General features: G+C 63.0%; 106 protein-coding genes and 1 pseudogene (2 of these 107 cut by a window edge). 67 read left to right on the top strand and 40 right to left on the bottom strand.

What is annotated here, in order from left to right:
• On the top strand, positions 1 to 141 hold the final stretch of the coding sequence (locus JFU57_RS00535) for an SDR family oxidoreductase (protein WP_201127614.1). 618 nt of this gene lie to the left of the window's left edge; 141 of the gene's 759 nt are visible here — the last part of the coding sequence; the start codon falls outside the window, past its left edge; its stop codon occupies positions 139 to 141.
• Between the two features lie 58 nt (positions 142 to 199).
• On the opposite strand, the gene apbC is transcribed toward JFU57_RS00535, so the two are convergent.
• Positions 200 to 1294, bottom strand: a complete 1095-nt coding sequence (apbC, locus tag JFU57_RS00540; RefSeq protein ID WP_020298596.1) for an iron-sulfur cluster carrier protein ApbC — start codon at positions 1292 to 1294, stop codon at positions 200 to 202.
• 291 nt (positions 1295 to 1585) lie between these two features.
• On the opposite strand from apbC, the gene metG reads away from it, so the two are divergent.
• From metG to JFU57_RS00580, 8 genes are all read left to right on the top strand, one after another.
• On the top strand, positions 1586 to 3637 hold the full coding sequence (metG, locus tag JFU57_RS00545; RefSeq protein ID WP_078471921.1) for a methionine--tRNA ligase: 2052 nt from the start codon (positions 1586 to 1588) through the stop codon (positions 3635 to 3637).
• Positions 3638 to 3769: 132 nt separating this feature from the next.
• Positions 3770 to 4357: an Rnf-Nqr domain containing protein gene (locus JFU57_RS00550; RefSeq protein ID WP_201127616.1), complete on the top strand. Its 588-nt coding sequence runs from the start codon at positions 3770 to 3772 to the stop codon at positions 4355 to 4357.
• Complete coding sequence (gene rsxB, locus JFU57_RS00555) at positions 4354 to 5568, top strand: electron transport complex subunit RsxB (RefSeq protein ID WP_201127617.1); 1215 nt, start codon at positions 4354 to 4356, stop codon at positions 5566 to 5568. Before JFU57_RS00550 ends, rsxB begins: the two co-directional genes overlap by 4 nt.
• Entirely contained in the window at positions 5555 to 6556 is a 1002-nt protein-coding gene (locus JFU57_RS00560; protein WP_201127620.1) for an RnfABCDGE type electron transport complex subunit D, read from the top strand. The genes rsxB and JFU57_RS00560 overlap by 14 nt, the downstream gene beginning before the upstream one ends.
• A complete protein-coding gene (locus JFU57_RS00565) occupies positions 6553 to 7164 on the top strand; it encodes an RnfABCDGE type electron transport complex subunit G (protein ID WP_201127624.1) in 612 nt (203 codons plus the stop codon). The genes JFU57_RS00560 and JFU57_RS00565 overlap by 4 nt, the downstream gene beginning before the upstream one ends.
• On the top strand, positions 7157 to 7750 hold the full coding sequence (locus JFU57_RS00570) for an Rnf-Nqr domain containing protein (protein WP_201127625.1): 594 nt from the start codon (positions 7157 to 7159) through the stop codon (positions 7748 to 7750). Before JFU57_RS00565 ends, JFU57_RS00570 begins: the two co-directional genes overlap by 8 nt.
• Positions 7751 to 7757: 7 nt before the next feature.
• Positions 7758 to 8396 carry an endonuclease III gene (nth, locus tag JFU57_RS00575; RefSeq protein WP_078471927.1) on the top strand — a complete coding sequence of 213 codons (639 nt, stop codon included), beginning with the start codon at positions 7758 to 7760 and terminating at the stop codon, positions 8394 to 8396.
• A gap of 107 nt (positions 8397 to 8503) precedes the next feature.
• Complete coding sequence (locus tag JFU57_RS00580; protein ID WP_020298588.1) at positions 8504 to 8683, top strand: PA3496 family putative envelope integrity protein; 180 nt, start codon at positions 8504 to 8506, stop codon at positions 8681 to 8683.
• Between the two features lie 110 nt (positions 8684 to 8793).
• On the opposite strand, the gene JFU57_RS00585 is transcribed toward JFU57_RS00580, so the two are convergent.
• From JFU57_RS00585 to JFU57_RS00595, 3 genes are all read right to left on the bottom strand, one after another.
• Positions 8794 to 9420: a response regulator transcription factor gene (locus JFU57_RS00585; protein WP_020298587.1), complete on the bottom strand. Its 627-nt coding sequence runs from the start codon at positions 9418 to 9420 to the stop codon at positions 8794 to 8796.
• A gap of 352 nt (positions 9421 to 9772) precedes the next feature.
• Positions 9773 to 10990 (bottom strand): argininosuccinate synthase, encoded by a 1218-nt coding sequence (locus JFU57_RS00590; RefSeq protein ID WP_020298586.1) that lies wholly within the window; start codon positions 10988 to 10990, stop codon positions 9773 to 9775.
• Positions 10991 to 11119: 129 nt separating this feature from the next.
• Positions 11120 to 12028 carry a flagellar protein MotY gene (locus JFU57_RS00595; RefSeq protein WP_078471928.1) on the bottom strand — a complete coding sequence of 303 codons (909 nt, stop codon included), beginning with the start codon at positions 12026 to 12028 and terminating at the stop codon, positions 11120 to 11122.
• 155 nt (positions 12029 to 12183) lie between these two features.
• On the opposite strand from JFU57_RS00595, the gene pyrC reads away from it, so the two are divergent.
• Both pyrC and rnt read left to right on the top strand, forming a co-directional pair.
• On the top strand, positions 12184 to 13230 hold the full coding sequence (pyrC, locus tag JFU57_RS00600; protein WP_078471929.1) for a dihydroorotase: 1047 nt from the start codon (positions 12184 to 12186) through the stop codon (positions 13228 to 13230).
• On the top strand, positions 13227 to 13904 hold the full coding sequence (rnt, locus tag JFU57_RS00605) for a ribonuclease T (protein ID WP_020298583.1): 678 nt from the start codon (positions 13227 to 13229) through the stop codon (positions 13902 to 13904). Before pyrC ends, rnt begins: the two co-directional genes overlap by 4 nt.
• A 69-nt stretch (positions 13905 to 13973) precedes the next feature.
• On the opposite strand, the gene JFU57_RS00610 is transcribed toward rnt, so the two are convergent.
• Positions 13974 to 14576 carry a peroxiredoxin gene (locus JFU57_RS00610; protein WP_020298582.1) on the bottom strand — a complete coding sequence of 201 codons (603 nt, stop codon included), beginning with the start codon at positions 14574 to 14576 and terminating at the stop codon, positions 13974 to 13976.
• A gap of 324 nt (positions 14577 to 14900) precedes the next feature.
• Between JFU57_RS00610 and JFU57_RS00615 the strand changes: the two genes are divergently transcribed.
• Together JFU57_RS00615 and bfr are read left to right on the top strand one after the other, a co-directional pair.
• A complete protein-coding gene (locus JFU57_RS00615) occupies positions 14901 to 15119 on the top strand; it encodes a bacterioferritin-associated ferredoxin (RefSeq protein ID WP_020298581.1) in 219 nt (72 codons plus the stop codon).
• A gap of 200 nt (positions 15120 to 15319) precedes the next feature.
• Positions 15320 to 15790 carry a bacterioferritin gene (bfr, locus tag JFU57_RS00620; RefSeq protein ID WP_020298580.1) on the top strand — a complete coding sequence of 157 codons (471 nt, stop codon included), beginning with the start codon at positions 15320 to 15322 and terminating at the stop codon, positions 15788 to 15790.
• A 227-nt stretch (positions 15791 to 16017) separates the two neighbouring features.
• Here bfr and grxD read toward each other — a convergent pair whose 3' ends face one another.
• The 3 genes from grxD to JFU57_RS00635 all read right to left on the bottom strand — a co-directional run bounded on the left by grxD (position 16018) and on the right by JFU57_RS00635 (position 18987).
• On the bottom strand, positions 16018 to 16359 hold the full coding sequence (grxD, locus tag JFU57_RS00625) for a Grx4 family monothiol glutaredoxin (RefSeq protein ID WP_020298579.1): 342 nt from the start codon (positions 16357 to 16359) through the stop codon (positions 16018 to 16020).
• Positions 16360 to 16455: 96 nt separating this feature from the next.
• Positions 16456 to 18564, bottom strand: a complete 2109-nt coding sequence (locus tag JFU57_RS00630; RefSeq protein WP_201127626.1) for a molybdopterin oxidoreductase family protein — start codon at positions 18562 to 18564, stop codon at positions 16456 to 16458.
• A gap of 132 nt (positions 18565 to 18696) precedes the next feature.
• Complete coding sequence (locus JFU57_RS00635) at positions 18697 to 18987, bottom strand: hypothetical protein (RefSeq protein ID WP_078471931.1); 291 nt, start codon at positions 18985 to 18987, stop codon at positions 18697 to 18699.
• Between the two features lie 414 nt (positions 18988 to 19401).
• Here JFU57_RS00635 and argF point away from each other — a divergent pair, with 414 nt between their 5' ends.
• Positions 19402 to 20322: an ornithine carbamoyltransferase gene (gene argF, locus JFU57_RS00640; protein ID WP_201127628.1), complete on the top strand. Its 921-nt coding sequence runs from the start codon at positions 19402 to 19404 to the stop codon at positions 20320 to 20322.
• Positions 20319 to 21428: an ABC transporter ATP-binding protein gene (locus JFU57_RS00645; protein WP_078471932.1), complete on the top strand. Its 1110-nt coding sequence runs from the start codon at positions 20319 to 20321 to the stop codon at positions 21426 to 21428. The genes argF and JFU57_RS00645 overlap by 4 nt, the downstream gene beginning before the upstream one ends.
• A 60-nt stretch (positions 21429 to 21488) precedes the next feature.
• On the opposite strand, the gene JFU57_RS00650 is transcribed toward JFU57_RS00645, so the two are convergent.
• Together JFU57_RS00650 and ybaK are read right to left on the bottom strand one after the other, a co-directional pair.
• Positions 21489 to 22277: a PhzF family phenazine biosynthesis protein gene (locus tag JFU57_RS00650; protein WP_201127630.1), complete on the bottom strand. Its 789-nt coding sequence runs from the start codon at positions 22275 to 22277 to the stop codon at positions 21489 to 21491.
• Between the two features lie 124 nt (positions 22278 to 22401).
• Positions 22402 to 22872: a Cys-tRNA(Pro) deacylase gene (gene ybaK, locus JFU57_RS00655; RefSeq protein WP_020298573.1), complete on the bottom strand. Its 471-nt coding sequence runs from the start codon at positions 22870 to 22872 to the stop codon at positions 22402 to 22404.
• A 383-nt stretch (positions 22873 to 23255) separates the two neighbouring features.
• Between ybaK and JFU57_RS00660 the strand changes: the two genes are divergently transcribed.
• The 14 genes from JFU57_RS00660 to JFU57_RS00725 all read left to right on the top strand — a co-directional run bounded on the left by JFU57_RS00660 (position 23256) and on the right by JFU57_RS00725 (position 37658).
• Positions 23256 to 24107 (top strand): MIP/aquaporin family protein, encoded by an 852-nt coding sequence (locus JFU57_RS00660; protein WP_020298572.1) that lies wholly within the window; start codon positions 23256 to 23258, stop codon positions 24105 to 24107.
• Positions 24108 to 24183: 76 nt separating this feature from the next.
• Positions 24184 to 25695, top strand: a complete 1512-nt coding sequence (gene glpK, locus JFU57_RS00665) for a glycerol kinase GlpK (protein ID WP_078471934.1) — start codon at positions 24184 to 24186, stop codon at positions 25693 to 25695.
• Between the two features lie 89 nt (positions 25696 to 25784).
• Positions 25785 to 26540, top strand: coding sequence for a DeoR family transcriptional regulator (locus JFU57_RS00670; RefSeq protein WP_020298570.1), 756 nt, complete (start codon positions 25785 to 25787; stop codon positions 26538 to 26540).
• A gap of 245 nt (positions 26541 to 26785) precedes the next feature.
• Positions 26786 to 28324: a glycerol-3-phosphate dehydrogenase gene (gene glpD, locus JFU57_RS00675; RefSeq protein WP_201127632.1), complete on the top strand. Its 1539-nt coding sequence runs from the start codon at positions 26786 to 26788 to the stop codon at positions 28322 to 28324.
• A 336-nt stretch (positions 28325 to 28660) separates the two neighbouring features.
• Positions 28661 to 29575 (top strand): glutamate/aspartate ABC transporter substrate-binding protein, encoded by a 915-nt coding sequence (locus JFU57_RS00680; RefSeq protein WP_020298568.1) that lies wholly within the window; start codon positions 28661 to 28663, stop codon positions 29573 to 29575.
• Between the two features lie 192 nt (positions 29576 to 29767).
• The gene (locus tag JFU57_RS00685) at positions 29768 to 30514 is read left to right on the top strand and encodes an amino acid ABC transporter permease (RefSeq protein WP_020298567.1); all 747 of its coding nucleotides are present in this window, start codon (positions 29768 to 29770) and stop codon (positions 30512 to 30514) included.
• Positions 30514 to 31185: an amino acid ABC transporter permease gene (locus JFU57_RS00690; RefSeq protein WP_078471936.1), complete on the top strand. Its 672-nt coding sequence runs from the start codon at positions 30514 to 30516 to the stop codon at positions 31183 to 31185. The genes JFU57_RS00685 and JFU57_RS00690 overlap by 1 nt, the downstream gene beginning before the upstream one ends.
• Positions 31182 to 31916, top strand: coding sequence for an amino acid ABC transporter ATP-binding protein (locus JFU57_RS00695; RefSeq protein WP_201127634.1), 735 nt, complete (start codon positions 31182 to 31184; stop codon positions 31914 to 31916). The genes JFU57_RS00690 and JFU57_RS00695 overlap by 4 nt, the downstream gene beginning before the upstream one ends.
• Positions 31917 to 32138: 222 nt before the next feature.
• Entirely contained in the window at positions 32139 to 34040 is a 1902-nt protein-coding gene (locus tag JFU57_RS00700) for a sensor histidine kinase (protein ID WP_201127636.1), read from the top strand.
• Positions 34037 to 35362 carry a sigma-54-dependent transcriptional regulator gene (locus JFU57_RS00705; RefSeq protein WP_078471938.1) on the top strand — a complete coding sequence of 442 codons (1326 nt, stop codon included), beginning with the start codon at positions 34037 to 34039 and terminating at the stop codon, positions 35360 to 35362. Before JFU57_RS00700 ends, JFU57_RS00705 begins: the two co-directional genes overlap by 4 nt.
• A gap of 32 nt (positions 35363 to 35394) precedes the next feature.
• On the top strand, positions 35395 to 35724 hold the full coding sequence (locus tag JFU57_RS00710) for a GlpM family protein (RefSeq protein ID WP_178102975.1): 330 nt from the start codon (positions 35395 to 35397) through the stop codon (positions 35722 to 35724).
• Between the two features lie 210 nt (positions 35725 to 35934).
• Positions 35935 to 36855 carry an arginase gene (locus JFU57_RS00715; protein WP_201127638.1) on the top strand — a complete coding sequence of 307 codons (921 nt, stop codon included), beginning with the start codon at positions 35935 to 35937 and terminating at the stop codon, positions 36853 to 36855.
• The gene (locus JFU57_RS00720) at positions 36852 to 37226 is read left to right on the top strand and encodes an EamA family transporter (protein ID WP_078471940.1); all 375 of its coding nucleotides are present in this window, start codon (positions 36852 to 36854) and stop codon (positions 37224 to 37226) included. Before JFU57_RS00715 ends, JFU57_RS00720 begins: the two co-directional genes overlap by 4 nt.
• A gap of 30 nt (positions 37227 to 37256) precedes the next feature.
• A complete protein-coding gene (locus tag JFU57_RS00725; RefSeq protein WP_078471941.1) occupies positions 37257 to 37658 on the top strand; it encodes an EamA family transporter in 402 nt (133 codons plus the stop codon).
• A gap of 27 nt (positions 37659 to 37685) precedes the next feature.
• On the opposite strand, the gene JFU57_RS00730 is transcribed toward JFU57_RS00725, so the two are convergent.
• Positions 37686 to 38456, bottom strand: coding sequence for a MipA/OmpV family protein (locus JFU57_RS00730; protein ID WP_201127646.1), 771 nt, complete (start codon positions 38454 to 38456; stop codon positions 37686 to 37688).
• A 229-nt stretch (positions 38457 to 38685) separates the two neighbouring features.
• Here JFU57_RS00730 and JFU57_RS00735 point away from each other — a divergent pair, with 229 nt between their 5' ends.
• Genes JFU57_RS00735 through JFU57_RS00760 form a run of 6 tightly spaced genes read left to right on the top strand, consistent with a single transcriptional unit; the run spans position 38686 to position 45938 of the window.
• On the top strand, positions 38686 to 39393 hold the full coding sequence (locus tag JFU57_RS00735) for an MtnX-like HAD-IB family phosphatase (RefSeq protein WP_201127655.1): 708 nt from the start codon (positions 38686 to 38688) through the stop codon (positions 39391 to 39393).
• A complete protein-coding gene (locus JFU57_RS00740; RefSeq protein WP_078471944.1) occupies positions 39386 to 40780 on the top strand; it encodes an aspartate aminotransferase family protein in 1395 nt (464 codons plus the stop codon). Before JFU57_RS00735 ends, JFU57_RS00740 begins: the two co-directional genes overlap by 8 nt.
• Positions 40777 to 41640 (top strand): alpha/beta fold hydrolase, encoded by an 864-nt coding sequence (locus tag JFU57_RS00745; protein WP_201127657.1) that lies wholly within the window; start codon positions 40777 to 40779, stop codon positions 41638 to 41640. The genes JFU57_RS00740 and JFU57_RS00745 overlap by 4 nt, the downstream gene beginning before the upstream one ends.
• 14 nt (positions 41641 to 41654) lie before the next feature.
• The gene (locus tag JFU57_RS00750; protein ID WP_201127659.1) at positions 41655 to 42782 is read left to right on the top strand and encodes a GNAT family N-acetyltransferase; all 1128 of its coding nucleotides are present in this window, start codon (positions 41655 to 41657) and stop codon (positions 42780 to 42782) included.
• On the top strand, positions 42779 to 44551 hold the full coding sequence (locus JFU57_RS00755; protein WP_078471947.1) for a sensor histidine kinase: 1773 nt from the start codon (positions 42779 to 42781) through the stop codon (positions 44549 to 44551). Before JFU57_RS00750 ends, JFU57_RS00755 begins: the two co-directional genes overlap by 4 nt.
• Positions 44541 to 45938, top strand: coding sequence for a sigma-54-dependent transcriptional regulator (locus tag JFU57_RS00760; RefSeq protein ID WP_201127661.1), 1398 nt, complete (start codon positions 44541 to 44543; stop codon positions 45936 to 45938). The genes JFU57_RS00755 and JFU57_RS00760 overlap by 11 nt, the downstream gene beginning before the upstream one ends.
• A gap of 24 nt (positions 45939 to 45962) precedes the next feature.
• On the opposite strand, the gene JFU57_RS00765 is transcribed toward JFU57_RS00760, so the two are convergent.
• Both JFU57_RS00765 and metE read right to left on the bottom strand, forming a co-directional pair.
• Positions 45963 to 46976, bottom strand: coding sequence for an alpha/beta fold hydrolase (locus tag JFU57_RS00765; protein ID WP_178102976.1), 1014 nt, complete (start codon positions 46974 to 46976; stop codon positions 45963 to 45965).
• Positions 46977 to 47196: 220 nt separating this feature from the next.
• On the bottom strand, positions 47197 to 49509 hold the full coding sequence (metE, locus tag JFU57_RS00770) for a 5-methyltetrahydropteroyltriglutamate--homocysteine S-methyltransferase (protein ID WP_201127663.1): 2313 nt from the start codon (positions 49507 to 49509) through the stop codon (positions 47197 to 47199).
• Positions 49510 to 49616: 107 nt separating this feature from the next.
• Between metE and metR the strand changes: the two genes are divergently transcribed.
• Positions 49617 to 50534: a transcriptional regulator MetR gene (gene metR / locus JFU57_RS00775; protein ID WP_078472054.1), complete on the top strand. Its 918-nt coding sequence runs from the start codon at positions 49617 to 49619 to the stop codon at positions 50532 to 50534.
• 39 nt (positions 50535 to 50573) lie between these two features.
• Here metR and JFU57_RS00780 read toward each other — a convergent pair whose 3' ends face one another.
• The 4 genes from JFU57_RS00780 to JFU57_RS00795 form a co-directional block, all read right to left on the bottom strand.
• A complete protein-coding gene (locus JFU57_RS00780) occupies positions 50574 to 51080 on the bottom strand; it encodes a GNAT family N-acetyltransferase (RefSeq protein WP_201132059.1) in 507 nt (168 codons plus the stop codon).
• Positions 51081 to 51225: 145 nt separating this feature from the next.
• Entirely contained in the window at positions 51226 to 51660 is a 435-nt protein-coding gene (locus JFU57_RS00785; RefSeq protein WP_201127664.1) for an NUDIX hydrolase, read from the bottom strand.
• Positions 51661 to 51717: 57 nt separating this feature from the next.
• Positions 51718 to 53082, bottom strand: a complete 1365-nt coding sequence (locus JFU57_RS00790) for an HD domain-containing phosphohydrolase (RefSeq protein ID WP_201132060.1) — start codon at positions 53080 to 53082, stop codon at positions 51718 to 51720.
• Between the two features lie 174 nt (positions 53083 to 53256).
• Positions 53257 to 53523, bottom strand: a complete 267-nt coding sequence (locus JFU57_RS00795) for a type B 50S ribosomal protein L31 (RefSeq protein WP_201127672.1) — start codon at positions 53521 to 53523, stop codon at positions 53257 to 53259.
• 313 nt (positions 53524 to 53836) lie between these two features.
• Between JFU57_RS00795 and JFU57_RS00800 the strand changes: the two genes are divergently transcribed.
• From JFU57_RS00800 to JFU57_RS00810, 3 genes are all read left to right on the top strand, one after another.
• On the top strand, positions 53837 to 55456 hold the full coding sequence (locus tag JFU57_RS00800) for an FMN-binding glutamate synthase family protein (RefSeq protein ID WP_078471952.1): 1620 nt from the start codon (positions 53837 to 53839) through the stop codon (positions 55454 to 55456).
• A gap of 57 nt (positions 55457 to 55513) precedes the next feature.
• Positions 55514 to 55798 (top strand): putative quinol monooxygenase, encoded by a 285-nt coding sequence (locus JFU57_RS00805; RefSeq protein ID WP_078471953.1) that lies wholly within the window; start codon positions 55514 to 55516, stop codon positions 55796 to 55798.
• Positions 55799 to 55864: 66 nt separating this feature from the next.
• Positions 55865 to 56161 (top strand): cupin domain-containing protein, encoded by a 297-nt coding sequence (locus tag JFU57_RS00810; protein WP_078471954.1) that lies wholly within the window; start codon positions 55865 to 55867, stop codon positions 56159 to 56161.
• A gap of 16 nt (positions 56162 to 56177) precedes the next feature.
• Here the strand turns inward: JFU57_RS00810 and iaaH are convergent, their stop codons facing one another.
• A complete protein-coding gene (gene iaaH / locus JFU57_RS00815) occupies positions 56178 to 57683 on the bottom strand; it encodes an indoleacetamide hydrolase (RefSeq protein ID WP_201127674.1) in 1506 nt (501 codons plus the stop codon).
• Between the two features lie 82 nt (positions 57684 to 57765).
• Entirely contained in the window at positions 57766 to 58497 is a 732-nt protein-coding gene (locus JFU57_RS00820; protein ID WP_201127676.1) for a helix-turn-helix transcriptional regulator, read from the bottom strand.
• Between the two features lie 208 nt (positions 58498 to 58705).
• Here JFU57_RS00820 and JFU57_RS00825 point away from each other — a divergent pair, with 208 nt between their 5' ends.
• A complete protein-coding gene (locus JFU57_RS00825; RefSeq protein ID WP_201127678.1) occupies positions 58706 to 59830 on the top strand; it encodes an OpgC family protein in 1125 nt (374 codons plus the stop codon).
• Positions 59831 to 59931: 101 nt separating this feature from the next.
• On the opposite strand, the gene JFU57_RS00830 is transcribed toward JFU57_RS00825, so the two are convergent.
• Positions 59932 to 61353, bottom strand: coding sequence for an amino acid permease (locus JFU57_RS00830; protein ID WP_020298537.1), 1422 nt, complete (start codon positions 61351 to 61353; stop codon positions 59932 to 59934).
• 475 nt (positions 61354 to 61828) lie between these two features.
• Here JFU57_RS00830 and JFU57_RS00835 point away from each other — a divergent pair, with 475 nt between their 5' ends.
• The 3 genes from JFU57_RS00835 to JFU57_RS00845 all read left to right on the top strand — a co-directional run bounded on the left by JFU57_RS00835 (position 61829) and on the right by JFU57_RS00845 (position 66524).
• A complete protein-coding gene (locus JFU57_RS00835) occupies positions 61829 to 64936 on the top strand; it encodes a transglycosylase domain-containing protein (protein WP_078471959.1) in 3108 nt (1035 codons plus the stop codon).
• A 230-nt stretch (positions 64937 to 65166) separates the two neighbouring features.
• The gene (locus JFU57_RS00840; RefSeq protein ID WP_201127680.1) at positions 65167 to 65742 is read left to right on the top strand and encodes a PadR family transcriptional regulator; all 576 of its coding nucleotides are present in this window, start codon (positions 65167 to 65169) and stop codon (positions 65740 to 65742) included.
• Positions 65739 to 66524 carry a siderophore-interacting protein gene (locus tag JFU57_RS00845; RefSeq protein WP_078471961.1) on the top strand — a complete coding sequence of 262 codons (786 nt, stop codon included), beginning with the start codon at positions 65739 to 65741 and terminating at the stop codon, positions 66522 to 66524. The genes JFU57_RS00840 and JFU57_RS00845 overlap by 4 nt, the downstream gene beginning before the upstream one ends.
• A 5-nt stretch (positions 66525 to 66529) precedes the next feature.
• On the opposite strand, the gene JFU57_RS00850 is transcribed toward JFU57_RS00845, so the two are convergent.
• Both JFU57_RS00850 and JFU57_RS00855 read right to left on the bottom strand, forming a co-directional pair.
• Positions 66530 to 67195, bottom strand: a complete 666-nt coding sequence (locus JFU57_RS00850) for a Pr6Pr family membrane protein (RefSeq protein ID WP_078471962.1) — start codon at positions 67193 to 67195, stop codon at positions 66530 to 66532.
• 10 nt (positions 67196 to 67205) lie between these two features.
• Positions 67206 to 67436 carry a VF530 family protein gene (locus JFU57_RS00855; RefSeq protein WP_020298531.1) on the bottom strand — a complete coding sequence of 77 codons (231 nt, stop codon included), beginning with the start codon at positions 67434 to 67436 and terminating at the stop codon, positions 67206 to 67208.
• Positions 67437 to 67765: 329 nt separating this feature from the next.
• On the opposite strand from JFU57_RS00855, the gene JFU57_RS00860 reads away from it, so the two are divergent.
• Complete coding sequence (locus JFU57_RS00860) at positions 67766 to 69805, top strand: TonB-dependent receptor (RefSeq protein WP_201127681.1); 2040 nt, start codon at positions 67766 to 67768, stop codon at positions 69803 to 69805.
• Positions 69806 to 69922: 117 nt separating this feature from the next.
• On the opposite strand, the gene JFU57_RS00865 is transcribed toward JFU57_RS00860, so the two are convergent.
• Positions 69923 to 71329: an aminotransferase-like domain-containing protein gene (locus JFU57_RS00865; protein ID WP_201127683.1), complete on the bottom strand. Its 1407-nt coding sequence runs from the start codon at positions 71327 to 71329 to the stop codon at positions 69923 to 69925.
• Positions 71330 to 71661: 332 nt separating this feature from the next.
• Here JFU57_RS00865 and JFU57_RS00870 point away from each other — a divergent pair, with 332 nt between their 5' ends.
• The 6 genes from JFU57_RS00870 (at position 71662) to JFU57_RS00895 (ending at position 79143) form a co-directional block, all read left to right on the top strand.
• Positions 71662 to 72867, top strand: coding sequence for a benzoate/H(+) symporter BenE family transporter (locus JFU57_RS00870; protein ID WP_078471965.1), 1206 nt, complete (start codon positions 71662 to 71664; stop codon positions 72865 to 72867).
• Positions 72868 to 73110: 243 nt separating this feature from the next.
• The gene (locus tag JFU57_RS00875) at positions 73111 to 74484 is read left to right on the top strand and encodes a carbohydrate porin (protein WP_201127685.1); all 1374 of its coding nucleotides are present in this window, start codon (positions 73111 to 73113) and stop codon (positions 74482 to 74484) included.
• 129 nt (positions 74485 to 74613) lie between these two features.
• The gene (locus tag JFU57_RS00880; protein ID WP_201127687.1) at positions 74614 to 77034 is read left to right on the top strand and encodes a glucose/quinate/shikimate family membrane-bound PQQ-dependent dehydrogenase; all 2421 of its coding nucleotides are present in this window, start codon (positions 74614 to 74616) and stop codon (positions 77032 to 77034) included.
• A 517-nt stretch (positions 77035 to 77551) separates the two neighbouring features.
• A complete protein-coding gene (locus JFU57_RS00885; RefSeq protein ID WP_078471968.1) occupies positions 77552 to 77872 on the top strand; it encodes a hypothetical protein in 321 nt (106 codons plus the stop codon).
• A 224-nt stretch (positions 77873 to 78096) separates the two neighbouring features.
• Complete coding sequence (locus tag JFU57_RS00890; protein ID WP_078471969.1) at positions 78097 to 78390, top strand: hypothetical protein; 294 nt, start codon at positions 78097 to 78099, stop codon at positions 78388 to 78390.
• A 105-nt stretch (positions 78391 to 78495) separates the two neighbouring features.
• Positions 78496 to 79143, top strand: a complete 648-nt coding sequence (locus JFU57_RS00895) for a carboxypeptidase regulatory-like domain-containing protein (RefSeq protein WP_201127688.1) — start codon at positions 78496 to 78498, stop codon at positions 79141 to 79143.
• On the opposite strand, the gene JFU57_RS00900 is transcribed toward JFU57_RS00895, so the two are convergent.
• The gene (locus JFU57_RS00900; RefSeq protein ID WP_201127689.1) at positions 79121 to 80782 is read right to left on the bottom strand and encodes an ATP-binding response regulator; all 1662 of its coding nucleotides are present in this window, start codon (positions 80780 to 80782) and stop codon (positions 79121 to 79123) included. The genes JFU57_RS00895 and JFU57_RS00900 overlap by 23 nt on opposite strands.
• Before the next feature lie 136 nt (positions 80783 to 80918).
• On the opposite strand from JFU57_RS00900, the pseudogene JFU57_RS00905 reads away from it, so the two are divergent.
• The 7 genes and pseudogenes from JFU57_RS00905 to JFU57_RS00940 form a co-directional block, all read left to right on the top strand.
• Positions 80919 to 81524: pseudogene (locus JFU57_RS00905) on the top strand (LuxR C-terminal-related transcriptional regulator); the annotation flags it as partial.
• Between the two features lie 497 nt (positions 81525 to 82021).
• Entirely contained in the window at positions 82022 to 82453 is a 432-nt protein-coding gene (locus JFU57_RS00915) for a HEAT repeat domain-containing protein (RefSeq protein WP_201127690.1), read from the top strand.
• Complete coding sequence (locus tag JFU57_RS00920) at positions 82450 to 82848, top strand: hypothetical protein (protein ID WP_201127692.1); 399 nt, start codon at positions 82450 to 82452, stop codon at positions 82846 to 82848. The genes JFU57_RS00915 and JFU57_RS00920 overlap by 4 nt, the downstream gene beginning before the upstream one ends.
• 35 nt (positions 82849 to 82883) lie before the next feature.
• The gene (locus JFU57_RS00925) at positions 82884 to 83195 is read left to right on the top strand and encodes a hypothetical protein (protein WP_201127694.1); all 312 of its coding nucleotides are present in this window, start codon (positions 82884 to 82886) and stop codon (positions 83193 to 83195) included.
• A 14-nt stretch (positions 83196 to 83209) separates the two neighbouring features.
• Positions 83210 to 83962, top strand: a complete 753-nt coding sequence (locus JFU57_RS00930; protein WP_201127696.1) for a hypothetical protein — start codon at positions 83210 to 83212, stop codon at positions 83960 to 83962.
• Positions 83959 to 84285 carry a hypothetical protein gene (locus tag JFU57_RS00935; RefSeq protein WP_201127697.1) on the top strand — a complete coding sequence of 109 codons (327 nt, stop codon included), beginning with the start codon at positions 83959 to 83961 and terminating at the stop codon, positions 84283 to 84285. The genes JFU57_RS00930 and JFU57_RS00935 overlap by 4 nt, the downstream gene beginning before the upstream one ends.
• Positions 84286 to 84302: 17 nt before the next feature.
• Entirely contained in the window at positions 84303 to 84638 is a 336-nt protein-coding gene (locus tag JFU57_RS00940) for a hypothetical protein (RefSeq protein ID WP_201127698.1), read from the top strand.
• 10 nt (positions 84639 to 84648) lie between these two features.
• Here JFU57_RS00940 and JFU57_RS00945 read toward each other — a convergent pair whose 3' ends face one another.
• The 5 genes from JFU57_RS00945 to JFU57_RS00965 form a co-directional block, all read right to left on the bottom strand.
• Positions 84649 to 86991, bottom strand: a complete 2343-nt coding sequence (locus JFU57_RS00945) for a putative bifunctional diguanylate cyclase/phosphodiesterase (RefSeq protein WP_201127699.1) — start codon at positions 86989 to 86991, stop codon at positions 84649 to 84651.
• 268 nt (positions 86992 to 87259) lie between these two features.
• A complete protein-coding gene (locus JFU57_RS00950; protein ID WP_201127700.1) occupies positions 87260 to 87679 on the bottom strand; it encodes a group I truncated hemoglobin in 420 nt (139 codons plus the stop codon).
• The gene (locus JFU57_RS00955) at positions 87679 to 88536 is read right to left on the bottom strand and encodes a DUF3034 family protein (protein WP_421548664.1); all 858 of its coding nucleotides are present in this window, start codon (positions 88534 to 88536) and stop codon (positions 87679 to 87681) included. The genes JFU57_RS00950 and JFU57_RS00955 overlap by 1 nt, the downstream gene beginning before the upstream one ends.
• Before the next feature lie 11 nt (positions 88537 to 88547).
• The gene (locus JFU57_RS00960) at positions 88548 to 90905 is read right to left on the bottom strand and encodes an EAL domain-containing protein (protein ID WP_201127702.1); all 2358 of its coding nucleotides are present in this window, start codon (positions 90903 to 90905) and stop codon (positions 88548 to 88550) included.
• Entirely contained in the window at positions 90889 to 91569 is a 681-nt protein-coding gene (locus tag JFU57_RS00965) for a methylamine utilization protein (RefSeq protein WP_201127704.1), read from the bottom strand. The genes JFU57_RS00960 and JFU57_RS00965 overlap by 17 nt, the downstream gene beginning before the upstream one ends.
• A 276-nt stretch (positions 91570 to 91845) precedes the next feature.
• Here JFU57_RS00965 and lon point away from each other — a divergent pair, with 276 nt between their 5' ends.
• The 5 genes from lon (at position 91846) to cmoB (ending at position 97285) form a co-directional block, all read left to right on the top strand.
• Positions 91846 to 94266: an endopeptidase La gene (gene lon / locus JFU57_RS00970; protein ID WP_078471982.1), complete on the top strand. Its 2421-nt coding sequence runs from the start codon at positions 91846 to 91848 to the stop codon at positions 94264 to 94266.
• A gap of 167 nt (positions 94267 to 94433) precedes the next feature.
• Entirely contained in the window at positions 94434 to 94826 is a 393-nt protein-coding gene (locus JFU57_RS00975) for a protease inhibitor I42 family protein (protein WP_201127706.1), read from the top strand.
• Position 94827: 1 nt separating this feature from the next.
• Entirely contained in the window at positions 94828 to 95463 is a 636-nt protein-coding gene (locus JFU57_RS00980; protein ID WP_201127707.1) for a lysoplasmalogenase, read from the top strand.
• An 86-nt stretch (positions 95464 to 95549) separates the two neighbouring features.
• Entirely contained in the window at positions 95550 to 96332 is a 783-nt protein-coding gene (cmoA, locus tag JFU57_RS00985; protein WP_178102973.1) for a carboxy-S-adenosyl-L-methionine synthase CmoA, read from the top strand.
• Positions 96329 to 97285, top strand: coding sequence for a tRNA 5-methoxyuridine(34)/uridine 5-oxyacetic acid(34) synthase CmoB (gene cmoB, locus JFU57_RS00990; protein ID WP_201127708.1), 957 nt, complete (start codon positions 96329 to 96331; stop codon positions 97283 to 97285). The genes cmoA and cmoB overlap by 4 nt, the downstream gene beginning before the upstream one ends.
• A 141-nt stretch (positions 97286 to 97426) precedes the next feature.
• On the opposite strand, the gene tadA is transcribed toward cmoB, so the two are convergent.
• Together tadA and JFU57_RS01000 are read right to left on the bottom strand one after the other, a co-directional pair.
• Positions 97427 to 97924: a tRNA adenosine(34) deaminase TadA gene (tadA, locus tag JFU57_RS00995; RefSeq protein ID WP_078471986.1), complete on the bottom strand. Its 498-nt coding sequence runs from the start codon at positions 97922 to 97924 to the stop codon at positions 97427 to 97429.
• Entirely contained in the window at positions 97924 to 99300 is a 1377-nt protein-coding gene (locus JFU57_RS01000; protein ID WP_201127710.1) for a multicopper oxidase family protein, read from the bottom strand. Before JFU57_RS01000 ends, tadA begins: the two co-directional genes overlap by 1 nt.
• 272 nt (positions 99301 to 99572) lie before the next feature.
• On the opposite strand from JFU57_RS01000, the gene JFU57_RS01005 reads away from it, so the two are divergent.
• The 4 genes from JFU57_RS01005 to JFU57_RS01020 all read left to right on the top strand — a co-directional run bounded on the left by JFU57_RS01005 (position 99573) and on the right by JFU57_RS01020 (position 103808).
• A complete protein-coding gene (locus tag JFU57_RS01005) occupies positions 99573 to 100598 on the top strand; it encodes an AraC family transcriptional regulator (protein ID WP_078471988.1) in 1026 nt (341 codons plus the stop codon).
• Between the two features lie 98 nt (positions 100599 to 100696).
• On the top strand, positions 100697 to 101803 hold the full coding sequence (locus tag JFU57_RS01010; protein WP_078471989.1) for a polyamine ABC transporter substrate-binding protein: 1107 nt from the start codon (positions 100697 to 100699) through the stop codon (positions 101801 to 101803).
• A 99-nt stretch (positions 101804 to 101902) separates the two neighbouring features.
• Complete coding sequence (locus JFU57_RS01015; RefSeq protein ID WP_201127711.1) at positions 101903 to 103348, top strand: amidase; 1446 nt, start codon at positions 101903 to 101905, stop codon at positions 103346 to 103348.
• Positions 103349 to 103451: 103 nt separating this feature from the next.
• Positions 103452 to 103808 carry a hypothetical protein gene (locus JFU57_RS01020; RefSeq protein ID WP_201127712.1) on the top strand — a complete coding sequence of 119 codons (357 nt, stop codon included), beginning with the start codon at positions 103452 to 103454 and terminating at the stop codon, positions 103806 to 103808.
• 65 nt (positions 103809 to 103873) lie between these two features.
• Here JFU57_RS01020 and JFU57_RS01025 read toward each other — a convergent pair whose 3' ends face one another.
• The 5 genes from JFU57_RS01025 to treP form a co-directional block, all read right to left on the bottom strand.
• A complete protein-coding gene (locus JFU57_RS01025; RefSeq protein ID WP_078471991.1) occupies positions 103874 to 104173 on the bottom strand; it encodes a PTS transporter subunit EIIB in 300 nt (99 codons plus the stop codon).
• A 2-nt stretch (positions 104174 to 104175) separates the two neighbouring features.
• Entirely contained in the window at positions 104176 to 106716 is a 2541-nt protein-coding gene (gene ptsP / locus JFU57_RS01030; protein ID WP_201127713.1) for a phosphoenolpyruvate--protein phosphotransferase, read from the bottom strand.
• Positions 106717 to 106776: 60 nt separating this feature from the next.
• Complete coding sequence (locus JFU57_RS01035) at positions 106777 to 108000, bottom strand: maltoporin (protein WP_078471993.1); 1224 nt, start codon at positions 107998 to 108000, stop codon at positions 106777 to 106779.
• Positions 108001 to 108111: 111 nt separating this feature from the next.
• The gene (gene treC, locus JFU57_RS01040) at positions 108112 to 109761 is read right to left on the bottom strand and encodes an alpha,alpha-phosphotrehalase (protein WP_078471994.1); all 1650 of its coding nucleotides are present in this window, start codon (positions 109759 to 109761) and stop codon (positions 108112 to 108114) included.
• A 77-nt stretch (positions 109762 to 109838) separates the two neighbouring features.
• Positions 109839 to 111281 (bottom strand): PTS system trehalose-specific EIIBC component, encoded by a 1443-nt coding sequence (gene treP, locus JFU57_RS01045; protein ID WP_201127715.1) that lies wholly within the window; start codon positions 111279 to 111281, stop codon positions 109839 to 109841.
• 353 nt (positions 111282 to 111634) lie between these two features.
• Here treP and treR point away from each other — a divergent pair, with 353 nt between their 5' ends.
• The gene (treR, locus tag JFU57_RS01050; protein WP_020298497.1) at positions 111635 to 112339 is read left to right on the top strand and encodes a trehalose operon repressor; all 705 of its coding nucleotides are present in this window, start codon (positions 111635 to 111637) and stop codon (positions 112337 to 112339) included.
• Here treR and JFU57_RS01055 read toward each other — a convergent pair.
• From JFU57_RS01055 to guaA, 4 genes are all read right to left on the bottom strand, one after another.
• On the bottom strand, positions 112336 to 112857 hold the full coding sequence (locus JFU57_RS01055; RefSeq protein WP_020298496.1) for a helix-turn-helix transcriptional regulator: 522 nt from the start codon (positions 112855 to 112857) through the stop codon (positions 112336 to 112338). The two genes, treR and JFU57_RS01055, sit on opposite strands and share 4 nt — an antisense overlap.
• A gap of 2 nt (positions 112858 to 112859) precedes the next feature.
• Positions 112860 to 113141 (bottom strand): hypothetical protein, encoded by a 282-nt coding sequence (locus tag JFU57_RS01060; protein ID WP_078471996.1) that lies wholly within the window; start codon positions 113139 to 113141, stop codon positions 112860 to 112862.
• A gap of 267 nt (positions 113142 to 113408) precedes the next feature.
• On the bottom strand, positions 113409 to 114296 hold the full coding sequence (locus tag JFU57_RS01065; RefSeq protein ID WP_201127719.1) for a M24 family metallopeptidase: 888 nt from the start codon (positions 114294 to 114296) through the stop codon (positions 113409 to 113411).
• Between the two features lie 146 nt (positions 114297 to 114442).
• On the bottom strand, positions 114443 to 114579 hold the final stretch of the coding sequence (gene guaA / locus JFU57_RS01070; protein WP_078472012.1) for a glutamine-hydrolyzing GMP synthase. It continues 1441 nt past the right edge of the window; 137 of the gene's 1578 nt are visible here — the last part of the coding sequence; its start codon lies off the right edge, out of view; it ends in the stop codon at positions 114443 to 114445.

Consider the following 114579-nt stretch of genomic DNA (forward strand, 5'->3'; position numbering starts at 1 on the left):
GCCCTGGAAAAAATGACCTCGGGCATTCCGCTCAAGCGCATGGGTAAACCGGAAGAAATCGCCCATTCGGCGGCTTACATCTTCGAAAACGACTATTACACCGGGCGCATCCTGGAAATGGATGGCGGCTTGCGGATCTGACTCCCCACTGCCAGGCAGGCTCCTTATTCCACGGGAACCTGCGCTGGAGAGGGCTTCATCAATCGTCGCTGATGGTGATATTCGGCATCGCCGGTGCAGCGGCTTCCTGCAACACGATCCGCGCACCGACGTGGCGCGCCAGTTCCTGGTAAACCATGGCGATCTGGCTGTCAGGCTCGGCGATCACCGTCGGCTTGCCACCGTCGGCCTGCTCGCGAATCAGCATCGACAACGGCAACGAGGCCAGCAGCTCGACATCGTATTGGCTGGCCAGCTTCTCGCCGCCGCCTTCACCGAACAGGTGCTCGGCGTGGCCGCAGTTGGAGCAAATGTGCACCGCCATGTTTTCGACGACGCCCAGCACCGGGATATTGACCTTGCGGAACATCTCCACGCCCTTGCGTGCGTCGAGCAGGGCCAGGTCCTGTGGCGTGGTGACGATCACCGCACCGGCCACCGGCACCTTCTGCGCCAGGGTCAGCTGGATATCACCGGTGCCTGGCGGCATGTCGATCACCAGGTAGTCGAGGTTGCCCCAGTCGGTCTGGGTCACCAGTTGCAACAATGCCCCGGAAACCATCGGCCCGCGCCAGACCATCGGCGTGTTGTCGTCGGTAAGGAAGGCCATGGACATGACTTCGACCCCATGGGACTCGATCGGCACAAACCACTTCTGGTCCTTGATCTTCGGCCGAGTGCCTTCGGCGATGCCGAACATGATGCCCTGGCTCGGGCCGTAGATATCAGCATCGAGGATGCCGACCTTGGCGCCTTCGCGGGCCAGGGCCAGGGCCAGGTTGGCGGCGGTGGTGGATTTGCCCACACCGCCCTTGCCGGAGGCCACTGCGACCACGTTCTTGACGTTGGCCAGGCCCGGAATCTGGGCCTGGGCCTTGTGCGCGGCGATCACGGTACTGATCTCGACCTTGGCGCTCGCCACGCCGTCCAGGCCTTCAATGGCCAGTTGCAGCATCTGCGCCCAGCCGCTCTTGAACAGATCGGCGGCATAGCCCAGCTCGAGCTGGACCGACACACGGTCGCCCTGCACCTCGATAGCCCGCACGCAACCGGCGCTGACGGGGTCCTGATTCAAGTAAGGGTCGGTGTACTGGCGAAGTACGGCTTCCACCGCTGCGCGATTGACGGCGCTCATGGGCAACTCCGATAACAAGACTGGAAAAACAGGCGGCTATCCTACGCCGGACATACATGCGTGGCGAGGGAGCTTGCGCCCTCCGACCGGCAAAGTCGTTGCAACCGAACTGATTCGGTCAGTCTGGCAGCGCCACATCAACCGGCTCGGGGCGACTTCACCCCCAGCACAAGCCAGCGGCCCGGCTACGGTTTTTGTGAGCGCCGCACTTGGATACAGGCTCACGGGGTGAAAAATCCGCGCCGGCGCTTTATAGTGGCCGACCTCCGTTTCATCAAGTAGCCGAGCCCCATGTCCGAGCCACGCAAGATCCTCGTCACCAGCGCCCTGCCCTATGCCAATGGTTCGATCCATCTTGGCCACATGCTGGAATACATCCAGACCGACATGTGGGTGCGCTTCCAGAAGCACCGCGGCAACCAATGCATTTATGTCTGCGCCGACGACGCCCACGGTTCGGCGATCATGCTGCGCGCGGAAAAAGAAGGCATCACCCCGGAACAATTGATCGCCAACGTCCAGGCTGAACACAGCGCCGACTTTGCCGACTTCCTGGTGGACTTCGATAACTTCCACTCCACTCACGCCGAAGAAAACCGTGAGCTGTCGAGCCAGATCTACCTGAAACTGCGAGACGCCGGGCACATCGCCCAGCGCTCCATCACCCAGTATTTCGACCCGGAAAAGAAAATGTTCCTGGCCGACCGCTTCATCAAGGGCACCTGCCCGAAATGCGGCACCGAGGACCAGTACGGCGACAACTGCGAAAAATGCGGTGCGACCTACGCCCCCACCGACCTGAAGGATCCGAAGTCGGCGATCTCCGGCGCCACCCCGGTGCTCAAGGATTCCCAGCACTTCTTCTTCAAGCTGCCGGACTTCCAGGCAATGCTGCAAACCTGGACCCGCAGCGGCACCCTGCAGGACGCCGTGGCCAACAAGATCGCCGAGTGGCTGGACGCCGGCCTGCAACAGTGGGACATCTCCCGCGATGCGCCGTATTTCGGCTTCGAGATCCCGGACGAGCCCGGCAAGTACTTCTATGTCTGGCTGGACGCGCCGATCGGCTACATGGCCAGTTTCAAGAACCTGTGCGCCCGCCGTCCGGAACTGGATTTCGATGCGTTCTGGGCCAAGGATTCCAGCGCCGAGCTGTATCACTTCATCGGCAAGGACATTGTCAACTTCCACGCCCTGTTCTGGCCCGCCATGCTCGAAGGTGCCGGGTTCCGCAAGCCTACCGGCATCAACGTGCACGGCTACCTGACCGTCAACGGTCAGAAGATGTCCAAGTCCCGCGGCACCTTCGTCAAGGCCCGGACCTACCTCGACCACCTGTCGCCGGAATACCTGCGTTACTACTACGCGGCCAAGCTGAGCCGCGGGGTCGATGACCTGGACCTGAACCTCGAAGACTTCGTGCAGAAGGTCAACTCCGACCTGGTGGGCAAAGTCGTCAACATCGCCAGCCGTTGCGCCGGGTTCATCCACAAGGGCAACGCCGGGGTGCTGGTGGCAGGCAATGCCGCGCCGGAACTGACTGACGCTTTCCTCGCTGCCGCGCCGAGCATCGCCGAGGCCTACGAGGCCCGCGACTTTGCCCGAGCCATGCGTGAAATCATGGGCCTGGCCGACCGCGCCAACGCCTGGATCGCCGACAAGGCCCCCTGGTCACTGAACAAACAGGAAGGCAAGCAAGACGAAGTTCAGGCCATCTGCGCCCTGGGCATCAACCTGTTCCGCCAACTGGTGATCTTCCTCAAGCCGGTGCTACCGCTGCTGGCCGCCGATGCAGAGGCCTTCCTCAACGTCGCGCCGCTGACCTGGAATGACCACGCCACCCTGCTCAGCAACCATCAACTGAACGAGTTCAAACCGTTGATGACCCGCATCGACCCGGTAAAAGTGCAAGCCATGACCGACGCTTCCAAAGAAGACCTGACCGCCAGCGCCACCGACACCGGTGAAGCGGCACCTGCCGGCAACGGCGAGCTGGCCAAGGACCCACTGTCGCCGGAGATCGAGTTCGACGCCTTTGCCGCGGTCGACCTGCGCGTTGCCTTGATCCTCAAGGCCGAGGCCGTGGAAGGTGCTGACAAGCTGCTGCGCCTGACCCTGGATATCGGTGATGAGCAGCGCAACGTGTTCTCCGGGATCAAGAGCGCCTACCCGGATCCGTCCAAGCTCGAAGGCCGCCTGACCATGATGATCGCCAACCTCAAGCCACGGAAAATGCGTTTCGGCATTTCCGAAGGCATGGTGATGGCCGCCGGCCCTGGCGGCGAAGAGATCTACCTGCTGAGCCCGGACAGCGGCGCCAAGCCTGGCCAGCGCATCAAGTAAGCCCCCGCGCAGGCACGATCCCCCCGCCACGCCTTTGCGTGACGGGGGGATTTTCATATCTGGCCCGACCCTGAGCGCTGCCGGATAATGCCTAACCTTTAGGCTACACGCCTGCCCTCACCGGCCACGTCCATGACCGACATACTGCTCACGCTTATCAGCGCTGCCCTGATCAATAACCTGGTGTTGCACTGGCCACTGGGCGTCGATCCGCTGTTGCGCAGCCAACGTCCGGCGCCGGCGACTCGCCGTCAGGTACATGCCCTCGGGCTGGCCACCACGTGCCTGATGCTGCTGTGCGGGGTGAGCGGGCATGTGCTGTATCAGGCGCTGCTGGTTCCGTTGCAGCTGACTTCACTCAAGCTCCTGGTGTTTCTGCCGCTCTGCGCCCTGCTGGTCAGCCCGCTGTTGAAGCTGCTGGCTCGTGCCCTGCCGCAACTGCCCTTCGACCACCTCTGGCCACTGTTGCTCGGCAACGCTGGCGTACTTGGCCTGCTGCTCCTGGATGCCCAGGGCACTCAGGGCGTGGTGCATGCGGCCGCACTCGGCCTGGGCTCGGGCCTGGGTTTCTGGCTGGTGTTGAGCCTGTTCAACGACCTGCGCCAGCGCATTTTCGATAACGATGTGCCCCTGCCCTTTCGCGGCCTGCCGGTCGACCTGATCAGCGCCGGGCTGATGGCAGTGGCCTTTCTCGGCTTCAACGGACTGATCAAGACATGAGTCTGATTCAACGCATCGATGCCCTGCTGCCGCAGACCCAGTGCGGTAAATGCGGCCATCCCGGATGCAAACCCTACGCCCAGGGCATTGCCGACGGCGAGGCGATCAACAAGTGCCCACCGGGTGGCAGCGAAACCATTGCCGGCCTCGCCCGGTTGCTGCAGGTTCCGGTACTGGAACTGGACACCAGCCGCGGCTCGGCCCCGGCGCAGATCGCTTTTATCCGCGAGGCCGAGTGCATCGGCTGCACCAAGTGCATACAAGCCTGCCCGGTGGATGCCATCGTCGGCGCGGCGAAGCTGATGCACACCGTGATCATCGACGAGTGCACCGGTTGCGACCTTTGCGTGGCGCCCTGCCCGGTCGATTGCATCGAGATGCAGCCGCTGCCATTGGCCAGCGTGCTGCCGATCGTCGGCGGCCTGGCGCCCGACCTCGCACAGCAACGCGCCCGCAATGCCAAGCGCGACCATGCCCGGCGCCGCTTCGAGCAGCGCAACGCCCGACTGCAACGTGAAGAACAGCAAAAACTGGCCGAACGCCAAGCCCGGGCGCAGCGCGCCGTGCAGGCCAGCACCAGCACCAGCAGCCTGAATCCGGTGCAGGCGGCCGTCGAAAGGGTTCGCGCGCAAAAAGCGGCGGCAGCCGATGCGGCGCTGAAAAAGGCCAAGATCGATCTGGCCATGAGCCGCGCGCAGTTGAACAAATCCCTGAAAGCCTTCGGTCATCCACCGACCTTTGAGCAGCAGGCGCAGTTGATCATCCTGCAACGCCAATTCGAGGCGGCCGAGCAGGTCCTGGCCGAACTTGAATCCACGGCCCCCGCTCCCACGGCAGCGCCCGCAGCCAAGGACCCGGATCTCAAGAAAGCCAAGATCCAGCTGGCCATGCGCCGCGCCGAGCTGAAAAAAGCCCAGAGCGATGCCGCTCCCGAGGCACAGCTGGCCGTCTTGAGCGCGGCCCTGGCCGAGGCCGAGCAGGCCCTGCACGCGGCCGAGGCGGCAAGCGCGAAACCGGCGCCGAACCTGACCCGGGTCGAGAAACGCCCGATTGACACTCAACTGCGCCAACTGAAAACCGAACTGGCTTACGCCCGGGCCGAGGTGAGCAAGCTCGAGCGCCATGCCGACACTTCGCCAGAGCTGCTGGCCAAGGCCCGCGAACGATTGGACGAAGCCGAGCGCCAGGTGCAGGCCCATGCCCCCAACTGAACACCTGGCCCAGCCGGAACCACGCCTGCAGCAGGCCATGCAGCGGGTGCTGCTGGCCACCTTGCCCGGGGTGTTGGTGCTGGTGTGGTTTTACGGTTGGGGGGTGCTGATCAATGGGTTATTGGCCGGCGCCACGGCCTTGGCGGTAGAAGCTGCGGTGCTGCTGCTACGTGCCTGGCCGCTGAAGCCATCCCTCGGCGACGGCAGCGCCCTGGTCAGCGCCACCTTGCTCGCCCTGGCATTGCCGCCCTATTGCCCCTGGTGGCTGACCGTCAGCGCCAGTGCCAGCGCCCTGCTGCTGGGCAAGCACCTGTACGGAGGCCTGGGTAAAAACCCGTTCAACCCGGCGATGCTCGGCTACGCGCTGATGCTGGTGTGCTTCCCGCAACAGATGACTCATTGGCCGACGTCCCATGGCATGGACCTACTCGGCGGCCTGCAGCAAATCTTCGGCGTCGATTTCGGATCGGAAGTGCCGGACGCCTGGGCCCAGGCCACGGCACTGGACAGCCTGCGGATCAATAAAAGCCTGACCATCGACGAGCTGTTCGCCGGCAATGCGGCCTTCGGCCGTTTCGGCGGCCGCGGCAGCGAATGGGTCAACCTGGCCTTTCTGGCCGGCGGCCTCTTCTTGCTGCAACAACGGGTAATCAGCTGGCACGCCCCTGTTGGCATGCTCGGCAGCCTGTTTATCATCAGCCTGCTGTGCTGGAACGGCTCGGGTTCGGACTCCCACGGCTCGCCATTTTTCCACCTGCTCACCGGTGCCAGCATGCTCGGTGCGTTTTTTATCGTCACCGAGCCCATCTCCGGCCCGAAAGCCGCCAAGGCGCGGCTGCTGTTCGGTGTCGGCGTGGGCCTGCTGACGTACCTGATCCGCACCTGGGGCGGTTACCCGGATGGCGTAGCCTTTGCCGTGCTGCTGATGAACCTGGCCGTTCCCGCCCTGGAGCGTTTGGTCGCTCCCGTCGCGCAGGCGCAAGCATGAGCCGCCGGCTGAGTGTGTTGATGCTGGTGCTGCTGGCCGGCGCTGGCATCGCGGTGAGCTATTTCGCCCAGCAGGCCGCCAGCCCGCGAATCGCTGCCGAACAACGGGCGAGCCAAGCCCGCGAACTGCTCGATCTGCTGCCTGTGGGCAGCTACGACAATCAACCCCTGGACCAGCCGTTGCCCCTCCAGCATCTGGTTCTAAGCAACAGTACCCTGCTCGGCGGTTACCGCGCCAGCCGCGCCGGCCAACCCAGCGCGGTGTTGCTCCGCAGCCAGGTCACAGGTTATGCGGGCCCCATCGAGCTGTTGATCGCCATCGATGCCAATGGCCGGCTGCTGGGCAGCAAAAGCCTCAAGCAAGGGGAAACCCCGGGCCTGGGCGGGCGGATCGCCGAACAACCCAATGGCTGGCTGCAAGGTTTTGCCGGCAAATCGCGCAACAATCCCGACGACAACGCATGGGCCCTGAAGAAAGACCAGGGGCAGTTCGATCAGATGGCCGGCGCCACCATCACTTCTCGGGCGGTGATCAACGCCCTGCATGATGCGCTGCGCTATTTCGACGAACACCGGGATCAACTGCTGACAGGTGCGGCCAATGAATAAGCCCTCTGCACTGCACTATTCACTGACGCTGGTGGCGCTGATCGGTGCCAGCGACTCCCTGGTCAAGGCAGTGGGCCTGTCGCTGGCATCAGTGCTGGTCATCAGCCTGTACGCCCTGGGCATGAAAGGCCTGCGACGCCTGATCAGCAGTGACCTGCATTGGCTGGCCGGCCTGCTGCTCAGCGCCACACTGAGCAGTTGCGCAGCCCTGGCGATGCAAGCCTGGGCCTTCGAACTGCATCAGCAACTGGGGATTTACCTAGGCCTGATCGCGCTGCAATGCGTACTGCTGGAACACGGTGGTTTCTTCAATGGCCAAGGGCAAGTGCGCCAGATCGGCACGTTCTGCCTGTTACTGATCACCCTGGGTGCCTTGCGTGAAGTGCTGGGCAGCGGCTCTTTGGGCAACCATCTCGGATGGCTGGCCGGCCGCTACGGGGCCGACTGGCCGGCCTGGATCGCCAGCCTACACGGCAATCTGCACCTGCTGAGCCTCGCCCCCGGCGGTTTTATACTGCTGGGCTTGCTGCTGGCAGCCAGACAGGCCTGGGCCTCAACCTCACACCGACCGCCTTCAAGGAATTGAATCACCCATGAATGCCGCAAAACGCCTGGAAATATTCCGACGGTTTCACGAAGACAATCCCGAACCAAAAACCGAATTGGCCTACTCGTCGCCATTCGAACTGCTGATCTCGGTGATTTTATCGGCCCAGTCCACCGACGTCGGGGTCAACAAGGCGACCGCCAAACTGTATCCGGTGGCCAATACGCCGGCGGCCATTTACGCCTTGGGGGTCGAAGGCCTGTCCCAGTACATCAAGACCATCGGCCTGTACAACAGCAAGGCAAAGAACGTCATCGAAACCTGCCGCCTGCTGCTGGAGCGCCATAACGGTGAAGTCCCGCAAACCCGCGAAGAGCTTGAGGCCCTGCCCGGCGTCGGCCGCAAGACCGCCAATGTGGTGCTCAATACGGCGTTTCGCCAGCTGACCATGGCCGTCGACACGCATATTTTTCGGGTCAGCAACCGGACCGGGATCGCGCCCGGCAAGAATGTGGTGGAAGTGGAAACCAAGCTGATGAAGTTTGTCCCCAAGGAGTTTCTCCTTGATGCCCATCACTGGCTGATCCTCCATGGGCGCTATGTGTGCCTGGCGCGCAAGCCGCGCTGCGGCAGTTGCCGGATCGAAGACTTGTGCGAATACAAGCAAAAGACTTCGGACGATTGAGTAACCATTGATTTTGATGATCGGTCGATTGAAAAAATCTTTTTTACCCGCCAGGAGAATATCGCTATAAGGAGCGCCAATGGCAGTCTTAGCCTGGAGTTGACCTTATGAGCACTGGCAAAGAACAACTGGACGTAGAAGACGATTTTATTGCTGTTGAACCAGAAGAGGCTGAGCCGGTGGTTGAGGTGGCAAAGACCAACCTGAACAAGCGCCGCACCATTGACAACCTCCTCGAAGAACGCCGCCTGCAAAAGCAGCTGGCCGATTACGACTTCGATCTGTAATTCCAGGAAAGCCCCAGCCACTCGGGCCTTCCTGTCGGCGCCAGGTCTACCCGGCGACTTGGCGCCTGTCCTTCATCCCTTCGCCGGAGCAAACTCCATCCACTCGTTGTTCACGCCAGCTTATGGCGCTGGGCAAATTCAATCAGGTCCACCAGCGAGCGGGCATTGAGCTTGGAAAGCAGCCGCCGCTTGTAGGTGCTCACCGTCTTGTTGCTCAAACTCAGGCCTTCGGCAATCTCCTTGTTACTCAAGCCGGAGGTGAGTTGCTTCAACACCATCAACTCCCTTGCCGAGAGCAATTCCACCATCTCCTCTTCAGTGGACAAGCCCTGGCAGGACCGCAACGTGTGTAAGGCTTCGTTGGGAAAGTAACTGTAACCGGCCTCCACCGCCTTGATCGCACTGATCAGTTCAGTGATGTCCTGTTGCTTGCAGATATAACCAGCGGCGCCGGCCTGCATGCAACGCATTGAAAAGGGCCCGGGTAGTTGCAGGGTCAATACCAGGATCTTAATAGTCATCGCTTTTGAAGTCAGACGGGTTATAACTTCCAGACCATCAAGTTTTGGAATGCCGATATCCAGTATCAAAATATCCGGCATCAACTCAAGTGCGAGTTGCAACGCATCCAAACCATTGTCTGCCTCGGCAATCACCTTGAAACCATGGCGTTCCATCAGCATGCGCACCGCCAGACGAATGACGGGGTGATCATCCACGATCAATACTCTTTTCATAGGCACTTCCGAATTCAAGGCATAATTGTTAATCCACACAATAACCCGCCATCCTGCCCTTGGCACCGCGTGCCCATGGGCTACAGCAGTACAGAGACGATCCTTACAAACAATGAGGATTTGCCTTACAAAAACAGTCAAAAGGCGACATCCTTGCAACTAGCTAATTTAAGATAGTTCTGTATACCTGCTACTTTTCGTATTAATAATCAACTATCCATATCACTTCGAAAAACACCTCGTAGTGCATGCATTGGTTAATTGCGCGATAAGACTCACAACTAGAGCAACCGAGTTACCGAGCACAAAAAAGCCCTGCACAAGGCAGGGCTTTTTCACAGCGGTTCAAGAATCAGAACAGTGTCCGACCTTTGTTGGCCGCAATGCGCATACGCAAGGCATTCAACTTGATGAAGCCCGCAGCGTCTGCCTGGTTATAGGCACCGCCATCTTCTTCAAAGGTTGCGATGTTGGCGTCGAACAGCGACTCATCGGACTTGCGACCGGTAACGATCACGTTGCCTTTGTACAGTTTCAGGCGAACCACACCGTTAACGTGAGCCTGGGAAGCGTCGATCATCTGTTGCAGCATCAGACGCTCAGGGCTCCACCAGTAGCCGGTGTAGATCAGGCTGGCGTACTTGGGCATCAGCTCGTCTTTGAGGTGAGCCACTTCACGGTCCAGGGTGATGGACTCGATGGCGCGGTGCGCACGCAGCATGATGGTGCCGCCCGGGGTTTCGTAGCAGCCACGGGACTTCATGCCGACGTAACGGTTCTCGACGATGTCGAGACGGCCGATACCGTGTTCGCCACCGATACGGTTCAGGGTCGCGAGCACGGTAGCCGGAGTCATTTCAACGCCGTCCAGTGCCACGATGTCGCCGTTGCGGTAGGTCAGTTCCAGGTACTGCGGGGTGTCGGGAGCCTTCTCCGGGGAGACGGTCCAACGCCACATGTCTTCTTCGTGCTCGGTCCAGGTGTCTTCCAGCACGCCGCCTTCATAGGAGATGTGCAGCAGGTTGGCATCCATCGAGTACGGGGATTTCTTCTTGCCGTGACGCTCGATCGGGATGTTGTGCTTCTCGGCGTAGTCCATCAGCTTCTCGCGGGACAGCAGGTCCCACTCGCGCCAAGGAGCAATCACTTTCACGCCCGGCTTGAGGGCATAGGCGCCCAGTTCGAAACGAACCTGGTCATTGCCTTTGCCGGTGGCGCCATGGGAAATGGCGTCGGCGCCGGTTTCGTTGGCAATTTCGATCAAACGCTTGGCGATCAACGGACGCGCGATAGAGGTACCCAGCAGGTACTCACCTTCGTAAACGGTGTTGGCGCGGAACATCGGGAAAACGAAATCGCGGACAAACTCTTCGCGCAGGTCGTCGATATAAATCTCTTTCACGCCCATGGCTTGCGCCTTGGCACGTGCAGGTTCGACCTCTTCGCCCTGACCCAGATCGGCGGTGAACGTCACCACTTCACAGTTATAAGTATCCTGCAGCCACTTGAGGATCACCGAAGTGTCCAGGCCGCCGGAATACGCCAGAACGACCTTGTTAACGTCCGCCATGCCATCACTCCACGGGGTTGTACGGAAAGCCGTCAAGTCTACCGATCAACGCGGATAATTTACAGAGGCGCGACAGCTTATGACGACGAAGCGACAGATTATGTCGAGCGCGCGACGACTACAGCCGTTTCAGGACGTCGCCGCGGCATTGGGTGTGGCGGCGGCTTGAGGCGCCGGCTTTTCGACAGGAGCGACACGTTCCAGGTGCACATTGACCCGACGGTTCTTGGCCCGATTGGCCGGGTTGGTATTGGGGGCCAACGGGTAACGCTCACCGTGAAAACGCATGGTGATCTGTGATTCGGGTATGCCATTGGCCTTCAGGTAATCCAACACTGCCAGCGCCCTGCGCCGCGACAGATCGCGGTTTGTCAGGCGGTTGCCGCTGTTGTCGGAATGCCCGTCCAGCTCGATGTGATTGACCGTGGGATCGGCCTTGAGAAACTCCAGGATCACTTGCAGCTTGGCCTTGGCCTGGGCATCCAGCTCGGTGCCGGTACCCGGGAAGCCGATCTCGGCCTGCTTCACCTGTTCGTAATTCATCGGCAACAACTTCGCCGTGCAGCTTTGATAGTCACTGTAGGCCTTGCTGAATTTCACCGGCAACAGACGCACTTCGGACACACCGCCTTCGCGGGAGTAGTGACGCACCACCGGGCTGCGCCCATCCAGCAAACCGTTGATCAGCCGGCCAGCCTGCACCTGCGAGCTATTGAACATCACCCCGCCGCTGCCAGCCTTGACCGCGCCCAGGTTGATATCACCGCGCCCCGGCTGCCAGGGTGCTGCCGCGGCGAGCAAGGTCGCCGAGCCCCCACCCTGCATCGGATTGAAGCTCTTGAGGCGGAAAGTCGCCTGCTCACCCGCCCGGCGCACGAACTCGCCGGAGCCGAAATCGGTGATCGGCTGAGTCAGGCGGCACTCGAATTTGTCACCTTCGACCGTCCACTCAATGCTCTCCAGACGGGTCTGGAAAGTGAGAGCCATCGCAGGCAGGCTGGCAAACACGCTGAGCAGGACTAGATAATGCTGGCGCACGGGAGGCTCCACTGACTTGTACAGATCAAAATCAACATGCCCGTTTACGGCACACCTACGGGATATCGGAAGCTTTACGCAAAACTTGATAGCGAGTGCCTGGATGAGTCTTTTCCGGTAGCATTCCCCCGAGTTTGACCCGCCTGGAATCCCCAATGTCCGACCGCCTGACCCTGCTGCGTCCCGACGACTGGCATATACATCTTCGCGATGGTGCCGTGTTGACCAATACCGTCGCGGATGTCGCGCGCACCTTTGGTCGCGCCATCATCATGCCTAACCTGGTACCCCCGGTGCGCAACGCCGAGCAAGCCGACACCTATCGCCAGCGCATTCTCGCTGCGCGGCCGGCCGGCAGCCGCTTCGAGCCGCTGATGGTGCTCTACCTGACCGACCTGACCCAGCCTGAAGATATTCGTACGGCCAAGGCCAGTGGCTTCGTGCATGCCGCCAAGCTCTATCCGGCCGGCGCGACCACCAACTCGGACTCCGGCGTCACCAGTATCGACAAGATCCTCCCGGCGCTTGAGGCCATGGCCGAAGTCGGTTTGCCATTGCTGATCCACGGCGAAGTGACCCGTGGCGACGTCGATGTATTCGACCGCGAGAAGATTTTCATCGACGAGCATATGCGCCGCGTCGTTGAGCGCTTCCCGACTCTGAAAGTGGTCTTCGAGCACATCACCACCCGTGAAGCCGTGCAGTTCGTCAACGAGGCCTCGGCCAACGTTGGCGCAACCATCACCGCCCATCACCTGCTGTACAACCGCAACCACATGCTGGTTGGCGGGATTCGCCCGCACTTCTATTGCCTGCCGATTCTCAAGCGCAATACCCACCAGGAAGCCCTGCTCGACGCCGCCACCGGTGGCAGCACCAAGTTCTTCCTGGGGACCGACTCCGCGCCACACGCGCAGCACGCCAAGGAAGCCGCCTGCGGCTGCGCCGGCTGCTACACCGCTTACGCCGCAATCGAGTTGTACGCCGAGGCATTTGAACAGCGCAACGCGCTGGACAAGCTCGAAGGATTCGCCAGCCTCAACGGCCCGCGCTTCTACGGCCTGCCCGTGAACACCGATAGCATCACCCTGGTCCGTGAAGAATGGACCGCCCCTGCCAGCCTGCCGTTCGGCGAGCTGACTGTCATCCCGCTGCGCGCCGGTGAAAAACTGCGCTGGCGCCTGCTGGAGAAACACTCGTGAGTGAAGACCATTTCGACGACGAACAGGACGGTCATGGCGGCGGTGGCGGTTCCCGTCATCCGATGGCGGCCCGCTTTCGTGGCTACCTGCCGGTCGTCATCGATGTTGAGACCGGTGGTTTCAACTCGGCCACCGATGCGCTGCTGGAAATCGCCGCGACCATCATCGGCATGGATGAAAAGGGCTTCGTGTTCCCCGAACACACGCTGTTTTTCCGTGTAGAACCCTTCGAGGGTGCCAATATCGAAGCCGCTGCGCTGGAATTTACCGGCATCAAGCTCGACCATCCATTGCGCATGGCTGTCAGTGAAGAAACAGCACTGACCGACATCTTCCGCAGTGTGCGCAAGGCGCTGAAAGCCAATGGCTGCAAGCGCGCGATCCTGGTGGGCCATAACAGCAGCTTCGACCTGGGCTTCCTTAATGCTGCGGTCGCGCGCCTGGACATGAAGCGCAACCCCTTCCACCCCTTCTCCAGCTTCGACACCGCCACCCTGGCGGGCCTGGCCTATGGCCAAACCGTGCTGGCCAAAGCGTGTCAGGCGGCCGATATCGACTTCGACGGACGTGAGGCCCACTCGGCTCGCTACGACACCGAGAAGACCGCCGACCTGTTCTGCGGCATCGTCAACCGCTGGAAGGAAATGGGCGGCTGGGCAGACTTCGACGACTGATTCGGTCGCCAAATCGTCCCCATGAAAAAACCGGCCCTGAGGCCGGTTTTTTTATGCGTGACGCGCGGCTTACAGCTTGCCGGCGTTCTCGCTCAGGTAAGCAGCAACGCCTTCTGGCGAAGCGGTCATGCCTTTGTCGCCTTTTTTCCAGTTGGCTGGGCAAACTTCGCCGTGCTCTTCGTGGAATTGCAGAGCGTCAACCAGACGGATCAGCTCTTCCATGTTACGGCCCAGTGGCAGGTCGTTGATGATCTGCGAGCGGACAACGCCCTTGTCGTCGATCAGGAATGCGCCACGGAAAGCCACGCCGCCTTCGGACTCAACGTCGTAGGCCTTGGCGATGTCGTGCTTCATGTCAGCAGCCATGATGTACTGAACCTGACCGATGCCGCCGGCATTGATCGGGGTGTTGCGCCAGGCGTTGTGGGTGAAGTGCGAGTCGATCGAAACCGCGATCACTTCTACGTTACGTGCCTTGAAGTCTGCCATACGGTGGTCCAGAGCGATCAGCTCGGACGGGCAAACGAAGGTGAAGTCCAGCGGGTAGAAGAACACCAGGCCGTATTTGCCTTTGATGGCCGAGGACAGGGTGAAGCTGTCGACGATTTCGCCATTGCCGAGAACAGCGGGAACGGTGAAGTCAGGGGCTTGTTTGCCTACGAGTACGCTCATTGGATATCTCCTGGTGTGGTCGAATGAAGAGCAAGATCATCCCAGTCTGCCGCGGCTATACGACAACCCGGTGACGCGATCTTGCTGCGTAAGGACCGACCATCATACACCGCGTGTTTGAGCTGTCCTTAATCGTTTTTAGATCTGCTGCTGTGGATGCGTGCAAAACCGCCCGTTTCGATACCAGCCCGCGGGACCGAAAAAAGGCCGTTCGTCAGACTTGTCCGATTCGCTGAAAAACCCCGCCAAACCACTTTGACAATCATTCTCGTTAACATTAAGATCCATCGCAATTGGGCCATAACCAGCGACGGTTCTCACCTTATGTATGTCTGCCTCTGCACTGGCGTCACCGACGGACAAATCCGCGATGCGATCTTTGAAGGTTGCTGCAGCTACCGCGAAGTACGCCAAGCCACCGGCGTCGCCAGCCAATGCGGCAAATGTGCATGCCTGGCCAAGCAGGTCGTGCGGGAAACCCTGACCAAAGTGCAAAGCAGCCAGGCAGCGATTCCCTATCCCGTAGAATTTAATGTCGCGTAAATAACCGTATTTCAAGGAACCGGACTTAGTGTCCGGTTTTTTTATGCCTAGAATTCAATCGCTTAGCGTCATAACGCGGAACACAAACATTCTTATTCCGATTAATTTTCATATATTATTCAATAACTTAGGTTTGACACTCATGATTGCGCAGCTCAGACTCCGCCTTATACACAGCTGATACAGGGCAGGACCCCATCATGAAAGGCGACATTACAGTCATCCAGCATCTCAACAAGATCCTTGCCAATGAGCTGGTCGCGATCAATCAGTACTTCCTGCATGCACGCATGTATGAAGACTGGGGCCTGAACAAGCTGGGCAAACACGAGTACCACGAGTCCATCGACGAGATGAAGCATGCGGACAAGCTGATCAAGCGCATCCTTTTCCTCGAAGGCCTGCCGAACGTCCAGGACCTGGGCAAGCTGCACATCGGTGAACACACCAAGGAAATGCTTGAGTGCGACCTGCGTATCGAGCGCACCGGCCACGCCGACCTCAAGGCAGCCATCGCCCATTGCGAAGTCACCGGCGACTTCGGTAGCCGTGAACTGCTGGAAGATATCCTTGAGTCCGAAGAAGAACATATCGACTGGCTGGAAACCCAACTGGGCCTGATCGACAAAGTGGGTATCGAGAACTATCTGCAATCGCAGATGGGCGAATAACCTTCGCACCGCTCACCACTGTTAAAACGCCCCGCCCTCTTAATCGAGGCGCGGGGCTTTTTATTGCGCGGCTTATTTAGATAAGCCGTAGTTGCGATTGATAACGATATGCGACCCTTTAATTACTTCGCACTTATCAATCACCGCAAAAACAAAAGCCCCGCATGGCGGGGCTTTTATTCGATGGCCTCACGGCCTGCAGCAGCGTAGAAGCTACTGCACCTGCATCAGGCTTCGGTCTTGTTCGCAGCGGCTTTTTCGGCAGCTTCCTTGACCAGGGTCTGCAGCTCACCGTTGGCGAACATCTCGGCCATGATGTCGCTGCCGCCGACCAGTTCACCACCCACCCACAGTTGCGGGAAGGTTGGCCAGTTGGCGTATTTCGGCAGGTTGGCGCGGATTTCCGGGTTCTGCAGGATGTCCACGTAAGCGAACTTCTCACCACAGCCCATTACGGCCTGAGCGGCTTTCGCGGAGAAGCCACACTGTGGGGCATTCGGCGAGCCTTTCATGTAAAGCAGAATGGTGTTGTTGGCAATCTGCTCTTTAATAGTTTCGATGATATCCATGGAACACCTCGGCTGAACTTTCCGACTCTGTTGTCGGCACGGTGGCGCATTGTAACGGAAAGCCGAGCGCCATGCTCGGTCTCCCCGACAGACACCTCAAGCAGCCTGCACCTTGACCGGCACGCCGTTGAGCGCCGCATTCCCCGATAATTCGTCGAGTTGCCGCTCATCGGTCAGGTCGTTGGCGCTGGAGCCCGGCTGCTCGCTGGCGATGCTCATGTGCACGCCAGGCCGCGCATGCCCCCAACCGTGAGGCAGGCTGACCACCCCCGGCATCATCTCGCTGCTGGCCAGCACTTCAACTTCAATCATCCCGACCCGCGAGCTGACCCGCACTCGTTGCCCGTCGCTCAGACCACGACTGGCCAGGTCATCGGGGTGCATCAGCAACTGATGGCGCGGCTTACCCTTCACCAGCCGGTGATAGTTGTGCATCCATGAATTATTACTGCGTACGTGGCGCCGCCCGATCATCAGCAATTCATCGACCGGGGGCGCCTGCAACGCGGCAAAACGCTCCAGATCAGCCAGAATCGCCGCCGGGGCGGCTTGCACCCGCTGGTTCTCGGTCTTCAGGCGCTGCGCCAGGTTCGGCTTGAGCGCCCCCAGATCAATGCCATGGGGATGATGGGCCAGGGTCGCCAGGGAAAGCTGGTACGTCGAGTCATCACCGTAGCGACCGCCTCGCAGCCCCCGATCGATCATCTGCGCCGGCGCCACGGTGGGCTTGAGCGGCTGGCCGCTGTGGGTGGCAAAAGCCTGGGCCAGGCCGACGAAGATCTCCCAGTCATGCAGCGCACCCTCGGGCTTGGGCAAAATGGCCTGGTTGAAACGGCTCACATTGCGCACCGCGAACATATTGAAGGTGGTGTCGTAGTGATCGTTCTCCAGAGCCGATGTGGAGGGCAGGATCAAGTCCGCGTAGCGCGTGGTTTCGTTGATGTACAAATCGATGCTGAGCATGAACTCCAGGCCGTCCAGCGCCTGTTCCAGTTGCCGGCCATTGGGCGTGGACAGCACCGGATTGCCGGCAATGGTGATCAGCGCCCGGACCTGGCCCTCACCTTCAGTCAACATCTCCTCGGCCAGTGCCGACACCGGGAACTCGCCACCGTATTCAGGCCGTCCGGAAACCCGGCTTTGCCAGACATTGAAGTGCCCGCCCGAGGTCGATGCCACCAGGTCCACCGCCGGCTCCGTGCACAGTGCACCGCCAACCCGATCAAGGTTGCCAGTGACCAGGTTGATCAATTGCACCAGCCAATGACACAAGGTGCCGAACGCCTGGGTCGAGACCCCCATGCGCCCGTAACACACGGCTTTGTCCGCGGCCGCAAAGTCCCGCGCCAACTGGCGGATCTGCAAGGCTGGCACGGCGCACAGCGGGCTCATGGCCTCGGCGCTGAAGCCGGCGATGGATTCGCGCACCTGGTCCAGGCCGTCCACCGGCAAATGGCTGGGGCGAGTCAGACCCTCATCGAACAAGGTATGCAACATCCCGAACAGCAGCGCGGCATCGCCTCCCGGACGTACGAACAGGTGCTGATCGGCGATGGCGGCGGTTTCGCTGCGCCGCGGATCGACCACCACCACTTTGCCGCCTCGGGCCTGGATCGCCTTCAGGCGCTTCTCCACATCCGGCACGGTCATGATGCTGCCGTTGGAGGCCAACGGGTTGCCGCCCAGGATCAGCATGAAGTCGGTGTGGTCGATGTCCGGAATCGGCAGTAACAGGCCGTGGCCGTACATCAGGTAACTGCTCAGGTGATGGGGCAATTGGTCGACCGAGGTCGCGGAAAAACGGTTACGGGTTTTCAGCAGGCCGAGAAAGTAGTTGCTGTGGGTCATCAACCCATAGTTGTGCACGCTGGGATTGCCCTGATAGGTGGCGACGGCGTTGTTGCCGTGGCGCTGCTGGATCGCCGCCAAGCGCTCGGCCACCAGGGCAAACGCCGCGTCCCACGCGATTGGCCGCCACTGGTCACCCACCCGCTGCATGGGCTGGCGCAGGCGATCAGGATCATCCTGGATGTCTTGCAGGGCCACTGCCTTGGGGCAGATATGGCCGCGACTGAAGCTGTCGTCCTTGTCGCCCTTGATCGACGTGATCCTGATCGCGGCGCCTTCGGCCTGGGTGGTTTCAATGGTCAGGCCGCAGATGGCTTCACACAAATGGCAGGCACGGTGATGGAGAGTCTTGGTCATGGCCAGTCTCTATTGTATTCAGGGCAGCCAGCGGGCCGCGGAAACAAAACTATGGCGCTGCGGGGTGCCCAGCGCCAGGGAGAGGCGTCCTGTGAATCGCAGGGCATCAGGCCTGCCGATAACCGCCGACGCTCAGTTGGAAGGCAAGCCGGGGGGGCCCTGGGCGGTGATCTGTGCCACGTTGAGCAGCGGGTCCGGCTCGGCCTGCTGACCGCCGAGCTCAGCCAGCAGGCGCCATTGCTCGTCCAGGCCGGCACTGATGGTCATCATCCGATCGATCATCTGCCGCGCCGCATTGCGTGTGACATCGTCCTCGCTACGCAGCAACTCGAACGACAGGGTGGTCATGGACGCCGTCATGTCCGTCAACGCCCGTGCCGTCAGCCCCAACAGCGCCATCAGTTGTTGTTCCTTTGTCTGCATTGCCAACACTTCCCTGTCGCTGTTGCGCAGTTATAACTCCAGCACTTTGCATTAGGAAATATTTCAGAGTGCATGCCCGTGAATGCTGCCGGAAAACCCCTCGCCCGACAGGTCAGAAAACGACCGGGATCACGCCGCGCCCGCCCTGCTTGATTGCCAAGCGGCGTGGGGGCAGTGTACAAATGGCCGGCTGCTGTCAGGAAACAGGCTTCAAAAGCGCTACCGCACTCGCACCGTAGCCTCTCTGAAATCCCCTAAACGCCGTAGCACTATTGGTAAGACGCGACATTTAATTATAAGATCGCGCCTTCCCCTATTTCGTCGCCCCGTGCGGCTTTCGCCGCAGGTCTCGCCCGTTTTTCAAATAAACAAGGCTTTGAGTATCTGCGGTCTGTTGCAAAAAGGTAGTTAATGATGAGCGCAAGGCACTTTCTCTCCCTGATGGATTGCACGCCCGAAGAGCTGGTCAGCGTGATTCGTCGAGGCATCGAGCTGAAGGACCTGCGTAACCGCGGCGTACTGTTCGAGCCATTGAAAAACCGCGTGCTCGGAATGATTTTCGAGAAGTCGTCGACCCGTACCCGTCTTTCATTCGAAGCCGGCATGATCCAGCTCGGCGGCCAGGCCATCTTCCTGTCCCCGCGCGACACCCAACTGGGTCGCGGCGAGCCCATCAGCGATTGCGCGATCGTCATGTCGCGCATGCTCGATGCGGTGATGATCCGGACATTCGCCCACAGCACCCTGACCGAGTTCGCGGCCAACTCCCGCGTGCCGGTGATCAACGGCCTGTCCGATGACCTGCATCCCTGCCAGTTGCTGGCCGACATGCAAACCTTCCTCGAACATCGCGGCTCGATCCAGGGCAAGACCGTGGCCTGGATCGGCGACGGCAACAACATGTGCAACAGCTATATAGAAGCGGCGATCCAGTTCGACTTCCAGTTGCGCATCGCCTGCCCTGAAGGCTACGAGCCCAACCCGCACTTCCTGGCCCAGGCCGGCGATCGCGTGACCATCGTCCGCGATCCGAAAGACGCCGTGCGCGGCGCCCACCTGGTGAGCACCGACGTCTGGACCTCCATGGGTCAGGAAGAAGAAACCGCCAAGCGCCTGAAGCTGTTCGCCCCATTCCAGGTCAACCGCGCCCTGCTCGACCTCGCGGTCGAGGACGTGCTGTTCATGCATTGCCTGCCGGCGCACCGCGGTGAAGAAATCAGCCTCGACCTGCTGGACGATGCCCGTTCAGTGGCTTGGGACCAGGCCGAAAACCGCCTGCACGCACAAAAGGCCCTGCTCGAATTTCTGGTCGAGCCGGCGTACCACCACGCATGAGCCAGCCATTACTGCTAAACCTGCGCAATCTCGCCTGCGGCTACCAGGATCAACGGGTCGTCCAGAACCTCAACCTGCACCTGAACGCCGGTGACATCGGTTGCCTGCTCGGCTCGTCCGGCTGCGGCAAGACCACCACCCTGCGTGCGATTGCCGGGTTCGAACCGGTGCACGAAGGCGAGATCCAGCTCGCCGGCGAGACCATTTCCAGCGCCGGTTTCACCCTGGCCCCGGAACGTCGTCGCATCGGCATGGTGTTCCAGGACTACGCCCTGTTCCCACACCTGTGCGTGGCGGACAACATCGCCTTCGGCATCCGCAAGCACCCGCAGAAAGAGCGAGTGGTCGAGGAGTTGCTGGAGCTGGTCAACCTGAAGAACCTCGGCAAGCGCTTCCCCCACGAGCTGTCTGGCGGCCAACAGCAACGCGTGGCCCTGGCCCGAGCCCTGGCGCCGGAACCGCAATTGCTGCTGCTCGACGAGCCCTTCTCCAACCTCGACGGCGAGCTGCGCCGCAAGCTCAGCCATGAGGTGCGCGACATCCTCAAGGCCCGTGGCACCAGCGCGATTCTGGTGACCCATGACCAGGAAGAAGCGTTCGCCGTCAGCGATCACGTCGGGGTGTTCAAGGAAGGTCGCCTGGAGCAGTGGGATACGCCCTACAACCTCTACCACGAGCCGCTGACCCCGTTTGTCGCGAGCTTTATCGGCCAGGGCTATTTTATTCGCGGGCAGCTCACGACCCCGGAATCGGTGCAGACCGAGCTCGGCATGCTGCGAGGCAATCGAGCCTATACCTGGCCGGTGGGGGGAGCGGTGGATGTCCTGCTGCGCCCGGACGATATCGTCTACGCCCCGGACAGCACGCTCAAGGCGCGGATTGTTGGCAAGACCTTCCTCGGCGCATCGACCCTGTACCGCCTGCAGCTGCCCACCGGCAGCCAGCTGGAGTCGATCTTCCCGAGCCACGTCGACCACCAGGTCGGGGCGGATGTGGGCATTCGGGTCGCAGCCGAGCACCTGGTGCTATTCCAGGCCAACGGCAGCACGGCGGCGCAGATGGTCCAGGTCGAAGCCGGGGTCCGTCGCTACAGCACGGCCCACTGACCGCACACCGGCTTGCCGCTATGCAGGCGCCGCCATCGGACGGCGCCTGCACATTGCCCCTCAGCCCAACAACAATTCGCCGCAGGCCACCAGGGTCGCGTCGCCGCCAATCTTCACCCGCTCCCCTTCCAGCCGACAGAACAACTCCCCACCCCGTTGCGAGCATTGGTAGGCCGTAAGCTCGGTCTTGCCCAGGCGTTCGGCCCAATACGGGATCAGGCAGCAATGGGTCGACCCGGTCACCGGGTCTTCATTGATACCAATGGCTGGCGCAAAAAAGCGCGACACAAAATCATGCTCACGCCCCGCAGCGGTGACAATCACCCCGGGCCACGGCAGTTTGGCCAGGGCGGCCAGATCCGGCTGGCAATCACGCACGGCCTGCTCCGAATCGAGCACCACCAACAGCTCGTTGGCCGCCAGCACCTGCACCGGCTCGCGCCCCAGTGCCTGGGTCAAGGCGGCTAGATCGAGCCCGCTGACCTCGCCCGGCTGGCGACGGGGAAAGTCGAGCCACAGTCGCCCACTGTCGCGGGTGACGCTCAGGGGGCCGGAGCGGCTGAGGAAATCAATGCGTTGCGCCGGCTCCTGATACACCTCGAACAGCACATGGGCACTGGCCAGGGTCGCATGCCCGCACAGCGGGATTTCGGTGAGCGGGGTAAACCAGCGAATGCGCCAACCGGCGTCTTCACGCACCACAAAGGCGGTTTCCGCCAGGTTGTGTTCGGCGGCGATATTTTGCATCAGCGCATCGGCTGGCCAGGCCGCCAGGCGATAGACCATGGCCGGGTTGCCGCTGAAGGGGCGGTCGCTGAAGGCGTCGACTTGATGAAACTCGAATTGCATGTGGCTTCTCCATGAACAGGCGACGCGCAGCATGGAGGCCCGCCCCCCGGGGGCGATAGCCACAGAACAGGGGATTTTTCACCATACAGCGCCGGCCTCTCCCCATGGCGTAGCGCCAGTGCCTTCAGGCGCGACCGATATCGGCAAACCTGGCCTGGGTATGCTCCGCCAGCACCGCCGCTGCCAGCTCGACTTCCAACCCACGGCGCCCGGCGCTGACAAAGATGCTCGCAAACGGCTGGGCACTGTTGTCGATAAAGGTCCGCAAGCGCTTCTTCTGCCCCAGCGGGCTGATCCCCCCCAGCAGGTAGCCAGTCGCCCGTTGCGCGGCCGCCGGGTCTGCCATTTCGGCTTTCTTGACCCCTGCGGCCTGGGCCAGGGCCTTGAGATCAAGACTTCCGACGACCGGCACCACCGCCACCAGCAATTCACCCTTTTCACTACTGGCCAACAGCGTCTTGAACACCTGCGCCGGGTCCAGGCCCAGTTTTTCCGCTGCCTCCAGCCCATAGGAGGCTGCCTTGGGATCATGTTCGTAACTGTGCACCCGATGTTCGGCGCGAACTTTTTTCAGCAGATCCAGTGCAGGGGTCATGGCAGCTCCAAGGGAGGGACAAAGACTAAAAACATGGGCCTCGGATTCTAGGACATCAATCGGCAAAAGGCTCTACCCCGAGGCCCGCCAACCCGGGTCGAAACGATTTTCCCGGGCGTTGGGCGACAGATTGTCCCAGGGGCCGGAGTGTCCTTGTGACGAACATTCACCTGACTGATAACTACAAAATGACTACCGGTTCACTTTCGACCTTTGACAGCAGTGTTTCTTGTCTATATTTTTTCGTTTATGAATATCATGCTGTAGATCGAATGGTGTACCGGCAGTAAGCCGTTATCGGGATGGGGATCCTGATGGTGGTGAAAATCGCGCTTGGCACCCTTAGCCCAAGCGTCAGACAACAACAAAAAACGAGGTTTTCAATGACAACTGCTTTACAACAACCAACGCTCTTCGGCCAATGCACTGCCGAATTCCTGGGCACCGCCCTGCTGATCTTCTTTGGTACGGGTTGCGTCGCCGCGCTCAAGGTGGCGGGTGCCAGCTTCGGCCTGTGGGAAATCAGCATTATCTGGGGGATCGGCGTGAGCATGGCGATCTACCTCACGGCCGGGGTTTCCGGGGCCCACCTCAACCCTGCCGTCAGCATCGCGCTGTGCCTGTTTACCGATTTCGAGAAGCGCAAACTGCCGTTCTATATCCTCGCCCAGGTTGCCGGCGCCTTCTGCGCAGCGCTGCTGGTCTACACGCTTTACAGCAACCTGTTCTTCGATTTCGAACAAAGCCACCAGATGATTCGAGGCTCCCAGGCCAGCCTGGAGCTGGCGTCGGTGTTCTCCACCTACCCGCACCCGGCGCTGTCGACGGCCCAGGCGTTCCTGGTGGAAGTGGTGATCACCGCCATCCTGATGGGGGTGATCATGTCCCTGACCGACGACAACAACGGCCTGCCACGGGGTGCGATGGCGCCCTTGCTGATTGGTTTGCTGATTGCCGTGATCGGCAGCGCAATGGGCCCGCTGACCGGCTTTGCGATGAACCCGGCGCGGGACTTCGGTCCAAAACTGATGACCTTCTTCATGGGCTGGGGTGAAGTCTCCTTCACCGGCGGCCGTGATATCCCATACTTCCTGGTACCGATCTTTGCTCCGATCGTCGGTGCCTGCCTCGGTGCAGCAGCCTATCGCGGGCTGATTGCCCGTCACCTGCCTAGCGCCATTGCTGCTACAAAGGACGCAGAACCGGCCACTGACGGCAAAGTAAGAACTTCTTGAAACCGCGGGCGCGAGATCCTGCCCAAACCGATCTCGCGCCTCACCTCACTTCCTTATTTCGTCCAAGGCAATCGACATGACCGACATTCAGAATAAGAACTACATCATTGCCCTCGATCAGGGTACGACCAGCTCGCGCGCGATCATTTTCGACCGTGACGCCAATGTGGTCTGCACCGCTCAGCGCGAATTCGCCCAGCATTATCCGCAAGCCGGTTGGGTCGAACACGACCCGATGGAAATCTTCGCCACCCAGAGCGCAGTGATGGTCGAGGCCCTGGCCCAGGCTGGCCTGCACCATGACCAGGTCGCTGCCATCGGCATCACCAACCAGCGCGAAACCACCGTGGTCTGGGACAAGAACACCGGCCGTCCGATCTATAACGCCATCGTCTGGCAGTGCCGACGCAGCACCGAGATCTGCCAGCAGCTCAAGCGCGACGGCCACGAGCAATACATCAGCGACACCACCGGCCTGGTCACCGACCCGTACTTCTCCGGTACCAAGCTCAAGTGGATCCTCGACAACGTCGAAGGCAGCCGTGAGCGTGCCCGTGACGGCGAACTGCTGTTCGGCACCATCGACAGCTGGCTGATCTGGAAATTTACCGGCGGCAAGACCCACGTCACCGACTACACCAACGCCTCGCGCACCATGCTCTTCAACATCCACACCCTGGAGTGGGATGCCAAGATGCTGGAAGTGCTGGATATCCCGCGGGCCATGCTGCCTGAAGTGAAGTCGTCGTCCGAAATCTACGGCCGCACCAAGAGCGGTATTGCCATCGGCGGTATTGCCGGCGACCAGCAGGCGGCGCTGTTCGGCCAGATGTGCGTCGAGCCGGGCCAGGCAAAAAACACCTACGGCACGGGCTGCTTCCTGCTGATGAACACCGGCGACAAAGCGGTCAAATCCAAGCACGGCATGCTCACCACCATCGCCTGCGGCCCACGGGGTGAAGTGGCATACGCCCTGGAAGGCGCGGTATTCAACGGCGGTTCCACCGTGCAGTGGCTGCGGGACGAGTTGAAAATCATCAACGACGCCCACGACACCGAATACTTCGCCAACAAGGTCAAGGACAGCAATGGCGTGTACCTGGTCCCGGCCTTCACCGGCCTTGGCGCCCCCTACTGGGACCCCTATGCCCGTGGCGCGCTGTTCGGCCTGACCCGGGGCGTGCGGGTTGACCACATCATTCGCGCGGCCCTGGAGTCCATCGCCTACCAGACCCGCGACGTACTCGACGCCATGCAACAGGACTCCGGCGAACGCCTCAAGGCCCTGCGTGTGGACGGTGGTGCGGTGGCCAACAACTTCCTCATGCAGTTCCAGGCCGACATCCTCGGCACCCAGGTCGAGCGCCCGCAAATGCGCGAAACCACGGCACTGGGCGCCGCCTACCTGGCGGGCCTGGCTTGTGGCTTCTGGGGCAGCCTGGAAGAGTTGCGGGGCAAGGCCGTGATCGAGCGCGAGTTCGAACCTGCCCTGGACGAAGCCGCCAAGGAAAAACTCTACGCCGGCTGGAAAAAAGCCGTCAGCCGCACCCGCGACTGGGAACCCCACGAAGGCGCTGAGCAGGCCTGAGGCCGGATTCGCGTCCGGTTGTAACTGGTAGGGAGCAGATTCCTGCGGCATCATGGGCAAATTTTGCACGGCAGCCCAAAGGAAGCCCCATGAATCTGCCTCCCCGTCAGCAGCAAATCCTCGAACTGGTCCGCGAACGCGGCTACGTCAGCATCGAGGAAATGGCTCAGCTGTTCGTTGTTACCCCGCAAACCATCCGCCGCGATATCAACCAATTGGCGGAAGTGAACCTGCTGCGTCGCTATCACGGCGGCGCCGCCTACGACTCCAGCGTCGAAAACACCGCCTATGCCATGCGCGCCGATCAGATGCGCGATGAGAAACAACGCATCGGCGAAGCCATCGCCGCACAAATTCCCGACCACGCCTCGCTGTTCATCAATATCGGTACCACTACCGAGTCCATTGCGCGGGCGCTGCTCAACCACAACCACCTGAAGATCATCACCAACAACCTGCACGTCGCCTCCATGCTCAGTGCCAAGGACGACTTTGACGTGCTGCTGACCGGCGGCACCGTGCGCCGCGACGGCGGTGTGGTGGGCCAGGCCAGCGTCGACTTCATCAATCAGTTCAAGGTCGACTTCGCCCTGGTCGGCATCAGCGGCATCGATGAAGACGGCAGCCTGCTGGACTTCGACTACCAGGAAGTACGGGTCTCCCAGGCGATCATCGCCAACGCCCGGCAAGTGATCCTGGCCGCCGACTCCAGCAAGTTCGGGCGCAACGCCATGATCCGCCTGGGGCCGATCAGCCTGATCGACTGCCTGGTAACCGATCAGCAGCCCGTCCCGGCCCTCGCCCAACTGCTCAGCCAGCACAAGATCCGCCTCGAAGTGGTGTAACCCCTCCCCCAAGCAGCCTGCAACAGCAGGCTTGGCTTTTTCCGCCTGCGCCTGAGCAGTCTCCACGACCGCCTCAAAGCGTCGAACAATGTTCGTATATTTTCCTTTGAGCCCGCTTCGATCAGTTTTTTCAATCGAAGGCGACTGGCTGTGGGCGACTTTATGCGCTAGTATTTTCGGAAATGAACATTAATGTTCGAATTCAAATATCAATTCAAATATTAAAAGAAACCCGAGGCCCGCCGATGCCCACTTCTACCTTGCCCACGCCCCCTCTTGCCGAGGTCTACGATGTTGCCGTGATTGGCGGCGGGATCAATGGAGTCGGGATCGCTGCCGATGCCGCCGGTCGCGGCCTGTCCGTGTTCCTTTGCGAAAAGGACGACCTGGCCAGCCACACCTCTTCAGCCAGCAGCAAGTTGATCCACGGCGGCCTGCGCTACCTCGAACATTACGAATTCCGCCTGGTGCGCGAGGCCCTGGCCGAACGCGAAGTGCTGCTGGCCAAGGCGCCGCACATCGTCAAACCGATGCGTTTCGTGCTGCCGCACCGCCCACACCTGCGCCCGGCGTGGATGATTCGTGCCGGCCTGTTTCTGTATGACCACTTGGGCAAGCGAGAAAAACTCGCCGGCTCCAAAAGCCTCAAGTTCGGTGCCGACAGCCCGCTGAAAGCGCAAATCACCAAGGGTTTCGAATACTCCGACTGCTGGGTCGATGACGCGCGCCTGGTGGTGCTCAATGCCATGGCTGCCCGGGAGAAAGGCGCCCACGTCCACACCCAGACCCGTTGCGTCAGCGCCCGGCGCAGCAAGGGCCTGTGGCACCTGCACCTGGAGCGCGCCGACGGCAGCCTGTTCTCGATCCGCGCCAAGGCCCTGGTCAATGCGGCCGGGCCGTGGGTCGCCAAGTTCATCAAGGATGACCTGAAGCTGGATTCGCCCTACGGCATCCGCTTGATCCAGGGCAGCCACCTGATCGTGCCCAAGCTCTACGAAGGTGAACATGCGCACATCCTGCAGAACGAAGATCAGCGCATCGTCTTCACCATCCCGTACCTGAATCACTTCACCCTGATCGGCACCACCGACCGCGAATACACCGGCGACCCGGCGAAAGTGACGATCACCGACGGCGAGACGGATTACATCCTTAACGTGGTCAATGCCCACTTCAAGAAACAGCTGAGCCGCGACGATATCGTCCACACCTATTCCGGCGTGCGCCCGCTGTGCAATGACGAGTCCGACAACCCTTCGGCCGTGACCCGCGACTACACCCTGGCCCTATCCGGCGCGGCTGAAGAGGCGCCGTTGCTGTCGGTGTTCGGCGGCAAGCTGACCACCTACCGCAAACTGGCCGAGTCGGCACTGGCTCAACTGGCGCCCTACTTCAAGGACATCCGCCCGAGCTGGACGGCCCAGGCGACCCTGCCGGGCGGTGAGGACATGAGCACCCCACAGGCGCTGAGCGAGGCGATCCGCAAGCGGTACGACTGGGTCCCCGGGGAAATCGCCCTGCGCTGGGCCACCACCTACGGCAGCCGCACCTGGCGCCTGCTGGAAGGTGTGCAAGGCCTGAACGACATGGGCGAGCACCTGGGTGGCGGGCTCTACACCCGTGAAGTCGACTACCTGTGCAGCGAGGAATGGGCGGTCAACGCCGAGGACATCCTGTGGCGGCGCAGCAAACTCGGCCTGTTCACCACCGCAGCCGAACAGCAGAAGCTGCGGGACTATCTGGAACAGGTCGAGCAGAACCGCCGCAAGATCGAAGCGGCCTGATCTCCCCGAGTGCTTCACCCCAACCCCCGGCGCCTCATGGCCCGGGGGTTTTGCGTCAGGGTGTGCCAGCCAGACGGTGGATGTTCGGTTTTCCGAACGAGCATCCCGCGCGGATTCGGATAACCGGATAATCGCCGCTTTAGAAACCCTGGATAGATATTTAATTCCCTTTTAAATCAGACTCTTGATCCTTTTATCCTGGCCTGGCACGACTCATGCTCTACACTCTGCGACGAATGCCTGATCGCCAACACATCAGGAGCCGTCAAGGCATTCGCTGTATAAAAGAGCCGTCGAACTGGCTTCATAAAAAAAACAAATGTCGAGGAAATATTGATGCGCATCGTTCCCCACCTGTTGGGCGCAGCTATCGCTGCCGCTCTGATTAGCACTCCAGTTTTCGCAGCCGAACTCACCGGCACACTGAAGAAGATCAAAGAGTCCGGCACCATCACCCTCGGACATCGCGACGCATCCATTCCGTTTTCCTACATCGCGGATGCTTCCGGCGTTCCTGTTGGCTACTCCCACGACATCCAGCTGAAAATCGTCGAAGCCATCAAGAAAGACCTCGACATGCCGGATCTCAAGGTCAAGTACAACCTGGTCACCTCGCAAACCCGTATCCCGCTGGTGCAGAACGGCACCGTGGACGTCGAGTGCGGCTCCACCACCAACAACGTCGAGCGTCAGCAGCAAGTTGACTTCTCGGTAGGCATCTTCGAAATCGGCACCCGTCTGCTGGCCAAGAAAGACTCCACCTACAAAGACTTCCCTGATCTGAAGGGCAAGAACGTGGTGACCACCGCCGGCACCACCTCCGAGCGCATCCTCAAGTCGATGAACGCCGACAAGCAGATGGGCATGAACGTGATCTCCGCCAAGGACCACGGTGAATCCTTCAACATGCTGGAAAGCGGCCGCGCCGTTGCCTTCATGATGGACGACGCACTGCTGGCCGGTGAAATGGCCAAGGCCAAGAAGCCTACCGACTGGGCCGTGACCGGTACCGCGCAGTCCTATGAAATCTACGGCTGCATGGTGCGCAAGGGCGATGCCCCGTTCAAGAAAGCGGTCGACGACGCCATCGTGGCGACCTACAAGTCGGGCGAGATCAACAAGATCTACGACAAGTGGTTCCAATCGCCAATCCCGCCAAAAGGCCTGAACCTGATGTTCCCGATGAGCGACGAGCTCAAGGCCCTGATCGCCAACCCGACCGACAAAGCGGCTGACGACAAAAAGTCCTGATTCCTGACTAACCTTACATCCTGAAGGGGCCCCGCCCCTTCAGGAGTCTGTCACTACCTGCTGGCATTTTTTGGAAACACTCGAACCGGTGGTTGTCGAGCCGATTGTGTGTGCCTGATCTTCAACATCAGGCGGGAAAGGATTCTCCCCAAGCGGGTGCTTGTACATCGATCGATCTGAGGGGAGACCCTAATGAATTACAACTGGGACTGGGGCGTGTTCTTCAAGTCCACCGGCGTGGGCAGCGAGACCTATCTCGACTGGTTCATTTCCGGCCTGGGCTGGACCATCGCCATTGCCGTGGTGGCCTGGATCATCGCGCTGACACTGGGCTCGGTGCTCGGGGTCATGCGTACCGTGCCGAATCGCCTGGTATCGGGGATCGCCACGGTTTACGTGGAGCTCTTCCGTAACGTACCGCTGCTGGTTCAGCTGTTTATCTGGTACTTCCTGGTACCCGACCTGCTGCCGCAAAACCTCCAGGACTGGTACAAACAGGACCTCAACCCGACGACGTCGGCGTACCTGAGCGTGGTCGTGTGCCTGGGCCTGTTTACCGCCGCCCGGGTCTGCGAACAAGTGCGTACCGGTATCCAGGCGCTGCCACGGGGCCAGGAATCCGCCGCTCGCGCCATGGGCTTCAAGCTGCCGCAGATCTACTGGAACGTGCTGCTACCCCAGGCCTATCGGATTATTATTCCGCCGCTCACCTCGGAATTCCTCAACGTCTTCAAGAACTCCTCCGTGGCGTCCTTGATCGGCCTGATGGAATTGCTGGCGCAGACCAAACAAACCGCCGAGTTTTCCGCCAACCTGTTTGAAGCCTTCACCCTGGCCACCCTGATCTACTTCACCCTGAACATGAGCCTGATGCTGCTGATGCGCCTGGTCGAGAAGAAAGTCGCAGTGCCCGGCCTGATCTCCGTGGGGGGTAAATAATGGAATTTGATTTCAGTGGCATCGTCCCGGCCATTCCCGGCCTGTGGAACGGCATGCTGATGACCCTGCAACTGATGGTGCTCGGCGTCGTCGGCGGGATCATCCTGGGTACCATCCTGGCGTTGATGCGCCTGTCCGACAGCAAACTGCTATCGCGGATCGCCGGTGCGTACGTCAACTACTTCCGCTCGATCCCGCTGCTGCTGGTGATCACCTGGTTCTACCTGGCGGTGCCGTTCGTGCTGCGCTGGATCACCGGCGAAGACACCCCGATCGGCGCGTTCACCTCGTGCATCGTGGCGTTCATGATGTTCGAAGCGGCGTACTTCTGCGAAATCGTCCGTGCCGGCGTGCAGTCGATCCCCAAGGGCCAGATGGGCGCCGCCCAGGCATTGGGCATGGGCTATGGCCAGACCATGCGCCTGATCATCCTGCCCCAGGCCTTTCGCAAGATGACCCCGCTGCTGCTGCAACAAAGCATCATCCTGTTCCAGGACACCTCGCTGGTGTACACCGTGGGCCTGGTGGATTTCCTCAATGCCTCGCGCTCCAGCGGCGACATCATCGGTCGCTCCAATGAGTTCCTGATCTTCGCAGGGCTCGTGTACTTCACAATCAGCTTTGCCGCCTCGCTGCTGGTCAAGCGTCTGCAAAAAAGGTTTGCCGTATGATCTCTATCAAGAACATCAACAAGTGGTACGGGGACTTCCAGGTACTGACCGATTGCAGCACCGAGGTCAAGAAAGGTGAAGTGATCGTGGTGTGCGGGCCGTCCGGTTCCGGCAAATCGACGCTGATCAAATGCGTCAACGCCCTGGAGCCGTTCCAGAAAGGCGACATCGTGGTCGATGGCACCTCCATTGCCGATCCGAAGACCAACCTGCCGAAACTGCGTTCGCGGGTCGGCATGGTGTTCCAGCATTTCGAACTGTTCCCGCACCTGACCATCACCGAAAACCTGACCATCGCGCAGATCAAGGTCTTGGGTCGCAGCAAGGAAGAAGCCACCAAGAAAGGCCTGCAACTGCTCGAGCGCGTCGGCATTTCCGCCCACGCCCACAAACACCCCGGCCAACTCTCCGGCGGCCAGCAGCAGCGTGTGGCGATTGCCCGTGCCCTGGCGATGGACCCGGTGGTCATGCTGTTCGACGAACCGACCTCGGCGCTGGACCCGGAGATGGTCAACGAAGTGCTCGACGTCATGGTGCAACTGGCCCACGAAGGCATGACCATGATGTGCGTCACCCACGAAATGGGCTTCGCCCGCAAAGTGGCGGATCGGGTGATCTTCATGGACCAGGGCAAAATCATCGAAGACTGTCAGAAAGAAGAGTTCTTCGGCGACATCAGTGCCCGTTCCGAACGTGCGCAGCATTTCCTCGAGAAAATCCTGCAGCACTGAAACCTTGGCGCTTCCCTTGCCCGTGTGGCGAGGGAGTTCGCCCCCGCGGGGTCGCACAGCGGCCCCAGGACCTGCAACCGCGCTGTGCCTGACACACCGCGATTACCGGTTTTACGACTGCTTCGCAGCCGAGCGGGAGCACGCTCCCTCGCCACGGGTTCCGCGCTCGACTGGAAACCAGAGCAGGCCCCTCGCCATGCTGGTTGACCCAAGGCATCTGTGATGAAATGCGACCCCACTCTCTATCGCGCCGCGCCGCCATCACTCGCCGTGAAACCTCGCCTGATTCGCCAACTGTTCCTGCCGCCACTGATCATTTTGCTGATGATCGGCCTGGGGTATGCCGGCTTTTGGATCAGTGAGCACAACGGGGTCCGCAGCCTCAGCGAAAACGGCGAGCGGCAGCTGGAACTGCACGCCCGCGCCGTCGAAAGCGAGATCAGCAAATACACCTACCTGCCCAGCCTGCTGGAACTGGAATCCAGCGTTTCCCGGCTGCTGGAAGACCCGACGCCCGAACACCGGCAAACGGTCAATGATTACCTCGAAGGCCTGAACCGGCGCAGCCGCAGTCGGGCGATCTACGTGATGGACACCACTGGCCGGGTGCTGGCCACCAGCAACTGGCGGGATGTCGACAGCTACCTGGGTGAAGACCTGTCATTTCGCGCGTATTTCCAGAACGCCGTGCGCGGCCAGCCCGGACGTTTCTACGGCATCGGCAGCACCAATGGCGAGCCGGGCTACTACCTGGCCCATGGCCTGGAGGCCCAGGGCAAGATCATCGGCGTAGCCGTGGTCAAGGTCCGCCTCGAAGCCCTGGAAGAGCGTTGGCAGCGAGCGCGCCTGGAAGCCTTTGTCAGCGACGAGAACGGCATCATCATCCTCTCCAGCGACCCGGCGCGGCGGCTCAAGTCGGTCCGCCCCCTGAGCGATGAAACCAAGGAGCGCCTGGCCCGCAGCCTGCAGTACTACTGGTTCCCGCTCAACGAACTGGAACCCCTGGCCCGCGAACGCCTGGCCGAGGGCGTGGAAAAACTGACCTTCCCGGCCAACACCGAACTGGTCTCCGACGAACAGGAAATCAGTTACCTGTCCCAGACCCGGCCCCTGAGCGACACACCGTGGAATTTCACCCTGCTCACCCCGTTGCAGGACCTGCGCCGCGAAGCCATCAATCAGGGCATCCTGGTGGCGGTGGCCTTTGCCCTGGTGGCGTTCCTGCTGATCGCCTGGAACGAACGGCGCAAGGTGATCGCCACCCGCCTGGCCGCCCGTGAAGCGCTGCAGGAAGCCAACAATCAGCTGGAGCGTCGGATTACCGAACGCACCGCCGACCTGCGTGCCAGCAACGAACGGCTCAAGGGTCAGATCCGCGAACGACGCCAGGCCGAAGAGACCCTGCGCCGCGCTCAGGACGAACTGGTGCAGGCCGGCAAGCTGGCGGCCATCGGCCAGATGTCCACCAGCATCGCCCACGAACTGAACCAGCCGCTGGCGGCGCTGCGCACCTTGTCCGGCAACACCGTGCGCTTCCTGGAACGGGGAGCCCTGGACACCGCCAGCGCCAACCTCAAGACCATCAATGAATTGATCGATCGCATGGGCCGCATCACCGCCAGCCTGCGCTCCTTCGCCCGGCGCGGTGACGACCAGGGTGAAGCCAGCCTGAGCAAGGCGGTGGACGCGGCCCTGCAACTGCTCAACGCGCGTATCGAACCACTGCCACTGGCCCTGCGCCGCCACTTCAGCGACGTTCAGCTACAGATCGACCAGACGCGCCTGGAGCAGATTCTGGTCAACCTGATCGGCAATGCCCTGGACGCCATGCAGGCGCAACCGGCGCCCGAGCTGTGGCTGGAAGGCGAACAGGTCGACGATAAATACCGCCTGCGGGTGCGTGACAACGGCCACGGCATCGACGCCGAGGCGCGCAAGCACCTGTTCGAACCCTTCTTTACCACCAAGCCGGGTGAACAGGGCCTGGGCCTCGGCCTGACCCTGTCGGCCAGCCTGGCCGCGGCCACCGGCGGAAATCTGGGTGTCGAGCACCCGGCCACCGGAGGCACCGCCTTCGTCCTCAGCTTGCCCCTGGTAAGCCCCACTCGAGCCGAGCCGCTATGAACCACGACCTCACCGTGCTGATCGTCGAAGACGACCCCCATGTCCTGCTGGGCTGCCAACAGGCCCTCGGGCTGGAGGACATCCCCTGCATCGGCGTCGGCAGTGCCGAGGACGCCCTGGCCCAGGTCGGCGAGAACTTTCCCGGCATCGTGATCAGTGATATCCGCCTGCCGGGTATCGACGGCCTGGAGCTGCTGACCCGCCTCAAGGCGCGCGATCGCAGCTTGCCAGTGGTACTCATCACCGGGCACGGCGATATCTCCATGGCGGTGGGCGCGATGCAGAAAGGCGCCTACGACTTCATGGAAAAACCCTTCTCCCCCGAGCGCCTGGTGGACGTTGCGCGCCGCGCCCTGGAACAGCGGGGCCTGGCTCGGGAAGTGTCCTCGTTGCGCCGGCAGCTGGCCGAGCGCGACTCCCTGGAAGGCCGGATCATCGGCCGCTCACCGGCCATGCAGAACCTGCGCGAGCTGATCGCCAACGTCGCCGACACCTCGGCCAACGTATTGATCGAAGGCGAGACCGGCACCGGCAAGGAACTGGTCGCGCGCTGCCTGCATGACTTCAGTCGACGTCACGCTCACCAGTTCGTTGCGCTGAACTGCGGCGGCCTGCCGGAGAACCTGTTCGAAAGCGAGATCTTCGGCCACGAAGCCAACGCCTTCACCGGCGCCGGCAAGCGACGCATCGGCAAGATCGAGCACGCCCATGACGGCACGCTGTTCCTCGACGAAGTGGAAAGCATGCCGATCAACCTGCAGATCAAGCTGCTGCGGGTCTTGCAGGAGCGCACCCTGGAACGCCTGGGCTCGAACCAGAGCGTGGCCGTGGACTGCCGGGTGATTGCCGCGACCAAGTCCGACCTCGATGAGTTGAGCCGCGCCAACCAGTTTCGCAGCGACCTGTATTACCGGCTGAATGTGGTGACCCTGGAGCTGCCGCCCTTGCGCGAGCGGCGCGAGGACATCCTGCAGTTGTTCGAGCACTTTTTGCAGCAGTCGTCGCTGCGTTTCGACCGCGCGGTGCCGGAGCTGGACAACCAGACCGTATCGATCCTGATGAGCCACGACTGGCCGGGCAACGTGCGTGAGCTGCGCAACGTCGCCGAGCGCTTCGCCCTGGGCCTGCCGGTGTTCAAGAAATCCGGCAGCCACCCGGCCCAGGGCCTGGGCTTTGCCGAAGCGGTGGAAGCCTTCGAGCGCAATCTGCTGGGCGATGCCTTGCAGCGCAGCGGCGGCAACCTGACCCAGGCCAGCCAGGAACTGGGCATGGCCAAGACCACGCTGTTCGACAAGGTCAAGAAGTACGGCCTGAGCCACTAACCCGACCCAAGCGAGATATACCTGTGGATCTATTGCTCAAAGCTGCACTGGGCGCTGGCGTGGTGCTGATCCTGGCCGCCCTGGCGAAAACCCGGAATTACTACATCGCCGGGTTGGTGCCGCTGTTTCCGACCTTCGCCCTGATCGCCCATTACATCGTCGGCAAGGGCCGTTCGGTGGAAGACCTGAAGACCACCATCGTCTTTGGCATGTGGTCGATCATTCCGTACTTCGTGTACCTGGCGACGCTGTACGTGATGGTCGACCGCCTGCGCCTCGAAGCCTCCCTGGCCGTGGCCGCCGTGGCCTGGCTGATGGCCGCGACGGTCCTGGTCAGCGTCTGGGTCCGCCTGCACGCCTGACCTGTCGCCGCTGCCGAGCCCGCGAGGCTGCGCTGGCCGGACCTGGCGCCCCTCATCTGCCTGACACCCCTCGGCGTTCATCCGGGCCTGCGGCAGCGGCTACGCTCCAGGCGCGCGCTCGAACGTGGCCCGGTCTTTGCAATTACCGTGGAAAGCCCGGCCGGTCTGCGTTTCAGCGCTGGCGGGGCGCTGCCATGGGTAAATCACACGTTGAATATTTTAGATCTCGACCACAGCCTGACCGCCCAGGAGGCCGTCACGCGACGCTTGGAAAACGGTCAGGCGCGGCGCCTGGACCTGCTGGACCTGGGCCCGAAACTGCGGCTCTGGTCCACCGAGCGCACCTACCGGCGCTTCACCGAACGCCTGGGCCAGCGGCCCGCGCATAACGGGCCGCAGCCGGAAATCTTCTTTGTCGGCTCCGGCGACTACCACCACCTGACCCCGGCCTTTCTCGCTAACCTGAAGGAGCCGGTGAGCCTGATCCACTTCGATAACCACCCCGACTGGGTGCGACTGGCCCCGCGTCGGCACTGCGGCTCCTGGGTCAACCGCGCGCTGCAAATGCCCCACATCCAGCGCATCGTCACCCTGGGGCCGTGCAGCGAGGACCTCGACAGCCCGCAACTGCGCGGCGGCAACCTGGGCGCCTTGCGCCAGGGCAAGCTGCAGCTGTTTCCCTGGCAGCATGCGCCGTCCAAGGTCTGGGGCCGGATCGGCGATGGCGCCGGGCACCAGCAGCGGGAAAACCATCTGCACTGGCACAACCTGGTGGAGCAGGACTGGCCCGGCTTCATCGCTCAGATGATCGCCGGCCTGCCCACCGAGGCGGTCTGGATCACCATCGACAAAGACGTGCTGGCCAGTGAAGACGCCGCGACCAACTGGGACCAGGGCGGCATGCGCCTGAGCCACTTGTTGCAGGCGCTGCGCCTGCTGGCCGAGGGCAAACGGGTTCTGGGCATCGATGTCTGCGGCGAATTTGCCGCGCCGGCCTTCAGCAACGCCCTCAAGCGCTGGGAAGCCACATCCGACCAACCGCCTGTCGAACGCTGGAGCCAGGCCGACCTGCTGCGCAACTCGGTGACCAATGAAGCGCTGATGAGCCTGTTCGAGGAGTTGTACCCGTGACCTTGACCGTTGTTCTGCTGGTGGCCTTTTCCATCGTCCTGGATGTGATCGGCCAACTCTGTTTCAAGCTCGGCCTGGACCGCCTGCCCGAACTCGAAGGCGGCTTTCGCCTCAATGCGTTCTGGGGCCAGGTATTCAATGCGCCCCTGCTCTGGTGCGGGATCGGCGCCTATGTGATCGAGTTTTTCGTCTGGCTCGAAGCCTTGTCCCGCGCGCCCCTGAGCCTGCTGTTTCCAGCCGCGGCCCTGGCCTATTGCGGCGTGGTCCTGGCCGGCAAGGTCATCCTCGGTGAACACGTCAGCCGGCGGCGCTGGCTCGGCACCCTGGTGATCACCCTGGGCGTGATGCTGGTGTGCATCGCTAGTACCTGAGCCTCTATTCACGATTGAAAGGAACCCTACATGACTTCAACCACCTCATCCGGCTGGCTCCACGAGCGCCTGGGCACCGTGGTGCTCTGGGCCCTGCTGATCGGCTTTGAAAGCGCCGGGCAGATCGCGACCAAGGTGGCCGGCGACCAACTGGGACAGATGGACTTCACCCTGCAATGGCTGCTGGCGGTGGCCGCCAACCCGGGGATCCTGCTGGCGATCGCCTGTTACATCGGCGCCTTTTTCGTCTGGATGCTGATTCTGCGACGCAGCAGCCTGTCCCTGGCCTTCCCCTTGAGTTCACTGGTGTTCGTGGTGGTGCTGCTCGGCTCCTGGCTGGGCCTGGGCGAGCAGATCAGCCTGCTGCACTGGGTCGGCGTACTGGTGATCATCGGCGGGATTGCCCTGCTGGCCGAGGGCGAGGCAAGCTGAAACGACGCTGGCCGCAGCCAGCACGCTTCAGAATTTGTAGCTGATTGCGGTCTGCACCTGGCCCTGATTGACCTGGCCCTTCTCGCGCACGATGCTGCTGTCCGCCGCCGAATGGGTCAGGCGAATCCAGCTGGCACTGGTCATCAGCGACCAGTCGCCGCCCAGGGGGATTTGCAGGTTCTGGGTCAGGGTCACGTTCTGCAAACCGCCACTGGCGTTGTACGGCGCGATGCCGGAGGCCTGGGCCTCGTCGCCACTGACCCCGAAAAAAGTCTGGGCCTGACGCCCATCGGCAAAGTGTGCGGTCAGGTTATTGCTGCCGATAATCCCGGCACCCAGCGGGTAACCGATCTCGCCACCGACCTTGCCCAGCACCCCGCCCTGACCATCGCCTCCCGCCACCGCGTGGCCGAGGAAGGCGAACACGCGCCAGAAATCGTCCGGCGCATACTCGATAAAACCCCCAACGTCGGCCATGTTCGGTACGTCTCGCAGGCCGCGCAGCGAGCCGTTGGCGTTACGCCCTGGCAGGTAATTGATATACGGCCCGGCGCTGAAACCGTTGGCCGACAGAGCCTCCCAGGTCAGGCCGTCATCGGTGTCGAGGCTGACCGAACCCCAGTCCAGGTCGAAGTACGGCAATGGCACGCTTTCATAGCGACTGCCGCTTGGGTCGTGGGGCTGGTAGCCGACGCCCAGCCCGACCTGTCCGGTGATGCCGTCGTCGGCCAGGGCTGTGGAACCCGCCCCCAACGCCAGCAGGCCGGCGAACAGGGCAGAACGTGTGAACCTGGGCATGGGTGCATTTCCTTGTCTGAACATGCGCGCATCAATCCCTAGACGTCGGTGTCTGCGCAAGCACTGATGTTGTTTGTAGCAAGCTACAAAAATTGTAGCTACAAAGCTGAAAAACAGCCCAGACCGCCGCCGCAAGCCCAGCCCTGCTGGATTTTCTCCAGTTGGCACAGTCCCTGCTCTACCTCTCTGGCAAGCGCAAACAGCGCTCCTATCCAACAGGTAACTGCAGATGATGCACTGGCATATCGTGTGTGACTTCGACGGGACCATCACCCGCACCGACGTGATCGACAACGTCCTCCAACGCTTCGCCGACCCTAGCTGGGAGAGCATCGAGCAGGAGTGGCTCGACGGTCACATCGGTTCCCGTGAGTGCCTCAGTCGCCAACTGGCGCTGGTCAAGGCGACCCCGTCCGAGCTGCTCGGGTATTTCGACAGTGTCGAAATCGACCCCGACTTTCCCGACTTCGTCGACCATGTGACCGGCCTCGGCGCCTCCATTGAAGTGGTCAGCGACGGCATCGAACAAGGCATCGCCCGGATCCTGGCGCGCAACTACGTGAGCCTGCTGCCGATCCTTGCCAACCGCCTGCGCCAGGTCGACCACAACAGCTGGCGCATCGACTTCCCCTACGCCAGCGACGCCTGCCGTGCGGCATCCGGCAACTGCAAATGCAAATCCACCCCACGTGGCAAACGCGTGCTGGTGATCGGTGACGGCCAGTCCGACATGTGCGTGGCCTCCACCGCCGACTTCGTTTTTGCCAAGGACCGCCTGGCCGAATACTGCGAGCGCAATGCAATTCCTTATGCACGCTTCGACACCTTCGCCGAGCTGCCTGCGCTGATGGCCCAACTGCCTAACGGCAGCGCCAACGCCAATACCTTCTCCCTTGAAAATTCTGCTGAACCACAGGAACTCTTCCATCATGTCTGACATTCGCATTGCCACCGCAGAAGACCAGATCCTTCTGGAAAAAGAAGCCAAGTACTGCTCCTACGGCGACACCGTCCACTACATCGAGCCGCCGCGCATTTTCAGCCGCTGCGAAGGCTCCTACGTCTGGGACACCGAAGACCAGGCCTACCTCGACCTGCAGATGTGGTATTCGGCGGTCAACTTCGGCTACGCCAACCCGCGTCTGAACAACGCCCTGAAACAGCAGATCGACACCCTGCCGCAGATCGCCAGCCAGTACCTGCACAAAGGCAAGATCGAGCTCTCGGAAATGATCGCGGTCGATGCCAAGAAGAAATTCGGCCTCGACGGCCGCGTGCACTTCAACGTCGGCGGCTCGCAGTCCATCGAGGACTCGCTGAAAGTGGTGCGCAACGCCAGCAACGGCAAGAGCCTGATGTTCGCCTTCGAAGGCGGCTACCACGGCCGGACCCTCGGCGCCTCATCGATTACCTCCAGCTACCGCTACCGTCGCCGCTACGGCCACTTCGGCGAGCGCGCCAACTTCATTCCGTTCCCGTACCACTTCCGTGGCCCGAAAGGCATGACCAAGGAAGAGTACGGCAGCCACTGCGTGCAGCAGTTCGCCCGGCTGTTCGAAACCGAATACAACGGTGTCTGGGACCCGAAAGTCGGCCAGAGCGAATACGCCGCGTTTTACGTCGAGCCGATCCAGGGCACCGGCGGCTACGTGATCCCGCCGATGAACTTCTACAGCGAGCTCAAGCAGGTCCTGGACCAGCACGGCATCCTGATGGTGGTCGATGAAATCCAGATGGGCTTCTGGCGCACCGGCAAGCTGTGGTCGATCGAACACTTCGACGTGCAACCCGACGTGATCGTGTTCGGCAAGGCACTGACCAACGGCTTGAACCCACTGGGCGGCATCTGGGCCAAGGAAGAATTGATCAACCCGAAAATCTTCCCGCCAGGTTCCACCCACTCCACCTTCGCCTCCAACCCATTGGGTACGGCGGTCGGCCTGGAAATGTTCAAGATGACCAGCGAAGTCGACTACGGCGCGATGGTCATGGCCAAGGGCAAATACTTCCTCGACGGCCTGCAGGAGTTGCAGAAGCGCTTCCCGATCATCGGCGATGTCGACGGCCTGGGCCTGGCCCTGCGCTGCGAAATCTGCGGTCCGGACGGCTTCACCCCGGACAAGGCGACCCTGGACTACATGGTCGAGGAAGGCATGAAGGGCGACATGCTGGTTGACGGTCGGAAACTGGGCCTGATCCTCGACGTCGGCGGCTACTACAAGAACGTGATCACCCTGGCACCGTCCCTGGAGATCAGCTACCCGGAAATCGACCTGGGCCTGAAGCTGCTTGAGCAGTTGCTGGTTCGAGCCATGAAGCGGTGAACGTGGCAGGGATCGATCTGGGTCAAGGCGACTCAGGCTTCGTTCTCGGCAATGGTCCGGTCGGGGTCCTGTTGATCCACGGCCTGACCGGCACCCCGACGGAGTTGCGTCGGGTGGCCCAGGGCCTGGCCAAGCAGGGCTGCACGGTGTACGTGCCGACCCTGGCCGGGCACTGCGGGGACAACAGCGACCTGCAGGCCACCGGCTGGCAGGACTGGTACGAGGGGGTGCGCAGAACCTTCGTCGGCGTGCGTCAGCGTCACCAGCAGGTGTTTGTCGGCGGCTTGTCCATGGGTGCAGTGATGTCGATGTACGTGGCGTCCGAGCATCCGGGTCAGGTCACCGGCCTGCTGATGTATTCGACCACCCTCAAGTACGACGGCTGGAGCATCAACAAACTGGCGTTCCTGACCCCGTTGCTGATGAAGATTCCGTTCGGCGTGCACATCTGCAGCTTCGAGGAAAAACCGCCCTACGGCATCAAGAACCCACGCCTGCGGGCCATCGTCGAGCGGCAGATGAAAGCCGGCGAGAGCAGCAATGCCGGGCTGCTGACCATGGAGGGGGTGACCGTGCGCGAACTGCATCGGATGAACGCCGTGGTGAAAAAACGCATGCCGTCGATCACCACGCCGGCCCTGGTGCTGCACTCGATCGAAGACGACATCACCAGCCGCTGGAACGCCGATTATGTGGAACGCAAACTCGGTGGCCCAGTGACCAAGATCCTCCTCGACAACTGCTATCACATGATCACAGTCGACCTGCAATACCGTCGGGTCGTGGAGTTAAGCCTCGCGTTCATCGAGCAACAGGCTCACTCGCCAGCCGTGCGCGAAGACTATCGACAGCTGGCGTAACTTAAGGACGAGACGTGATTACCGCCCAAGCCTATTCGACCATTCAGGCCATCGACCGCCGTGCCTGGAATGACTGTTTCCCGAATGCCTTGGAGGACTGGGACTATTACCTGGCGGTGGAAAACGCCGGGATCGACGACTTCCAATGGCGCTACCTGGCGCTCTATGAAGGCTCGACCCTGGTGGCGGTGGCGCCGGCCTTCACCACCGGGTATCGGCTCGACACCACGGTCCAGGGAATCGGCAAGCGCATCACCGAGCGCCTGCAACGCTATTGGCCGGGTCTGTTGCAACTGCGCCTGTACGCCATCGGTTCGCCGGTGGCCGAACAGTGCAATGCCGGCACCGCCAGCCATGTGCCGGTCGAACGGCGCCAGGCCTTGCTGGAACAGCTGCTGCTGATCGCCCAACGCGATGCCGACGCCCTCGACATCGGCCTGCGGGCGGTCAAGGACGCCCCCAGCAGCGACCGGCAATGGGCCGAAAGCTGCCAGGCCGCAGGTTTCCAGGCGATGCCCAGCCTGCCGAGCGCGCTGCTGCCGATTCCCTTTGGTTCCATCGACGCTTACCTGGGCACCCTGGGCAAATCCACCCGCAAGGACCTGCGGCGCAAACTGCGCGCGCCGGGCCCGCGGATTGAATGGCGGCGCTCGATCGACGACGTCATGCCCGACATCATGCGGCTGTATGAGGCGACGCTGGCGCGCAGCGACCTGCAATTCGAACGCCTGCCGGCGGACTACTTCACCGGCATCCTCGAACACCTGGGCGAGCGCGCGGCCTGCGTGCTGTACTGGATCGACGAACAACTGGTGGCGTTCAACCTGATCCTCATCGACCGGCATCGGCTGATCGACAAGTTTTTCGCCCACGACCTGGACCTCACCCGGGAGCACAACCTGTACATGCGTAGCTGGCTGGCCAATGTCGACTACTGTATCGAACACAAGATTGCGCTGTACGAGTGTGGCCAGGCCGGCTACGCCAGTAAACTGCGCCTGGGCTGTTCCTTTACCGGCAATACGCTGTTCTTCCGGCATCGAAACCCCTTGCTCAACACCCTGCTCAAACTGATAAAACTGTTTGTCCGCCCGGATCGATCCGACCCCGCCATGGCTGCTGCAATAAGCGAAAGTTCATGACCAAAAAAGAACGCCGTCCCCCGCGCCCGTTTGCCATCTCTCGCTGGAGCCTGCAGCGCAAGCTGGTATTGGCCTTCTGGATGGTCAGCGTGATCCCGACCATGATCGCCGCCGAGCTGGCAGCGGCCACCCTGTCGGAAATCTTCGACAGTAACGTGCGTATCTGGCTGCAGGAGTCGACCAAGATCGTCGAGGACGAGATCACCGAAATCCTCCACGACAACGCCCGTATCGCCCAACTGTTCCTGCGCTACACCCGCCCGCCCACCGATCGCAATGCGGCCAAGCACGACAAGCTGACCGCCGACATTGCCGACTCGATGGGCATCGACGTGGTGGCGCTGATCCGCAAAAGCGACCACAAAGTGGTGTTCAGTACCGCTGCCGACAACATCGTCGGGCAGATCAGCACCGCGTCCAATGCCGTGCTGCAGACGGTCCAGGTCGGCGGCGTGGCGACCGGCGTGGTGGTCTCGACCTTCCAGACCACCCTGGATGGCATCGACTACCAGCTGCTGATCGCCACCTACCTGGATGCCAGCTTCCTCACCAGCGTGGCCGAAGTGCACTCCCTCGACCTGCGCCTGTACCTGGCCAAGGCCGACGATTTTGCCGAGATCTTCGCCACCCAGCGCTTCGAGGATCACCCCAACCGGGTGCCGGAAAAAATCGAAGCGATCCTGCGCACCACGCGCCAGCCCAGCGAACAGTTCACCAGCCGCTACAGCGGCCTGTATCGGCCGATCTTCAATGACAGCGGCGACCTGGTGGGGGTGATTTTCAGCGGCCTGCTGCGCCACAGCAGCCTGGTGGGGCTGGTCAACCAGAGCAACCTGTTCATCCTGATTTTCCTTCTCAGCTCGGCAGCCTCCCTGGCCGTCGGCTGGCTGGTCTCGCAGCGCCTGACCCGGCCCTTGCGCGGCCTGTCCAAAGGCGTGCAAGCGGTGATTGCCGGCGACTACCGACAGCGGGTGCCGGTCAGCGGCGGCGATGAACTGGCCGAGTTGAGCAGCACCTTCAACCACATGACCGAGCGCCTGGGCGAGTTGCAGCACCTGGAGTCGCAACTGCGTCGCCGTGATCGACTGCATGCCCTGGGCGAGGTTGCCATGGGCCTGGCCCATGAAATCCGCAACCCGCTGGGCATCATCAAGACCGCGACCCAGTTGCTGCACCGCCGTGCCGACTTGCCCGACGGCGATAAGCGCCACCTGGAATACGTGATCAGCGAAGTCAGCCGCATCAACGACCTGATCACCGACTTCCTCGATTTCGCCAAGCCCAGCGCGCCCATGCGCTCGACCCAGCCGGCCCGGCCGCTGATGGAAGAACTGATCGGCTTCTGCGAACCGGAACTGGCCCTGCACAAGATCGATGCGCGGATCGACGACCAGGCCCCGGGCGCGACCCTGTACGCCGATGCACGCCAGCTCAAGCAGGCCTGCCTGAACCTGGTCCTCAATGCCATAGACGCCATGCCCGAAGGCGGACGCCTGACCCTGGGCATCGCCCAGGACGAGGACTACACCATCATCAGCGTCACCGACACCGGGCAAGGCATCGAGCCGGACATGCTTGAACGCATCTTCACGCCGTTCGTCACCACCAAGGCCTCGGGCACCGGCCTGGGCCTGGCGAAGGTGTTCTCGATCATGGAAAACCATGACGGGCACATCGAATGCAGCAGTGAAAAAGATGCCGGCGCCACGTTCAGCCTGTACATTCCGGCCAACGGTGAAGATGACGAAGAGGACGCTGATGACGCATAACCTGCTGGTGGTCGATGACGAGCCCAAACTCTGCGACCTGCTGTCGTCGGCCCTGAGCCAGAACGGCATCCAGGTGTTTACCGCCAGTAACGGCCTGCACGCGCTCAAGGTCCTGGAGCAGGAAGACATCGACCTGGTGATCAGCGACTGGCGCATGCCCGGCATGGATGGCCCGCAACTGCTGGCCGAGATCAAGCTGCGCTATCCGCAGTTGCCGGTGATCGTGATGACCGCCTACAGCACGGTGAAAAACGCCGTGCAGTCGATGCGCGACGGCGCCTACGACTACATTGCCAAACCCTTCGATATCGACGAGCTGGACATCACCGTCAGCAAGGCCCTGCAGTTTCGCGACATCCTCAAAGACAACCAGCGCATGCGCGCCGAGCTCGACGAGCACCAGCAGATCGACAGTCTGGTGGGCGACAGCCCGACCTTTCGCCGGGTGTTGCAAGCCGTGGATTCGGTGCGTGAAAGCAGCGCCACCATCCTCCTGACCGGCGAAAGCGGCACCGGCAAGGAAATGGTTGCCCGGGCCATCCACAAGCACGGCAACCGCGCCGGCCGGCCGTTTGTGGCGGTCAACTGCGCGGCGATTCCCGAAGGGCTGCTGGAAAGTGAGATGTTCGGCCATCGCAAGGGCGCCTTCACCGGCGCCGTGGCGGACCGGGTCGGGCGTTTCCAGCAGGCTGACAAGGGCACCCTGTTTCTCGATGAAGTCGGCGACATGCCCCTGGCGTTGCAGGCCAAGATATTGCGCGCCCTGCAAGAACGAGTGATCGAACCGGTGGGCGACCCGCGCGAGCGCAAGGTCGATGTGCGGGTGATCGCCGCGACCAACAAGAACCTGCTCGAAGCGGTGGCCAACAAGGAGTTTCGCGAGGACCTCTACTACCGCCTGAATGTCTTCCCCATCCCCCTGCCCGCCCTGCGTGAGCGGGTCGAAGACATCGCGCCCCTGGCCCGCCACTTCGCCCATACCCTGGGCGCCACCGCCGGCAAACGCATCAGCGGCTTCAGCCCGCAGGCCCTGCAGGCCATGGCCAACTACAGCTGGCCGGGGAATATCCGCGAACTGCAGAACTGCGTCGAACGCGCGACCATCGTCGCCAAGGGTGCAGTGATCGAAGAGAACGACCTGCCCGATTACCTGTTCACCCCGGCACCGGCCGACAGTGCTCCGGGGGTCGCGCTGAGCGCGGGGGCCAGCGTGCCCAGCGACCTGGAAGCGGCCCTGGCCGAGGTGGAAAAAGCCTACATCCTCAGCGCCCTGCAACAGAGCAATGGCGTGCAAGCCGCCGCCGCGCAATTGATCGGCATCTCCGAGCGCAGCTTCTGGTATCGCCTGAAAAAGCTCGGGATCCAGGTCGATAAAATCATTCGCTGAGCCTCAGCCTGTGGCCGCCCCTGCTCACAGCAGGTTCGGTGCGGCCAGGGGTTCGATCTGCGCCCAGTGCGAGGTGTCTTCACGGTGGGCTTGAAGGTACGGCAGCACCGCCGCCAGCAACGGCGCCTTGAACGCCTCCTGGAAACGATGGGCCAGCCCCGGGATCAGCTTCAATTGGCTGCCCTGGATATGCGCGGCCAGGTGCACGCCGTGCATCACCGGCAGCAGCGGGTCGGCGGTGCCGTGCACCACCAGGGTCGGCACCCGCAATTGGTTGAGCAGGGTGACCCGACTCGGCTCGGCGAGGATCGCCATGATCTGACGCTTCACGCCTTCAGGGTTGAATGCACGGTCGTAGGACTCCGCAGCCTGGTGCAACAGCACCTGGCGATCATCACTGACTTCGGGGCTGCCCAGGGCCGCCAGTAAATCGGCCTGCTGCTCCAGGGCCACCGCACGGTTTGGCGCACCGCGTCGCGAGAGCAACTGCACCAGCGCCGCATTGGGCGCGGGCAGGCCTTCGGCGCCGGAGCTGGTCATGATCAAGGTCAGGCTTTCCACCCGCTGCGGCGCCATGGCCGCCAGGTGCTGGGCGATCATCCCGCCCATGCTCGCGCCCAGCACATGAAACTGCTCGATATGCAGGGCATTCATCAGGCCCAGGGCATCGTCGGCCATGTCCGTCAGGGTGTAAGGCGCCGCCACCGGCAGGCCGAGCTTGTAGCGCAGGACCTCGAAGGTCAGGTTGGCGCTGTCCGGCACCTGGCGCCAGGTGGACAGGCCCACGTCGCGGTTGTCATAGCGGATCACCCGAAACCCCTGCTGACACAAGGCGACCACCACCTCGTCGGGCCAGTGGATCAGTTGCCCGCCCAGGCCCATCACCAGCAATAACGCCGGGTCCGAGGCACGGCCGATGCTCTGGTACGCCAGGCTGACCTGCTCCAGTTCGACCCGTTGGGTGGGGACATTGACGTCGCAACGCGAAGCGCCAAAAGACAACTGGCCGAGCGTCAGCCCGGCCAGCAACAGCATCATTGAAAAGAATCGTACCCGCATGAACAAACACCGAAACGCAGAACCCCAGTAGAGCGCGAGTCTGATGAAGTCTGTTCAAGCGCGCTGCCACAGTTGCGTGACAGTTTGATGAAGATTGCCCAGCGGTCGTCTTTCGACGACACCTTGTAGCCACTGCCGATAGGCTCGGGCCGCGTTCGGACGCTGGCCCGTACCGACGCCGGTGTTCCAGCGGGTGTAATCAACCCAACTGGCTGCGCAGTTGCCGGGCGGCGGCGACCATGTTGATCAGGGCCGCTTCGGTCTCGGGCCAGGCGCGGGTTTTCAGGCCGCAGTCCGGGTTGACCCACAACCGCTCGGCAGGGATGCGTTTGACCGCCTTTCTCATCAGCTTGACCATTTCCGCGGTGTCCGGCACCCGTGGCGAGTGAATGTCATACACCCCTGGCCCGATGTCGTTGGGGTAGTCGAACGCCTTGAACGCCTCCAGCAGCTCCATGTCCGAGCGCGAGGTCTCGATGGTGATCACGTCGGCGTCCATGGCGGCAATCGACTGAATCACGTCGTTGAATTCGCTGTAGCACATATGGGTGTGGATCTGCGTCTGGTCCTGCACCCCGCTGGCACTGAGGCGGAACGCCTGCACCGCCCAGTCCAGGTACTCCTGCCACTGCGCCCGGCGCAGGGGCAGGCCTTCGCGGAACGCCGCTTCGTCGATCTGCACGATCTTGATCCCGGCGGCTTCCAGGTCCAGCACTTCATCCCGCAGGGCCAGGGCCAGTTGCTGCGCCTGCACCTTGCGCGACACATCTTCGCGGGGGAAAGACCACATCAGCATGGTCACGGGACCGGTGAGCATGCCTTTCATCACCTTGTCGGTCAGGCTCTGCGCGTATTGAATCCAGTCCACGGTCATGGCCTTGGGCCGACTCAGGTCACCGTAGATCACCGCCGGTTTCACACAGCGCGAACCGTAGCTCTGGACCCAGCCGAAGCGGGTGAACAGGTACCCGTCCAGTTGCTCGGCAAAGTACTCGACCATGTCATTGCGCTCGGCCTCGCCATGCACCAGCACATCCAGCCCCAGCCGCTCCTGGACCTCCACCGCGTGGCGGATCTCGCTGTGCATGGCATCGGTGTAGTCGTTGGCCGACAACTTGCCCTGCTTGTAGGACTGGCGCGCCAGGCGGATCGAGGCGGTCTGCGGAAAGGAGCCAATGGTGGTGGTCGGGAACAGCGGCAACTGCAAGCGTGCGCGCTGCACGTCGATGCGCCGGGCAAAGGGTGACTGGCGCTGGCTGTCGGCCTCGCGGATCGCGGCGATGCGGGCCTGGACCTGGGCCTTGTGGATACGCGGCGAACGCGCCCGGCTGGCCTGTACTTCACGGCTTTGGGCCAAGGCAGACTGAACGCTCGCGGCCTGTGGATCGTTCAGCGCATCACGCAGCACGGCAATTTCGCCACACTTCTGCACGGCAAACGCCAGCCAGCTCTTCAACTCGGTATCGAGCTGGTCTTCACGCCCCAGATCCACCGGGCTGTGCAGCAACGAGCAGGAACTGCTGACCCAGAGGTTGTCGCCGAAACGTTCCTGGGCCACTTGCAGTTGCTCCAGGGCCTGCTCCAGCTCGCAGCGCCAGACGTTGCGCCCGTTGACCAGGCCCACCGACAGAATCTTGTAGGTCGGCAGACGGTCCAGTACCTGGCCCAGTTGCTCCGGGGCCCGCACGGCGTCGATGTGCAGGCCGTCCACCGGCAGGCCGACGGCCAGGCCAAGGTTGTCTTCCAGGCCGCTGAAGTAGGTCGCCACCAGTTTTTTCAGCGGTGAGTACTGAAGGATGTGATAGGCGCGCTCGAAGGCGCTCTTCCATTCGAGGGGCAGGTCCAGGGTCAGGATCGGCTCGTCGATCTGCACCCATTCCACGCCCTGGGCCTGAAGCCGCTTGAAGATTTCGCCGTACAGCGGCAGCAGGCGCTCCAGCAGCGTGAGCTTGTCGAACTCATTGCCCTTGGCCTTGCCCAGCCACAAGTAGGTCAGCGGGCCGATGATCACCGGTTTGACCTTGTGACCCAGGGCGTGGGCTTCGTCGACTTCGTCGAACAACTGGTTCCAGCTCAGGCTGAACCCCTGGTCAGCGCTGAATTCCGGGACCAGGTAGTGGTAGTTGGTGTCGAACCACTTGGTCAGCTCCTGGGCGTATTGCGCCTGGCCATGCTCACCGCCGCAGCAGCCGAAGGTGGCGCCGCGGGCCATGGCGAACAGGGTGTCGAGGGTCGGCAGGCCCTGGCCGTCCTGGGTGCTGGCAAAACGCTCGGGAATCACGCCGAAGCTCAGCGAATGGGTGAGCACCTGGTCGTACCAGGCGAAATCGCCCACCGGCAGCAAATCGATGCCGGCGGCTTTCTGCAACTGCCAGTGCCGGGCCCGCAACTCACGGCCGACGCTCAGCAAGGCGCTCTGTTCAAGGTCGCCCTTCCAATAGGATTCGAGGGCTTTTTTCAGTTCGCGGTCAGCGCCGATACGTGGAAAACCGAGGGTGTGGGCCAAGGCCATGAGGTGTTCCTCCCTGTAAAAGATGGCGCCATTGTCGACAGCCAGCCCAACATGAGACAAACTCAACCTTTTCGTGTTGATCACAAAATTTACTCATGGAGAACCTGGTGCTCGAAATCCGTCACCTGAAGACCCTGCACGCCCTGCGTGAATCCGACAGCCTGGTGGAAGCCGCCGAGCGCCTGCACCTGACCCAGTCGGCCTTGTCCCACCAGTTCAAGGAACTGGAAGAGCGCATGGGCATGCCATTGTTCGTGCGCAAGACCAAGCCGGTGCGCTTCACCAGCGCCGGCCTGCGCCTGCTGCAACTGGCCGATGCCACCCTGCCCCTGCTGCGCGGCGCCGAGCGTGATATCGCGCGCCTGGCCGGCGGCACCGCCGGACGCCTGCACATGGCCATCGAGTGCCACAGCTGCTTCCAGTGGTTGATGCCGACCATCGACCAGTTCCGCGACGCCTGGCCGGAAGTCGAACTGGACCTGGCGTCGGGGTTTTCCTTTGCGCCCTTGCCAGCCCTGGCCCGGGGCGACCTGGACCTGGTGGTGACCTCCGACCCGCTGGAGCTGGCGGGCATCACCTACGTGCCGCTGTTCACCTACGAAGCCATGCTCGCGGTGGCCAACCAGCACTCGCTGGCAAGCAAGGCCTACATCGTGCCCGAGGACCTGATCAACGAAACCCTGATCACCTACCCGGTCGAACGCGATCGTCTGGATATCTTCACCCGCTTCCTGGAGCCAGCGGACGTCGAGCCGGCGCAAGTGCGCACCTCGGAACTGACGGTGATGATGATGCAACTGGTGGCCAGTGGGCGCGGCGTGTGCGGCATGCCCCATTGGGCGCTGCATGAATACAGCTCGCGGGGTTACGTCAAGGCCAAGCGCCTGGGGGACAAGGGCTTGTTCGCCACGCTGTATGCGGCGATTCGCGCCGACATGCTGGATGCGCCCTACATGCGCGACTTCCTGCTGACGGCCAAGGACACCTCGTTCTCGACCCTGGACGGGGTCAGCGCCGTTCGCTGATCCGGGCATTTCCGGTGGCGCGGCGTGCGGCGGGTGCCGCTAAAGCTCGCGGGCTTCGCGGCACATATGGATTTTGTCGAAGTAGTCATCGCCGACCCGCACTGCCAGGGATTCGAGGCCTGACTGCATAAAACCGCAGCGACGATACAAGGCGATGGCCGCGTCGCTGCCGGCGGTCACGGTCAGCTGAATCAGGCGCACCTGGGGCTGCTCGCGCGCCTCGGCGAGAACCCCCTGCACCAGTTGGTAGCCCACCCCGCCTTGACGCCAGGCCTGGCTCACATACAGACCGAACAGGGTCGCCTTGTGCCGGGCGTGCGCCTCAAGCTCCAGGGCCAGGCCGACAATCCCCACCAGCACCTCGCCCTCGAACGCCCCCAGCAGCAGGTCCAACTCATCGTCCAGGCGCGCCGCCCACCAGGCCAGGGGGATCGCCGCACGGTCGCCGATGCTGGAGGCAAACGCCTGGGGATGGCGCGCGTAGGCTTCCAGGGACAACGCCCGATATTGCGCGGCGTGGCGCCCGTTCAGACGCTGGATAAGCACGTCGCTCACCGCGGGCTCAGGTTCCGCGACCCGGCGCGGGCAGCAGGCGCAAGACCGGGGCGGCCAGTAGCGTCAGCAATGAAGCGGCGGCGAAGATCAGGTCATCGTGGCGTGAAATCATGGCAATCCTCGGCGAGGGCCCAGGTCAGGCCGGGGGTGTCAGCGAGGCACGATAAAACGGCAGGATCAGATCCCTTGTCAATGGCGCCAGGTGCAGGTTGATATCACTGTGCGGGTCGACCCAGCACACCTCCTCGATTTCTGCAGCCGGGGCCACTTCGGCGTCGATCTCCAGCAAAAACACCTCGGCCTGCACCACGTAACCGGGCTCGTTGGCCGCGGGCGCCGAGAACTGGCCGAGAAAGCGCGCCTGGGCCGGATCCACCTGCAAGCCCAGTTCCTCCTCCAACTCCCGCGCCAGGGCGACGGCCGGTGATTCGCGGGCTTCGATCTTGCCCCCCGCCTGCATAAAGGCCTGGGTTCCGCGCTTGCGTACCAGCAGCGTGCGGCCATCCGGCCTGAGCAGGAGGCCGGCGGCGATGTGAATAATGGCGTTCTTGGAGTCGGTGCAGGCAGTCATGGGAGCGGGTCGGCCTTGAATGAAAGGCGCAAGGATCCCACGCACGGCCCCTTCGCGTCACGGCGCCAGGGCTGGTTTTTCGCTGCCGGAGTGCTCCTGGGCCACCCTGACAAATACGCTGTAGCGCGCTCCCTCCATGGTCTCGAAGGCAATCAGCTTGTCCACAAGGGGCAGGTTGAGCACCTTGCCGGCATTGAGCAGGAGCATGCCGTTGTCGGCGTTCAGGTTGCGCGCCAGCAGCATTCCGGCTTGCAGTTCCCGGGTGCCGAGAACCTTGACCGAGGGGTCGCCCAGGGTCACGTCCGTGAGGTAGACCGCGCACACCTGGACAAAGTCTTCGACCAACTGCGGGTCATAGAACTTGCCCGCGTACTTGCGGATAAACACCAGGGCCTCGTCGCTGTTCATCTGCCGCTCGAGGATCAGCCCGCGCTGCAATTCGATGAAATCCACCGCCAGCTTGAGCAAGCGCGAGCCAAAGGGGATGGCTTCGCCCTTGAGGTGATCGGGGAAGCCGCTGCCGTCCCAGTGCTCCTGATGGTGAAGAATCAGCCGGGCCGCATCCTGCATCGGCTCCAGGGTCATCAACAATGATTCGCTCTGCTTCGGATAGGTACGGTACAGCTCGCGGTCGTGGTGGTGCATCAGGTCCGCCGGGGACCTCATCATGCTGTCGCTCCAGCTCAACTTGCCGATGTTGTACAGCGCGGCAGCCATGGCCAGGTCCCGACTGCTACCTTCATCCAGGGCGTGCACCCTGCAGTAGGCGCGCACCAGCTCGATGATCTGGCGGTTGGTCTGCTTGGCCGGTGGCAGGCGCTGGTTGACCAGCAGCGAGAACAGCTCGGTGCCGGTCGCATAACTGTGCTTGAGCTCCTCATAGGCCAGGTCGAGCATGTCGGCGGTCTGCTGCAGCTCGGCGGTGCGGGCGGCGACGCGTTTTTCCAGCTGGATATTGAGGGCCCTGAGTTCGCCGTTGCGGGTTTGCGCGAGGGTTTCCAGGCGCTGGCGCTCACGCTCGCTGTGCTGATGGGCCAGGGCCTGGCGCAGGGTCAGCAGCATCTCCTGGTCGTTCCAGGGTTTGCTCAGGTAGCGGTAGATCTGGCCTTCATTGATCGCCTTGACGATCAGCGCCAGGTCCGGATCGCCGGTCAGCAGAATGCGAATGGTCTGGGGATAGTCCTGATGAATGCGCGCCAGCAGGCTGGCACCGTCCATCTGCGCCAGGTGCGCGGCGCTCATGACCAGGTCGATCGGGTGCTGCGCCATCAGCTCCAGGGCCTGGGCGCTGCCATGGGCCAGGTAAAGGTGGTAGGGCTCTTCACTCAGCAGTTCAGCCAGGCTGGTGAGAACCGAATCTTGCTCGTCAACCAGCAGCACGCCGGACGCTGGTGTGGAAATGGCAACGCTGTGCTCACCCATGGCGACACCTCGGGTCAACATCGATGCACTGATCCTTATTGGAAGGGCAACAGCAATCCGTGTTGTTTGAGCTAAGCGTAGCCAGGTTTCGGCAAGCAATGATGGCTTTTTAATACCACTGATCCGCACACCCGAGCGCACTGCTGCCACCGCAGTGCTCCCGGGGCAACTGGTTCAGGCGTTCTTGCCGCCCGAACCGAAGGACGCAAAACGCTTGTTGAAACCGGCGATACGGCCTTCGGACTGGGTCTTGCGCTGCTGGCCGGTGTACACCGGGTGCGAGGCGCTGGACACGTCCAGGGTGACATAGGGGTAGGTCTGGCCATCGCTGTGGGCCAGGGTGCGATCGGTGTCGACAGTGGAGCCGATCAAAAAGAACACATCGGCTGCGGTGTCGTGGAACAGCACGGTGCGGTAGGCGGGGTGGATTCCAGGTTTCATCTGTGGCCTCCGAGGGCTTGGCATGTGATTAATACGTTATACAGTAACATATAACACCCACCCAAACGAGAACCGATTGCAATAAGCGCCAAAGCAAATCGTCTATCCGCCCACCGAAACCCGCAGGACAGACGCCAGCGGGTTGCCCCGAGACGGAGATCGCTCGTAAGCTCCACCCTTCGCCAACACCGTGAACCACCCTGAGCGCCCCGACCGCGACAAGCTGGACACCCCGTTCCGGCCCCCGTTGTCTGCCTATTTCCACAGGCCCCGAGCCTGACTGGATTGATGAGTCCGAACCCAAGGAAACCGTATGAGCCTGTCACTCCTGAGCCGCTACGCCTTCTTTGCCGCCTGTGTGATCTTTACCCTCGCCAGCCTGCCCTTTCTTGAACACGACTGGCTGTGGCCGATCACCCTGGTCACTGGCCTGCTCAGCCTGCTGGGTATTTTCGACCTGATGCAAAGCCCCCATGCGGTGCGCCGCAACTACCCGATCCTGGGCAATATCCGTTACCTGGTGGAAGGCATCCGCCCGGAAATCCGCCAGTACCTGCTGGAGTCCGACAGCGACGCCCTGCCCTTCTCCCGGGCCCAGCGCTCCCTGGTCTATTCCCGGGCCAAGAATGAAAGCGCCGACAAACCCTTCGGCACCCTGATCGATGTGTACCAGTCGGGCTTCGAATTCATCGGCCACTCCATGCGCCCGGCGCCCCTGAGCGACCCCAGCAGCTTTCGCGTGATCGTCGGCGGCCCGCAGTGCACCCAGCCGTATTCGGCCTCGGTGTTCAACATTTCGGCCATGAGTTTCGGCTCCCTCAGCGCCAACGCGATCCGCGCCCTCAACCAGGGTGCCAAGCTCGGCAACTTCGCCCATGACACCGGCGAAGGCAGCATCAGCCCCTACCACCGGGAAAACGGCGGTGACCTGACCTGGGAACTGGGCAGCGGCTACTTCGGCTGCCGCACCGCCGACGGCCGTTTCGACCCGGACCGCTTCGCCGCGCAGGCCCAGAACCCGCAAGTGCGGATGATCGAAATCAAGATGAGCCAGGGGGCCAAACCCGGCCACGGCGGAATTCTGCCCAAGCACAAAGTCACCGAGGAGATCGCCGAGACCCGCGGCATCATGATGGGCGAGGACTGCATTTCGCCGTCACGCCACAGCGCCTTCTCGACGCCGATCGAGCTGATGCAGTTCATCCAGCAACTGCGCGAACTCTCGGGCGGCAAGCCGGTGGGCTTCAAGTTCTGCCTGGGCCACCCCTGGGAATTCATGGGCATCGCCAAGGCCATGCTGGAAACCGGCATCCTCCCGGACTTTATCGTGGTCGACGGCAAGGAAGGCGGCACCGGCGCGGCACCCGTGGAGTTCACCGACCATATCGGCGTGCCGATGCGCGAAGGCCTGCTGTTTGTGCACAACACCCTGGTGGGCCTGAACCTGCGGGACAAGATCAAGCTCGGCGCCAGCGGCAAGATTGTCAGCGCCTTCGACATCGCCAGCGTGCTGGCCATCGGCGCCGACTGGGCCAACTCGGCGCGCGGCTTCATGTTCGCCATCGGCTGCATCCAGTCGCAGTCATGCCACACCAACAAATGCCCGACCGGCGTCGCCACTCAGGACACCCTGCGCCAGCGCGCCCTGGTAGTGCCGGACAAGGCCCAGCGGGTGTTCAACTTCCACCGCAACACCCTCAAGGCCCTGGCCGAGATGCTTGCTGCCGCCGGCCTCGACCACCCTTCGCAACTGGAAGCCAAGCACCTGGTGCGGCGCATGTCGGCCACCGAAATCAAACTGTTCTCGCAGTTGCATGTGTTCCTCAAGCCCGGCGAATTGCTCACCGGCGAGGTGGACGGCGCGTTCTACTCGCGCATGTGGCAGATGGCGCGGGCCGACAGTTTCGAACCCAATGAACAAGCCGCAGCTTGATTGACCGGATTACGTGTGCCCGCCCCGCAAGGGTCGGGCGCAGCGACAAGGATTGCCATGCTCAAAGTCATCGCTGAAGACTTCATCCTCCCCGAACACCTCGACACCGTACGCCCGTGGTACACCGAGCTGGTGGAAAAAACCCGCCAGGAACCGCTGTGCATTGCCTACGAGCTGTTTGTCGACCAGAAAGACCCCGGGCACTTTATCTTTATCGAGCTGTGGCCCGACCAGGCAGCACTGGATGCCCACTGCCGGACGGAGCACTTCACCCGGCTGGTGCCGCAGATCAATCAGTTCCAGGCCCGGGACTGCCGGGTGCTGCTGATGAACCCGTTCTGATACGCCCCCTTACGCTGACCGGACCACCGAAAGCACCGCCCCCCCTGCCCCTTTCGGAGTGACCCCATGCCGTTATTACCCTTTGACTCACTGGCCAGCCAACTGCCGGGCACCTGGCGCTCGCAAGTGCTTGGCCAGGTCGGCCCCGCACGCATCAAGGTGCTGCGCATGGACCCGCAGGCCTACATCGAAGAAACCCACGACTACAACGAAGGCCTGCTGGTCACCAGCGGCTGCCTGCAACTGACGGTGGCCGGCGAGCCGGTGACCGTGGAGGCCGGCCAGATGTACCTGGTGGAAGCCGGCGTGCCCCACGCGGTGCTGGCTGGCAGCCATGGCACCCTGGTGATCATTGACCTGTAGCGCGCAGCCCTCGGCGCTACTCGGCAGGCAGCGGCCTGGGGCCCCAGATTGACTCCAGGGTCCGGCCGATCGCCAGCAGGCGCGCGTCGCTGCCCGGCAAGCCATCGATCTCCATGGCCACAGGCAAGCCGCTGTCCGCCCCCAACCCCACTGGCAGGCTCAGGCCGGGCATGTCGACCTGGCTGCCGGGGTCGGTGTTACGAATGATCCGGGCAAAATGCTGCGCGCTGCTGGCCTGTTCGTCAGCCTTGATCGCCACCTCGGGCACCGTGGGGAAGACCAGCGCATCCAGCTGGTGATCGGCGAAAACGCTGTGATAGAGCTCGCGCAAGGCCGGCAGGTGGCGAGTGATTGCCTCCTGATAGGCCTCGGCACCGGGCTGCAACTGCCCGTCCGGCCCCGGCACCCGCCCGGGCACGATCATCCGGGTAAAGATGGCCTGGACGTCGGGGCTGGCGATGCCCTCGACCAAAGCCTCGAACGACACCCCGGTGGCCTGTTCCTGCAGATACGCGGTCAGCGCCTGGCGCGTCTCCATGATCACCACCGGCAGCGCGACCTTGGCATGCAATTGGGTCAGCCCGGGCATGGCCACTGGCACCAGCTGCACCCCGGCCAGGCGCAGTTTTTCCAGGGCTGCCCGGGCCTGGGCGGCGACTTCAGGGTCCAGGTCGGCCCAGTGGAAATCCGCCACCCCCAGCCTGATGTGTGACGCGGGCACAGGCGTTGCGGCCAGTGCCGGGGCGCCACTGAGGATGGCATCGAGCAGCACAATGTCGCCCAGGGAATTGGCCATGGGGCCAGGGGTGTCACGCCGCGGCGAGATCGGCGTGACGCCCTGGCCGCTGTAGCGACCCACGGTCGGGCGAAAGCCGACGCAGCCATTCAGGGCGCAGGGTTCTCGCGATGAGCCGCCGGTATCGGTGCCCATGGCGATCGGGATCAGGCGCGCGCCCAGCGCCGCCGCACTGCCTGAAGATGAGCCACCGGCAATCCGCGATGGATCGAATGCGTTGCGCACGCCCACCGTTGCCCCATGGAACGCCCGGTTGTAGCCACTCGCGCCAAATGACAGTTCGTGCATGTTGGTCTTGCCCAGCACAATCGCGCCGGCAGCCTGGAGGCTGTCGATCAGCGGCGCATTGTGGGCCGGAAAGAAACCGGCCAACGCTGGAGTGCCCGCGCTGTTGGCAAAGCCCTTGACCTGGATATTGTCCTTGATGGCGATGGGCACGCCGCCCAGGGGCAGGCAGCCCTGGCCCGCGGCCAAGCGCGCATCGGCGGCACGCGCCTGGGTCAGCGCGGCCTGCGGCGCCAATGAAATAAAAGCGTTGAGCTCGGGTCGCGCCTCGATACGGGCCAGCCAGAAAGCCACCACCGTCGCACTCGAGACCTGGCCCTCGCAGATCGCACGGGCCGTGTGTTCAGCGCTCAATGTCAGCAGGTCCAGCGGCGCTTCGACAGCAGGCGTGGCACCGCTGGCCAACAGGCCAAGCGCCAATAGGCAGAGTCGGGTATTCATCAACGATCCTGGGCATCGGTCGAGCTCCACCATGGCGCTCGGAGCCCGCATTAATGCCTCGCCGGAGACCCGTCAGACATCCTCAGGATTGAGGAGGCGCGCCATGCCGTGCCCGCCACAGCGCCAGTTCGGTACGATTGCGGGCGCCGGTCTTGGCCATGGCGTTTTTCAGGTGGGTGCGCACGGTGGTGAAGCCGATATTCATCAAGCGGGCAATCTGCTTGTCGCTGCAGCCCTGGGCCACATGCCCCGCCACCCGCTGCTCGCGTGCCGTCAGCAGCGGCGCCGCACCGGCTTCTAGCACCAGGGCTTGCTGCAAATAAGGGTTCAGCGCATCCAGCAGGCACACTTCGCGCTGGCCGAACGCCGGCTGACCAGCGCCGCGCCAGACCCGGAAATCCCCCAGGTCGCGCTCCTGATCGAACACGAACAGATTGATCCCATGGTGCATGCCACAGGGCTGGAGAAATTCACGGTAATGGGCCCCCTGCTCCAGCTCCCGCCGGCTGATGACCTCATCGACCCGGGTCGCGCGCCGCCGAGCCCGCAATAACGGGGTGATCCTGTCGTGCAGGTGCACGCGTTGCTCGTAGTCGCGCAGGCGGCTGGCCTCGATATTGATCGCGGTGCCCTGCAGCGACCGGTTCAGCCGGCTGTCCCAGATATAGGAGGCGGCAAAATCGGCCCGCAGCAACTGCGCAAGGTCACCCAACACCTGCTCCCGTACGGATGGGCCTGTTCCCGCGCTGCGCAGGCGCCACACAATGCTCGCGAACAACTCGACTTCAGGACCGGTCATTTTTACGCTGTGCATCGCAGTACTCCCTGATCTGACATTGATGACCCTGCGCCGGGGTAAAGCTGCCCTGTGCCTCGGACTCGTCCGATTAGCCCCCGGGCGCTGCTCCGCCCTTTGCAATTGGCGAGCAATCACGCCACCCTGCGCGCCGCCGATAGGTGGCGCGCAACCTTTTGCGCCGCCCGCGACTCCTTATTAGACCTTCGCTCAAGAGCCCGACGCCATGCTTAACGGACGCGACCCGCGCATCGACTTCTTTCGTGGCCTGGCGCTGATCTTCATTTTCTGGGATCACGTGCCGCAGAACCCCCTGGCCCAATTTACCCTGCGCAATATCGGTTTCAGCGACGCGGCGGAAATCTTCGTATTCCTTGCCGGCTATGCGGCGGTACTGGCCTACGGCAAGGTCGTGCAGCGCGATGGCTACCTGGTGGCCTGCGTGAAAATCCTGCGCCGGGCCTGGGTCCTGTATGTGGTGCATATCTTCCTGCTGGCGCTGCTGATGGGCATCGTGTTCTTCGCTAACAGCCATGTGCAGACCCGCGACCTGGTGCAGGAAATGGGCTTGCAGTACTTCCTCACCCACCCGCAACAGGCGTTGATGGATGAGTTGCTGCTGCGCTTCAAGCCCAGCCTGATGGACCCCTTGCCGCTGTATATCCTGCTGTTGCTGGGCCTGCCGCTGGTGCTGCCGATGCTGCTGCGCAGGGCGCAGTATGTGGTCGGGCTGTCAGTGGTGCTGTACCTGCTGGCGCCCTGGTTCCAGTGGAACCTGGCGGCCCAGGAAGGCGGCGTCTGGTTCTTCAACCCGATGGCCTGGCAGCTGCTGTTTATCCTGGGCGGCGCCGCGGCCATCCATGGGCAAAGGCCCGGGGTGGCTGAGCGGCGGCCACTGCGCCGGCAACCGATGTTTGTCGGTGCTACGGCGTACCTGCTGCTCAGCGGGTTGCTGGCCCTGTCCTGGAAATGGCCCGAAGTGCACGACGCGTTCATGCCCAGGATGCTCGGCGAATGGCTGTACCCGATCAGCAAGACCAACCTGTCGCCCTTGCGCCTGCTGCACTTCCTGGCCCTGGCCTATGTCACGGCCAGGTTGCTGCCGGATATCGGCTGGACGCGCCACTGGCTGGCGCAGCAGTGCGCGCGCATGGGCCGCTACTCGCTGGAGGTGTTCTGTTTTGGCGTATTGCTGGCGCCCCTGGCGGACATGCTCAACGCCCAGGCGGACGATGCCCTGGCCATGCAGCTGCTCAGTGCTGTGCTGGGGGTCGCGCTGATGGTAGCGCTGGCATCCTGGCTGGACTTCAACAAGCGCCTGAGCCAGCCGGCCCACGCGGCCATCGCTTAGCCGGCGCAGGACGTTGGCGCCCTGCCCGACGGCCCTTTATCGGGCGCCATAAAAAAGCCCCGGTCACTGGACCGGGGCTTTTTCATTCAGGGACGCGCGGGTTACAGCGTCGAGCCTGCCGAAGCCTGGCGGGCTTCAGTCGGTTGCAGCTTGAACACATAGAACAGCACCGTCAGCAGCACCAGGAACGCCGGCCCTACGTACAGCGCGACGCGGGTTTCCGGGAAGTAGGCCATCAGCCCCACCACCAGAACCAGGAACGCCAGGGCCAGGTAGGAACTGACCGGGTACAGCCACATGCGGTATTTCAAGGCCGCACGCTCGGCAACGCTCAGGCCTTTGCGGAACTTGAGCTGGGCCAGGAGGATCATGACCCAGGTCCAGATCGCGCCGAAGGTGGCAATCGCAGTCACCCAGACGAACACCTTTTCAGGCGCCAGGTAGTTGAGCAGCACGCCCAGCAGCAAGGCACCGATCGACAGCAGCAGGGCACGCCGTGGCACACCGTTGCTTGAAGTCTTGGCGAAGCCGGCAGGGGCCTGACCGTTCTGCGCCAGGCTGTAGAGCATGCGCCCGGTGCTGAAGATGCCGCCGTTGCAGGACGACAGCGCAGCGGTGATCACCACGAAGTTGATGATGCCGGCAGCGGTCTTGATCCCCAGGCGCTCGAAGGTCATCACGAAAGGACTGCCCTGGGTGCCGATTTCGTTCCATGGGTAGATCGACAGGATCACGAACAGTGCGCCGACGTAGAACAGCAGGATGCGCCAGAACACCGAGCCGATGGCATTGGGAATGGTCTTCTGCGGGTTCTTCGCTTCACCGGCGGTCAGGCCGATCATCTCCACACCCAGGTAGGCAAACATCACCATCTGCAGCGACATCAGCACGCCGCTGATGCCATTGGGCATGAAGCCGCCGTGGGTCCACAGGTTGGAAATGCCCAGCGCCACGCCGTCGTTGCCGAAACCGAAGGCGATGATGCCGATGCCACCAATGACCATGGCAATGATGGTGACGATCTTGATCAGGGCAAACCAGAACTCGAACTCACCGAAGGCCTTGACCGCGATCAAGTTGATCGAACCCATGCTGATCAACGCCGCCAGGGCCCAGATCCAGCGCGGCACATCGGGGAACCAGATCCCCATGTACACCGCCACGGCGGTGATTTCCGCGACGCAGGTCACCAGCCACAGGAACCAGTAGTTCCAGCCGGTGAGAAAGCCTGCCAATGGGCCCAGGTAGTCTTGTGCATAACGGCTGAACGAACCTGCGACCGGGTTATGCACCGCCATCTCGCCGAGGGCGCGCATGATCACCAGAATCGCCAGGCCACCGATGATGTAAGACAGCATGATGGCCGGACCAGCCATTTCAATGGCCTTGGCCGAACCGAGGAACAGGCCGACGCCGATACAGGCGCCAAGCGCCATCAAGCGAATATGCCGTTCGCCGAGTTCGCGTTTTAGCGGGCCGCCCTGAGCGGTCTCGCCTTGGGGCAGGTGATTGCCAACTGGCATAGGGATACAACCTCATCTTGTTATTGGATATGAGCCACCGAGTCTGCGAAGCACAGGCGGATAACCTGTACGAGCTCTACCGGCCCGACCTTGTGGATCGAACCGTCTGGCCGGACAAACCGGCGAGATCAGCGGGGCGAGCAGTATAAAAAGCTCCCTACAGGGCTTTTCACTCTATAAGTAGCTAAATTCAGCGAGAAATCTCGGCAATAACCCTTTTCACGGAGGAGCATTACCTGGAGATCTGGCCGAGAGTCATTTTTAAACGGCGCCGAGTATTGCACAGCAATGGTGCAGCGTCATGCCCCTACCTAGGCCGTATTTACCGGCGCGAAGGCTCTATCACAGGCCTCAGGCCGACGCTTCGGGGCAAGGAAGGAGCAGGAAGATCACTTGCACAATTTTTTCAGCGGCGCCAAGCACCGACTAAGCTTCATGCAAGTCCGATCAATCTGCGTGAATGGATCAATCGACTATGGGCGCTTTATGGCAGACCGATTCAAGTAAACCCCAGGTGCCCACTGATCGTGCGGATGAAGCGCCCCCTGCCCAAAAGCGCCGTCCGCGGCGCCATGCCTGGCGCCTGTTCTGGTTATTGCTGCTGTTGACCCTGATTGCCCTGGGGTTTGCCGCAGCCCGCGAGATTCGCACTTCGAAGCTGCAAGCCCGTGAGTTCAGTCGATTCGCCAAGGACCTCAGTTACTCGGTACAACCCGGGGCCAGCGATGCGGTGCTGTATCCCGGCGCCGGGCCCTTTGACAAACGCCTGGGTTACAGCGCCATGGGCGAGTTTCTACCGCGCCTGCTCAAACGCGGTTACCTGATTGAGTCCCAGGCGCGGTTCTCCCCGGCCTTGATGGACTACAGCGAGCAGGGATTTTTCGTGCCCTATGCCGAGAAGATTCAGGCAGGACTGTCGATCACCGACTGCCGCGCCGCGCCGCTGTATCAATTCAACTACCCGCAACAGCTGTACTCCAGTTTTGCCGCGATCCCGCCGCTGGTGGTGCACAGCCTGCTGTTCATCGAAAACCGCGACCTGCTGGATGCCAGCCAGCCCTTGTCCAACCCTGCCGTGGACTGGCCGCGCTTCGGCAAGGCCGCCTGGTCCCAGTTGGCCAAGCTTCTGCACTTGCCAGGGCAGACCGCCGGCGGCAGCACCCTGGCCACCCAGCTGGAAAAATATCGCCATTCGCCGGACGGCCTCACGGTCTCGGGCGGTGAAAAGCTGCGGCAGATGATTTCCGCCAGCGTGCGCGCCTATCAGGACGGCCCGCAAACCCTCGAAGCCCGCCAGCGAGTGGTGCGCGACTACCTCAATAGCGTGCCGCTGTCGGCGGTGCCCGGGCACGGCGAAGTGCATGGCATGGCCGAGGGGTTACGGGTCTGGTACGGCGCCGACTTCAGCCAGGTCAACGCGCAGCTGGCGAGTACCGCCAGCGACCCGCAAAGCCTCGCGCAACGGGGCCTGGCCCTGCGTCAGGTGCTGTCGCTGATGATTGCCCAGCGCCGGCCCTCGCATTACCTGGCCAAGGGCCGCAGCGAGCTCGCCGACCTGACCGACAGCCATATCCGCCTGCTGGCGCAGAGCGGCGTGATCGACCCGGCCCTGACCGCCGCGGCCCTGGCCAGCAAGGTCAGCTACCGCGACTGGCAACAACAACCGACCCTGCAACCGATCGAGACCAACAAGGGCATCAGCGCGGCCCGCAGCCGCCTGGCCAACCTGCTCAACCGACCGCTGTATGACCTGGATCGCCTTGACCTGTCGGCCACCAGCACCTTGCAAAGTGACCTGCAACGCCAGGCCACCGACTACCTCAAGCACCTGGCCGACCCGGCCTTTGCCGGACAGATCGGCCTGCTCGGCGAGCGCCTGCTGACCCCCGCCAGCACCACCCAGGTGCGTTACAGCTTCACCTTGTTCGAACTCACCGCCGACGGCTCGCGGGTACGGGTGCAGACCGACAGCACCGACCAGCCCTTCGACATCAACGAAGGCAGCAAGCTGGAACTGGGCTCCACCGCCAAGCTGCGGGTGCTCACCACTTACTTGCAGATCATCTCCGAGCTGCACGACCGCTACGCCGATCAATCCGCCGCGGCCTTGAAGAAAACCGAAGTCTCCGACCAGGATCGGCTGAGCCGCTGGGCCGTCGACTACCTGATCCAGAACAGCGACCGCAGCCTGCCGAAAATGCTCGACGCGGCCCTCGACCGCACCTATTCCGCCAGCCCTGGGGAAGCCTTTTTCACCGGCGGCGGGCTGCATCACTTCCATAACTTTCGCAACGAAGACAACGGCCGCAGCCCCAGCCTGCGCGACGCCCTGCGAGAGTCGATCAACCTGCCGTTCATTCGCCTGATGCGTGACCTGGTGCGCTACAGCACCTATGGCGGCCCCGAAAACAGCGCGCAGTTGCTCAAGGACGACGGCGACCCGCGGCGCCAGGAATACCTGGCCAGGTTCGCCGACCGCGAGGGCACATCCTTCCTGCTGCGGTTCTGGAAGAAGTACCGCAACAAGGACACCCAGGCGCGCCTGGAAACCTTCCTCGACAGCATGCACCCCACCGCCATCCGCCTGGCCGCGGTGCACCGCTACCTGCTGCCGGACGCCAGCCAGGACAGCTTCAACAGCTTCGTGCGGTCCCACCTCAAAGGCGTCAAGCAGCCGGAAAAACTCACCGATGAGCGCCTGGACAAGCTCTACGCCAGTTACGGCCCCGGTGCCTACGACCTTCCCGACCAGGGCTATATCGCCAAGGTCCACCCCCTGGACCTGTGGCTGCTGGGTTACCTGCTGAACAACCCCGACGCCAACTTCACCCAGATCGTCAAGGCCAGCGAGTTCGAGCGCCAGGAGGTGTACAGCTGGCTGTTCAAGAGCCGGCACAAGAGCGCCCGCGACAGCCGCATCCGCACCATGCTGGAGATCGAAGCCTTCCTCGATATCCACCAGCGCTGGCAACAGGTCGGCTACCCGTTCGACCACCTGGTGCCGTCCCTGGCCACGGCCATCGGCAGCTCCGGCGACCGCCCGGCCGCCCTTGCCGAACTGGTGGGCACCATCCTCAACGATGGCGTGCGCCTGCCGACCCTGCGCATCGACAGCCTGCACTTTGCCGCCGACACCCCTTATGAAACCCGGCTGCTCAATGACCCCGACAAGGGCAAGCGAGTGATGCCTTCAGAGGTCGCCACCGCGCTGCGCGGCGCCTTGTCCCAAGTGGTGGATGCCGGCACCGCGAAGCGGGTCTCGGGCAGTTTCAAACTGGCCGATGGCACGCCACTGGCCATGGGTGGCAAGACCGGCACCGGCGACAACCGCATCGAGGCCATTGGTGCCGGTGGGCGGGTGCTGAGCTCGAAGTCGATCAACCGCACCGCGACCTTTGTGTTCTACATCGGCGATCACCACTTCGGCACCCTCACCGCCTTTGTTCCGGGGGCCAGCGCCCAGTCCTTCAAATTCACCTCGGCGCTGCCGGTGCAAGTGCTCAAGGGCATGGCACCGATCCTGATGCCGTACCTGCAGCCCGGCAGCAACAGCCAGTGCCTGGGCAGCGTGGCTCAACGCTGAGTTCTCCCCTGACAGCGCTGTAACAGGTGGCCGCGCTCGTCTCACAGCCGTCCCGCGATTCCGACTTTTCAAGCACGGTGCAAGACACTTGCCCGTCTTTTCGAGGCCATGGGCCTCAGTCCTCGCCAACTTGCTCTCCGACCAACGGCAGCTCTGTGCTGCACAGAAGGGCTTGCGTCTTTCTTAAGATATATCTTAAGTTATGTCTAAACCCGAAGAGAGAAGAGAAAATGAGAGAGCACCATCCCCACCACAGAGAACATGGCGACGGCCATGACGGCTTCGAAAAACGCCCCGGTCGCGAACGCGGCGGGCGCGGACCCCGGGTGTTCGCCCCCGGTGACTTGAAACTGCTGCTGTTGGCGCTGATCGCCGAGCAGCCGTGCCACGGCTACGACCTGATCCGCCAGATCGAGGGCATGTTCGACGGCGCCTACAGCCCCAGCCCCGGCGTGATCTACCCGACCCTGACCTTTCTGGAAGAGAGCGAAATGATCCAGGGCGATGCCGAAGGCGGCAAAAAACGCTACAGCGTGACGGAGGCCGGTCGCCTGTCACTGCACGATCAGGCGATTGCCCTGGAAGGCGTGCGCATGCGCATCGACGTCAGCAAGCGCTCGCTGCGCGGCCACGACCGCCCGCCGCAGATCCACGAAGCGGTGCATAACCTGCGCCACGCCCTGCAATTGCATCACGGGCGCTGGAGCCCTGAAGAAATCCTGCGGGTCAGCGACCTGCTGAACAACACCGCCAGGGCCATCGTCGATGGCCCGGCCAGTCAACCTGCTCAGGAGCAAGCTGAATGACCGTCGATACTTCGCAAACCATTCACCGGGTCAGCCATGAAATCAAACGCCGCCGCCTGCAAGTGCTGCGGGTCGTCGACCTGACCCCGCGCATGCGCCGCATCACCCTGGGTGGGCCGGAACTGGCGGGATTCGTCAGCCTGGGCAGCGACGACCACGTGAAGTTGCTGTTCCCGCAGAACGCCGAGCAACAGGCCGCCCTGGAAAACCTGGTACTGGGCGCTGGCAAGGACAACGGGCCGATGCCCGCCATGCGCGACTACACCCCACGTCGTTACGACCTGGAGCGTGGCGAGTTGGATATCGATTTCGTGCTGCACGGCGACGGCCCTGCCTCGACCTGGGCCGAACAGGCCAGCCCCGGCCAATACCTGCACATCGGCGGGCCCCGTGGCTCGATGATCGTGCCGGACATCTTCGACAGCTACCTGCTGATCGGCGATGAGACCGCACTGCCTGCCATCGCCCGGCGCCTGGACGAACTGCCTGCAGGGCGCCAGGTGCTGGCGGTGATCGAAGTGGCCAACGCCGCCGAACGCCAGACCCTGGAGAGCGCGGCGCAGGTCGAGGTGATCTGGGTTGAACGTGACAGCGGCCAGCAGGACCTGATCAGCACCGTGCGCCAGTTGCAGGTCCCGACGGGCAAGCTCTATGCCTGGGTCGCCACCGAAAGCAAGGTGTCGCGCCAGATCCGCCGCGTGTTGCTCGACGAACATGCCCTGAATGAAGAATTCGTCAAAGCGGCCGGCTACTGGCGCCTTGACGGCAGCGACGACGAGTAACCCGCCTAGCCCTTGGGCTCGCGCCGCCCCAGCCAACGATCAACGCCCAGCAGCACCAGGGAAATCAGGACAAAACCCAGCAGGATCCCCAGGGCGTTGATAAACACCTGGGGATAACCCAGCTTGTCCACGTTGATGAACGGATAAGGGTAAAGCCCCAGCAAATCGCCGCGCAGCAACAGGTAAGCGAAATACAGCAGCGGGTAGATCGTCCACAGCCCGACATGCCCCAGGCGCAAGCTGCCTTTGGGCACACACCCCAGCCAATACAGCAGAAACAGCAGCGGCATCACGTCGTGCAGCAACTCATCGGCCAGCCACTGCCAGCCCTGGGGATGCCATAAGTGGCGCAGCAACAGGCTGTAGGCCAACCCCACCAGCAGCATGCTCGCGGCTATCGCGGTGCCGACCCAGGGCCGCAGCAAAAACTGCTGGCCCCTGGAGATCCGCAGGTTCAGGGCGCAGGTCAGCACGCTGGCTGCCAGGGTATTGCTGAGCACGGTGAAAAAACTGAAAAAATTCACCAGCCCACCCAGCAGGCTGGCTTCGGCGTTCCAGCGCGACAGCAGGATCAGGTACAGCTGAATCGTCAGCCCCAGCCAGCCGAGCACGGCAGCGCCGGCCATCAGGCTGCGCCGGTAGCGCGAGAGGCAAAGCGCTGCGGCAAGCATTACGCGGTCCTTAAAGCGGGCGTTTGGTGCGCTGCAGCTTCACGTACAGCTGCTCGACTTTCTCCCGGGCCCACGGGGTTTTACGCAGGAACGTCAGGCTCGACTTGATACTCGGGTCGCTTTTGAAGCAACGGATATCGATGCGCTCGGCCAGCCCCGACCATTCGTAGTGCTGCACCAGCGCCTTGAGGATCTGTTCCAGGGTCACGCCATGCAGCGGGTCGGTAGTGGTGACGGTCATGCCAGGCCTTTGAGCGAAGGGAAAAGGAAGCCGCGCACCTTAGCCGAGGCCATGCGCCCGCGCCAGAGCGCTGACCTAACTGTAGCCGCTGCCGAAGGCTGCGCTGGCCAGCACCGATGCCGTGGGCGTAACAGTTGAACGCAGACTAGGCCCAACAAAAAGCGCGAGGGGGATTTTCCAGGCAGCAGTAAAAGTTCCTGGCTTTTCGAAATAAAAGAGATGTTATATTGTATCAAATCATAATAACTCACCCGCACTCAGGGCACCCCCGTGTCCAGCCTGTTTTCTGTCTCGAAGCGCTCTGCGCAACGCTTGCCAAGGAATAACCGATGTCTCTCTCAGCCCCCCGCCCTTCTCGCTCTCTGCTGTGGCGCCTGTCGCCGTTGTCCGCAGCCTTGCTGATCGCCTCCCAAGCCCACGCCGTGGAATTGCCGCCGCAAGTGATCACCGCCAACCCGCTGGGCAGCGCGCAATTGGCTGCGCCAAGCACCGTACTGGAAGGTGATCAACTGACCCTGGAACAAAAAGGCAGCCTCGGCGAAACCCTGAACAAACAACCCGGTGTGTCGTCCTCGTACTTCGGCCCGGGCGCCAGTCGCCCGATCATTCGCGGCCTGGACGGCGATCGCATTCGGGTCCTGCGCAATGGCGTCGGCGCCCTGGATGCCTCGTCGCTGTCTTATGACCACGCCGTGCCCCTGGACCCGGTCAACGTCGAACGCATCGAAATCGTCCGTGGCCCGGCGGCCCTGCTCTACGGCGGCAGCGCGATTGGTGGGGTGGTCAACAGCTTCGACAATCGAATCCCCACCGCCGCCATCGAGGGCATCCACGGCGCCGGTGAATTGCGCTATGGCGGCGCTGACACCACCCGCAGCAGCGCCGGCAAGCTGGAAGCCGGCGACGGCACCTTCGCCCTGCACCTGGACGCCAACTCCCGGCAGTTCAATGACCTGAAAATCCCCGGCGACGCCCGCAGCCGCCATGCGCCCCCCAGCGAAGACGGCGACGCCAAGAACGGCCGGCTGGGCAACAGCGACGGGCGCCAGGACGGCGGAGCCATCGGCGGTTCCTACACCTGGGACGACGGTTATGCCGGCCTGTCCTACAGCAACTACGACTCCAACTACGGCTCCCCGGCCGAAGAAGACGTACGCATCCGCATGAAGCAGGATCACTACGCCTTCGCCTCCGAGTTGCGCAACCTGCAAGGCCCGTTCAGCTCGGTGAAACTCGACGCCGGGTACACCGACTACGAACACCGCGAGATCGAAGGAGGCGAAACCGGCACCACCTTCAAGAACAAAGGCTATGAAGCCCGGGTTGAAGCGCGGCACCTGCCCCTCGGCCCACTCAATGGCGTGATCGGGGCACAAGTCAGCCGCAGCGAATTTTCTGCCCTGGGTGAGGAAGCCTTCGTACCCCAGACCGATACCAACAGCGGCGCGCTGTTTATCCTCGAAGAGATGCAAGCCAGCGAACGCCTCAAGCTCAGCCTCGGCGGGCGCCTGGAGCACACCACGGTCGACCCGGACGGCAAAGGCAACGAGCGCTTCGCCAACGCCAACCGCTCCAGCAGCTTTACCGCCGGCAGCCTGTCATCCGGCGCGGTCTATACCCTGACGCCAATCTGGTCCCTGGCCGCCACCCTCGGCTACACCGAGCGCGCCCCGACGTTCTACGAGCTGTACGCCAATGGCGCCCATGTGGCCACCGGCACCTATGAAGTCGGCGACGCCAAACTGTCCAAGGAAAAAGCCGTGTCCAGCGACCTGGCCCTGCGTTTTGACAACGGCACCCACAAGGGCAGCTTCGGGGTGTTCTACAGCCACTTCTCCAATTACATCGGCTTGCTCGGCAGCGGTCGCACCCTGAATGACGAGGGCGAGGAAGACGCCGACGGCATCCCGGAATACACCTATTCCGGTGTGCGGGCACGTTTCGTCGGGTTCGAAGCCCAGGATCGCTGGCAGCTTGGTGAAAGTGCCTACGGTAAGTTCGCCCTGGACCTGTCAGGCGACTACACCCGAGCCACCAACCTCGACAACGGCCAGGCCCTGCCACGGATCGCCCCCCTGCGTTTGAACAGCGGCCTGTTGTGGGAACTGGATCGCTGGCAAGCACGTCTGGATGTGGAGCACGCCGCCGGCCAGGGTCGCGTCCCGAACAACGAAAGCGGCACCGATGGCTACACCACCTTCGGTGCCAGCGCCGGGTATCGCTTCGATATCGGCAGCAGCCAGTGGCTGGCCTTTGTCAAAGGCGAGAACCTGACCAACCAGACCGTGCGCTACGCCAGTTCTATCCTGCGCGACATCGCGCCGGCGGCCGGGCGCAGCGTGGAAGTGGGCTTGCGGACCACCTTCTGAACCTGAGGCAGCAGGGCTGGCGGCTGGCGACGCCTGCCTGATGGATCGCAGTGGCTGCATAGGCGGCCACTGCATGCCGGACGCGAGCACGCTCCCCCGTCACAGGGGAGCGGTGGCTCAGTAGTAACGGCGGGGATCGGTCTCGATCAGGCTCGCCAACTGGGTCAAGGCAAAGCGCAATTCACCCTGGGTGGTGGGCGACATCAGCACCACCCGCACGCAGCGGGAGTTGCCCCCGCGCTCGGCCTCGAACTGGCTGCCACTCAATACCAGCACGCCATTGGCCCGGGCCAGGTGGGTGAACTCGTCCGCGCTCCAGGGCTCGGGCAGGGTCAGCCAGATGTGGTAGCAGTGAGGCTGGGTCTTGAGTTCAAACCCTGCAAACACCTCCCGGGCAATGGCCTGGCGCGCCGCCGCTTCAGTGCGCTGGGTCTGCACCAGCTTGCGGTCCAGACCTTCGCTGATCACATTGCTCGCCAGCTGCGCGGTCAACGGCGACGGCATCCACACGCTGCTGCGCACCATGGAGGTCAGGCGCGACAGCAGTTTCGGCGGGCTGTACAGGTAACCGACCCGCAGGGCCGGCATGATCGCCTTGGACAGGCTGGTCAGGTACACCGAACGTTCGGGGGCAAAGCTGGACAAGGGTTTGATCGACGGGTCGGTGGCCAGAAAGCCATAGATGTCATCGTCCAGGATGATGAAGTCGAACTCCTCGGCCAGTGCCGCGATCTGCGCCCGACGCTGCTCGGACATGATGGCCGCCGTAGGGTTCTGGCAGGTCGCGACGCACACCAGCATCGCCGGTTTTTCCCGCAGGCAGAGTTCACGCAGAGCCTCGGGGATGATCCCCTCCTCATCCATTGCCACCCCGCGCAGGCGTCGCTCCAGGCCATGGGCCAGGGAGATGATGCCCGGATAGCACAGGGCCTCGCAGAGCACCAGGTCTCCGGCGTTGGTCAGCGCGCTCATGGCCACCATCAAGCCATGCTGGGCACCGGCGGTGATCACCACCTGCTGCCATTGGGCCTCGGGCAGCGCATGGCGCAACCACTGCGCACCGGCCTCGCGATGGGCCGGGTGGCCGCCGTCCGGCGCGTAATCCAGGGCCCGGCCGAAGTCGGTGCTTTGGGCCATGCCCACCAGGGCGCCGCGCAGCCAATATTCCAGGGTCTCGCTGTAAGGCTTGATGATCGACAGGTCGAGCAGTTCAGGCTGGCCCAGGGCCAGGGTCGGCGCCTCATGGCTGAGGGGCAGGGGCAGGGGCAGGGGCAGAGCCAGGGCTGGCTGGGCCTGGACATAAGTGCCGCGCCCCACTTCCCCCTGCACCAGCCCACGCCGCTGGGCCTCGCTGTAGGCGCGGCTGATGGTGCCCGGCGTGACATTCAATGTGGCGGCCAGGTCGCGTAGGGTCGGCAACCGCTCGCTATCGCTCAACAGGCCGCTGTTGATATCACGCGCCAGGGCATCGGCGATCGACAGGTAGACCGGCTGGTTGAATTCGCTTAACTGGGGAACCCACATGGATGATCACGACCACTGGCAGCATTGGATAGCGGCGGAGGATATCACAGCGATACGTCAGGGCATCCAATCGACTCAATTTGTTTTAAATTTCTATAACCCTCAAAACAAAATCCGGTCACGCGACTTATAAATAAATTTCAATAAAACATTTAACCTTTTAAATACAGCCACTTAGTCAATAAATCACACATCACAAACCAAGCCTGCAATGAGAAACAATTGAATCGATTCAATTGTTTGAAATACACTCACCGCCGATCGAATCAATCGGCCGACGCCGCCCCCTTCGCATGCAATGCGCTGCCCACCCAGCGCCCAGTCGAGACGCCATGAGCACACTCAGAAAGGACGTATCACTCTCCGCGATCATTGCCGGCCTCATTGCCGTGATCATTTCCTATGCCGGCCCCTTGATCATCGTGTTCCAGGCCGCCAGCCAGGCCCATCTGCCCAGCGAGCAGGTGTCGTCCTGGATCTGGGCCATCTCCATCGGCAGCGGCATCACCGGGCTGCTGCTCAGCTGGCGCCTGAAGGTGCCGGTGATCACCGCCTGGTCGACCCCTGGCGCTGCGTTGCTGGTATCGATGCTGCCCACGGTGTCGCTGCCCGAGGCCATAGGCGCCTATATCGTCGCGTCCCTGATCATCGCCGTGGTTGGGTTCTCGGGGGCTTTCGACAAACTGATGAGCCGCCTGCCCAAGGCCATTGCCGCTGCGATGCTGGCGGGGATTCTGTTTCGCTTCGGCGCCGAATTGTTCACCTCGATCAAGCTGCAGCCGGCCCTGGTCCTGTCGATGATCGCCGCGTACCTCTTGTGCAAGCGCCTGTCGCCGCGCTACGCGATTCTCTCGGTGCTGATCGTGGGCTGCGCGGTGGCCGCCGGCCTGGGCGAACTCAACAGCAGCTCGATCACCATTGCCGTGGCCCAGCCGATCTTCACCGCGCCCCAGTGGAGCTGGCACGCGATTATCAACATCGGCCTGCCCCTGGCACTGGTGACCCTCACCGGGCAATACGTGCCGGGCATGGCGGTGATGCGCACCGCCGGCTACACCACCCCGGCGCGCTCGATAATCTCGTTCACCGCCATCGGCTCGCTGCTGCTGGCGCCGTTCGGTTCCCACGGGATCAACCTCGCGGCCATCACCGCCGCCATCTGCACCGGCCGCGAAGCCCATGAAGATCGGGACAAACGCTACATCGCCGGGATCGCCTGCGGGGTGTTCTACATCCTGATGGGGATTTTCGGCGCGACCCTGGCCTCGGTGTTCTCGGCCCTGCCCAAGGAGCTGATCGCCTCCCTGGCCGGTCTGGCCTTGTTCGGTGCCATCAGCGCCGGATTGACCGGGGCCATGGCCGATGAAAAACAACGGGAAGCGGCGTTGATCACGTTTCTGGTCACCGCCTCGGGCATGAGTTTCCTGGGCTTGGCGGCGGCGTTCTGGGGCCTGATTTTCGGCCTGGTGGCGCACTTTGTACTGAGCTATACCCGTGAGCGCAAAACCCTCGAGGCCGGCCAGGCCAGCCGTTCGTAACCCGCCGTGCCAGGCGCCAGGGCCAGCAGGCCCCGGCGTACTGTTACCGAATCCGAAATGATCCATGTCAAATAAAGCGCTTTCTCTCTTCAGGACGGCGCTTTATCCTTCCTGCCTCAAAGCTGAAACGTTTCATCTTCCTATTTAAAATCAGCAGCATGGGGCGTTCGATCCAACGTGATCGACCCGGCATCGCCGCTGCTTTATCTGCCCATTCCTAAAAAAAGACCACGCCCGAATTCTATGCCTGACGTTCATCACTCCAAAGACAGCGCTGTCCGAACACCCCTGGCCGGCACCAAAGCCATCACCCTGCTCGGCGCCCTGGGCCTGGCCACCTGCGCCCAGGCAGCCCCGGCCTTCGACAGCGAATCGCCGTGGATGCTGGGCGACTGGAACGGCAGCCGCAGCGACCTGTCCCGGCAAGGCTATGACTTCAAGATCGATTACGTCGGCGAAATGGGCTCCAACCTGCATGGCGGCTACGACCACGATCGCACCGCACGCTACAGCGATCAGTTCGCCTTCGGCAGCCACCTAGACCTGCAGAAGATCCTCGGCTGGGACGACGCCGAGTTCCAATTGACGGTGACCAAGCGCGACGGTGACAACATCAGCAACGACCGGATCAACGATCCCCGCGTCGGCGGCTTCACTTCCGCCCAGGAAGTCTGGGGCCGTGGCCAGACCTGGCGCCTGACGCAGATGTGGTACCAACAGAAATTCTTCGACCAGAAACTCGATATCAAGGCCGGCCGCTTCGGCGAGGGCGAAGACTTCAACAGCTTCCCCTGCGACTTCCAGAACCTGGCGTTCTGCGGCTCCCAGGTCGGCAACTGGGTCGGTGGCATCTGGTACAACTGGCCGGTCAGCCAGTGGGCGCTGCGGGTCAAATATCACCTGACGCCCGAGCTCTATGCCCAGGTCGGCGCCTATGAACAGAACCCGTCCAACCTGGATCGCGGCAACGGTTTCAAGCTCAGCGGCAGCGGCACCCAGGGCGCCGTCCTGCCGGTCGAACTGGTGTGGACGCCCACGCTTGATGGCCTGGCCGGGGAATACCGCGCCGGCTACTACTACAGCAGCGCCAAGGCCAGCGACGTCTATAAAGACAGCCACGGCCAGCCCGCCGCCCTGAGTGGCGAGGCCTATCGCAGCAGTTCGAGCAAACACGGCCTGTGGCTGGGCGCGCAGCAGCAACTGACGAGCCGCGCCAGTGACCACTCCCGGGGCCTGAGCGTGTTCGCCAACGCGACGATGCACGACAAGAAGACCAACGCCATCGACAACTACGTCCAGGCCGGCCTGGTCTACAAGGGCCTGTTCGATGCACGGGCGCGGGACGACATCGGCTTTGCCCTGGCGCGAGTCCACGTCAACCCGGCGTACCGCAAGAACGCCAAGGCCAGCAACCAGGCCCACGCCGTCTACGATTACGACAACCCCGGCTACCTGCCGCCCCAGGACACCGAATACAGCGCCGAACTCTACTACGGCGTGCACGTCACCAATTGGCTGACCGTGCGCCCCAACCTGCAGTACATCCGCCATCCCGGTGGCGTCAGCCAGGTCGACGATGCGCTGATCGGCGGGATCAAGATCCAGAGCTCGTTCTGAGGCCCGGCCAGCGGGGCACTGCGCTTAAAACTGCTTTTCCACGATTTTCACCTGAACCAAGCCCGCGCCTGATCGTCATCTACAGTGAACATGCGCGGGAAAACTCTTAACGTCACGGAGAACCACACTATGAGCACTGAGGGTGCTTCAAGTCCTAGCCGCCTGCTGCCGAGCCTGCTCGGTATCCTGCTGCTGCTAATGGGCCTGGCCATGCTGGCCGGGGGGATCAAGCTGAGCATGCTCGGCGGCTCGCTGTACTACCTGCTGGCCGGTATCGGCCTGATCATCACCGGCGGCCTGCTGCTGGCGGGGCGTCGCGCCGCGCTGGGCCTGTACGGGCTGGTGCTGTTGGCCAGCAGCGTCTGGGCGCTGTGGGAAGTCGGCCTGGACTGGTGGCAACTGGTGCCGCGCCTGTCGTTGTTCTTTGTCCTCGGCGTGGTCCTGCTGTTGCCGTGGTTCCGCCGTCCGTTGCTGCGTCATGGCGCAGCTCCGCTGGGCACCGCGCTGTTGAGCGTGGCCGTGGTCGTGGCCGGTGGCGCTGCCCTGGGCAGCCAGTTCACCCAGCCGGGTGAAATCGCCGGCGACCTGGGTCGCGACAGCACCGAAGTGGCCAATGCCGCGCCCGCCATCCCCGATGGCGACTGGCAGGCTTACGGTCGCACCGAATTCGGCGATCGCTACTCGCCACTGAAACAGATCACCCCGGGCAACGCCGGCAAGCTGCAGGAAGCCTGGCGCATCCGCACCGGCGACATGCCAACTGCCAAGGACCCGGTGGAAATCACCAACCAGAACACCCCGCTGAAGGTCAACGGCATGCTCTATGCCTGCACCGCCCACAGCAAGGTGCTGGCGCTGGACCCGGACACCGGCAAGGAAATCTGGCGTTTCGACCCGCAGATCCAGGGCCCCAACGGCGATGATTTCCGTGGCTGGGCGCACATGACCTGCCGCGGCGTGTCGTACTACGACGAAGCCAATTTCAATCAACCTGGTGCCATCAGCACCCCGGCCACCCTGTCCACAGCCGGCCAGGCGATTGCCACCAGTTGCCCGCGTCGTCTGTTCCTGCCGACCGCCGATGCGCGCCTGATCGCGCTGAACGCCGACACCGGCAAGGTCTGCGAAGACTTCGGCAACAAAGGCGTGGTCGACCTCAAGGCCGGTATCGGTCCGTTCACCCCGGGCGGCTACTACTCGACATCGCCGACCGCCATCACCCGTAACCTGGTGATCATTGGCGGCCACGTGACGGACAACGAGTCGACCAACGAGCCTTCTGGCGTGATTCGCGCCTTCGACGTGCATGACGGCCACCTGGTGTGGAACTGGGACGCCGGCAACCCCGACGAAACCACCCCGCTGCCTGACGGCAAGACCTACACCCGCAACTCGCCGAACATGTGGTCCCTGGCCAGCGTCGACGAGAAACTGGGCCTGATCTACCTGCCGCTGGGCAACCAGATGCCTGACCAGTGGGGCGGCGACCGCACCCCGGGCGCCGAGAAATTCAGCGCCGGCACCGTGGCCCTGGACATCGACACCGGCAGGCTGCGCTGGAACTACCAGTTCACCCACCATGACCTGTGGGACATGGACGTGGGCAGCCAGCCGACCCTGGTCGACATGAAAACCGCCGAAGGCGTCAAACCGGCGCTGATCCAGCCGACCAAGCAAGGCAGCCTGTATGTGCTGGACCGTCGCGATGGCACGCCAATTGTGCCGATCCGCGAAGTGCCGGCCCCGACTGGCGCTGTCGAGGGTGACCACACCGCACCGACCCAGGCCCGTTCGGACCTGAACCTGCTGCCACCGCCACTGGATGAAAAAGCCATGTGGGGGGCGACGCCGTTCGACCAGATGCTGTGCCGTATCCAGTTCAAGGAACTGCGCTACGAAGGTCAGTACACCCCGCCGTCGGTGCAGGGCAGCCTGATCTACCCGGGTAACGTCGGCGTGTTCAACTGGGGCAGCGTGTCGGTGGACCCGGTCCGCCAACTGCTGTTCACCAGCCCGAACTACATGGCGTTCGTCTCCAAGTTGGTGCCGCGGGCCGAAGTGGCTGCCGGCAGCAAGCGCGAAAGCGAAACCTCGGGCGTGCAACCCAACACGGGCGCACCGTACGCGGTGATCATGCATCCGTTCATGTCACCCTTCGGCGTACCGTGCCAGGCCCCGGCCTGGGGCTACGTGGCCGGGATCGACCTGACCACCGCCAAAGTGGTGTGGAAACACAAGAACGGCACCACCCGCGACAGCTCGCCGATCCCGATCGGCCTGCCAATGGGCGTGCCGAGCATGGGCGGTTCGATGGTGACGGCCGGCGGCGTCGGCTTCCTCAGCGGCACCCTGGACCAGTACATCCGCGCCTATGACGTGAAAAACGGCAAGGAACTGTGGAAATCGCGCCTGCCAGCAGGCGGCCAGGCCACACCGATGAGCTACACCGGCAAGGATGGCAAGCAGTACGTGCTGGTAGTCGTGGGCGGCCACGGCTCCCTGGGTACCAAAATGGGCGACTACATCATTGCCTACAAACTGCCGGAATAAGCTTTACCGGCAGGCATGAAAAAGGCGGCTACCTTCGGGTAGCCGCCTTTTTTTGTGCGCCGAGCGCCTCCCCATTTGACCGACCAACACCTGTAGCCGCTGCCGCCAGGCTGCGCTGGCCCGCGGGCGCCGTGGAGTGTCAGGTAGATCACGGTGTGTGTGAGGGCCAGCGCCCGAATGCGGCCCGAGCCTAGCGGCAGCGGCTACAGGGGCCGGATGGAAAATTCCTACAAAACGCGTCCACTTCCATCACCTTGTCCGGCCGAGCCCCGGACTCTATGGTTTGGCCTGTCGCTGCAAACTCAGTGACAGGGTGTGGAAGCCCTTATATCGTTAGGCGCGCAAAGCTGCGTGAGTCAGGCGTTTTTTCGTCTGCACTTTATGGCGGCTGTGCGTGGGGCACTCTTGAGTGCGCCGGGTGCCTAACGTCCCGGTCTTCCACACCTGCGTACAGCCGCCACCTGATTACGTGGAAGTGATTTCTGGCGACTCCGACTCATACGTTAGGAACAGACCAATGAAAAAGCTCACTACTGATCCACCCGTTACTCTCGGCGAGACTTCCCCCCGTCGCTACATGCCCCTCACCAGCAACGACTGCACCATCCCCGCCTTGCTGGCTGACACCGAGGCCCCGTTGGATGTGCTGCATGAAGCCGCCACCCATCGCATTCGCGCGGCCACCCAGTTGCTGGAGAACATCGCCAGCATCGACGACCTGCATAACCACCCGGCCCTGCTCCAGGATTTCGCCCAACTCTGCGTCATTCCCCTGCGCGATGGATGTGACCTGCTGGACGTGCTCGGCCGCCGCCTGCAGCACCAGTTGCTGACCTGAACCCCCGGCCCGGCTGCATCCAGCCGGGCCCATCAGGCGCTCTGCCTCCCCCCGCAGGCGCCGTAATTGCAAAGCGACACTAGCCCATTTGTGCTAATCGACCTTCCCCTGCCTCGGCGCTAGAGTGCCGACCACTCGCCCCGTTCTCTTCAACACCGCCGTCCAGCGGTAAGGGGAGCGGCTGCGCCGTAGAAAACACAACAAAACAGCAAGGAAGAATCATCATGAAGCTCCACTCCAGCGTCCGCCCCCTCGTCCTGTTCAGCGCCCTGGCATTCGCCCTGGGCGGTTGCGCCATTGCCAAGCCGAGCAATGACGACCTCAAGAACCGCGCCCAGACCACCATCGGCAAGCCCGTCTCCACGGTCTCGAACGTGCGGAGCGACGCCTCCCAGACCTACTTCACCGCCAACACCAGCAACGGCGGATACGAGTGCGTATTGCCCAGCGGCGGCATGGTCGCCTTCGCCACCATGGGCGGCGCAGTCGCGCTCCCGGCCCAGTGCACCAAGCAGTAAACCGCTAGCCCCTGGCCAATCAGGTTCGCCGCGACGGGCTGCCCCGGTGTAGCAGCAGGGCAGCGTCGGGCGAGCACCGCCCCTTCTTGAAAAGGTCCTGAGTTGATGAAACCCCGTCTCTTCATGGTGACAGGCCTGGCCCTGCTCGCCTGTACCCTGACTGCCTGCGCGCCGCGCCAAGGGCGAACCCTGGACGAATACCCGCCAGTCAAGACTCCCACCGTGCAGTACCCCGACGAGCCCTTCGACACCCAGGCCGCGCGCGCCGCCCTGCAACCCGGCACCGCAACGCTCACTGGCAAGTTCTGCATCGTCGGCAACGACGGCATCGAGGACAGTCGCGACGTCAAGATCTATCTCTACCCGGTCACCCCGCACTTGCAGGCCTGGCATAAGTTGCGCTCATCCCAGCCAGAAGGCGCGCCGGTGAGCATGCTTCCCGAGGCCGTGGCCGTACACCGGATAACCCGAACCAACGGCAACGGCATCTTCCAGTTCACGGGTCTGCAACCGGGCCGCTACTTCGTCCAGGGCCAGGACATGGTGTACGGCACCAGCCGCTGGAACGAGTACGTGGGCACCGGCCAGAGCAACACCAACTACGGGCCGGTGACCACCCACTACTACACCGAGCGCAGTTCGACCTCTTCGTCCTCGGGCATGCTGGATGAATTCGTCGAACTGGCCAGCGGCGAGAACAAAAAGCTGACCATGACCAACTATCCCCTGCTTATTCCGTGCCGGACCTGGTAACCGCCTCTGGCGCCGCAACCCTGTGGGCAGACGCCAGCGGCGTCTCGCGCAGGGCGCGCAAGGTCGCCCGCAGCTCCACCGGGTGTACCGGTTTGGACAGGATGGCGATGTTGCGATCATGCAGCGCCGCCTGGATTTTCTCGATGTCATGCCCGGTGATGATCAACGCCGGCACCGCCCAGCCCCGCTGCTCGCGGATGCTGTCGATGCACTCGATGCCCGAGGCACGGGTGCCCAGGTCATAGTCGGCGACGATGATGTCGCAGTCGGTCACCAGGTCTTCTGCCGCCGTTTCCGCCTGGACCACACAACCCCAGCGCTCCAGCAATGCCGAGGTGGCCAGCAGCACGTTGCGGTCATCTTCAACCAGGCACACCCGCAGTCCGGTCAGCAAACCACTTTGCAACGCATCATCGCGGCGGCTGCGCAGCCGCTGCGGCGCGGCGGCCTGCAAGCCGTGCAGGCTGACTGCGGTACCACGATCGAGGCGCGACTTCAGCGTCACCTCCAGCCCGACCAACTGCCCCAGGCGCTTGACGATGGACAGGCCCAGGCCCACCCCTTCGACGTCCTTGTCCCGCAGCTGCCGGACCCGGTAGAACTCGTCGAAAATCTTCGGTAAATGCTCCTCGGCGATCCCCCGGCCCTGGTCGTAGATGACGATGGCCAGGCCGTCGCCGTGGCGACGCACGCCGATCAACACCGGGCGCTCCGCCGCGTACTTGAAGCAATTGGACAGGACGTTCTGGACCATGGTGGCGAGCAGCCCCGGGTCGGCCCGGACCCACTGGGCACAGGGACGCAGGCGCAACTCCACCCCGGCCCAGCGCGCGGCCTCGGCGTTCTGGCGCACCAGGTCACCGAGGAACTGCCCCAGGTGCACGGTTTCGTATTTGGGCAGGACCCGGCCGTTGTCCAGGGTGTAGAGGTCGAGAATCGAGCGGAACAACTGCGACACATTCAGCAGCGAGCGATCGATGTTATCCACCAGGCGCCGCTCATCGACCCCCAGGTTGGCTTCGCGCAGGCAGGCAGTGAACAGGCCGATGGAGTGGATCGGCTGGCGCAGGTCATGGCTGGCCTGGGCCAGGAAGCGGGACTTTTCCAGGTTGGCGGCAATCGCCTCTTCCGACGCCAGGCGGGTGCGTTTGAGCAGGATATGGGCGTACACCGGAATCACCGTACTGGTGATCATCAGCATCAGCACCATGTAGGGCTGGGCCTGCCAGAACGGGGTCAGCAGGAACACCATAAACAGCGCGAACAGCGCCAGGACGGTGGCGATGGCCAGGTAGCGCGAGCCGAAGCGCATGCCATTGCCCAGGTTGACCCAGACCATCACCGCATAGATCGGCAGCGCCCCCTCCCCGCCCACCACCAGGCCGTAAGAGGTGCCGGTGTAGTCGTAGACCATGCCCAGGATGCGCCGTGCCGGGTAGTGCCCGGGCCAGCGGGCAATGGCCATGCGCAGGGCAATCGAGCCGAGCATGAACAAGAAGATGTAGATGATCACCGGCACATAGGTCTCGACGTTCTGCCCCGGCAGAAAACCGATCAGCCCGACATAAACCAGGGCACAACCGGCGACGATAATGCGCAAAGTGGCTTGATCGAGCTCGCTGTCTTTTTCAACTTTCATGCACTCACCTCCTTGTGTAATCCGCGCTGTCGTGGTCTTTTCCTGTCCCTGCCGAACTCGACAGGCGGACAGGTACAACGCCGGGACGCCAAGGTAGCATGCCCCCAGGATTGGGTGACTCAAGGAGCTTCAACACATGACATGCCGGATTATCGTAGCCGACGACCACCCGTTGTTTCGCGAAGGCATGCTGCGCACCATCCAGCGTCTGCTGCCCGAAGCGGTGCTCGAAGAGGCCGGCGACCTGGCCTCGGTACTGGCCCTGGCCAAAAGCGGCGCGGAGCTGGACTCACTGATTCTCGACCTGCGCTTTCCCGGGCTGAGGTCGGTGAGCATGATTGCCCAATTGCGCCAGCAACTGCCACGGACCTCGATCATCGTGGTGTCGATGGTCGATAACCAGGACCTGATCGGCGAAGTCATGGCCTGCGGCGCAGACGGTTTTATCGGCAAGAGCATCAGCCCCGAGGAAATCGGCCAGGCGATCCTAGCCATTCGCGAGGGCGAAGTGGTGGTCAAGTACGCCCCGTCAGGCCTGCTGCTGCCGCTGGAAGCCAGCGACGAGTTGAGCCAGTTGACCACCCGCCAGCAGGAAGTGCTGCGCCTGATCGCCAAGGGCCAGACCAACAAAGAGATCGCCCGCGAACTCGATATTTCGCCCTTCACCGTGCGCATTCACGTGTCCTCCCTGCTGCACACCCTGAAGGTGTCCTCGCGCGCGGCGGCAGCGGCAAAATTTGCCGAAGCCTGGCAAGGGGCCGACAGCTCCCCGGCAGAACCGACGCCCTTGAGTACCCGCCCGATCGAGCCCGCGCCAACGCCCAAGCCGCTCCCGACGCAAGCATTTGCCCAGCTGGAACACTGGCTGGGCGACTCACCCAGCGCCCCCTGGAATGAGTACATCACCGAGCAGGTGGCCAAAGGCGTGCTGCACGGCTTCTCGCCCGCGCAATGGCAGCAACTGGCCGATGTGCTGCCGGGCAAACCCGAGTATTGGCAACAACGCTGCGCCGTAAGCCTCGGGGAAAACCGCTCGGCGCCGGCCATCGCCCTGCTCAAGAGCCTGTTGCAGGACTCGCCCTACCTCGATGTGCAGGTCACGGCCATCCATGAACTGGACTGGTCAGAAGCCCCTATCGAAGCGTGCTACGCGCCGCTGATCGAAGCCGTCATTCAAAGGCTGGCCGATGAGCAGATTGAACCCGAATTGAACAACTTGCTGGCCAAGGCCGCCGCGCTGTGAGCCTGCCACAGAGCGACGCGTTGATCCTGAAGTTGCAGCACTGCATCGGTGACTCCGAGGCGTCCAACTGGACCGAATACAGCACCCAGCGAGTGGCCAAGACCGTGCTGTGCGACTTCACCGCGGTGCAATGGCAACGGCTCGAGCAGATGCTGCTGCAGCAGGCGCAATACTGGCAACAGCGCTGCGTGGTGTGCCTGGGCGAAGACCGCTCGGCAGCGGCCATTGCCCTGCTCAAACGCCTGTTGCTGGAGTCGCCCTACCTTGATGTGCGAATCCTCGCGATCTACGAACTCGACTGGTGCGAAACCCCCATGCACAACCGCTATCGGGCGAGCATCGAGCAGGTCATCGCCAGCCTGCCCCCGGCCGAGGTCGAGCCCGAGCTGACCAGGCTGCTGGCCAAAACCGAGGCCGGCGTCCCATGAGCGCCGCCCACACCCAACAAGTGCCCTCCATCGACCAACTGACCCAGGCCCAGCACAGCACGCTGGACAACTGCCTGCTCGATCACCTGCTCTGTTCCTCAAGGCTGGAGGGCGCCACCTGCCTGCACCTGTTGCTCGACGACTTGCTGATCCCCACCAGCGGCGGCACCGAGATGTCCAGCCTGACCATCGACTGCGACGTCGACCCGGACAACATTGCCCCGCATCTGCTGGGCGTGCCTGGAATCACCTTCGAGTTCATGGATGAGCAGGTCACCCTGCCCACCGTGCACGCCATCCGCTACCTCTGCCACTGGTGCGAGACCCAGGTCGAGGAAGACCGGCAGAATATTCTGGCAAAGTGCCAGGCACTCAAGGATCACTACCAGGCCTGAGCCGCCTGCCTCACCCTTTGCAAAGGAAGCCAACAGTGTTCGACCTGAGCCTGCTCACGGGAAATATCCGCTTCGACGATTTGTCGTCCCTGTCCGACCAGCCGCTGGCGCGCCAACTCGACGCGCTGAAGGAGGATCTGCTGCAAGTCGAGTACGGCGAGCACTGGCTGCTGGACGTGGGCTGGTACCCCGAATTCGCTGAGCACGGCGCCTTTCGGGTAGCGGTGATCAAGGATCAGGACTGGCAGCAACCGCTGTCGAGCGAACAGGCCCACAGCCTCGGACAACTGCGCGACTGCCTGGCCCGTGCCCAGGGCATGCTGCACGCGCTGCACCACACCCCATGATCGAGCACCGCAGCATGAAGCACCGCCCCCGCTACCCGCTGCAACCGTTGCGCATTAGCGGTGGCTGGCAGATCACTCTCAACACCTTCCATCAACTGCCCTTCACCCCGGAGACCCTCGAATGGTTCGATGCCTCGGTGCTGATCGGCGGCGTGCATCGCCAGGGCCAACGCTGCTTTGACTGCGCCTTCCTGCCCGAAGACGACCCCGGCGGCGAGTTCGTGCTCAGCTTGATGACCTACCCCCAGGACCGCTCGAACACGGTGCCAGGCCAGGAAGAGTTGCTCGAGGAATTCAAGACCCGCGACACCGCGCAGCTGATTGCACGACTCGAAGCCTTCATGCTGGACACCACCCAGCAGGCCGACCCTGACTCGGGCCACGGGGCTATCGCACCCTTGCAGGCCATCCGCCTCCCGGCAGGCTGGGAAATCAGCCATCACCAACTGCCGCAGGCTGCCTTAGGCGCCGACACCCTGCCCGCCTTCAACCACCCGTTGCTGCTCGCCGGTGCCGGCCGCGAACACGGCTTTACCCTGGGTTTTGAGTCCGCCCCCCAAGGGCTCGGCGAATTTGTTCTGCGGGTTGAGCGCTTCAAGCGCAACCGCCAACGCCAGGCCTACAACCGCACCCCGGCGGGCGAACTCAGGACCCCGGACCCGCACCGGGCACTCGACGCCATCGAGCAGTTCGCCCAGGGCCTTGAATGGCAGCTGGCGGGGCCCGATGCCTGCCTCTTGCCCACCCACTCGGAGCCCGGCCCATGAAGCAGATTGTCGTTCCCTTGAGCCCGGCGGCGATGCACCGCCTGGACCTCGATCAGTGCCTGCCCGGTGATCTGGAGCAATGCTCCCTGAGCACCGAACACTATCAACAGCTGTGGGACTCGGGCTTGATCGAGCGCCTCAATCGGCAGTTGGGCTGCCTGATCGACGAGCATGAAGACGCCAGCATCCAGGGCGCCGAGGCGCTGGCCACGGCCCAGGCGCTGATCGAGCAAACGCCTCTGGCGCCCGCGCTCAAGACCTCGTTGCTGCAACTCACAACCCTTGCCCGCGCCAAGGCCAGTGGTCTGTTTTTCTACTTTTAAATCCCCCCAGGATCGCCATGAGCCCAGCCAAACCCAAATCACCCAAAAACCCGCCCTCGCTGCGCGAAGCCAATCAACAGATCGTGCTGTCGGGGGCGGTAGCCCTGGATATCCTGCGCGAGCTGGAATTCATGCTGATTTCCCTGCGCAAGATGTCAGACCATGCGATTTTCAACCCCGAGTTCGATTTCGACACCGCCACCGGCAACTTCGTGATCGAGGGCAAGTTGCGCGACCGCCTGGCCAAGGTGCGCGCGCTGTTGTCCGAGCCCTTTGACGGCACCCTGGGAGACGACGATATGGGCGATATCGAACGTTATGTCGAGGACCTGGAATTCTGGAAACCGAGCTGAGCCCACCGGCTCAGACCGATAGCCGTGTTTTGCCCAGCCAGGCCTCGAACGCCCGGGCTTCCAGCGGCCGGCTGATCAGGTAGCCCTGGGCCGTATCACAGTGCCAATGCTTGAGCAGGCGCAGGCTGCCTTCGAGTTCGACGCCTTCGGCCACCACCTTGAGCCCCAGGTTGTGGCTCATCTCGATGGTCGAACGCACGATCACCGCGTCGCCGCTGGTTTCATCCAGGTTGCGGATAAAGGACTGGTCGATCTTCAGCTCCTGCACCGGCAGGCGCTGCAATTGGGCCAGGGACGAATAGCCGGTGCCGAAGTCGTCCACCGACAGGCTGATGCCGCAGCCGCGCAGGCGTTGCAGCACGTCAAGGGCCTGTTCCGGGTTGCGCATGATGGCGCTTTCGGTGATCTCGAACACCAGTTGCTCCGCCGACACCCGGTAACGCGCCAGCAACTCGCCGACCATCGACGCCAGGCCATTGCCCTCCAGGTCTTCAGCCGAGATGTTCAGCGACAACTGCACCGTCAATGCCCGGCGGTTCCACTCGGCCAACTGGCGAATGCCCTCCTCGATCACCCAATGGGTCAGGCTGCTCATGCTTCCGGTGCGCTCCGCCAAGGGGATGAACTCGGCAGGCGAGACCACCCCGAACGCCGGATGCCGCCATCGCAACAAAGCTTCGGCCTGGCTGACCTCTCCGCGACGGATATCGAGCTTGGGCTGATAGTGCAGGAACAACTCGCCTTCGGCGGCGGCGCGGCGCAGGTCGCGAATCAGGGCAATTTGGCGTTGATGCGCCAAGTCGCGGTCCTGCTGGTAGACCTGCAGGTAACCCGGCTGGGTCGCGGCGTCGTGGCGGGCGATGGCGGCGCGGCTGATCAACTCTTCGGCGGACTCGCCGTCAGTGGGGTACACCGATACGCCGATGCACATCTGGCGCTGCACTTCATGGCCATGGATCAGTTGCGGCGGGTTGAGCAAGGCATGCAGGCGGTCGGCCAGGGCCACGGCGCCATCGACCTGGGTGTTTTCCAGCAACAGCAGAAACTCGCTGGCGGTCACCCGCGCCGCGGTGTCGCCCTGGGACAGGGAGCCCAGCAGCAGCCGGCTGACCTCCAGCATGATCTGCTCCAGCCCTTCGGGGCCGAAGCTCTCGTTGATCGCGCGGTAGTTTTCGATCCCCAGGTACAACAGCACCACGCTGCGCCGGGCGGCAATCGCGCTGCCCAGGCGCTCCATGGCCAGGGCGCGGTTGGGCAAGCCGGTGAGCGAGTCATGCAGGGCGTTGTGCGCCAGTTGCGACTCGCGGGTGGCGATGGCGCTTTGCATGGCGTTGATGCCGTCGGCCAGCAAGCCGAACTCGTCGCTGCGCTTGAGCACCACCGGCGTCTGGTAGTTGCCGGCACCGATGCGTTGCGCCGCCTGGGCCAGCACTTCGAGCGGGCGGGACACGCGGCGGGCCATCCACAGCGCCCCACCGAGGGAGACCAGCAGCGCCGCCAGGGCGATCCAGAAAAACTCCCGATCCAGCGGCGCGAACGCATGCAGCGCCTGCTCCAGCGGGCTCTGCAACAACACCAGGACCCGCGGATCCTGAGGGTTGCCGGTATTGGCCAATTGCAGCGCCTGATTGAGAAAACGCTTGCCCTGGATCTCGCTCAACTGCGGCCGCAACTCCCACAGCGAATCGCGCAGGGCCGCCGTGATCGCACTCCAGAACAACTCCGGCTGGGTGGTGAACAGCTCGCCGGCGCGCTCTTTGTCCAGGGTCAGGAATGACACTTCGAGGTTGCTCATGGAGCGCAATTCGCTGGCGAACAGGTCGTCCATGCGAAACCCCATCACCACCCGGGCAATGCGCAGCGGGGTCAGCACCTGGCTCTGCACCAGCAGGTAGGGTTGGCCCTTGAGGGCAACGATCAGCATGCTTTTGTTTTCACGTCGAGCCTGACGCAAGGCGCCATCGTAGGGAAAAGCCAGGCCCGGCTCGACCGCCGCCAGGGTGCTGGCCGTCACCTGGCCATCGCTGGCCAGCACGAACAGTTCACTGGAACGAATGCCCGTACCGTGGCGGCGCAACGCTTCGAGAATGCCCTGGGGCTCGCCGCTGGCAACGGCCTGGCGAAACGCCGAATCCACCACCAGCCAGTCCACGCCGTACTGCAAGCGGCGTCCGCGCAACTCCAGCAAGCGCTCGAACACCTGGGTGCCGGTGGTCATCTGCACCTCGGCCTGGTTTTCCACGGCGCGGGTGGTGGCGGTTTTCATCGCGAAATACACCGCGCCGATCACCAACAACAGCAATAACGCCAGGGTCCCGGCAATCCGTGCCTGGAAGGTGTGGCGCCACCTCATGACCCGGTGCTCGCCAACGCCGTCTCCAGCAAGGGCCGCGGGATCCGCCACGAGCCTTGCCTTGAGCTGAAAAATCCTTTCTTCATACCCATTCCTCTACCAAGCCGAATACGCGCGTCAATTAAATGCCATTTTCCTAACGAGCACGTGAAGTGCTCAGATTAGTCTGAGGCAAGCAGAAGAGCACGCAATAAAACAAGGGATTAGACAGCCATTTTATTGGCGATGCCAAATTCCCGGCACTCGCCCATCCGGCGCAATCAGCCGATCAACGCTCGATCACCTCGCCGCGCATCGGTGCCAAACGCGCCAGCAGGCGGTTTAGCGCCGGCACCGGCACGCCCTGGGCTTCCATGGCGGCGATCAGGTCTTCGACCAGGGCGTTGAAGTCGCTGCGGCTGACGTTCTGGCCTTTATGACTTTCGGCCATGCTGTCGCCGGTGTAAGTGCACGGACCACCGGCCTCGACGCAGAACTGCTCGATCAGCTTGTTGCGCAGGCGCTGGATATCGATCTTGCGAAAGCGCTCGACGATCCGTGGGTCGCGGGCAATGTTGAGCAGCGTGCCTTCGACGATCCGGGTGATGCCCGGGCGCTCGCCCAGGGCCCGGTACAGGCTGTCGTCACGCGCCGGCTGTTGCGCGCAGGCGCCGAGAAGCACGGCCAGGAACAGCACGGGCAGGCGCATCAGAAACTCCCTTGCAGCGACAGGTAGGGGCCGTTCTGGTGATCCAGCCCGGCGATCTCGCCCAAGCGCGCATAGGCCAGGACCAGGGACAGGTGCTTGTTGGGGAAGTAACCGAGAAACAGGTCAGCCCAGTCACTCTCGCCGGCAAACGACAGGTTGTCGGGCTTTTGCCGGTACTCCAGGCCCAGCGCCCAGCGCGGGTTGAACAGCACTGCCAGCGAGCCCTCCTTGAGCAGGCTGCGGCTGTCGCGCCGGTCGCCGCCAAAGCCCAGCAGCCCGGTTTCATTGGCCCGGCTGTAGCGCACGCCGCCGTTGAGCAGCAGGTTGTAGCCAAACGCCGCGCCCAGCAGCAGGCGGCTGGCACTCAGGTAGCCCTCGGTGTCGCGGTCGCGCTGCGCACCCACCAGGCTCGGGATCAGGAAGTTGCGCTGATGTTTGTACTGCACCCCCAGGGAGACCTGGGGCCACTGATCGTAGATCAGGTCGCCGAACAGCCGCAGCTTGAGCCCGAGGATGTCCTGTCCCAGGTTGTCTTCGGGCAGGTTGAGCGTGTGCACCAGGCTGCCCAGGTCCAAACGCTGGCGGGCGAATGACAGCTCCACCCGGTTGTCGTAGGCCAGCGCCAGGCCCGCCACGTCGAGGCGGTAGTCCGGCAGGTTGACCGTGGTCGCGAAGGCGCTCGCGCCCCATTCGCCCTGCTCGCCATAACCGCCGAGCACGGCCCAGGGCGTGATGCCGCCGCCGGCGGCGCCTTCGATGCTGCTGGCCCCGCCGGTGGCCAGTAAACGGCCGTTATCGGCCAGGGCCAGCGACGGCAGCAGGACGCCAAGGCCGGCCAGCAAAACAATCCAACGCATAGGCATGACGATTAATGCACCCATTCAGTCCGCGCAGTCAGGGGTAAGGCCACCCAGGCTTCGAACGCCTCGGCCGTGAGCGGGCGGCTGATCAGGTAGCCCTGGGCGGTGTCGCAGTGCCAGCGCTCAAGCAGGCGCAGGCTGTGTTCGTACTCCACGCCCTCGGCCACCACCTTGAGCCCCAGGTTGTGGCTCATCTCGATGGTGGAGCGGACGATCACCGCGTCTTCGCTGGTTTCGTCGAGGTCGCGGACAAAGGACTGGTCAATCTTCAGCTCCTGCACCGGCAGGCGCTTGAGGTGCGCCAGCGACGAATAACCGGTGCCGAAATCATCCACCGACAGGCTGATGCCGCACTCGCGCAAACGGTGCAGGACCTTCAGCGCTCGCTCGGGCTCAAGCATCACCGCGCTTTCGGTGATTTCGAAGATCAACTGCTCGGCCGGCACCCGGCAGGTTTGCAGCAAAGCCTTGACCCGCTCCACCAGGTCAGCGCCGAGCAGGTCCTGGGCCGAGATATTCAGCGACAGCTGCATGTGCAGGCCACGGCTGTTCCACTCGGCCAACTGGCGCATGCCTTCGCCGATCACCCAGTTGGTCAGGCTCTGGATACTGCCGGTGCGCTCGGCCAGCACGATGAATTCCGCCGGCGACACCATGCCCAATTGCGGATGCTGCCAGCGCAGCAAGGCCTCGGCCTGGCGTACCCGGCCCTGGCGCAGGTCGAGCTTGGGCTGGTAATGCAGCAGCAGCTCCCCGTTGCCGGCCGCGTGGCGCAGGTCGCGGATCAGGCTGACCTGGCGGCGGTGGGCCAGGTCCCGCCCATGTTCGTAGACTTGCAGGCGCCCGGGCATTTGCGCGGCGTCCTTCATGGCGATGGCCGCGCGGTCGAGCAGTTGCTCCGCTGACTGGCCGTCGGCCGGGAACGCGGCGATCCCCTGGCGACAGTCCAGGGCCACGTCCTGGCCGCCGATGCGGCGCGGCTTGAGCAACGCTTGCTGCAACTGGTCGGCCAGGGCCACGGCCTCGTCGCTGCCGAGGTTCTCCAGCAGCAGCAAAAACTCGCCGGCGATCAGGTGCGCCACGCTGTCACCGGGACGCACGGCCTGCTGCAGGTGCTGGCCGACGTGCTGCAAGGTCAGGTCCACCAGCACCGGGCCACCGGCTTCGTTGATACTGCGCAGGTTGTCGACCCCCAGGTAGATCAGCGCCATCGGCCGCTCGGCGGCGATCGCACTGCCCAGGCGCTCCATGGCCAGTGCGCGGTTGGGCAGGCCGGTGAGCACATCATGCAAGGCGTTGTGCGCCAACTGCTGCTGGCGCTCGGCAATTCCGCTTTGCATCGAATTGAACGCGGTGGCCAGCAACCCCAGCTCATCGCTGCGCCGCAGCACCAGTGGCGTCTGGTAATCACCCTGGCCGATGCGCTCGGCCGCCTGGGCCAGGGCCCGTACCGGCTGCGACACACTGCGGGCCAGGAGCAACGCCCCGATCAGGGAGCCGACCAGGGCCACCAGGGCAATCAGCAGAATGCGCTCGTCCAGCGGCAGGAACACCTGCATCGCGGCGTCCAGCGGGCTTTGCAGCAAGGCGATGACCTGGTGGTCGTTTTCATCGCTGCCGCTGGCCAGGACCAGGGTCTGGCTGAAAAACCGCTGGTCCTGATGCTCGGCCAGCTGTATGCCGCGCCGCTGCACACTCTCGAGCATCAGGCTGACGATGCTCTCTTCCATCGCCGCTGGCTGAGTGGTGACCAGGGCCCCCGGCTGTTGCCGGTCGACCGTCAGGAACGAGACCTCGAGGTTGGTCAGCGACCGCAGCTCCGCGGCGAACTGCTCGTCCATGCTGAAGCCCATGACCACCCGCGCAATCGGCAGCGGCGCCAGTACCGGGGCCTCCACCAGCAAGTGCGGCTTGCCCTGGATCGGCACGATAAGCATGGTTTGCCGCGCCCGACGCGCGTCACGCAGGGCCTGGTCGAAACGGAAGACGGAGCCGTCCAGGGCGTCGCTCAAGGTGCTGGCCAGGACCCGGCCCTGCATGTCCAGGAGCACCATGTCGCTGGCACCGATGCGCTTGCCGTGGTTGATCAGCACCGAATGGATGGTCGGCGAGTCGCCGCTGGCCACGGCGTCACGAAAACCGAAATCGGCCGCCAACAGCTGCACGCCGTCACCCAGGCGCCGGCCGCGCACGTCAAGCAGGCGCTCGAAAACCCGCGAACCCACCGCCAGCTGTTCGTAGGCCTGGGTCTGCACCGCGCTGCCGGTGGCGGCCTTGACGCTGAAGTACACCGCGCCGATTACCACCGACAGCAGCAGGATCAGTACGCAGGCGATCCGCGCCTGAAAGCTACTGCGCAGTTTCACGGGCCGCTCGCTCAAACGCATCGCCGAAGGCGCTCGGTGCCGGGGCACCTGGCAAGCCTTCGGGCAAGGGTTCCAGGGTCATGGCAAAGGCCTTGTGCAAGCCCCCGGCCGGGATCTGCACCTGGCCGCCATCCTGTGGCTGCATCCCGTTGGCCTGGGGGTGCCAGAGGGTCAGCCGGTAGGACCCGACAGGCAACGCGTCCAGGTTCAGCGCACCCTGGGCATCGGTGACGCCGAAGCGCGGGTCGTCGGTAACGTAGACGTAGCCGAGCATCCAGTCGTGGATATTGCAGCCCAGGACCACCACCCCCGGCTTGTCGAACAGCACCGCGTCGGAGGGCGTGCCTTCGTACAGGCGCAACTCGAACTTCTTGGCCGGGGAAAAGGAGTAGACCTGATGGCGAATATTGTCGCTGTTGGGGAATTTCACCGGGGTGCCGGTGTGAATCGCCAACACATGGGGCGCGAACTGTTTGTCACGCTGGTCCATGTCGGCCTTGAGGGTGCCGGCGGGCTGGCCCAGGGGGCCCTGCAAGGTCACTACGGCGTCGCGCACCGGCTGCCCGGAGGGTTCGAGCACCTGCACCTGCAAGCTCGCGGCAGAGGCTGCGGCACTGAGCAGCCACAGGCCGACAACAGAAAGAATCGAGTAAATCCTGGCCATGCAAATCCCGGTATTTAGATGAAAGCAGATGGCCGGCCTTGGCATGGGTGATGACAGCAGAGGCGACGCCGAGCAGCATGATGCCGCAAATAAGGCATTTTGCCACTACAGCAGCAAAAGAGCTGCACAACCGTTCGCCCAACAAAAAATGATACAAACGGTCAGCTCCCGTACAGCTTTTCGGCCGCATAAAGAAAAGCTGAAGCGGGGCCGTGCCATTGAAACCACTCGCCGCCTGCCCCATCTAACTCCCATACCCAATTGCGCAGGTGCCCCATGACCGACCAGCAAGAATTCCCTGAAGACCTCAGCGACTACGCCGACCCGGAAAACGCTGAGCACCCGGCCTCGTCAGGCACCGGCCTGGCATTGCCCGGGCAGAACCTGCCGGACAAGGTCTACATCATCCCGATCCACAATCGGCCGTTCTTCCCGGCGCAAGTGCTGCCGGTGATCGTCAATGAAGAGCCCTGGGCCGAGACCCTGGAACTGGTCAGCAAGTCCGATCATCACTCCCTGGCCCTGTTCTTCATGGACACCCCGCCCGAAGACCCGCGGCATTTCGATACCTCCGCGCTGCCGCTGTACGGCACCCTGGTCAAGGTGCACCACGCCAGCCGCGAGAACGGCAAGCTGCAATTCGTTGCCCAGGGCCTGACTCGGGTGCGCATCCGCACCTGGCTCAAACACCATCGCCCGCCGTACCTGGTGGAAGTCGAATACCCCCATCAGCCGAGTGAGCCGACCGACGAGGTCAAGGCCTACGGCATGGCCCTGATCAATGCGATCAAGGAACTGCTGCCGCTCAACCCGCTGTACAGCGAAGAGTTGAAGAACTACCTCAACCGCTTCAGCCCCAACGATCCGTCGCCCCTGACCGACTTCGCCGCCGCGCTGACCTCGGCCACCGGCAACGAGTTGCAGGAAGTGCTGGATTGCGTGCCAATGCTCAAGCGCATGGAAAAAGTCCTGCCGATGCTGCGCAAGGAAGTCGAAGTTGCGCGCCTGCAGAAGGAAATCTCCGCCGAGGTCAATCGCAAGATCGGCGAGCACCAGCGCGAGTTCTTCCTCAAGGAACAGCTCAAGGTCATCCAGCAGGAGCTGGGGCTGACCAAGGACGATCGCAGCGCCGACGTCGAGCAGTTCGAGCAGCGCCTCAAGGGCAAGGTCCTGCCGCCCCAGGCGCAAAAACGCATCGAAGAAGAACTGAACAAACTGTCGATCCTGGAAACCGGCTCGCCGGAATACGCGGTCACCCGCAATTACCTGGAGTGGGCCACCGCCGTGCCCTGGGGCGTGTACGGCCAGGACAAGCTCGACCTCAAGCACGCGCGCAAGGTGCTGGACCAGCACCATGCCGGGCTGGACGACATCAAGAGCCGGATTCTCGAATTCCTCGCCGTGGGCGCCTATAAGGGCGAAATCAGCGGCTCCATCGTCCTGCTGGTGGGACCGCCGGGCGTGGGCAAGACCAGCGTCGGCAAGTCCATCGCCGAGTCCCTGGGCCGACCGTTCTACCGCTTCAGTGTCGGCGGCATGCGCGACGAGGCCGAGATCAAGGGCCATCGCCGGACCTACATCGGCGCCCTGCCGGGCAAGCTGGTGCAGGCGCTCAAGGACGTCGAGGTGATGAACCCGGTGATCATGCTCGACGAGATCGACAAGATGGGCCAGAGCTACCAGGGCGACCCGGCTTCGGCCTTGCTCGAAACCCTGGACCCGGAACAGAACGTCGAATTCCTCGATCACTACCTGGACCTGCGCCTGGACCTGTCCAAAGTGCTGTTCGTGTGCACCGCCAACACCCTGGATTCAATCCCCGGCCCGTTGCTCGACCGCATGGAAGTGATTCGCCTGTCGGGCTACATCACCGAAGAAAAAATCGCCATCGCCAAGCGTCACCTGTGGCCCAAACAGCTGGAGAAAGCCGGGGTGGCCAAGACCAGCCTGAGCATCAGCGACAGCGCCTTGCGCGCGGTGATCGACGGTTATGCCCGCGAGGCCGGGGTGCGCCAGCTGGAAAAACAACTGGGCAAACTGGTGCGCAAGGCAGTGGTCAAGCTGCTGGATGATCCGAATGCGGTGATCAAGCTCGGCCCGAAAGACCTGGAGGCCTCCCTCGGCATGCCGGTGTTCCGCAACGAGCAGGTGCTCAGCGGCACCGGGGTCATCACCGGCCTGGCCTGGACCAGCATGGGCGGCGCGACATTGCCGATCGAGGCCACGCGCATCCATACCCTGAACCGGGGCTTCAAACTCACCGGGCAGTTGGGGGATGTGATGAAGGAGTCTGCGGAAATTGCCTACAGCTACATCAGCTCGCACCTCAAGCAGTTTGGCGGCGACGGCAAGTTCTTCGACGAAGCCTTTGTCCACCTGCATGTGCCCGAGGGGGCCACGCCCAAGGACGGCCCGAGCGCCGGGGTGACCATGGCCAGTGCGCTGCTGTCCCTGGCGCGCAACCAGCCGCCGAAAAAAGGCGTGGCCATGACCGGTGAACTGACCCTGACCGGGCACGTGCTGCCGATTGGCGGGGTGCGCGAAAAAGTCATCGCTGCGCGCCGACAGAAGATCTTCGAACTGATCCTGCCGGAGCCCAACCGTGGCAACTTCGAAGAGCTCCCGGACTACCTCAAGGAAGGCATCACCGTGCACTTCGCGAAGAAGTTCGCCGACGTGGCCAAGGTGCTGTTCTAACCCCTGAGCGCCAGTGCCTGCGGCTGCCAGCTGTGATACCACAGCCCGGCAGCCGCAGGCGTGTCGGCCAAGAGGGCATTGTGGCCAACCTTCAGCCCCTGGCCACACCGCTTGCAATCTTCAGTTATGCTCGCCGCTCGTCATGAATGATCGGAGCTTTCTGAGCCATGTTCCCTCCTCGTCTGCTTGCCCTTCTCAGCGTCACCCTGCTGGCCGCCTGCGCCAGCCAACCCAAGCAAAACATCACGGTCGAAAACCAGAGCGAATGCCCGCTGCAACTGAGCACTGGCCAGAACCTGATTCTGACCCTGCCCAGCAACCCCACCACCGGCTATCGCTGGGCGATCCAGGACTCGGCCGGCGGCGTGTTGCGCAAGGTCAGCCCCGAGGTCTACAGCAACCCTGAAGACAGCGGGCTGGTGGGCAATGCCGGGCAATCCACCTGGCGCTTCCAGGCGTTTGCCAGCGGCACCGGCCGTTTGTTGCTGACCTACCAGCAGCCCTGGGCGCCGGAAGTGGCACCGGTCAAAGCCTTCGATTGCGCGATAAAGGTCAACTGACATGGGCTGGCTGATCCTGGCGCTGATGGGCGCAGTCACCTTCATCTACGGCATCAGCGTGCATGCCGCCCTGCTCTGCCTGCTGGTCAAGCCGCTGCCGGTGCTGGCCCTGCTCGGCTGGCTGCACGACGCCCCACCCGGCGACTACCGGCGCTGGATCATCATCGGCCTGCTGTTCTCGGTGCTCGGCGATGTGTTGCTGGCCTGGCCCGGCGACCTGTTTGTGTTCGGCCTCGGCGCCTTCCTGGTGGCACACCTGGCCTACCTCAAGGCCTACCTCAGCGACTGTCGGCGTCCGGCCCTGCTGCCGTTGCTGGTGGCGATCGTCATTGGCGGCGCGCTGCTGGCGATCCTGATTACCCATGGCCTGGGGCCGTTGCTGATCCCGGTGATTGTCTATGGGCTGACCATCAGCGCCATGCTCTGGCGCGCCCTGGCCCGCTTCGGCACCGCGGTGCCCAGGCGCTCGGCGCTGCTGGCCGGGGTGGGCGCCCTGACATTCGCCTTCTCCGACAGCCTGATCGGTATCAGCCGCTTTGTGGTGGCGTTCGAGGCCGCGCCGTACCTGATCATCATCAGTTACTGGCTGGGCCAGTGGGGCATTGCCGCGTCGGCGTTCAGCCAGAAGCCGCGCTGAACGGCCACGCAGACGGCGCACCTTGTGTCGCCCGCAGGCACCTGAGGCCCTTTCGGGCCTTATCGCAGCCTGCGGCAGCGGCTACAATGCCGCCCCCTCTTTCACCATCCGCCGCTGGAACCGCCGTGAGCCAAGACCCCGATCGCCTTTTCGCCCAGCCCCTGGCCCAGGTGCCCGACTTCGCCTTTAACGAGGATGTGGTGCGGGTGTTCCCGGACATGATCAAGCGCTCGGTCCCGGGTTATCCGACCATTGTCGAAAACCTCGGCGTGCTCGCCGCGCAATTCGCCCAGCCCAATAGCGTGCTCTACGACCTGGGCTCGTCCCTGGGTGCGGTGACCCAGGCCCTGCGCCGCCATGTGCGGACCGACGGTTGCAAAGTGATCGCGGTGGATAACTCGGCGGCCATGGTCGAGCGTTGCCGGGAATACCTCAACGGCCAGGACTCGATGTTCCAGGAGTTGCTGCCGGTGCAGGTGATCGAGGGCGACATCCTGGCCCTGGAGTTCCAGCCGGCCTCGGTGGTGGCGCTCAATTTCACCCTGCAGTTCATCGCCCCGGAGCAGCGCACGGCCCTGCTCGGGCGCATCCGGCAGTCGCTGTTGCCGGGCGGTGCGCTGATCCTCTCGGAGAAGCTGCGCTTCAACGATGAGCAGGAGCACGCGCTGCTCACCGATCTGCATATCGCCTTCAAGCGCGCCAACGGCTACAGCGAGCTGGAAATCGCCCAGAAGCGCAGCGCCATCGAAAACGTCATGAAGCCCGACAGCCTCGAAGAACACCGCGAGCGCCTGTTGGCGGCCGGTTTCTCGAAAGTCGTGCCGTGGTTCCAGTGTCTTAACTTTGCCTCGTTGATTGCCTTGCCATGATCGATCTGTCCCCCCTCGCCCGCCGCCTGGCCGGTACGCCCCTGGCCGCCTGGGCCAATACCTTGCAAGCGCAACTCGACAAGAAGATGGAAAAGGGCCACGGCGACCTGGAGCGCTGGCAGAGCGCCCTGGATGCGCTGCCGAAGATCCAGCCCAGTGAAGTCGACCTGCTCAATGGCCTGACCCTGGACACCGAGTGCGATGACGCCACCCGGGCACAGATGCGTAGCGCGTTGATGGGCCTGTCGCCGTGGCGCAAGGGGCCGTTCGATCTGTTCGGGGTGCACGTGGACACCGAATGGCGCTCGGACTGGAAATGGTCGCGGGTCGCCCCGCACCTGGACCTGGCGGGCAAGCGCATCCTCGATGTCGGGTGCGGCAATGGCTATTACATGTGGCGCATGCTCGGCGCCGGCGCCCACAGCGTGATCGGGGTCGATCCCAACTGGCTGTTCTTCTGCCAGTTCCAGGCAGTGCAACGCTACCTGTCGCAGCCTGCGGTGTGGCACCTGCCGTTCCCGTTCGAAGACCTGCCGCCGAACCTGGAAGGCTTCGACACGGTATTTTCCATGGGCGTGTTCTACCACCGTCGCTCACCCATCGAGCATTTACTGGCGCTCAAGGATTGCCTGGTGAAAGGCGGCGAGCTGGTGCTGGAAACCCTGGTGGTGGCCGGCGACCAGCAGCAGGTGCTGGTGCCCGAAGACCGCTATGCGCAGATGCGCAACGTATGGTTCCTGCCCTCGGTGCCGGCCCTGGAATTGTGGCTGCGCCGGGCAGGTTTCAGCGAGGTGCGCTGCGTGGATGTAAGCGTGACCAGCATCGAGGAACAGCGCGGCACCGAGTGGATGAAGTACCAGTCCCTGAGCGACTTCCTCGACCCCAACGACCACAGCAAAACCATCGAAGGCCTGCCGGCACCAATGCGTGCCGTGATCGTCGCCAAAAAATAGTTCAACTTGTGCCGAGGGCGCTTGCTCCCGCTGGAGGGGGCAGCCCTCCCGGTTTCGACAAGCGCGGTCCGACTGAAGTCATGTGAAGGCTGGTTTGGGGCTGCTGCGCAGCCCGGCGGGAGCAAGCTCCCTCGCCACAGGTCACAGGGCCGGTTTGGCCCGGCGCGCCTTGAAGAATTCGCTCAGCACGGTGCCGCACTCTTCGGCCAGGACCCCACCTTCGAACAGCACCCGGTGGTTGAGAAAACCCTGGTTGAAGAACTGTCCCTGGCTTTGCACGATGCCGGCCTTGGGCTCCAGCGCGCCGTAGACCACCCGGGCAATGCGCGAGTGCACGATCAGGCCGGCGCACATGCTGCACGGCTCCAGGGTCACGTAGAGGGTGCTGCCCGGCAGGCGATAGTTGTCCAGTGCCTGGGCCGCCGCGCGGATGGCGACCATCTCGGCATGGGCGCTGGGGTCGCTGCCGCTGATGGGGCAATTGAAGCCCCGCCCGATGATCTCACCGTCCAGCACCAGTACCGCCCCCACCGGGACTTCGCCCAGGGCCGCGCCCTGTGCGGCCAGGACCAGGGCTTCACGCATGAAGTCCTGATCGCGGCTGCGGTCGATGATCCGGGCCGGACGAATCTGTCGCATCAGACGACCTCGATGGCGGCCATCAGGCCGGTTTCCATGTGGTCGATCACATGGCAGTGGAACATCCACACCCCCGGGTTATCCGCCACCAGGGCCACCCGGGCGCGCTCGTTCTTGCCCAGCAGGTAGGTGTCAGTGAAATACGGGATCACTGTGTGCCGGTTCGAGGCGATGACTTTGAAGCTCATGCCGTGCAGGTGGATGGGGTGCTGATACTGGGTCATGTTCTTCAATTCGAAAATGTAGCTTTTGCCCTTTTTCAGCGTAGCAATCGGGCGGTCGGCGCAGGTCTTGTCGGTGATGTCCCAGGCCTTGCCGTTGATCTGCCACAGGCTGGGCGGCTTGCCATTGTCCACGTTCACCGAAACCGAGCCAACCCACTCGAAGTTGAAGTTGAGCTTTTCCGCGCTCTCCAGGTCGGGCTCGGCAATCGGGTTGGCCGGCAAGGTCGGCGGCCAAGAGGTCGGGGCGTCGTTGTTGGCCACCGAACGGAAGGTGCCCAGGCGCACCGGGCCATTGCGCAGCGACAGCTCTTCACCCGCCGGCGGGGCCTTGATCGCCAGGCAGATGCGCATGCCCGGGCCCAGCCAGTATTCCTTGCCCAGGGGTCGCGGTTCGATAGGGTTGCCATCCAGGGCATAGATCTGCGCCTCGACCCCGGGAATGTTGATCCGGTAGGTCAGGGTGTTGTCGAGGTTGAGCAGGCGTACCCGGGTGATCTGACCGGCCGGCAGCTCGACCACCGCCTGGGACACACCGTTGATGGTCGACAGGCGCCCGGCCGTGCCGCCTCGGGCCGCCTCGCGGGGAATGCTGAAGGGCACGAAGGCCCCGACTTCATCGACATGCCAGCTTTTCAGGCTCAGGGTGCGCTCGTACTGGAACCCGGTGGGCTCGCGCTCCTCGATGATCAGCGGGCCGACCAGGCCACGCCCCAGCTCCTCGCTGCTGTTCACATGGGGGTGATACCAGTAGCTGCCGGCATCCGGCACGCGGAACTTGTAGTCGAAGAACTCCCCCGGCAGCACCGGCAGTTGCGAGACGTAGGGCACGCCGTCCATCTCCAGCGGCAGACGGATACCGTGCCAGTGAATGGTGGTGGCCACGGGCAGGTGATTGATGAAACGCACCCGCAGCCATTCGCCCTGGCGCACCCGCAGCTCGGTGCCCGGCGCCGAAGGGCCGAACGCCCAGGCCTCGGTCTTGTGCCCCGGCACCAACTCGACGTCCAGGGGCGCAGCGATCAACTGGTAATCGTGGCCGGCCTCGGCATCGGCCATTTTCCCCAGCCAATAGCGCGACGCCCCTCCCACCCCCACGCCAACCACTACAAGACCGGTCAGACCACCGAGTATTTGTCGACGGGTAAAGGACATGGACTCAACTACCTCACGTATCTACGGCAGGCCTGAGCCCGCAAAAGGCGAATACGATACACCCGCAGTTGAGAAACAGTAAGGGCAGCGCGGCGACAGGACGCAGGGGCACAACACCGGCGAAGCGCTGTGCCAAGGTGACAATAAACACCGGATTAAACGATTCAGTCCGAACAAATACGCCCTTGGCATCCACTGATTGGCCCTGATCAATTGAACCTGACGCGTCGAGCCCCTAAAGTCATGCTCCCTTACCCGTTCAGAGGTCAGTCATGGCGGCATTGCGCCTGACCACATTGCATACGACTCAGGCCGTGCTCGACGCGTTTCGCGGCACCGAGGTGCCCCCTGAGGTGCTGCTCGAAGGCAGCGGTATCCAGTTGTCGGACGTCGAGCTGCCCAATAGCCTGATCAACATCGGCCAGGAACTGCGGGTATTCGCCAACGCCCTGGTGTTTCGCCAGGACCTGGGGCTGGCCCTGGGGCGCTGCCTGCATATTTCAGCCTACGGCATGTTCGGCCTGACCCTGCTGACCAGCGCCAACCTGCGCGAGGGCCTGACCCTGGCGCTGCGCTATCCGCTGCTGCTGGGAACGTTCTTCCGCCTGGGCCTGGAGATCCGCGACGGGCTGGCCTGGCTGACCGCCGATCAGTACAGCGAATCGCCGGAGCTTGAGGTGTTCAACACCGACTTCTGCATGTCCTCGTTCCGGGTCACCTGCCAGGACCTGCTGGGGTGCACTCTGCCTCTGCGCGAGGCGCAGTTCGTACACCCGCAACCGGATTACCTGGACGCCTACGAACAGGCCTTCAATTGCCCGGTGCACTTCAACGCCGGGCGCAACGCCATCGGTTTCGACCTGGAATGGCTGGACCGACGCCTGCCCCTGGCCGATCTGGTGACCCACGGCGGCATGCTCGAACGCTGCATCGAGCTCAACGAGGAACTCAGCGCTCGCCCCGCATGGATCGACCAGGTGCGGCGCATCCTCAGCGAACAGCTGCATGCCGTGCCGGACTTCGACAGCCTGGCGCGGCAGGTGCATTGCTCCCCCAGCACCCTGCGCCGGCGCCTGCGCGCCCAGGACAGCAGCTACCAGAAGCTGCTCGACGAACTGCGCTACAAGCAGGCCAAGCAATTGCTGGCCCAGCAGAACCTGTCGGTATGCCGCATCGCGGAGGCGCTGGGGTTCAAGGAAACCGCCAGCTTCCGTCATGCCTTCCAGCGCTGGAGCGGCGTCGCCCCGGGCCGTTTCAGGCAGTTGGCCGGCCAGTCCGGGCCGTTAAATGACGCTTAAGAACCGTTATTGACCGTTAGCAACATTCTCTCCGATTGCATTCCGACCAAGAATGGACGCGCGGATCTCTCCGCTCATCCAAGACATGGAGTCGTCGAATGAAATCCCTGCACACCCTGTTTGCCAGCGCGGCACTGGGCCTTGCACTGGCCGCCTCGCAGAGCGCCAGCGCCGCCCCCGAGCGCACCGTGAATATTTTCAACTGGTCGGAATACATCGCGCCCAACACCATCAAGGATTTCGAAGCCAGCACCGGGATCAAGGTCAAGTACGACATTTTCGAAAGCAACGAAGTGTTGGAAGCCAAGTTGCTGACCGGCAACAGCGGTTATGACGTGGTGGTGCCGTCCAGCAGTTTTGTCAGCAAACAGATCACCGCCGGCGCCTTCCAGCCCCTGGACCGCAGCCTGCTGCCGAACTGGAAGCACCTGGACCCGACCGTGATGAAGCTGCTGGAGCAGAGCGACCCCGGCAACCGCTACGTGATCCCCTACATGTGGGGCACCAACCTGATCGGCTACAACCGCGACAAGGTCACCCAATTGCTCGGCGAGGATGCGCCGGTCAATAGCTGGGACCTGGTGTTCAAAGAAGAAAACCTGAAGAAACTCAGCCAGTGCGGCGTGACCTTCATGGACTCGCCGACCGAAATGCTGCCCCTGGCCCTGCACTACCTCGGGCTGGACCCGAACAGCCAGAACCCCGAAGACTACCGCAAGGCCGAAGCCCTGTTGCTCAAGCTGCGGCCTTATATCCGCTACTTCCACAGCGCCAAGTGGATGGGCGACATCGCCAACGGCAACATCTGCGTCGCGGTCGGCTACTCCGGCGGTTTCCTGCAGGCGGCCAACCGCGCCAACGAAGCCAAGAACGGCGTGCACATCGAGATGCGCATTCCCAAGGAAGGCACCCTGATCTGGTTCGACACCGTGGCCATCCCTGCCGGCGCCAAGCATGTCGACACCGCCCATGCGTTCCTCAACTACCTGCTGGAACCCCAGGTCACTGCTTCCATCAGCAACTTCGTCGGCTACCCGAACGGCAACAAGGACTCCTTGCCTTGGGTCGATCAGTCGCTGCGCGACAACCCTGACCTGTACCCATCCAGCGAAGCCATGACGCTGCTGTTCCCGCTCAAGCCGTTGCCGGCCAAGGTCGAGCGTGTGCGCACGCGCACCTGGGTCAAGGTCACCAGCGGACGCTGAAGTGCCCATCCGCCTCGTACCCACGGGTACCGGGCGGCTCTATAACTATTGCGGTGCCCCGCGCCTGGCGTGCGGGCTCCCATGATTGAAGTCGTGCCCATGCCATTGCCTGTGTTGCCCCAACCTGCCCTGCACCTGTTGTCGATCGAGGCCCTGCTCGATGGCTTTGCCACGCTGCGCTTCACCCCTGTCGACCTGTTGCAGACCCTGTTGGCGCGCATGGACCGTCTCGACCCCCTGCTCAATGCGGTCTGCGAGCGCCAGGACCAGAATGCGTTGCTGGCAGCCCAGGCCTCGACCGCGCGCTGGGCGGCGGGCACCCCACAGGGCCGGCTCGATGGCATTGCCCTGCTGATCAAGGACAACACCGACATTGCCGGCTGGTATACGCGTAACGGATCCCGGGCCCTGGCTGATGCAGCACCCGCGACCCGCGACGCCAGCCTGGTGGAAAAGCTGCGCAGGGCCGGGGCGATTTTCATCGGCAAGACCACCTTGCCCGAGCTGGGCAGTACGCCCCTGACCGACAGCCCGCTGACCGGCATCACCCGTAACCCATGGAACCTTGAACTGCATGCCGGTGGCAGCAGTGGCGGCAGTACCGCCGGGGTCGCGGCGGGCTTCGCTCCGGCGGCGACCGGTAACGATGCGGCCGGCTCGATCCGCACGCCAGCGAGTTTCTGCGGGGTGGTCGGGTTCAAGCCCAGCCATGGACTGATTTCCGGCTATCCGAGTATCGACCCGGGGGGCATGGCGGCCGAAGGCCCGATCGCCCGCCATGTGCGCGATATCGCCTTGCTGCTGGAGTTGATGAGCGAACACGAACCGCGGGAGCCCTTCGCCTGGCCCCATGCCACTCCAGGTTTTTTACCGAACATCGAAGACGGCGTACGCGGCCTGCGCATCGCCTTCAGCCTCGACCTGGGCTACGCAGCCCATGTCGACCCGCACATTGCCCGCGCCTGCCAGGCAGCCGCGACGCTGCTGGAGCAGGCCGGAGCGACCCTGGTCCAGGCGTCGCCGGATATCGGCAACCCGGCGCCGCGTTATCTGGACGCCTGGCCGGTCGAGGTTGCCCGGGCCATGGCCAGCGAGCTGCCCATCGAGCACCAGCACCTGGCCGGTGACTTTCTCCTGGACTGCCAGGCCCGAGCGCGCCGCACCGATGCCCTGACCTACGCCTGTGCGGTGGAAGAGCGCAATTCGGTCGCCAAGGGCTTGCACGACTTTCTCAGCGATTACGACCTGTTGCTGACACCGACCACCATGGTCGCGCCGTTCGCCATCGAGCACAGCATGCCGCCGGACTGGCCGGCCGAGGTCTCGATGATGTGGCAGCCGACCACGTTCCCGTTCAATTTCAGCCGGCAACCGGCCCTGAGCATTCCGTGCGGGTTGACGCCCGACGGCCTGCCCATCGGCTTGCAGATCATTGCCCGCTTCGGTCGCGACGACCTGGTGCTGCGCGCCGCCCGCGAGCTGGAGAAACGCACGTCATTGACCGTATTTGATACACCTGCAGGGCTGCCCGCAGCCACGCAGTGATCCAGGGGAGCAGCGGAAATCGGCCAGAGGTTGGTCGTGGTTCCGGGGCTCAAGCAGAGCGATTTTCGCGATAGCGAAACAGCAGAATGCGAGGAATAAGACAATGGAACATGGAATTTCCGGTTGCTGGTACCAACACACCCATTTTGAACATGACATCTACGTCATGATCCTGAAGGAGCCCGGCTCGCCGGACTTCGGGTGCGCCGACAGCAGCGAGACCTTCAGCTACATCGGACGGATTTCCGGGCAAGGCCAGCACACCTGCTTCTCGGTGCACTTTGCCTGCCCACCCTATGGGCACGACTACTCGACGACCCAGGCCGCCCTGGACGCCGGGCTGGCCCATGGCCGAGCGGTGATCGATGTCTGGAGAAGCCCCCGCAGCACGCCGATGGAGCGCCCTCGTAAAAGCACTCCGCGCCGCTACAGCAGCCAGATCGACCAACGCTGTGAATAAACCCTGGCGGGCCTGGCCCCGGGCGAGCGAACCGCCCGCCTGTGGCCAAGAGCCCGGCCGGTGTTTCACCCGGCCCGCAGCCCCAGCAGCAAATGCACCACGCCACCGGCCAGGGGCATGATCCCCGGCACCCCGGCCGCCACCAGCGCCACGGGGTCCAGCTGGCTCGGGTCGCGCAGTTCCACGCGCACCCGGGTCAGGGCCAAGGGTTGTTGCGACTTGAGGTTGTCACTGCCGCCCAGGGCTGCCAGCACCGCCGGATTCAACCCGCTATCGCCCTGGGCTGGAAGCGCAACGCCCGCCGTCTCCGGAATCAGATCCGGCGTCAGGGCCTTCCAGAACGCTCGCTGCAATTTCTCGAACATATTCAGTTCTCCACAACCAATGAGGTAACCGCCGCGAGCGCCTGATGCCGATGCAAGGCCTCACGCACCTGCTCGGCGCTTTCCAGGTTCAGCACCTGCTCGGCAAGGGCCTGGCAATCCTGCAGCAGCGCCTCGCGAACCGTCGCCTTGATCGCCGGGATCAACGGCACGCTGACCGACAGCTCATCCACCCCCAGCCCCAGCAGCAGCGGCACCGCCAGGGTTTCCGACGCCAGGGCACCGCACACCCCAACCCATTTGCCGTGGGCATGGGCGGCCTGCACGGTGCTGGCGATCAGGCGCAATACCGCCGGGTGAAAGCTGTCGGCCTGGCTCGCCAGGCGTGGGTGATCGCGATCCATGGCCAGGGTGTACTGGGTCAGGTCGTTGGTGCCGATGGAGAAGAAATCCACCTCGGGGGCAAACCGATCCGCGAGCAACGCCGCGGCCGGCACTTCGATCATGATTCCCAGCTTGGGCAGCGCCTGCAGCCCCAGCGCCCGGGCCTCTTCTTCAAGCATGTGCCGCGCCAGGCGCAGCTCCGACAGCTGGGTCACCATCGGCAGCATGATGTGCAGCCGCGCTAGCCCGGCGCTGGCGAGTATTGCGCGCAATTGCTCGCGCAGCAGTTGCGGACGCTCCAGGCACAGGCGGATCCCGCGCATGCCGAGAAACGGGTTGGCTTCGCTGTCCATCGGCACGTACGCCAGGGGTTTGTCGCCACCGACATCCAGGGTCCGCACCACCAGGTTGCGTTGCGGCCCCAGTGCATTGGCGATGGCGCTGTAGGTGGCGGCCTGCTCCTCATGACTGGGAGCGACGCTGCGCTGCTGGTACAGAAACTCCGAACGCAGCAGACCCACGCCTTCCCCACCCAGGCTGACGGCCTGCTCGGTTTCGGCCAGCGAGGCGACGTTGGCCGTCACCTCGATGTGGTGCCCATCGCGAGTCACCGCGGCCAGGGCTGCCTGCTGCACATCCTGCTGATGGCGCTGCTGTTGCTGCTGACGTCGCGCCTGCAAGCGCTCGATCGCCGCCAGCTCGGGGTCCAGATGCAGCTCACCCTGGTCGGCATCCAGCAACACCCGCGTACCGGCGGGCACGGCCAATACCTGTTCCGGCAGGCCACAGATTGCCGGCAAGCCCAGGGCCCGAGCGAGGATCGCCACATGGCTGGTGGCGCCGCCGCCCACGGTGGCAAATCCCAGCACTTTGCGGGTATCGAGCCCGGCTGTCTGAGAAGGCGTCAGTTGTTCGGCAATCAGGATCGCCTGCTCCGGCAGGACCCAGTCGCGGTCCTCCACCCCAAGAATCAGCTTCAGTACCCGCTGCCCGACATCGGCCAGGTCCAGCGCACGCTCGGCCAGCAGGCTGCTACCCAAACGAGTGAACAGCTCGGCGGTGGCGCGGGTCGCGCTGTTCCAGGCAAAGGCCGCGCTCTTGCCGGTCTCGATCAGCGCCTGGGCCTGTTCCAACAGGCTGGGGTCTTCCAATAGTTCTTGATGGGCCTTGAAGATTTCCGCCTGGACCTGGCCGCTGGCGTTTTCCCCCAGGCTCTGCAGGGCCTGGGTCGCCTCGCCCAGGGCACGCTGCAACGTTGCCTGCTCGCGGCGCGGGTCAGTGGCCGTCTCGATAATGTCGAGGTGCTGTTCAGCCACCTGCACCACCTGGCCAAACGCAGAACCTGCGGACGCACACACCCCACGCAGCAAGGTCTGCGACAACGGCGCGAGCGGTGTGCTGGCCGGGGCAGCGAACACCGTGCTGACCACCTCGCCGCAGCCGGCCAGCAGCAGCTCGGACAGTACCGCAATCGCCGCGTCGGCATCCGCCCCCACTGCGCTGACCTGCACCTTGTCGTCGTAGGCGGTTTGCAAGGCCATGATCGCCACCAGGGATTTGCCGTTGGCGCTGCTCTGCTGCTTATGCAAATAAATGCTCGCGCCAAAGGCCTTGGCCGCCTGGGCGAACACCGCCGCCGGCCGCGCGTGCAAGCCGTTGGGGTTGGGCAGGCTGACGGGCTTGGAAAACACCGCAGTGCCCGACTCAGTCTGCTCTGCCACATCTGCGACTTGCTCGCCGGCATCAAGGCGCAACAACGGCTGGCCAGCCTCCACGGCAATCAGGCCCGGGGTCAGCAGGCTGAACGGCTCACCGCTTACCACCAGCATCAGGGTCAACAGGCTGCGGGCGTTGAGGGCGAGGTAATCGGCATCGAACTCGATCAGCGGCTGGCCGGCCTCGACCCGCTGGCCCTCCTCCACTCGCCGGGTAAAGCCCTGGCCGGCCAGGTTCACCGTGTCCAGGCCAATGTGCATCAGCACCTGGACCCCGTGCTCGCTGGTAATGCTCAGCGCATGGCCGCTGTGCTGCAGGTTGCTGATAACCCCGGCCAGCGGCGCGCAGAGGGTCTGCGAGGTCGGATCGATGCACACCCCGTCACCGATCACGCGGCTGGAAAAGACCGGGTCCGGCACCTGGTCCAGGGGCATCAGCACCCCGGACAGCGGTGCCAGCAGTTGCAATTGTTGGGTTGTGGCCATGACTTCACCTGCTGTTTGTTCGTATGGATGCCGATGGAGCGCGAGCCCCGCAGGCCTCGCTTATTTCCACCAATACTCGACCTGCAGACCGACGTTCGCCCCATGCCGCGCGGTGCCAAAGGCCCCGGTGTCGGAGAGGGCCGAGCCCGCCGCCAATTCATTGGCCGCGCGCTTGGCCGCCTCGTTCCAACTGGCATAGGTGTAGTACAGGCGCACTTCCGGGCGCGCCCAGAAATCCGGGCCCTTGGGCGACCAGGTCGGGGCGAAGGTGAACTTGCTCAGCTTACGCGTCCCGCCGGGGGCCTCCACCTGATCGTGGCCCAGTTCGGTGACCAGTTTGAATTGCTCGGTGATGGCGTACGCCGGGCGGACTCCCAGGGAAATCCAGTTCTGGTCATTGCCGTCAGGGCGAATGTCTTTCTGGTAGACCGCTTCGACCTGGCCGCCAAAACGCGGGGTCACCTGCCAGTCGAAAAACTCCACCAGCCGGTAGCTCTTGTTGTTGTCGTCCAGGTGCACGTCGCCGGTGTAGCCGAGCCCGGTGCCCGGGCCTTCGCCGTACTGCAGGGCCAGCTTGTTCTTGCCGCCGAGAAAGTTCTTCTGCACGTGCTGAGCCGTGATCGCCCAACCGCGGTGGGCATCGCGACGGTCGGGCTTGTCGATGTAGCTCAGGCCGAACTCGAGCTCGCCGCCGGGGTTGGTATCAAACCCGGAAACGTTGAAGTCGTGCCGATTGATGGCGTCCTTCTGGTACAGGTTGTCCTTGCGCGAAAAGGCGTAGCTGTATTTCAGATCGCCAATCAGCACGTCCTCGATACCGCCGCCAGTGGCGCTCTGGTTCCAGTAGTAGAAGTCGGAAATATGAATATCGTTACGCTTGTAGTAACGCCGCCCGGCCCACAGCGAACCGCCGTTGAGGCTGGGCATGTTCGACCACTGGGCGTACATCTGCGGCATGCGCGCCGCACCGTTTTCGCCCTGGAAGGTCAGGTTGCGATCGTAGCGGTTGTACAGCGAAGCCATGCCATCGACGCTGAGCACCGAACCGTCGTCGAGGGTGTACAGATCCTGGCGCAGCTCCAGCTCCGCGTACTGCTCGCACTCGTTACCCAACCGGTATTTGGACTGGGCACCGGGCAACTGGAAGCAGGACTGCGAACTGCTGTTGACCGATGTCCCTACGCCGCTGCGCATGTACCCGGCAAACTCCAGGGCCTGGGCCGAGAACGGCAAGGCCAGGCACACGCAGGACGCAGCAAGGCCGCGATTTATTGTTGTTTTCATAAGCCACCCCATTATTTTTATTGTGTTTGGTTTGCCCCGGCAGGCGCTCGCTGGCAACAGCAAGCCCACGGCGTGCTAGGCACACCGGGTTCACTGGCCGGGGGGTTGTTGCTAGCGATCGATCAGGTGCAGGACGAACGATTCATAAGGTCGTAACGACAACTGCCGCGTGCGCGGCGGGCAATCGTCGTAGTTGCTGATCAGCAGCCGTTGCTGCGCCGCGTCGCCGATGGCCTGTTCCGGCAACTCGACATCGCAGTGGCTGCCGTAGAAGTTGTTCACCACCAGCAACCGCTCGCCCTCCCCCTCACGCAGGTAGGCCCAGACCCGAGGGTGCTCGGGTAGCAACTGGCGGTATTGGCCGTGCTGAATCAACGGTTCGCTGCGACGCAAGGCAATCAGCCCACGGTAGTGACGCAACACCGAGGCCGGGTCTTCGAGCTGGCCCTCGACGTTGATCTGCGCAGCATTGGCCGGTACGCCGATCCAGGGCTCGGCGCTGGTGAATCCGGCATTGGCCTGGCTGTTCCACTGCATGGGTGTGCGCCCGTTATCCCTCGACTTCTGCATGATCGCCGCCATGCTCGACGCCTCGGACTCACCGGCTTCGCGCTTGAGGCGATAGATATTGAGGGTCTCGACGTCGCGGTACTGGTCGATGCTGTCAAAGCCCGGATTGGTCATGCCCAGCTCTTCCCCCTGGTACACGAACGGCGTGCCCTGGAGAAAGTGCAGCGCGGTGGCGAGCATTTTCGCCGACACCACGCGATGCTCGCCGTCATCGCCAAAACGCGAGACCACCCGTGGCTGGTCGTGGTTGCACCAGAACAACGCGTTCCAGCCGCCGCCGGCCTGCATCCCGGTTTGCCAGTCAGAAAGGATGCGCTTGAGTTCAAGGAAGTCGAAATCGGCACGCACCCACTTCTGCAAATTCGGGTAGTCCACCTTCAAGTGGTGGAAGTTGAAGGTCATCGACAATTCCTGCGAATCCGGACGCGAGTAGCGGATGCAGTGGTCAAGGCTGGTGGAAGACATCTCGCCGACGTTGATCAAGCGATGCCCGGCAAAGACTTCGCGGTGCATCTCTTGCAGATAGCTGTGCACGTTGGGGCCGTCGGTGTAAAAGCGCCGACCGTCACTGCTGTCTTCGGGGAAGTTGGCCGGTTTGGAAATCAGGTTGATCACGTCCAGGCGGAACCCACCGACCCCCTTGTCGCGCCAGAAGCGCATCATCTTGAACACTTCGGCCCGCACCCTGGGGTTGTCCCAATTCAGGTCGGCCTGGGTGTGGTCGAACAGGTGCAGGTAGTACTGCCCGGTTTGCGCCTCATATTCCCAGGCCGAGCCGCCGAACTTGGACTCCCAGTTGTTCGGCTGGTCGCGCCAGATGTAGAAGTCGCGATAGGGGTTGTCCAGGCTGCTGCGGGCCTGCTGGAACCAGGCATGCTCGATGGAGGTGTGGTTGACCACGATGTCCAGCATCAGCTTGATGCCGCGCTTGTCGGCCTCGCTGATCAGCAACTCGCAATCGGCCATGGTGCCGTAGCTCGGGTCGATGGCGTAGTAATCGCTGATGTCATAGCCGTTATCACGCTGCGGCGAGCGCAGGAACGGGGTCAGCCACAGGCAGTCGACACCCAGCCAATGCAGGTAGTCGAGCTTGTCGACCACCCCCAACAGATCACCGGTGGCCTGGCCTGAGTGGCTGTAAAAACTCTTCGGGTAGATCTGGTAGATCACCGAACGCTGCCAGTCTTGCATGGCGGTTTCCTCAAGAAATCGAATTCAATAAAACCTGTGCTGCCGCTTGCGTTCCGTGCCCCGGCACGCCGCGGCCATCAAGCAACGCGATACCCCGGGCGAATGATCTTCAGGCTCAAGGCGCAGGTCAGCGCGAAGGGCACGACCAGGGCGACGACCATGCCGATCACGAACATCGGGATGTACTGCGGGATGATCGAGATGAAACCCGGCAGGCCGCCGACCCCGATCGCCGAGGCCTGGACCTTGTTCAGCGAAAGGAAAATGCTGCCCAGCGCCGAGCCGATCAGCGCGGCATAAAACGGAAACTTGTAGCGCAGGTTGACGCCGAACATCGCCGGTTCAGTGATGCCGAAGTAAGCGGAAATTGCCGAAGTCGACGCCATGCTGCGATCCCGTGCATTGCGGCTCATGGTGAACACCGCGAGCGCCGCGCTGCCCTGGGCCAGGTTGGACATGACGATCATCGGCCAGATAAAGGTGCCGCCCTGGGTGGAGATCAATTGCAGGTCCACCGCCAGGAACATGTGGTGCATACCGGTAATCACCAGCGGTGCGTAGAGCAGGCCGAAAATCGCCCCGCCGACCATTGGCGCCAGGTCGAACAAGGTGACCACGCCTTCGGTAATGAGAATCCCCAGGTGACGGGTCACCGGGCCGATGATCGCCAGCGCCAGCACCCCGGTGACCACGATGGTGGTGATCGGTACCACCAGCAACGTGATGGCATTCGGCACCCGAGCCCGCAGCCATTTCTCGATCACGCTCATGACGTAGGCCGCCAGCAGGATCGGCAGGATCTGCCCCTGGTAGCCCACCTTCTCGATCTGGAACAAACCGAGGATGTCGAAGTACGGCAGGCTCTGGCCGTCCAGCCCGGCCACGGCCTTGCCGTAGTTCCAGGCATTGAGCAGGTCGGGATGCACCAGCATCAGGCCCAGGACGATGCCGAGGATTTCGCTGCCGCCGAAACGCTTGGCGGCCGACCAGCCCACCAGCGCCGGCAGGAACACAAAGGAGGTGTTGGCCATCAGGTTGATCAGGCTCCACACGCCATCGAGCGTCGGGTAAGCCTCCAGCAGGGTCTGGCCCTCGATGAACATGCCCTTGGCGCCGATCAGGTTGTTCACCCCCATCAGCAGGCCCGCGATGATCAGGGCCGGCAGGATCGGCATGAACACATCGGAGAACACCCGCACCAGGCGCTGCATGGGGTTGATCTTGTCGGCGCTCCGTTGCTTCACATCGGCAATGGTGGCCGCGGCCAAACCCGTCAGTTGACGCAAGGCGGCGTAGACCTTTTCCACCTCGCCGGGGCCGATCACCACCTGGAACAGGCCACCGGTGAAAAACGATCCCTTGACCAGGTCGATCTGGTTCAACGTTGCGCTGTCTACCCGGCTCGGGTCCTTGAGGGCCAGGCGCAGGCGAGTGACGCAATGCGCGGCCTGCTCAATATTTTCTGCGCCACCGAGGCTGTGCAGCATCTCGCTGGCGATTTTCGAATAGTCGTGGCTCATGCTTGTTCGTCCGCTCTGGTTTTTTGTTATTGGCAGCACGCCGAAGCGAAAAGTACTCGTCTGTACGAGTTAAAGCAACAACTCGTACAGACGAGTTTGATTTTGTCTATTCTGAAACCGTCCCGCCCTGTTCCGCACAGCTATCGGGTCGAGGGCCGATACCAAGCGTTCCAGGCGGTTTTCAGCACGCGTGGGCCCTGAGACAAGCCTGCCGCCGCTGGCTCGCCGCAGCCTGCGCCAGAGGCTCCTGGAAGCGCCTGCATGCAAGCAGCTGCACGGCCCGGCGGATGGACAAACCGGGAGCCTGCCCTTAAGGTTCCTGCCTTGAGCACAGCCCGGCATAGAGCCATCCCATGAGCAAATACAACCAGATCTACACCGATCTGCTTGCCAGTATCACCACCGAACGCCTGCAACGCGGCGCCCGCCTGCCTTCCGAAACCGAGTTGATGGACAGCTACCAGGCCAGTCGCGGCACCGTCCGCAAAGCCATCGAACAGCTCCAGGAACGCGGCTTCGCGCAAAAGATCCACGGCAAAGGCACTTTCGTGCTCTCGCCCAACCCGATCGAGTTCCAGCTGGGCGGCATCGTCAGCTTTCAGGAAACCTACCCACGCCTGGGCAACGATGTCAGCACCGAAGTCGTGGAGTTCAGCCAGTTCCCTCTCGAAGGTGCGCTGGCCGAACACCTGCAAGCCGAGCCAGGCAGCCTGATCACTCGGATCAAACGGGTACGGCGCATCGACGGGAAACGGGTCATTCTCGACATCAACCACTTTGTCGCCGAACTGATTCCCGGGCTCGACCGGCAGATTGCCGAGCACTCGATCTACGCCTATATCGAGCAGACCCTGCAATTGCAGATCAGCTACGCCCAACGCACCATCGAGGCCACTCCCCGCAGCAAGGACGACCAGCAGCACCTCGACCTCGATGGCCAGAGCCATGTGATCGTGGTCAGCAACCAGACCTTCCTGCAGGATGGCCGCCAGTTCGAGTACACCGAATCACGGCATACCCTGGACAAGTTCTACTTCTCGGATGTCGCCCGCCGTTAGCCGATCAAGGCCAGCAACTCGGTCTTCAGAGGCCCGATGCGCTGAGACTCCTTGTGGGTATTCACGTGTTGCGCCACCCGCGCCACTTCGATCATCGGCTGCTTGAGCACGTAGCCGCCCTTGGCTTGCAGCCAGCTCAAGACCTCCGCCAGATGCCAGAACGAAGCGCTGCCCTCATGCACCGCCAGCGGAAAGGTGGCGGCATGGGTGAGCATCAACTTGCGCATGTTCTGCCGGGAAACCCCGACCAGGTCGGCGATATCGCTCAAACCGACATAATCCGGGCTCGCCTCCACCAGCCGCGCGCCGGGGATCAGGCGCTTGATATCACCCAACGCGCTGAACAACGCCGCTTGCGCACTCTCGGCCTCGCGGCAGAACTCCAGGGCCAGGCGCCCTGCAAGCCCGCTGCCGATCAGCACATCATCACAACCTGCAGCCCCCAGGCGCTCGATCAAGGCATCGACCTCGCAATCGTCGGCGGGCAACAGGTAAGTCAGGGTGAACAGGTATTCCATAATCATGACTCCCGGCCATGGGATACGGGCTTGGCGCCACGCATCTGGTTGAGGGTGCAGTTGTCGACCACCCGGCATAACGCCCGGGCGTGACTGCCCGGGTTCTTCGGCGTGCACCAGATGCTGCTGATGCAAAACGCGCCGCAACGACAGAGCTCGCTGTTGTAGGGGCAATAAAGCTTGCCCCAGGCATGGCTGCCCCCCACCTCCACACGCCAGCCCTGCCACTCGGCGTAACGCAACGCCATCTCGATGTCTTTCTTGGGATGAATTGCACGAGCCATCCGTGGCCTCCAGTATCGCCAGCAATGAATGGTTGTCAACTGACAACCACAAAAAGATCAAACCTACCCGCTCGACGGACAATCCGCCGCCAGGCGCAAACAGCAGGGGTGAGGCTCAAAGGGTACACAGCAGCCCAGAGGCAGGCGGGGGCAATGTCTTTCCTGGTATTGCACGACCCCTGGAAAACCGCGTATTTCCAATACCTGGAAACACAAATGGCGATCCACCCCAGGTGAGATCGCCATGTGTACGTCAACTGAACGCGATCAGTCGACGAATCGGCTCAGGCGCTCCGCCCCGTCTTCGGTGACCCGAATCATGGCGCTCAACACCACACCATCGCCTCGGTCCTGAGCGAGCACGCTCCAGCCATCGGCCCTGATCCGGATAGCGCGGCTCCCGGCCTTGGCCAGCACCTGGACGTTCAATACCTGCCCGGCCACCATCGGTGCACTATTCCCGGCCGCGCGATAACCCAGGACCTGAGGCTCCTGGATCCGCTGCCGGCCCATGCCGTAGCCGCAGTACTCAGCCACCGCACTGAAGCCCTGGGTATCCAGCACATCCTGGATGGCGGCGCCGATATCACCCACCGGCGCCCCTGCTCGCACCTGCCTCAGCCCCTGCTCCAGCGCCTGCTTGGCACAGGCCAGCAAGCGCAGTTGCTCAGCACTGGCATCAGGCGTGGCAAAGGTCCAGGACTGCGCACCATACCCCTTGCGCGATGAAGCCATGACCTCGACCTTGACCAGCGCACTGGCCGGCAACAGTTTTTCCGAAGGGGGGACGCTGATCAGTTCAGCGTTGACCGACACCGGAACTGCCGCCGGGTAACCCTTGTAGCCCACCAGCGCAGGCAACAGGTCGCGGCTGTCCAGTTGCTGCAGCACATGCTCCTGGATCTCCAGGCGCGATACGCCCTCGCCAATCAGCGGCTTGAGCGACCGCAGAATCTCCGTCACCTCGGCCGCGAGCCGCCGCTCCTCGGCCACAATCTGCTCCTCCGGCAAGGCGCCGATCTGCTCAAAGGCCTGCCGATTATCAGCTGCAAAACGATCAAAGCGTGTCAGGGGTGGCGACACCACTGCGCCCGGCGACTCCAGAGCTGTCCGCGCCAGGCCCAGGGTGCGCAGTACCTTGCTGAACAGACTCATCGCAACATCCCTATCCGCAGGCTGCCTCGGTGGGCAGCCCGTATGGTTAAAAAAAAGGCCCCTGATCTTGCGATCAGGAGCCTTCCTTGCGAACTAGCAAACGCTCATCCGCTTCACGACGCTCTCACTTGGGTGAGACGACGGGATCATTCCCACTCAATGGTCGCCGGCGGCTTGCTCGACACGTCATACGTCACGCGGGAGATGCCTTCGATTTCATTGATGATGCGGCCGCTGACGGTTTCCAGCAGCTCGTAAGGCAGGTGTGCCCAACGCGCGGTCA

The organism is Pseudomonas sp. TH07 (assembly GCF_016651285.1).
In the GTDB taxonomy this organism is placed as follows: Bacteria; Pseudomonadota; Gammaproteobacteria; order Pseudomonadales; family Pseudomonadaceae; genus Aquipseudomonas.

Coding starts and splice junctions, on each gene's coding strand:
- apbC (WP_020298596.1), bottom strand. CDS start 1,294: ATGAGCGCCGTCAATCGCGCAGCGGTGGAAGCCGTACTTCGCCAGTAC.
- metG (WP_078471921.1), top strand. CDS start 1,586: ATGTCCGAGCCACGCAAGATCCTCGTCACCAGCGCCCTGCCCTATGCC.
- JFU57_RS00550 (WP_201127616.1), top strand. CDS start 3,770: ATGACCGACATACTGCTCACGCTTATCAGCGCTGCCCTGATCAATAAC.
- rsxB (WP_201127617.1), top strand. CDS start 4,354: ATGAGTCTGATTCAACGCATCGATGCCCTGCTGCCGCAGACCCAGTGC.
- JFU57_RS00560 (WP_201127620.1), top strand. CDS start 5,555: ATGCCCCCAACTGAACACCTGGCCCAGCCGGAACCACGCCTGCAGCAG.
- JFU57_RS00565 (WP_201127624.1), top strand. CDS start 6,553: ATGAGCCGCCGGCTGAGTGTGTTGATGCTGGTGCTGCTGGCCGGCGCT.
- JFU57_RS00570 (WP_201127625.1), top strand. CDS start 7,157: ATGAATAAGCCCTCTGCACTGCACTATTCACTGACGCTGGTGGCGCTG.
- nth (WP_078471927.1), top strand. CDS start 7,758: ATGAATGCCGCAAAACGCCTGGAAATATTCCGACGGTTTCACGAAGAC.
- JFU57_RS00580 (WP_020298588.1), top strand. CDS start 8,504: ATGAGCACTGGCAAAGAACAACTGGACGTAGAAGACGATTTTATTGCT.
- JFU57_RS00585 (WP_020298587.1), bottom strand. CDS start 9,420: ATGAAAAGAGTATTGATCGTGGATGATCACCCCGTCATTCGTCTGGCG.
- JFU57_RS00590 (WP_020298586.1), bottom strand. CDS start 10,990: ATGGCGGACGTTAACAAGGTCGTTCTGGCGTATTCCGGCGGCCTGGAC.
- pyrC (WP_078471929.1), top strand. CDS start 12,184: ATGTCCGACCGCCTGACCCTGCTGCGTCCCGACGACTGGCATATACAT.
- JFU57_RS00610 (WP_020298582.1), bottom strand. CDS start 14,576: ATGAGCGTACTCGTAGGCAAACAAGCCCCTGACTTCACCGTTCCCGCT.
- JFU57_RS00615 (WP_020298581.1), top strand. CDS start 14,901: ATGTATGTCTGCCTCTGCACTGGCGTCACCGACGGACAAATCCGCGAT.
- bfr (WP_020298580.1), top strand. CDS start 15,320: ATGAAAGGCGACATTACAGTCATCCAGCATCTCAACAAGATCCTTGCC.
- grxD (WP_020298579.1), bottom strand. CDS start 16,359: ATGGATATCATCGAAACTATTAAAGAGCAGATTGCCAACAACACCATT.
- JFU57_RS00630 (WP_201127626.1), bottom strand. CDS start 18,564: ATGACCAAGACTCTCCATCACCGTGCCTGCCATTTGTGTGAAGCCATC.
- JFU57_RS00635 (WP_078471931.1), bottom strand. CDS start 18,987: ATGCAGACAAAGGAACAACAACTGATGGCGCTGTTGGGGCTGACGGCA.
- argF (WP_201127628.1), top strand. CDS start 19,402: ATGAGCGCAAGGCACTTTCTCTCCCTGATGGATTGCACGCCCGAAGAG.
- JFU57_RS00645 (WP_078471932.1), top strand. CDS start 20,319: ATGAGCCAGCCATTACTGCTAAACCTGCGCAATCTCGCCTGCGGCTAC.
- JFU57_RS00650 (WP_201127630.1), bottom strand. CDS start 22,277: ATGCAATTCGAGTTTCATCAAGTCGACGCCTTCAGCGACCGCCCCTTC.
- ybaK (WP_020298573.1), bottom strand. CDS start 22,872: ATGACCCCTGCACTGGATCTGCTGAAAAAAGTTCGCGCCGAACATCGG.
- JFU57_RS00660 (WP_020298572.1), top strand. CDS start 23,256: ATGACAACTGCTTTACAACAACCAACGCTCTTCGGCCAATGCACTGCC.
- glpK (WP_078471934.1), top strand. CDS start 24,184: ATGACCGACATTCAGAATAAGAACTACATCATTGCCCTCGATCAGGGT.
- JFU57_RS00670 (WP_020298570.1), top strand. CDS start 25,785: ATGAATCTGCCTCCCCGTCAGCAGCAAATCCTCGAACTGGTCCGCGAA.
- glpD (WP_201127632.1), top strand. CDS start 26,786: ATGCCCACTTCTACCTTGCCCACGCCCCCTCTTGCCGAGGTCTACGAT.
- JFU57_RS00680 (WP_020298568.1), top strand. CDS start 28,661: ATGCGCATCGTTCCCCACCTGTTGGGCGCAGCTATCGCTGCCGCTCTG.
- JFU57_RS00685 (WP_020298567.1), top strand. CDS start 29,768: ATGAATTACAACTGGGACTGGGGCGTGTTCTTCAAGTCCACCGGCGTG.
- JFU57_RS00690 (WP_078471936.1), top strand. CDS start 30,514: ATGGAATTTGATTTCAGTGGCATCGTCCCGGCCATTCCCGGCCTGTGG.
- JFU57_RS00695 (WP_201127634.1), top strand. CDS start 31,182: ATGATCTCTATCAAGAACATCAACAAGTGGTACGGGGACTTCCAGGTA.
- JFU57_RS00700 (WP_201127636.1), top strand. CDS start 32,139: ATGAAATGCGACCCCACTCTCTATCGCGCCGCGCCGCCATCACTCGCC.
- JFU57_RS00705 (WP_078471938.1), top strand. CDS start 34,037: ATGAACCACGACCTCACCGTGCTGATCGTCGAAGACGACCCCCATGTC.
- JFU57_RS00725 (WP_078471941.1), top strand. CDS start 37,257: ATGACTTCAACCACCTCATCCGGCTGGCTCCACGAGCGCCTGGGCACC.
- JFU57_RS00730 (WP_201127646.1), bottom strand. CDS start 38,456: ATGCCCAGGTTCACACGTTCTGCCCTGTTCGCCGGCCTGCTGGCGTTG.
- JFU57_RS00735 (WP_201127655.1), top strand. CDS start 38,686: ATGATGCACTGGCATATCGTGTGTGACTTCGACGGGACCATCACCCGC.
- JFU57_RS00740 (WP_078471944.1), top strand. CDS start 39,386: ATGTCTGACATTCGCATTGCCACCGCAGAAGACCAGATCCTTCTGGAA.
- JFU57_RS00755 (WP_078471947.1), top strand. CDS start 42,779: ATGACCAAAAAAGAACGCCGTCCCCCGCGCCCGTTTGCCATCTCTCGC.
- JFU57_RS00760 (WP_201127661.1), top strand. CDS start 44,541: ATGACGCATAACCTGCTGGTGGTCGATGACGAGCCCAAACTCTGCGAC.
- JFU57_RS00765 (WP_178102976.1), bottom strand. CDS start 46,976: ATGATGCTGTTGCTGGCCGGGCTGACGCTCGGCCAGTTGTCTTTTGGC.
- metE (WP_201127663.1), bottom strand. CDS start 49,509: ATGGCCTTGGCCCACACCCTCGGTTTTCCACGTATCGGCGCTGACCGC.
- JFU57_RS00785 (WP_201127664.1), bottom strand. CDS start 51,660: ATGACTGCCTGCACCGACTCCAAGAACGCCATTATTCACATCGCCGCC.
- JFU57_RS00790 (WP_201132060.1), bottom strand. CDS start 53,082: ATGGGTGAGCACAGCGTTGCCATTTCCACACCAGCGTCCGGCGTGCTG.
- JFU57_RS00795 (WP_201127672.1), bottom strand. CDS start 53,523: ATGAAACCTGGAATCCACCCCGCCTACCGCACCGTGCTGTTCCACGAC.
- JFU57_RS00800 (WP_078471952.1), top strand. CDS start 53,837: ATGAGCCTGTCACTCCTGAGCCGCTACGCCTTCTTTGCCGCCTGTGTG.
- JFU57_RS00805 (WP_078471953.1), top strand. CDS start 55,514: ATGCTCAAAGTCATCGCTGAAGACTTCATCCTCCCCGAACACCTCGAC.
- JFU57_RS00810 (WP_078471954.1), top strand. CDS start 55,865: ATGCCGTTATTACCCTTTGACTCACTGGCCAGCCAACTGCCGGGCACC.
- iaaH (WP_201127674.1), bottom strand. CDS start 57,683: ATGAATACCCGACTCTGCCTATTGGCGCTTGGCCTGTTGGCCAGCGGT.
- JFU57_RS00820 (WP_201127676.1), bottom strand. CDS start 58,497: ATGCACAGCGTAAAAATGACCGGTCCTGAAGTCGAGTTGTTCGCGAGC.
- JFU57_RS00825 (WP_201127678.1), top strand. CDS start 58,706: ATGCTTAACGGACGCGACCCGCGCATCGACTTCTTTCGTGGCCTGGCG.
- JFU57_RS00830 (WP_020298537.1), bottom strand. CDS start 61,353: ATGCCAGTTGGCAATCACCTGCCCCAAGGCGAGACCGCTCAGGGCGGC.
- JFU57_RS00835 (WP_078471959.1), top strand. CDS start 61,829: ATGGGCGCTTTATGGCAGACCGATTCAAGTAAACCCCAGGTGCCCACT.
- JFU57_RS00840 (WP_201127680.1), top strand. CDS start 65,167: ATGAGAGAGCACCATCCCCACCACAGAGAACATGGCGACGGCCATGAC.
- JFU57_RS00845 (WP_078471961.1), top strand. CDS start 65,739: ATGACCGTCGATACTTCGCAAACCATTCACCGGGTCAGCCATGAAATC.
- JFU57_RS00850 (WP_078471962.1), bottom strand. CDS start 67,195: ATGCTTGCCGCAGCGCTTTGCCTCTCGCGCTACCGGCGCAGCCTGATG.
- JFU57_RS00855 (WP_020298531.1), bottom strand. CDS start 67,436: ATGACCGTCACCACTACCGACCCGCTGCATGGCGTGACCCTGGAACAG.
- JFU57_RS00860 (WP_201127681.1), top strand. CDS start 67,766: ATGTCTCTCTCAGCCCCCCGCCCTTCTCGCTCTCTGCTGTGGCGCCTG.
- JFU57_RS00865 (WP_201127683.1), bottom strand. CDS start 71,329: ATGTGGGTTCCCCAGTTAAGCGAATTCAACCAGCCGGTCTACCTGTCG.
- JFU57_RS00870 (WP_078471965.1), top strand. CDS start 71,662: ATGAGCACACTCAGAAAGGACGTATCACTCTCCGCGATCATTGCCGGC.
- JFU57_RS00875 (WP_201127685.1), top strand. CDS start 73,111: ATGCCTGACGTTCATCACTCCAAAGACAGCGCTGTCCGAACACCCCTG.
- JFU57_RS00880 (WP_201127687.1), top strand. CDS start 74,614: ATGAGCACTGAGGGTGCTTCAAGTCCTAGCCGCCTGCTGCCGAGCCTG.
- JFU57_RS00885 (WP_078471968.1), top strand. CDS start 77,552: ATGAAAAAGCTCACTACTGATCCACCCGTTACTCTCGGCGAGACTTCC.
- JFU57_RS00890 (WP_078471969.1), top strand. CDS start 78,097: ATGAAGCTCCACTCCAGCGTCCGCCCCCTCGTCCTGTTCAGCGCCCTG.
- JFU57_RS00895 (WP_201127688.1), top strand. CDS start 78,496: ATGAAACCCCGTCTCTTCATGGTGACAGGCCTGGCCCTGCTCGCCTGT.
- JFU57_RS00900 (WP_201127689.1), bottom strand. CDS start 80,782: ATGAAAGTTGAAAAAGACAGCGAGCTCGATCAAGCCACTTTGCGCATT.
- JFU57_RS00920 (WP_201127692.1), top strand. CDS start 82,450: ATGAGCGCCGCCCACACCCAACAAGTGCCCTCCATCGACCAACTGACC.
- JFU57_RS00930 (WP_201127696.1), top strand. CDS start 83,210: ATGAAGCACCGCCCCCGCTACCCGCTGCAACCGTTGCGCATTAGCGGT.
- JFU57_RS00935 (WP_201127697.1), top strand. CDS start 83,959: ATGAAGCAGATTGTCGTTCCCTTGAGCCCGGCGGCGATGCACCGCCTG.
- JFU57_RS00940 (WP_201127698.1), top strand. CDS start 84,303: ATGAGCCCAGCCAAACCCAAATCACCCAAAAACCCGCCCTCGCTGCGC.
- JFU57_RS00945 (WP_201127699.1), bottom strand. CDS start 86,991: ATGAGGTGGCGCCACACCTTCCAGGCACGGATTGCCGGGACCCTGGCG.
- JFU57_RS00950 (WP_201127700.1), bottom strand. CDS start 87,679: ATGCGCCTGCCCGTGCTGTTCCTGGCCGTGCTTCTCGGCGCCTGCGCG.
- JFU57_RS00955 (WP_421548664.1), bottom strand. CDS start 88,536: ATGCGTTGGATTGTTTTGCTGGCCGGCCTTGGCGTCCTGCTGCCGTCG.
- JFU57_RS00965 (WP_201127704.1), bottom strand. CDS start 91,569: ATGGCCAGGATTTACTCGATTCTTTCTGTTGTCGGCCTGTGGCTGCTC.
- lon (WP_078471982.1), top strand. CDS start 91,846: ATGACCGACCAGCAAGAATTCCCTGAAGACCTCAGCGACTACGCCGAC.
- JFU57_RS00975 (WP_201127706.1), top strand. CDS start 94,434: ATGTTCCCTCCTCGTCTGCTTGCCCTTCTCAGCGTCACCCTGCTGGCC.
- JFU57_RS00980 (WP_201127707.1), top strand. CDS start 94,828: ATGGGCTGGCTGATCCTGGCGCTGATGGGCGCAGTCACCTTCATCTAC.
- cmoA (WP_178102973.1), top strand. CDS start 95,550: ATGCCGCCCCCTCTTTCACCATCCGCCGCTGGAACCGCCGTGAGCCAA.
- cmoB (WP_201127708.1), top strand. CDS start 96,329: ATGATCGATCTGTCCCCCCTCGCCCGCCGCCTGGCCGGTACGCCCCTG.
- tadA (WP_078471986.1), bottom strand. CDS start 97,924: ATGCGACAGATTCGTCCGGCCCGGATCATCGACCGCAGCCGCGATCAG.
- JFU57_RS01000 (WP_201127710.1), bottom strand. CDS start 99,300: ATGTCCTTTACCCGTCGACAAATACTCGGTGGTCTGACCGGTCTTGTA.
- JFU57_RS01005 (WP_078471988.1), top strand. CDS start 99,573: ATGGCGGCATTGCGCCTGACCACATTGCATACGACTCAGGCCGTGCTC.
- JFU57_RS01010 (WP_078471989.1), top strand. CDS start 100,697: ATGAAATCCCTGCACACCCTGTTTGCCAGCGCGGCACTGGGCCTTGCA.
- JFU57_RS01015 (WP_201127711.1), top strand. CDS start 101,903: ATGCCATTGCCTGTGTTGCCCCAACCTGCCCTGCACCTGTTGTCGATC.
- JFU57_RS01020 (WP_201127712.1), top strand. CDS start 103,452: ATGGAACATGGAATTTCCGGTTGCTGGTACCAACACACCCATTTTGAA.
- JFU57_RS01025 (WP_078471991.1), bottom strand. CDS start 104,173: ATGTTCGAGAAATTGCAGCGAGCGTTCTGGAAGGCCCTGACGCCGGAT.
- ptsP (WP_201127713.1), bottom strand. CDS start 106,716: ATGGCCACAACCCAACAATTGCAACTGCTGGCACCGCTGTCCGGGGTG.
- JFU57_RS01035 (WP_078471993.1), bottom strand. CDS start 108,000: ATGAAAACAACAATAAATCGCGGCCTTGCTGCGTCCTGCGTGTGCCTG.
- treC (WP_078471994.1), bottom strand. CDS start 109,761: ATGCAAGACTGGCAGCGTTCGGTGATCTACCAGATCTACCCGAAGAGT.
- treP (WP_201127715.1), bottom strand. CDS start 111,281: ATGAGCCACGACTATTCGAAAATCGCCAGCGAGATGCTGCACAGCCTC.
- treR (WP_020298497.1), top strand. CDS start 111,635: ATGAGCAAATACAACCAGATCTACACCGATCTGCTTGCCAGTATCACC.
- JFU57_RS01055 (WP_020298496.1), bottom strand. CDS start 112,857: ATGGAATACCTGTTCACCCTGACTTACCTGTTGCCCGCCGACGATTGC.
- JFU57_RS01060 (WP_078471996.1), bottom strand. CDS start 113,141: ATGGCTCGTGCAATTCATCCCAAGAAAGACATCGAGATGGCGTTGCGT.
- JFU57_RS01065 (WP_201127719.1), bottom strand. CDS start 114,296: ATGAGTCTGTTCAGCAAGGTACTGCGCACCCTGGGCCTGGCGCGGACA.